This window comes from Actinacidiphila alni (genome assembly GCF_900112845.1).
In the GTDB taxonomy this organism is placed as follows: Bacteria; Actinomycetota; Actinomycetes; order Streptomycetales; family Streptomycetaceae; genus Actinacidiphila; species Actinacidiphila alni.
Window position 1 is genome coordinate 114618 of the sequence record NZ_FONG01000010.1, and the last position, 115343, is coordinate 229960.

At 72.3% G+C, this 115343-nt stretch carries 100 protein-coding genes and 1 pseudogene; 46 read left to right on the forward strand and 55 right to left on the reverse strand.

What is annotated here, in order from left to right; all coding sequences use genetic code 11:
• Window positions 1-45: 45 nt before the first annotated feature.
• Window positions 46-891: a GntR family transcriptional regulator gene (locus BM076_RS18345; protein WP_093714674.1), complete on the reverse strand. Its 846-nt coding sequence runs from the start codon at window positions 889-891 to the stop codon at window positions 46-48.
• 316 nt (window positions 892-1207) lie between these two features.
• Between BM076_RS18345 and BM076_RS18350 the strand changes: the two genes are divergently transcribed.
• Both BM076_RS18350 and BM076_RS18355 read left to right on the forward strand, forming a co-directional pair.
• Complete coding sequence (locus BM076_RS18350; RefSeq protein ID WP_093714820.1) at window positions 1208-2863, forward strand: SulP family inorganic anion transporter; 1656 nt, start codon at window positions 1208-1210, stop codon at window positions 2861-2863.
• A 157-nt stretch (window positions 2864-3020) separates the two neighbouring features.
• Complete coding sequence (locus BM076_RS18355) at window positions 3021-3374, forward strand: ArsR/SmtB family transcription factor (RefSeq protein ID WP_093714675.1); 354 nt, start codon at window positions 3021-3023, stop codon at window positions 3372-3374.
• A 25-nt stretch (window positions 3375-3399) separates the two neighbouring features.
• On the opposite strand, the gene BM076_RS18360 is transcribed toward BM076_RS18355, so the two are convergent.
• From BM076_RS18360 to BM076_RS18370, 3 genes are all read right to left on the reverse strand, one after another.
• On the reverse strand, window positions 3400-3624 hold the full coding sequence (locus BM076_RS18360) for a DUF6126 family protein (RefSeq protein WP_093714676.1): 225 nt from the start codon (window positions 3622-3624) through the stop codon (window positions 3400-3402).
• Entirely contained in the window at window positions 3621-4013 is a 393-nt protein-coding gene (locus tag BM076_RS18365) for an ArsR/SmtB family transcription factor (protein WP_265737101.1), read from the reverse strand. Before BM076_RS18365 ends, BM076_RS18360 begins: the two co-directional genes overlap by 4 nt.
• A gap of 153 nt (window positions 4014-4166) precedes the next feature.
• The gene (locus BM076_RS18370; RefSeq protein ID WP_093714677.1) at window positions 4167-4559 is read right to left on the reverse strand and encodes a DUF5997 family protein; all 393 of its coding nucleotides are present in this window, start codon (window positions 4557-4559) and stop codon (window positions 4167-4169) included.
• Window positions 4560-4617: 58 nt separating this feature from the next.
• On the opposite strand from BM076_RS18370, the gene BM076_RS18375 reads away from it, so the two are divergent.
• Entirely contained in the window at window positions 4618-5475 is an 858-nt protein-coding gene (locus BM076_RS18375) for a LysR family substrate-binding domain-containing protein (RefSeq protein WP_177246502.1), read from the forward strand.
• Between the two features lie 49 nt (window positions 5476-5524).
• On the opposite strand, the gene BM076_RS18380 is transcribed toward BM076_RS18375, so the two are convergent.
• Window positions 5525-7054 (reverse strand): glycoside hydrolase family 3 protein, encoded by a 1530-nt coding sequence (locus BM076_RS18380; RefSeq protein ID WP_093714678.1) that lies wholly within the window; start codon window positions 7052-7054, stop codon window positions 5525-5527.
• 638 nt (window positions 7055-7692) lie between these two features.
• On the opposite strand from BM076_RS18380, the gene BM076_RS18385 reads away from it, so the two are divergent.
• From BM076_RS18385 to BM076_RS18410, 6 genes are all read left to right on the forward strand, one after another.
• Window positions 7693-8730 carry a phytanoyl-CoA dioxygenase family protein gene (locus BM076_RS18385; RefSeq protein ID WP_093714679.1) on the forward strand — a complete coding sequence of 346 codons (1038 nt, stop codon included), beginning with the start codon at window positions 7693-7695 and terminating at the stop codon, window positions 8728-8730.
• Window positions 8712-10031, forward strand: a complete 1320-nt coding sequence (locus tag BM076_RS18390; RefSeq protein ID WP_093714680.1) for a DUF6271 family protein — start codon at window positions 8712-8714, stop codon at window positions 10029-10031. Before BM076_RS18385 ends, BM076_RS18390 begins: the two co-directional genes overlap by 19 nt.
• An 8-nt stretch (window positions 10032-10039) precedes the next feature.
• A complete protein-coding gene (locus BM076_RS18395; RefSeq protein WP_093714681.1) occupies window positions 10040-11278 on the forward strand; it encodes a type III PLP-dependent enzyme in 1239 nt (412 codons plus the stop codon).
• On the forward strand, window positions 11275-11847 hold the full coding sequence (locus tag BM076_RS18400) for a GNAT family N-acetyltransferase (protein WP_093714682.1): 573 nt from the start codon (window positions 11275-11277) through the stop codon (window positions 11845-11847). The genes BM076_RS18395 and BM076_RS18400 overlap by 4 nt, the downstream gene beginning before the upstream one ends.
• A 5-nt stretch (window positions 11848-11852) precedes the next feature.
• Window positions 11853-13085, forward strand: a complete 1233-nt coding sequence (locus BM076_RS18405; RefSeq protein ID WP_093714683.1) for an MFS transporter — start codon at window positions 11853-11855, stop codon at window positions 13083-13085.
• A 100-nt stretch (window positions 13086-13185) separates the two neighbouring features.
• Entirely contained in the window at window positions 13186-13626 is a 441-nt protein-coding gene (locus BM076_RS18410) for a GNAT family N-acetyltransferase (protein WP_093714823.1), read from the forward strand.
• Here the strand turns inward: BM076_RS18410 and BM076_RS18415 are convergent.
• A complete protein-coding gene (locus BM076_RS18415; protein ID WP_245796135.1) occupies window positions 13602-14255 on the reverse strand; it encodes a GNAT family N-acetyltransferase in 654 nt (217 codons plus the stop codon). The genes BM076_RS18410 and BM076_RS18415 overlap by 25 nt on opposite strands.
• Window positions 14256-14375: 120 nt before the next feature.
• On the opposite strand from BM076_RS18415, the gene BM076_RS18420 reads away from it, so the two are divergent.
• Complete coding sequence (locus BM076_RS18420) at window positions 14376-15308, forward strand: oxygenase MpaB family protein (protein WP_093714684.1); 933 nt, start codon at window positions 14376-14378, stop codon at window positions 15306-15308.
• Window positions 15309-15338: 30 nt separating this feature from the next.
• Here BM076_RS18420 and BM076_RS18425 read toward each other — a convergent pair whose 3' ends face one another.
• From BM076_RS18425 to BM076_RS18460, 9 genes are all read right to left on the reverse strand, one after another.
• On the reverse strand, window positions 15339-16613 hold the full coding sequence (locus BM076_RS18425; protein WP_093714685.1) for a S53 family peptidase: 1275 nt from the start codon (window positions 16611-16613) through the stop codon (window positions 15339-15341).
• A 272-nt stretch (window positions 16614-16885) separates the two neighbouring features.
• Window positions 16886-19882, reverse strand: coding sequence for an alpha-L-rhamnosidase-related protein (locus BM076_RS18430; RefSeq protein WP_093714686.1), 2997 nt, complete (start codon window positions 19880-19882; stop codon window positions 16886-16888).
• Between the two features lie 243 nt (window positions 19883-20125).
• The gene (locus BM076_RS18435; RefSeq protein ID WP_093714687.1) at window positions 20126-20308 is read right to left on the reverse strand and encodes a hypothetical protein; all 183 of its coding nucleotides are present in this window, start codon (window positions 20306-20308) and stop codon (window positions 20126-20128) included.
• Between the two features lie 128 nt (window positions 20309-20436).
• Window positions 20437-20742, reverse strand: coding sequence for a DUF5133 domain-containing protein (locus tag BM076_RS18440; protein WP_245796136.1), 306 nt, complete (start codon window positions 20740-20742; stop codon window positions 20437-20439).
• Between the two features lie 123 nt (window positions 20743-20865).
• Window positions 20866-21606 (reverse strand): GPP34 family phosphoprotein, encoded by a 741-nt coding sequence (locus BM076_RS18445; RefSeq protein WP_093714689.1) that lies wholly within the window; start codon window positions 21604-21606, stop codon window positions 20866-20868.
• Between the two features lie 199 nt (window positions 21607-21805).
• Window positions 21806-22540 carry a hypothetical protein gene (locus BM076_RS18450; protein WP_093714690.1) on the reverse strand — a complete coding sequence of 245 codons (735 nt, stop codon included), beginning with the start codon at window positions 22538-22540 and terminating at the stop codon, window positions 21806-21808.
• Window positions 22537-22659 (reverse strand): hypothetical protein, encoded by a 123-nt coding sequence (locus BM076_RS38030; protein ID WP_265737102.1) that lies wholly within the window; start codon window positions 22657-22659, stop codon window positions 22537-22539. Before BM076_RS38030 ends, BM076_RS18450 begins: the two co-directional genes overlap by 4 nt.
• Window positions 22660-23058: 399 nt before the next feature.
• The gene (locus tag BM076_RS18455; RefSeq protein ID WP_093714691.1) at window positions 23059-23985 is read right to left on the reverse strand and encodes a hypothetical protein; all 927 of its coding nucleotides are present in this window, start codon (window positions 23983-23985) and stop codon (window positions 23059-23061) included.
• A gap of 201 nt (window positions 23986-24186) precedes the next feature.
• Complete coding sequence (locus BM076_RS18460) at window positions 24187-24474, reverse strand: hypothetical protein (protein ID WP_093714692.1); 288 nt, start codon at window positions 24472-24474, stop codon at window positions 24187-24189.
• A 159-nt stretch (window positions 24475-24633) separates the two neighbouring features.
• Between BM076_RS18460 and BM076_RS18465 the strand changes: the two genes are divergently transcribed.
• Entirely contained in the window at window positions 24634-25677 is a 1044-nt protein-coding gene (locus BM076_RS18465) for a zinc-dependent alcohol dehydrogenase family protein (protein WP_093714693.1), read from the forward strand.
• Window positions 25678-25935: 258 nt separating this feature from the next.
• Here the strand turns inward: BM076_RS18465 and BM076_RS18470 are convergent, their stop codons facing one another.
• Window positions 25936-27231, reverse strand: coding sequence for an enolase C-terminal domain-like protein (locus tag BM076_RS18470; protein ID WP_093714694.1), 1296 nt, complete (start codon window positions 27229-27231; stop codon window positions 25936-25938).
• 172 nt (window positions 27232-27403) lie between these two features.
• On the opposite strand from BM076_RS18470, the gene BM076_RS18475 reads away from it, so the two are divergent.
• The 6 genes from BM076_RS18475 (at window position 27404) to glgX (BM076_RS18500) (ending at window position 33067) form a co-directional block, all read left to right on the forward strand.
• Window positions 27404-28252: an NAD-dependent epimerase/dehydratase family protein gene (locus tag BM076_RS18475; RefSeq protein WP_177246503.1), complete on the forward strand. Its 849-nt coding sequence runs from the start codon at window positions 27404-27406 to the stop codon at window positions 28250-28252.
• 58 nt (window positions 28253-28310) lie between these two features.
• On the forward strand, window positions 28311-29336 hold the full coding sequence (locus BM076_RS18480) for a YihY/virulence factor BrkB family protein (protein ID WP_093714696.1): 1026 nt from the start codon (window positions 28311-28313) through the stop codon (window positions 29334-29336).
• A gap of 123 nt (window positions 29337-29459) precedes the next feature.
• Window positions 29460-29918: a phage holin family protein gene (locus BM076_RS18485; RefSeq protein WP_093714697.1), complete on the forward strand. Its 459-nt coding sequence runs from the start codon at window positions 29460-29462 to the stop codon at window positions 29916-29918.
• Entirely contained in the window at window positions 29915-30475 is a 561-nt protein-coding gene (locus BM076_RS37550; RefSeq protein WP_177246504.1) for a DUF3618 domain-containing protein, read from the forward strand. The genes BM076_RS18485 and BM076_RS37550 overlap by 4 nt, the downstream gene beginning before the upstream one ends.
• Complete coding sequence (locus BM076_RS18495) at window positions 30472-30738, forward strand: DUF4235 domain-containing protein (RefSeq protein ID WP_093714698.1); 267 nt, start codon at window positions 30472-30474, stop codon at window positions 30736-30738. Before BM076_RS37550 ends, BM076_RS18495 begins: the two co-directional genes overlap by 4 nt.
• Window positions 30739-30949: 211 nt before the next feature.
• Entirely contained in the window at window positions 30950-33067 is a 2118-nt protein-coding gene (gene glgX, locus BM076_RS18500) for a glycogen debranching protein GlgX (RefSeq protein ID WP_093714699.1), read from the forward strand.
• A gap of 69 nt (window positions 33068-33136) precedes the next feature.
• On the opposite strand, the gene BM076_RS18505 is transcribed toward glgX (BM076_RS18500), so the two are convergent.
• Window positions 33137-34075, reverse strand: a complete 939-nt coding sequence (locus BM076_RS18505; protein ID WP_093714700.1) for a DUF72 domain-containing protein — start codon at window positions 34073-34075, stop codon at window positions 33137-33139.
• A gap of 122 nt (window positions 34076-34197) precedes the next feature.
• On the opposite strand from BM076_RS18505, the gene BM076_RS18510 reads away from it, so the two are divergent.
• Entirely contained in the window at window positions 34198-34524 is a 327-nt protein-coding gene (locus tag BM076_RS18510) for a hypothetical protein (RefSeq protein WP_093714701.1), read from the forward strand.
• Window positions 34525-34569: 45 nt separating this feature from the next.
• Here BM076_RS18510 and BM076_RS18515 read toward each other — a convergent pair whose 3' ends face one another.
• Entirely contained in the window at window positions 34570-36222 is a 1653-nt protein-coding gene (locus BM076_RS18515; RefSeq protein ID WP_407640675.1) for a class I adenylate-forming enzyme family protein, read from the reverse strand.
• A gap of 143 nt (window positions 36223-36365) precedes the next feature.
• Between BM076_RS18515 and BM076_RS18520 the strand changes: the two genes are divergently transcribed.
• From BM076_RS18520 to BM076_RS18535, 4 genes are read left to right on the forward strand one after another with little or no spacing between them, the layout of a single operon-like run.
• Window positions 36366-38045, forward strand: a complete 1680-nt coding sequence (locus tag BM076_RS18520; protein ID WP_093714703.1) for an NAD(P)-binding domain-containing protein — start codon at window positions 36366-36368, stop codon at window positions 38043-38045.
• Window positions 38042-39130 (forward strand): alpha-hydroxy acid oxidase, encoded by a 1089-nt coding sequence (locus BM076_RS18525; RefSeq protein WP_245796138.1) that lies wholly within the window; start codon window positions 38042-38044, stop codon window positions 39128-39130. The genes BM076_RS18520 and BM076_RS18525 overlap by 4 nt, the downstream gene beginning before the upstream one ends.
• A complete protein-coding gene (locus tag BM076_RS18530; RefSeq protein ID WP_093714704.1) occupies window positions 39124-40548 on the forward strand; it encodes a cytochrome P450 in 1425 nt (474 codons plus the stop codon). Before BM076_RS18525 ends, BM076_RS18530 begins: the two co-directional genes overlap by 7 nt.
• Window positions 40549-40606: 58 nt before the next feature.
• Window positions 40607-41893 carry a cation:proton antiporter gene (locus BM076_RS18535; protein WP_107416969.1) on the forward strand — a complete coding sequence of 429 codons (1287 nt, stop codon included), beginning with the start codon at window positions 40607-40609 and terminating at the stop codon, window positions 41891-41893.
• Here the strand turns inward: BM076_RS18535 and BM076_RS18540 are convergent.
• The 10 genes and pseudogenes from BM076_RS18540 to BM076_RS18580 all read right to left on the reverse strand — a co-directional run bounded on the left by BM076_RS18540 (window position 41883) and on the right by BM076_RS18580 (window position 53025).
• Complete coding sequence (locus BM076_RS18540) at window positions 41883-43388, reverse strand: serine hydrolase domain-containing protein (protein WP_093714705.1); 1506 nt, start codon at window positions 43386-43388, stop codon at window positions 41883-41885. The two genes, BM076_RS18535 and BM076_RS18540, sit on opposite strands and share 11 nt — an antisense overlap.
• A 132-nt stretch (window positions 43389-43520) precedes the next feature.
• Window positions 43521-43952, reverse strand: coding sequence for an NAD-binding protein (locus tag BM076_RS38310; RefSeq protein WP_407640679.1), 432 nt, complete (start codon window positions 43950-43952; stop codon window positions 43521-43523).
• 6 nt (window positions 43953-43958) lie between these two features.
• Window positions 43959-44432, reverse strand: a pseudogene (locus BM076_RS38315) (NAD(P)-dependent oxidoreductase); the annotation flags it as partial.
• A gap of 27 nt (window positions 44433-44459) precedes the next feature.
• Window positions 44460-45806 carry a PP2C family protein-serine/threonine phosphatase gene (locus BM076_RS37555; protein ID WP_093714707.1) on the reverse strand — a complete coding sequence of 449 codons (1347 nt, stop codon included), beginning with the start codon at window positions 45804-45806 and terminating at the stop codon, window positions 44460-44462.
• Window positions 45807-45811: 5 nt separating this feature from the next.
• Window positions 45812-47053, reverse strand: coding sequence for an ATP-binding protein (locus BM076_RS18555; protein ID WP_093714708.1), 1242 nt, complete (start codon window positions 47051-47053; stop codon window positions 45812-45814).
• Entirely contained in the window at window positions 47041-47442 is a 402-nt protein-coding gene (locus BM076_RS18560; RefSeq protein WP_093714709.1) for an anti-sigma regulatory factor, read from the reverse strand. The genes BM076_RS18555 and BM076_RS18560 overlap by 13 nt, the downstream gene beginning before the upstream one ends.
• A complete protein-coding gene (locus BM076_RS18565) occupies window positions 47439-47876 on the reverse strand; it encodes an STAS domain-containing protein (RefSeq protein ID WP_093714710.1) in 438 nt (145 codons plus the stop codon). Before BM076_RS18565 ends, BM076_RS18560 begins: the two co-directional genes overlap by 4 nt.
• The gene (locus BM076_RS18570; RefSeq protein WP_407640676.1) at window positions 47873-48730 is read right to left on the reverse strand and encodes an STAS domain-containing protein; all 858 of its coding nucleotides are present in this window, start codon (window positions 48728-48730) and stop codon (window positions 47873-47875) included. Before BM076_RS18570 ends, BM076_RS18565 begins: the two co-directional genes overlap by 4 nt.
• A 169-nt stretch (window positions 48731-48899) precedes the next feature.
• Window positions 48900-49307: an ATP-binding protein gene (locus BM076_RS18575; protein ID WP_245796140.1), complete on the reverse strand. Its 408-nt coding sequence runs from the start codon at window positions 49305-49307 to the stop codon at window positions 48900-48902.
• A 133-nt stretch (window positions 49308-49440) separates the two neighbouring features.
• A complete protein-coding gene (locus BM076_RS18580; RefSeq protein WP_265737103.1) occupies window positions 49441-53025 on the reverse strand; it encodes a family 78 glycoside hydrolase catalytic domain in 3585 nt (1194 codons plus the stop codon).
• Window positions 53026-53425: 400 nt separating this feature from the next.
• Here BM076_RS18580 and BM076_RS18585 point away from each other — a divergent pair, with 400 nt between their 5' ends.
• Together BM076_RS18585 and BM076_RS18590 are read left to right on the forward strand one after the other, a co-directional pair.
• Window positions 53426-57655, forward strand: coding sequence for a glycoside hydrolase family 3 C-terminal domain-containing protein (locus BM076_RS18585; RefSeq protein ID WP_143120590.1), 4230 nt, complete (start codon window positions 53426-53428; stop codon window positions 57653-57655).
• A 77-nt stretch (window positions 57656-57732) separates the two neighbouring features.
• Window positions 57733-59520 (forward strand): SGNH/GDSL hydrolase family protein, encoded by a 1788-nt coding sequence (locus tag BM076_RS18590; protein WP_093714715.1) that lies wholly within the window; start codon window positions 57733-57735, stop codon window positions 59518-59520.
• A 75-nt stretch (window positions 59521-59595) separates the two neighbouring features.
• On the opposite strand, the gene BM076_RS18595 is transcribed toward BM076_RS18590, so the two are convergent.
• The 6 genes from BM076_RS18595 to BM076_RS18620 all read right to left on the reverse strand — a co-directional run bounded on the left by BM076_RS18595 (window position 59596) and on the right by BM076_RS18620 (window position 69125).
• The gene (locus tag BM076_RS18595) at window positions 59596-62895 is read right to left on the reverse strand and encodes a family 78 glycoside hydrolase catalytic domain (protein ID WP_093714716.1); all 3300 of its coding nucleotides are present in this window, start codon (window positions 62893-62895) and stop codon (window positions 59596-59598) included.
• Between the two features lie 130 nt (window positions 62896-63025).
• On the reverse strand, window positions 63026-64147 hold the full coding sequence (locus BM076_RS18600; protein ID WP_093714717.1) for a mandelate racemase/muconate lactonizing enzyme family protein: 1122 nt from the start codon (window positions 64145-64147) through the stop codon (window positions 63026-63028).
• A complete protein-coding gene (locus BM076_RS18605; RefSeq protein ID WP_093714718.1) occupies window positions 64144-65202 on the reverse strand; it encodes a Gfo/Idh/MocA family protein in 1059 nt (352 codons plus the stop codon). Before BM076_RS18605 ends, BM076_RS18600 begins: the two co-directional genes overlap by 4 nt.
• A gap of 40 nt (window positions 65203-65242) precedes the next feature.
• Window positions 65243-66436, reverse strand: a complete 1194-nt coding sequence (locus tag BM076_RS18610) for an ABC transporter permease (RefSeq protein ID WP_218160083.1) — start codon at window positions 66434-66436, stop codon at window positions 65243-65245.
• Window positions 66433-68034, reverse strand: a complete 1602-nt coding sequence (locus tag BM076_RS18615) for a sugar ABC transporter ATP-binding protein (protein WP_093714719.1) — start codon at window positions 68032-68034, stop codon at window positions 66433-66435. Before BM076_RS18615 ends, BM076_RS18610 begins: the two co-directional genes overlap by 4 nt.
• Before the next feature lie 14 nt (window positions 68035-68048).
• On the reverse strand, window positions 68049-69125 hold the full coding sequence (locus BM076_RS18620) for a sugar ABC transporter substrate-binding protein (protein WP_093714720.1): 1077 nt from the start codon (window positions 69123-69125) through the stop codon (window positions 68049-68051).
• A 244-nt stretch (window positions 69126-69369) separates the two neighbouring features.
• Here BM076_RS18620 and BM076_RS18625 point away from each other — a divergent pair, with 244 nt between their 5' ends.
• From BM076_RS18625 to BM076_RS18635, 3 genes are read left to right on the forward strand one after another with little or no spacing between them, the layout of a single operon-like run.
• Window positions 69370-70578 (forward strand): mandelate racemase/muconate lactonizing enzyme family protein, encoded by a 1209-nt coding sequence (locus BM076_RS18625; RefSeq protein WP_093714721.1) that lies wholly within the window; start codon window positions 69370-69372, stop codon window positions 70576-70578.
• The gene (locus BM076_RS18630; RefSeq protein ID WP_177246505.1) at window positions 70575-71321 is read left to right on the forward strand and encodes an SDR family NAD(P)-dependent oxidoreductase; all 747 of its coding nucleotides are present in this window, start codon (window positions 70575-70577) and stop codon (window positions 71319-71321) included. The genes BM076_RS18625 and BM076_RS18630 overlap by 4 nt, the downstream gene beginning before the upstream one ends.
• 26 nt (window positions 71322-71347) lie before the next feature.
• The gene (locus BM076_RS18635) at window positions 71348-71626 is read left to right on the forward strand and encodes a muconolactone Delta-isomerase (protein WP_093714722.1); all 279 of its coding nucleotides are present in this window, start codon (window positions 71348-71350) and stop codon (window positions 71624-71626) included.
• Window positions 71627-71721: 95 nt separating this feature from the next.
• On the opposite strand, the gene BM076_RS38185 is transcribed toward BM076_RS18635, so the two are convergent.
• Window positions 71722-72345 (reverse strand): L-rhamnose mutarotase, encoded by a 624-nt coding sequence (locus tag BM076_RS38185; protein ID WP_322935929.1) that lies wholly within the window; start codon window positions 72343-72345, stop codon window positions 71722-71724.
• Between the two features lie 3 nt (window positions 72346-72348).
• On the opposite strand from BM076_RS38185, the gene BM076_RS18645 reads away from it, so the two are divergent.
• The 7 genes from BM076_RS18645 to BM076_RS37560 all read left to right on the forward strand — a co-directional run bounded on the left by BM076_RS18645 (window position 72349) and on the right by BM076_RS37560 (window position 82080).
• Entirely contained in the window at window positions 72349-73203 is an 855-nt protein-coding gene (locus BM076_RS18645) for a sugar phosphate isomerase/epimerase family protein (RefSeq protein ID WP_177246506.1), read from the forward strand.
• Window positions 73200-74351 carry a LacI family DNA-binding transcriptional regulator gene (locus tag BM076_RS18650; RefSeq protein ID WP_093714725.1) on the forward strand — a complete coding sequence of 384 codons (1152 nt, stop codon included), beginning with the start codon at window positions 73200-73202 and terminating at the stop codon, window positions 74349-74351. The genes BM076_RS18645 and BM076_RS18650 overlap by 4 nt, the downstream gene beginning before the upstream one ends.
• On the forward strand, window positions 74348-75328 hold the full coding sequence (locus tag BM076_RS18655) for a thiamine pyrophosphate-dependent dehydrogenase E1 component subunit alpha (protein ID WP_218160084.1): 981 nt from the start codon (window positions 74348-74350) through the stop codon (window positions 75326-75328). The genes BM076_RS18650 and BM076_RS18655 overlap by 4 nt, the downstream gene beginning before the upstream one ends.
• Complete coding sequence (locus BM076_RS18660) at window positions 75325-76335, forward strand: alpha-ketoacid dehydrogenase subunit beta (RefSeq protein ID WP_093714726.1); 1011 nt, start codon at window positions 75325-75327, stop codon at window positions 76333-76335. The genes BM076_RS18655 and BM076_RS18660 overlap by 4 nt, the downstream gene beginning before the upstream one ends.
• 205 nt (window positions 76336-76540) lie before the next feature.
• Window positions 76541-79150 (forward strand): alpha-L-rhamnosidase C-terminal domain-containing protein, encoded by a 2610-nt coding sequence (locus BM076_RS18665; protein ID WP_143120592.1) that lies wholly within the window; start codon window positions 76541-76543, stop codon window positions 79148-79150.
• A gap of 117 nt (window positions 79151-79267) precedes the next feature.
• A complete protein-coding gene (locus tag BM076_RS18670) occupies window positions 79268-80827 on the forward strand; it encodes a galactose-binding domain-containing protein (protein WP_093714728.1) in 1560 nt (519 codons plus the stop codon).
• Window positions 80828-80979: 152 nt separating this feature from the next.
• Window positions 80980-82080, forward strand: a complete 1101-nt coding sequence (locus tag BM076_RS37560) for a glycoside hydrolase family 75 protein (RefSeq protein ID WP_245796141.1) — start codon at window positions 80980-80982, stop codon at window positions 82078-82080.
• A gap of 70 nt (window positions 82081-82150) precedes the next feature.
• On the opposite strand, the gene BM076_RS18680 is transcribed toward BM076_RS37560, so the two are convergent.
• From BM076_RS18680 to BM076_RS18700, 5 genes are all read right to left on the reverse strand, one after another.
• Window positions 82151-83068 carry an STM4011 family radical SAM protein gene (locus BM076_RS18680; protein ID WP_177246507.1) on the reverse strand — a complete coding sequence of 306 codons (918 nt, stop codon included), beginning with the start codon at window positions 83066-83068 and terminating at the stop codon, window positions 82151-82153.
• A 115-nt stretch (window positions 83069-83183) separates the two neighbouring features.
• Window positions 83184-84587, reverse strand: coding sequence for an STM4012 family radical SAM protein (locus tag BM076_RS18685; protein WP_093714830.1), 1404 nt, complete (start codon window positions 84585-84587; stop codon window positions 83184-83186).
• 5 nt (window positions 84588-84592) lie between these two features.
• Window positions 84593-85399 (reverse strand): STM4013/SEN3800 family hydrolase, encoded by an 807-nt coding sequence (locus BM076_RS18690; RefSeq protein WP_093714831.1) that lies wholly within the window; start codon window positions 85397-85399, stop codon window positions 84593-84595.
• Between the two features lie 175 nt (window positions 85400-85574).
• The gene (locus BM076_RS18695) at window positions 85575-86675 is read right to left on the reverse strand and encodes an STM4014 family protein (RefSeq protein WP_093714729.1); all 1101 of its coding nucleotides are present in this window, start codon (window positions 86673-86675) and stop codon (window positions 85575-85577) included.
• A 54-nt stretch (window positions 86676-86729) separates the two neighbouring features.
• The gene (locus BM076_RS18700) at window positions 86730-87704 is read right to left on the reverse strand and encodes an STM4015 family protein (RefSeq protein ID WP_093714730.1); all 975 of its coding nucleotides are present in this window, start codon (window positions 87702-87704) and stop codon (window positions 86730-86732) included.
• A gap of 196 nt (window positions 87705-87900) precedes the next feature.
• On the opposite strand from BM076_RS18700, the gene BM076_RS18705 reads away from it, so the two are divergent.
• Together BM076_RS18705 and BM076_RS18710 are read left to right on the forward strand one after the other, a co-directional pair.
• Entirely contained in the window at window positions 87901-88227 is a 327-nt protein-coding gene (locus tag BM076_RS18705) for a hypothetical protein (RefSeq protein ID WP_093714731.1), read from the forward strand.
• 63 nt (window positions 88228-88290) lie between these two features.
• On the forward strand, window positions 88291-89313 hold the full coding sequence (locus tag BM076_RS18710; protein ID WP_093714732.1) for a DUF6745 domain-containing protein: 1023 nt from the start codon (window positions 88291-88293) through the stop codon (window positions 89311-89313).
• Between the two features lie 39 nt (window positions 89314-89352).
• Here the strand turns inward: BM076_RS18710 and BM076_RS18715 are convergent, their stop codons facing one another.
• The gene (locus BM076_RS18715; protein ID WP_093714733.1) at window positions 89353-89763 is read right to left on the reverse strand and encodes an SsgA family sporulation/cell division regulator; all 411 of its coding nucleotides are present in this window, start codon (window positions 89761-89763) and stop codon (window positions 89353-89355) included.
• A 215-nt stretch (window positions 89764-89978) separates the two neighbouring features.
• Between BM076_RS18715 and BM076_RS18720 the strand changes: the two genes are divergently transcribed.
• On the forward strand, window positions 89979-90512 hold the full coding sequence (locus BM076_RS18720) for a DoxX family protein (RefSeq protein WP_093714734.1): 534 nt from the start codon (window positions 89979-89981) through the stop codon (window positions 90510-90512).
• A 91-nt stretch (window positions 90513-90603) separates the two neighbouring features.
• Here the strand turns inward: BM076_RS18720 and BM076_RS18725 are convergent, their stop codons facing one another.
• Complete coding sequence (locus BM076_RS18725; protein ID WP_093714735.1) at window positions 90604-90792, reverse strand: DUF4236 domain-containing protein; 189 nt, start codon at window positions 90790-90792, stop codon at window positions 90604-90606.
• 152 nt (window positions 90793-90944) lie between these two features.
• On the opposite strand from BM076_RS18725, the gene BM076_RS18730 reads away from it, so the two are divergent.
• The 3 genes from BM076_RS18730 (at window position 90945) to BM076_RS18740 (ending at window position 94299) form a co-directional block, all read left to right on the forward strand.
• Entirely contained in the window at window positions 90945-92039 is a 1095-nt protein-coding gene (locus BM076_RS18730) for a carboxylate-amine ligase (RefSeq protein ID WP_093714736.1), read from the forward strand.
• A gap of 196 nt (window positions 92040-92235) precedes the next feature.
• The gene (locus tag BM076_RS18735) at window positions 92236-92502 is read left to right on the forward strand and encodes a GlsB/YeaQ/YmgE family stress response membrane protein (protein WP_093714737.1); all 267 of its coding nucleotides are present in this window, start codon (window positions 92236-92238) and stop codon (window positions 92500-92502) included.
• A gap of 51 nt (window positions 92503-92553) precedes the next feature.
• On the forward strand, window positions 92554-94299 hold the full coding sequence (locus BM076_RS18740) for a RecQ family ATP-dependent DNA helicase (protein WP_093714738.1): 1746 nt from the start codon (window positions 92554-92556) through the stop codon (window positions 94297-94299).
• Here BM076_RS18740 and BM076_RS18745 read toward each other — a convergent pair.
• Entirely contained in the window at window positions 94280-94603 is a 324-nt protein-coding gene (locus tag BM076_RS18745; protein WP_177246508.1) for a WhiB family transcriptional regulator, read from the reverse strand. The two genes, BM076_RS18740 and BM076_RS18745, sit on opposite strands and share 20 nt — an antisense overlap.
• 283 nt (window positions 94604-94886) lie before the next feature.
• Between BM076_RS18745 and BM076_RS18750 the strand changes: the two genes are divergently transcribed.
• Window positions 94887-95285: a YkvA family protein gene (locus tag BM076_RS18750; protein WP_093714740.1), complete on the forward strand. Its 399-nt coding sequence runs from the start codon at window positions 94887-94889 to the stop codon at window positions 95283-95285.
• Between the two features lie 89 nt (window positions 95286-95374).
• Here the strand turns inward: BM076_RS18750 and BM076_RS18755 are convergent, their stop codons facing one another.
• Both BM076_RS18755 and BM076_RS18760 read right to left on the reverse strand, forming a co-directional pair.
• Window positions 95375-96460 carry a sugar ABC transporter substrate-binding protein gene (locus tag BM076_RS18755; RefSeq protein WP_093714741.1) on the reverse strand — a complete coding sequence of 362 codons (1086 nt, stop codon included), beginning with the start codon at window positions 96458-96460 and terminating at the stop codon, window positions 95375-95377.
• A gap of 253 nt (window positions 96461-96713) precedes the next feature.
• On the reverse strand, window positions 96714-97430 hold the full coding sequence (locus BM076_RS18760; RefSeq protein ID WP_093714742.1) for a DUF1206 domain-containing protein: 717 nt from the start codon (window positions 97428-97430) through the stop codon (window positions 96714-96716).
• 382 nt (window positions 97431-97812) lie between these two features.
• Between BM076_RS18760 and BM076_RS18765 the strand changes: the two genes are divergently transcribed.
• The gene (locus BM076_RS18765) at window positions 97813-99051 is read left to right on the forward strand and encodes a glycosyltransferase (protein WP_322935946.1); all 1239 of its coding nucleotides are present in this window, start codon (window positions 97813-97815) and stop codon (window positions 99049-99051) included.
• Between the two features lie 54 nt (window positions 99052-99105).
• On the opposite strand, the gene BM076_RS18770 is transcribed toward BM076_RS18765, so the two are convergent.
• From BM076_RS18770 to BM076_RS18795, 6 genes are all read right to left on the reverse strand, one after another.
• Window positions 99106-100236, reverse strand: a complete 1131-nt coding sequence (locus BM076_RS18770) for a P1 family peptidase (RefSeq protein WP_093714743.1) — start codon at window positions 100234-100236, stop codon at window positions 99106-99108.
• 181 nt (window positions 100237-100417) lie between these two features.
• On the reverse strand, window positions 100418-102622 hold the full coding sequence (gene glgX, locus BM076_RS18775) for a glycogen debranching protein GlgX (RefSeq protein ID WP_093714744.1): 2205 nt from the start codon (window positions 102620-102622) through the stop codon (window positions 100418-100420).
• A 220-nt stretch (window positions 102623-102842) separates the two neighbouring features.
• Entirely contained in the window at window positions 102843-103367 is a 525-nt protein-coding gene (locus tag BM076_RS18780) for a DUF5709 domain-containing protein (RefSeq protein ID WP_407640677.1), read from the reverse strand.
• Complete coding sequence (locus BM076_RS18785) at window positions 103364-103903, reverse strand: type 1 glutamine amidotransferase domain-containing protein (RefSeq protein WP_093714834.1); 540 nt, start codon at window positions 103901-103903, stop codon at window positions 103364-103366. The genes BM076_RS18780 and BM076_RS18785 overlap by 4 nt, the downstream gene beginning before the upstream one ends.
• Before the next feature lie 103 nt (window positions 103904-104006).
• On the reverse strand, window positions 104007-105554 hold the full coding sequence (locus BM076_RS18790; RefSeq protein ID WP_093714745.1) for a YfcC family protein: 1548 nt from the start codon (window positions 105552-105554) through the stop codon (window positions 104007-104009).
• Window positions 105551-106915 carry a M20/M25/M40 family metallo-hydrolase gene (locus BM076_RS18795; protein ID WP_093714746.1) on the reverse strand — a complete coding sequence of 455 codons (1365 nt, stop codon included), beginning with the start codon at window positions 106913-106915 and terminating at the stop codon, window positions 105551-105553. The genes BM076_RS18790 and BM076_RS18795 overlap by 4 nt, the downstream gene beginning before the upstream one ends.
• A 474-nt stretch (window positions 106916-107389) precedes the next feature.
• Between BM076_RS18795 and BM076_RS18800 the strand changes: the two genes are divergently transcribed.
• A complete protein-coding gene (locus BM076_RS18800) occupies window positions 107390-109183 on the forward strand; it encodes a glycoside hydrolase family 76 protein (RefSeq protein WP_322935951.1) in 1794 nt (597 codons plus the stop codon).
• Here the strand turns inward: BM076_RS18800 and BM076_RS18805 are convergent.
• Window positions 109158-110120 carry an SDR family oxidoreductase gene (locus tag BM076_RS18805; protein ID WP_093714748.1) on the reverse strand — a complete coding sequence of 321 codons (963 nt, stop codon included), beginning with the start codon at window positions 110118-110120 and terminating at the stop codon, window positions 109158-109160. The two genes, BM076_RS18800 and BM076_RS18805, sit on opposite strands and share 26 nt — an antisense overlap.
• A 119-nt stretch (window positions 110121-110239) precedes the next feature.
• Here BM076_RS18805 and BM076_RS18810 point away from each other — a divergent pair, with 119 nt between their 5' ends.
• Together BM076_RS18810 and BM076_RS18815 are read left to right on the forward strand one after the other, a co-directional pair.
• The gene (locus tag BM076_RS18810; protein WP_093714749.1) at window positions 110240-110923 is read left to right on the forward strand and encodes a TetR/AcrR family transcriptional regulator; all 684 of its coding nucleotides are present in this window, start codon (window positions 110240-110242) and stop codon (window positions 110921-110923) included.
• A 92-nt stretch (window positions 110924-111015) separates the two neighbouring features.
• Window positions 111016-111975, forward strand: a complete 960-nt coding sequence (locus tag BM076_RS18815) for a D-2-hydroxyacid dehydrogenase family protein (RefSeq protein ID WP_093714750.1) — start codon at window positions 111016-111018, stop codon at window positions 111973-111975.
• Here BM076_RS18815 and BM076_RS18820 read toward each other — a convergent pair.
• Window positions 111972-112433: a nuclear transport factor 2 family protein gene (locus BM076_RS18820; RefSeq protein WP_093714751.1), complete on the reverse strand. Its 462-nt coding sequence runs from the start codon at window positions 112431-112433 to the stop codon at window positions 111972-111974. The two genes, BM076_RS18815 and BM076_RS18820, sit on opposite strands and share 4 nt — an antisense overlap.
• A 315-nt stretch (window positions 112434-112748) precedes the next feature.
• Here BM076_RS18820 and BM076_RS18825 point away from each other — a divergent pair, with 315 nt between their 5' ends.
• The gene (locus BM076_RS18825) at window positions 112749-113927 is read left to right on the forward strand and encodes a nitric oxide synthase oxygenase (RefSeq protein ID WP_093714835.1); all 1179 of its coding nucleotides are present in this window, start codon (window positions 112749-112751) and stop codon (window positions 113925-113927) included.
• A gap of 85 nt (window positions 113928-114012) precedes the next feature.
• Here BM076_RS18825 and BM076_RS18830 read toward each other — a convergent pair whose 3' ends face one another.
• Together BM076_RS18830 and BM076_RS18835 are read right to left on the reverse strand one after the other, a co-directional pair.
• Window positions 114013-114711, reverse strand: coding sequence for a ribonuclease H family protein (locus BM076_RS18830; RefSeq protein ID WP_093714752.1), 699 nt, complete (start codon window positions 114709-114711; stop codon window positions 114013-114015).
• Between the two features lie 78 nt (window positions 114712-114789).
• The gene (locus BM076_RS18835; RefSeq protein ID WP_093714753.1) at window positions 114790-115296 is read right to left on the reverse strand and encodes a GNAT family N-acetyltransferase; all 507 of its coding nucleotides are present in this window, start codon (window positions 115294-115296) and stop codon (window positions 114790-114792) included.
• Between the last annotated feature and the right edge of the window lie 47 nt (window positions 115297-115343).

The following is a 115343-nucleotide window of genomic DNA, read 5'->3' on the forward strand; positions in this document are numbered from 1 at the left end:
TGTGGGGGGGATGACGCAGCGGAGCGGCCGACGTGACGTCAGGGGCTAGCCGCGGTCGTTCCAGTACGGGTCGAGGACGAGGGTGTCGGCGCCCGGTACGCGCGAGGCCGCCGACCAGGAGCCGCCGAGGACCCGACCGCCGTCGGCCTCGGGAGCGAGCGACAGTTCGGTCAGGATGCGGTAGCGGTCACCGCGGTAGACGGAGCGGGTGAATTCCACGACGCGGCCGTCGGCGTCCCTGGCGGCCCGTTCGAACAGCAGGGCCGGGGTGTGCACGGGCACACCGAGCAGGTCCGCCTCGGCCTCGTCCACCACGGTCGGCTCGATGAGCTGGGACGCGCGGGTGAGCAGGATGCCGTACCGGCTGCCGAGCAGGCGGTAGAAGGAGTCGGTCTCCAGGTCGCGGGGCGCGAGCCCGGGCACCAGCGCGGCCGGGACGTGCAGCGTCTCCACGCACATGGGGTCGCCGTCGACCAGCCGGAGCCGGGTGATGCGCAGGACGCGTTCGGCGGGCGCGGTGCCCAGCCGGCGGCCGATCCTGGGCCCCGCGGCGGCGCCGGTGAACTCCACGGTACGGCTGGTCCATTCGCCGTCCACACCGCCGACGCTCAGCCCGGGACCGGCCCCGGAGCCGGACGCCGGGCCCTGGCCGAGCCGCTGGGCGACCTTGCTCCTCGCGACGAAGACACCGCGCCCGTGCTCGCGCAGCAGCAGCCCGTCGCGGACCAGGTCGTCCATCACCGAACGCAGGGTCGGGCGGGAGACGGCGAGGGTCTCGCACAGCTGCCGCTCACCGGGCAGCGGACGTCCGGCCTCGGTCTCCTCGACCAGGTCCATCAGATGCGCCCGGATCCGCTGCCGTTTCTCCCACCGGCTCTCGCTGCTGACCATGCCCAGACAATGGCCCACTTCCTTACCACTGGTCAATATCTGGTCAGCAAAAACATCACCATCCGCCGTCCGAGTGATGTAGCGAATTGCAAACATCTGCAATTCACTACATCATGGAGGCCGTCGACGCCCGGGACCACCGCGGGCGCGGAGCCGGGCCGGATCCCGGCGCGCCCCGCAGGGGGCGAGGAGGGTACGGGATCGTGCCAGTGCGGGACTGCCGTGCAACACCGTGGACCGCGCGGTGAACGGAACACTCAGCACGCTCGCCAAGCGCGCGCGTGCGCTGCTCCCCGACCGCGCGGATTACGCGCTCATGGCGCGCGATCCGCGCCGCGACCTGCTGGCGGGGCTGACCGTCGCCGTCGTCGCACTGCCGCTGGCGCTCGGCTTCGGGGTGTCCTCGGGGCTCGGCGCCGAAGCCGGGCTCGCGACCGCCGTCGTCGCCGGCACCCTGGCCGCCCTATTCGGCGGCTCGAATCTCCAGGTCACCGGCCCGACCGGGGCGATGACGGTCGTGCTCGTGCCGATCGTGGCCAAGTACGGGCCAGGCGGTGTGCTCACCGTCGGTCTGATGGCGGGGGTCCTGCTCATCGGTCTCGCCCTGCTGCGGGCGGGCCGCGCCATGCGGTTCGTCCCGGCGCCCGTCGTGGAGGGCTTCACGCTCGGCATCGCCTGCGTGATCGGTCTCCAGCAGGTGCCGGGCGCGCTGGGGGTGCCCAAGCCCGACGGCGACAAGGTGCTCGTGGTCACCTGGCGGGCAGTCGACGAATTCGTCCGGACCCCGAACTGGACCGCCGCGGCGCTGGCCGCGGCGGTGGCCGCGGTCATGCTGCTCGGCGCGCGCTGGCGGCCCGGCGTCCCCTTCTCGATCGTCGGCGTGGTCGGCGCCACGGTCGTCGCCCAGGCGTGCCATCTGACGGCGGCGCCGCCGATCGGCGATCTGCCCTCCGGGCTCTCCGCGCCCTCCCTGGGCTTCCTCGATCTCTCGGTGCTCGGCTCGCTGCTCGCGCCCGCGGTCGCGGTGGCCGCCCTCGCGGCGCTGGAGTCGCTGCTGTCCGCGACCGTCGCCGACGGTATGACGGTGGGCCAACGGCACGACCCCGACCGGGAGTTGTTCGGCCAAGGCATCGCCAACATCGCCGCCCCGCTGTTCGGCGGCGTGCCCGCGACGGCCGCCATCGCGCGTACGGCCGTCAACGTCAGGACCGGCGCGGGTTCCCGGCTCGCCGCGCTCACCCACGCGGCGGTGCTCGCCGTCATCGTCTTCGCGGCCTCGCCGCTGGTGGCGAAGATCCCGCTGGCCGCGCTCGCCGGGGTCCTGGTGGCCACCGCGATCCGGATGATCGAGGTCGGGTCGCTGCGCGCGATGCTCGGGGCGACCCGCTCCGACGCGGTCGTCCTCGTGCTGACCGCCCTGGGGACGCTGGCGCTCGACCTGGTCTACGCCGTCGTCATCGGCCTGGTCGTCGCGGGCGCGCTGGCGCTGCGTGCGGTGGCCCGGCAGACCCGGATGGACCAGGTGGACTTCCGCCCGGACCTGCCCGGCGAGCACAGCGACGAGGAGCACGTGCTGCTGGCCGAGCACATCGTCGCCTACCGGGTCGACGGCCCGCTGTTCTTCGCGGGCGCGCACCGCTTCCTGCTCGAACTCACCGAGATCTCCGACGTCCGGGTGGTGATCCTTCGGCTGTCCCGGGTGACGACGATGGACGCGACCGGCGCCCTGGTCCTCAAGGACGCCGTGCAGAAACTCGACCGGCGGGGCATCGCCGTCCTGACCTCGGGCCTGCGGCCCGGGCAGCGGCGGACGCTGGACTCGGTCGGCGCGCTGGAGCCTCTGCACGGCCGCGAGTACGCCACCACGCCCGAGGCGATCGCCGGCGCGCACGCGCATCTGGTCGCGACCGGTGTGCTGCCCGCGCCGCGGCAGTCCGCGAGCGCCGTTCCGGTGGAGCAGCCGACGCCCTGAAGGGGTGACGCCGATGGCACGGAGCCGGGTGACGGGCGCGTGGACGGTCGCGCGGCGGGCGCGGCGCGCGGGAGGATGGGGGCATGGCGAAGAGTTCCAGGCGCACGCGAGAGCTGACGGGCCGGGCGCGGACGGCCGGCGCACCGGAGGCGGTGCGATGAGCGCCCCGCTGTACCAGCTCAAGGCGGAGTTCTTCAAAACGCTCGGCCATCCGGTACGGATCCGGGTCCTGGAACTGCTCAGCGAACGCGAGCACGCGGTCTCGGAGATGCTGCCCGAGGTCGGTGTCGAACCCGCCTATCTGTCACAGCAGTTGGCCGTGCTGCGCCGGGCGAATCTGGTCGTGACCCGCAGGGAGGGCTCGGCGGTGCACTACGCCCTGGTCAGCCCGCAGGTCGCGGAGCTGCTCGCGGTCGCGCGCGGCATCCTGTCGGGCGTGCTGGCAGGGCAGGCCGAACTCCTCGCCGATCTGCGCGCCGCGGAGCCCGCGGACGCGCCGGGAAAACGGTAGGAGTACGGCCTCGGCCCCGCGGCTGTCAGCCGTGCGAGCGGGTGCCGACGTAGAACAGCAGCCAGAGGAAGCCGGCGAAGAGGTGGCCGGCGATCACATAGACCAGCACGCGCAGCACGACGCCGCGCTCCTTGTACTTCTCGGTGCCCGCGCCCCGGTCCACCGGGCCGTCGTAGCCGGGCGTCCCGGTGCCGGTGCCCGTGCCGCTGCCGGTGTCGGGCGCCGGGGCGGCGCCGTGCGTGTCGCTCATGCCCGCGCCGCCGTCGCCGGCGCCGGTGTTTCCGTCGTCCGGGTGTCGGCCGCCGGGGTGTCGGTCAGCTCGGCCAGCAGGTCCTGGCGGCCGGCCAGCAGCTCGGTGAGGATGCGCCGGGCCGCCCGCATGAGATCGCCGACATCGCCGCCGGCCAGCGCGTAGACCACGGTCGAGCCGCCGCGCGTCGCCGTCACGATTCCGGAGCGGCGCAGCACCGCGAGCTGCTGCGACAGGCTCGACGGTTCGATCTCGATCGCGGCGAGCAGGTCGCGTACGGGCATCGGGCCCGCCTGGAGCAGTTCCAGCACCCGGATCCGCACCGGATGGCCGAGCATCCGGAAGAACTCCGCCTTCGCCTGGTACAGCGGTACCGGTGTCGTGTCCACGCCCGACCTTCCCGTCTCCCCCGCCGACCCGCCGTCGCGGCCCGTCTTCCGGGATAAGAACCTCACGAATTGAAGAACTCTTCAAGTCTAGGCCACGCCGACGGGCGGTGCGTCCGGCCCTCGGTGTGCTCCGGGCGTGGGGGCGGCGCGCGGTCAGCGCGCGCGGTCCGCCTCGGCCGCGTGCTTCTCCTTGATGCGGACCGCTTCCTTGCGGACGCCCGCCTGCACGGCGCGCTCGTGCGTGAGCCACTCGGGCTCGTCCCGCTTCAGCGCGTCGATCTCCTCGGTGGTCAGCGCCTCGGTGACCCCGCCGCGCGCCAGGCCCGCGATGGACACCCCGAGCTTGGCGGCGACCACCGGACGGGGGTGCGGTCCGTTGCGGCGCAGCTCCACCAGCCACGCGGGCGGGTCGGCCTGGAGCGCGTTCAGCTCGGTGCGCGAGACGACGCCTTCCTGGAAGTCCGCGGGGGTGGCCTGGAGGTACACACCCAGCTTCTTCGCCGCGGTCGCGGGCTTCATGGTCTGGGCGGTCTTCTGCGACGTCATGCCCCAAGGGTAACGAGCGCGCGCACCGCCGCCGACCACCAGCGGATAACCTGCTGGAGTGACAGCTCCGCAGACGCCTCCGACCTTCCGGCTCGCCTACGTCGCGGGCGTGACGCCGTCCAAGTGGGTACGGATCTGGCACGAGCGGCTGCCGCAGGTCCCGCTCGAACTGGTGCCGGTGACCGCCGCCGAGGCGTTCGGCATGCTGCGGGACGGCGGCGAGGGCCGCGAGGGCGGTGTGGACGCCGGCTTCGTCCGGCTGCCGGTCGACGGCGCGGACCTCAGCGCGATCCCGCTCTACACCGAGACCACGGTGGTCGTGGTCCCCAAGGACCATCTGCTGGCCGCTGCCGACGAGGTGTCCGCGGCCGATCTCGCCGACGACGTCATGCTGCGTCCCCTGGACGATGTGGTCGGCTGGGAGGATCTGCCGGGCGAACCCGCCAAGGAGCGCCCGGCGACGACGGCGGACGCCGTCGAACTGGTCGCGGCGGGCATCGGGCTGCTGGTCGTGCCGCAGTCGCTGGCCCGGCTGCACCATCGCAGGGACCTCACCTACCGGCCGGTCACGGACGCACCGCAGTCGCGCGTGGCCCTGTCCTGGCCCCAGGACGCGACCACCGACCTGGTGGAGCACCTCATCGGCATCGTCCGCGGCCGTACGGTCAACAGCACCCGCGGCAAGCCGCTGCCGTCCGGCGCCGAGGACCAGCGCAAGGCGCGGGCCACGGCCAAGGGCCGCGATGGGACCAGGGCGGGGGGCAAGGGCCGGGACAAGGGGCAGGGCGCGGGCCGGTCCGGTACGGGCTCGGCCCCCAGGTCCGGCTCGGCGCCGAGGTCCGGCTCAGGTTCGGGTTCCGGTTCGGGCGGCGGCAAGGGCCGCGGCCGCGGCGGCAAGCCCCGCCGCCGTTCGTAGGCACCCTCCCCCCGCCGCCGGTCGAAGAGCCCGGACCGCTTCGGGCCGGCTACGCCCGGTGCGCGGGCTCTCGCGTGCCGGCCAGGACCTCCGCGGCCGCGACGCCCGAGGCCGCCGTCGCGCCGTGGGTGAAGATCTGGGCGGCGCCCGGCGCGGTGTCGCCCGGCAGCCCCATCTCGACCACGATCGCGTCGGGGCGGGCATCGGCAAGTTCGGCCAGGGCGTGCCCCATCCACTTGTTGCGGGCGGCGTCCCTGACCACGACGACCAGCGGGCGGCCGGCGGCCGGGGTGAGACCGTAGGACTCCAGGAGGGCGCCGTCGGCGGCCAGTTCCTGGTGGTGGACGCGGACGAAGGTGGTGCCGGGCAGCCGCTCGCGCAGCGGTGCGGCGACGCCCCACGGCGTCTCCTTGCCGATGGCGAGGTTGGTGGACGGCACCAGTTCGACGACGTGCGGCGGCGCCGCCAGCGGCAGCACGGCCTCGGCGGAGCCGCCGAGGCGTATGGCGCGCCGGGCGGCGACGTAGCCGATGTCGCCGCTGATCGGGTTGACCGGGACGGTGCGGCTCAGGCCGAGCGACCAGTCGGCGAATGCCCCGACCCGCTCGGACGCCTCCGCCAGGCGGGCCCGGGTGAGGTCGCCGGAGCCGACGGCGTCGACGAGGGCGGCCACGAGTTCGTCGACGGTCTCGGGTCCCGCGTGCTCGCCGCCGACGCAGACCGCGTCGCAGCCGGCGACGACCGCGCGTACGGTGGCGCCGCCGATGCCGTAGCGGTCGGTCACGGCGCCCATCTCGATCGCGTCGGTGACGACGAGCCCGTCGAAGCCGAGTTCCTTGCGGAGCAGGCCGTCGAGGATGCGGCTGCTGAGAGTGGCCGGAAAGTGCGGGTCGTAGGCGGGCACCAGGAGATGGCCGCTCATCACGGCGCGCACCCCGGCGCCGATCGCCGCGCGGAAGGGCGGCAGCGCCTGGGCGGCGATGGTGTCCAGGTCGGCGTCGTAGCTGGGCAGGCCGTGGTGGGAGTCGACGGCGACGTCGCCGTGGCCGGGGAAGTGCTTGGCGCAGGCGGCGACACCGGCCGACTGCAGTCCCCGGATCCAGGCCCCGGCGTGCCGGGCGACGAGTTCGGCGTCGGTGCCGAACGAGCGGACGCCGATGATCGGGTTGTCCGGGTTGGAGTTGACGTCCACGCTGGGCGCGTAGTTGAGGCTGACGCCGGCGGCGTGCAGTTGGCGGCCGAGGTCGCGGGCGACGGACTCGGTGAGTTCGGTGTCGTCCACCGCGCCGAGCGCGAAGTTGCCGGGCCGGGTCGAACCGGTGGAGGACTCGATCCGGGTGACATCGCCGGCTTCTTCGTCGATCGCGATGATCAATGCGGGGTTTTCGGCGCGCAATTGCGCGGTGAGCCGGGCGACCTGCTGCGGCGAGGCGATATTCCGTGAGAAGAGCACTACTGATGACAGGCCGTCAGCGATGGCCCGCAGCACCCAGTCCGGCGCTTCCGTCCCCACGAATCCGGGCTGGAGGACGGAGAGCGCGAGTCGTCGCAGCTCCTTGTCGGGCGTGCTGGAGGACATCGACTGGGCCTTCCACGTAGAGCCAACGCAATTGCGACACGGCGGACATTGGTACAGACCATCCGGATACTCGCCCAGCTTGAACAGGGGTGTCAAGTGCGTCGCGCGCGTGCTCCCACCATCTCCACAAGCGCCGGATCGGGCCGCCAACGGCCCCGCGCACACAGAGGTTTACCCGCCGTAGGGCTCACATCGCAGACGGCGACGACGTGGCCGAATCGCGCTCCACGGTCGGCGCGACACGCCAACTCGCCGGTTGACAGTGGCGGTTGGTCTAATCCATTTTAGTGGGACGCGAGTTCAGCGAGCGACATGCGCGGCGTAGTGCCATGAATGATGAGCAAGTTGACTGGCGGAGCCCTCACGGGAACCGTTTGGCATGACCATCCGGCGCCCTGGGCCCCATCACCAGGCGCCCGTTCACCGACGGCAGCAACGCCCCGTTGCCGCGCGTATCCGCTCGCCCACCGACAGCAATACGTGGTGCCGCCATGTCTTGCTCCGGAACAAGTAGTGGTCGCCCAGAACTACTCTCGGCACCGGACGCGGTTATCCGTCCCCACACGGCTGATCCGTCCCGACCGAAGGGCAGCCCGGGGGCGATCCGCATCTGAGAACCGACCCCAGGAGCGACTGCTTTGTCCGCGCCTAACCCTGCTTTCCGAGCCGCTTCGGAGATACCGTACTTCAGCTCGGACGGCGAGACTTATCTCACGCCCACTCCCCTGCGTGACCTCCGCAAGACGCGGGAACTCCGCGTTCTGTCCGAGGAGGATTTCACTTTCTGGCAAACCTACGGCTATGTCGTGGTGCGCCAGGCGATCCCCTCGCTCGCGGCGAATGAACTGCTGGAATTCGCCTGGGATTTCCAGGGTCTGGACCCGGCCCGGCCGGACACCTGGTACGAGGAGCGCGAGTTCCGGTCCGACCTCGACCGGGAACTGCACATCTACGGTTTCGTCGAGGCGTACCACCACCAGCTGATGTGGGACAGCCGCCAGTCGCAGCGCGTCTACGACGCGTTCGTCGACGTATGGGACTGCGAAGAGCTGTGGGTGACCCTCGACCGGCTCAACCTCAACCCGCCCAACATCAAGAACCGCGACCGCGCGCACATCGCGCCCACCGAACGCGGTTTCGACATCCGGCTGCACTGGGACATCGACACCACCCTCGACGTCACCCCGCAGCGCGTGCAGGGCATCATCGCGCTCAATGACACCAAGCCCGACCAGGGCGGTTTCCAGTGCTCGCCGGAACTCTTCCGCCGCTTCGAGGAGTGGAAGAAGACGCAAGGCGAGGACCGCGACCCGATCCGGCCGAGCATCGACCAGGCGGAATACCCGATCGTCCAGCCGGAGCTGAAGGCCGGCGACCTGCTGATCTGGAACGGCCTGCTCGCGCACGGCGTGGCACCGAACGTGTCGGCCGACGGGGTCCGCTCCGCGCAGTACATCTCGATGATGCCCGCCCTCGAATCGCACCAGGAGCTGCGCGAGTCGCGCGTCGCGTCCTGGCGGGACCTCAGCACTCCGGAGTGGAACGCGACGCTGGTCGGCGACGCGGTCAAGCACGAGTCGCTGCGCTACGGCCGGGCCGAACTCACCGCGCTCGGCGCCAAGCTGCTCGGCCGCGACTCCTGGAAGCAGGGGGACGCATGCGCCGAATCTGCCTGACGCTGCCGACCGACCGCCCGTGCGCGACAACGATATCGGCGGTGTACGAGGAGGCCGCCTACGCCGTCACGCACTTCGACGTCGAGGTGCGTCTGCTGATCCTCGACTCCTGCGCGGCCCCGGCCGTCGCGGAGCACGCCCGGGTGGTCGCCGGTCTGCCCGCGGCGCCCGGTGTGGTCGTGCACCACATCGACGAGGCCGCGCAGCGCGACTTCCTGCGGCGGGCCGTCGACCGGTCCGGCGTCGCCAAACCCGAGCTGATCCTCGATCTGATGCTGCCGGACGGCCTGTCGTACGGCGCCTGCACCAATCGGGCGTTCCTGATCGCCGCGGCGCTGGGCTGCGAGTCCGTGCACCGCAGGGACTCCGACAGCCGCTACCAGCACGTCGACGGACTGCCCGTCTTCCCGATCCACCACGAGCTGATGTCGCTTGGCAAGCGGGCGGGCGACGCGGCGGCCGGGGTCACCGAGAACGCGCTCGCCGCCGAGCACGCCGACAAGACCGTCACCATGGTCGGCGCCTCCTTCATCGGCGAGATGTCGGTGGACATCGAGGAGATGTACCGGCTCGACCGCGACGCGTACTACGACGTCGTCGGACTGTGGGCGCCCGTGCACTGGTCGGCGGAGAAGAAGCGGGAGCTGGTGGACGAGTCCTTCCGCGGCGCGGGCAGCGAGCCCTTCGCCGGGGACCGGTCGACGCTCACCCTGGTCGATCCGATGCGGGTCGACATGTGCAACATCGCCTTCCACGGGGTGCACGAGCAGGTGCCGCTGATGCCCGCGAGGGACACCATCGGCAGCGACTACTTCCTCATCCATCTCGTCCCGGATTCCACTTTGCCGGGTGTGCTGCACAATCGGCACATCGTGAACTACTACACGGGCGAGCGACGCACGGACGCCGGTTTCCTCGCCTATCAGTTGCGCTTCGCCAAATTCTTCCTCTCGATGCTCTATCTCAATTTCGTGTACGACCGGATGACCGCGGCCGGCGCCGCACTGCTGGACGGGCAGGACCGCGTGCGGGTGCCCGCGATCGTCGAACTGCTGCGGGAGAGCGCGTCGCTCGACCGTACGGAGAACGAGGAGCGGCTGGACATCATCGACCGTTCCTATCGCACACTCGGCGGTCGTTACGCGGAATTCGCGGATCTGCTCGCGGGGCGGCGGGAACGACTGCTGGACGAAGCCCGGGGGGACATCGAGGATTACGCCCTGCTGACCGAAGTCTGGTCGGCGTTGATCGGGACGTGCAGATCCATGGGTGCCGGCGAATTCCAGCGGCTGCCCGGCTGAAGCCGCTCATGACGCACGAGAATTCCTCGCTGCTCGCCGCGCTCGCGGACGCCACCGAGGACCGGATCATCTTCGATCTCACCGCGATCGAAGAACGCTACGATTCCCTGCTGCGCGAACTGCCGGGGATATCGGTGCGCTTCGCCATGAAAGCCTGCCCCGTGGACGAAGTGCTCGCCTGTCTGGTGAACAAGGGCAGCGGTATCGATGCAGCGAGCCTCAACGAGATCACCCAGGCCGTCGAATCCGGCGTGGCGGTCGAACGGATCCATTACGGGAACACCGTGAAATCCGACCGGGACATCGCGGCGGCCCACCGCCTCGGTGTCCGCGACTTCGCCACCGACAGCCTGGAGGACGTGGCGGCGATCGCCGCGCACGCCCCGGGCTCCCGGGTGTTCTGCCGGCTGGCGACCGACGGGGCCGGGGCGCTGTGGGGTCTGAGCAACAAGTTCGGCTGCTCGGCCGAGGACGCGGTGGCCGTGCTGGAACGGGCCCGCGCGACCGGTCTGCGGCCGGCCGGCCTTTCGGTGCACGTCGGTTCGCAGCAGATGACGGCCGGCGCCTGGCGGCGCGCGTTCGAGCAACTCGTGGACGTGCTGGGCGTGCTCGGCGAGCGCGGCATCGCGCTGGAGTACATCAATCTGGGCGGCGGGCTGCCGGCGCTCGGCTATCTCGACAAGTGGGGCCGGCCGCTCGATCCGCCGATCGACAAGATCTTCGCGGTCGTCCGGGACGGGATGCACCAGTGCCGGAGCGTGTCCGGCCGCCGTCTGCGCTTCGTGATGGAGCCCGGCCGCCATCTGGTCGCGGACGCCGGCGCGGTCCGCGCCCATGTGTCCCGGCTCTCCACCCGGCACACCCCGGACGGGGCCACGCACCGCTGGCTGTATCTGAGCTGCGGCAAGTTCAACGGCCTGTACGAGATGGACGAGTTGCAGTACCGCCTGGTGTTCCCCACCCACCCGGCGGCGGGCAGCGGGGCGGGACCCGGCACCGGATTCGTGCACGCCACCGTCGCCGGACCCACCTGTGACAGCGACGACGCCTATTCGCGCGAGCACAGCCAGGTCGCCGTGCCGGAGGCGGTGCAGTCCGGGGATCCGGTGTGGGTGCTCTCCAGCGGTGCCTACGCCGTCAGTTACACCACCCAGGGGTTCAACGGCTTCAGCCCGCTGCCGTACGCGTGCATACGCGGCGCGGGCCGGCCTGCGCCGGACCCGGCCGCGGACGGAGGCGTGCGGTGAGCGACGAGGTACGCGTACGGCGGATCGGCGACGGTGACTGGGACGGCATCGTCGCACTGGAGGCGGCCGCCTACACACCGCTCGGGCTGTCCGAGGGGCGGGCGGCGCTGGAGTCGAAGGCGCGGGCGTCGCCGACGACCTGCTTCGTGCTGGAGTCCGGGGACCGGCTGGCCGGCTATCTGCTGTCCCTGCCGTATCCGGAGTCCGCGGCGCCGGAACTCGCCGGCGGCGCCCCGGAGATCCACACCTCGCGCAATCTGCATCTGCACGATGTCGTCGTCGCCGAGGATCTGCGCGGGCGGGGCCTCGGCGCGCGGCTGCTGCGGCATCTGACCGGGCACGCCCAAGCGGCGGGCTACGAACGGCTGTCGCTGGTGGCGGTCGGCGGCAGCCACACCTACTGGGCGGCCCACGGCTTCGCACCACGGCACGAAATCGCCAACTCCGGAAGCTACGGCGCCGGTTCGGTCTACATGACGATGCCGCTGCCGGCCGGGCACACCGCAAGACCGACCACGCCGACCAGCGGCCTGCTGAGCGGGACACCATCGCGAGACGAAGTGGGATAACTCCTGTGCTGCACGTTCACGATCCGTTCCGGCGCGGGCAGGTGGCCATCGGCGCCCTGTTCTTCTCGCTGGGCTTCCAGTACGCCACCTGGGCGTCGCGGCTGCCGTCGATCAAGTCGCGCCTGGACCTGACCGCCGCCCAGGTCGGGCTGCTCCTGATGGCCACCGGCATCGGCGCGGCGGCGGCCTTCCCGCTGGTCGCGATGCTGATGCGGCGGTTCGGCTCGCGCCGGCTGTCGCTGTGGTCGGCGCTCGGCCTGACACTGCTGCTGATCCCGCTGTCGGTGATGCCGAACTATCCGGTCGCCCTGCTGATCATGGGGGTCGACGGGGTGCTGGTGGCGTGCCTGAACGTGGCGATGAACGCGCAAGGTGCGGCACTGGAGGCGCTGCACGGGCGCAACGCCATGGCGAAGCTGCACGCGACCTTCAGCGGCGGCTCGCTCGGCGCGGCCCTGCTGGCGTCCGGGATGACGTCCCTGACGTCCACGGTGGCCGTGCACTTCGGTGTCGCCGCCGTGCTGCTGCTCGCGCTGTCCGGCTATGCCAGGACGGGCCTGCTGACGCAGGAGCAGATCGACGCGGAGCCGGGGACCGCCGAGGCCGGCGCGGCGGCGCAGGAGGCGGCGCAGGAGGCGTCGCGGGACGCCGGTGCCCCGGTGGACGCGGACGTGAAGAAGAGGAGCAAGTGGACGCTGCCGACCCGGGTGACCTTGTGGATGGGCCTGGCCATGGCTTTCGGCACCATCACCGAGGGCGCCATGAACGACTGGTCGGCGATCTACATGAAGGACGTCGCGAAGGCGTCGGCGGGTGTCGCCCCGATGGGCATCGCGGTCGTGTCGGTGATGATGGTGCTCGCCCGGCTCTTCGCGGACGGCTGGCGCAGCCGCTGGGGCGACGGCCTGATCGTCAAGGCGGGCAGCGCGCTGGCCGGCTGCGGTCTGGCACTCGCGCTGCTCAGCGGTGGTGTCGTGCCCGCGCTGATCGGCTTCGCCGCGGTGGGTCTGGGCATCGCGGCGGTGACGCCGTGCGTGTACGTGGCGGCGGCGGGCCAGGGTTCCGACGCGCTGACGCTCGTCGCGACGATGGGCACGACGGGGCTGCTCGCGGGCCCGCCGGTGATCGGTTTCATCGCCAGCGCGAGCGGTCTGGTGTGGGGCCTGGGCGCGGTGGCCGCGTGTGCCATCGTCGTCTCGCTGTGCAGCACCCAGATCCGCTGGCCGCGCCCGGCCTGACCTTTCGCAGGGTGGCGGCGTCCGGCGTGTCCCGGGCGCCGCCGCCCGTGCCCTCGAATCCCGGTTGACGTGCGGCTCGGGGCACCGGTTCGCTGTGCCGGTGAGCAGACTCCGTATCGAGCGCGTCGCCGACGACGCCTTCGCCGCCGACTGGCGGCACGTCCACAACACGATCATCCCGACGCACCTGCTGTCGCCCGAGGACGTACGTGACCGCGGCCGCCGCAATCTCCTGGACGTCGCCTATCTCGGCGACACCCTCGTGGGCAATACGACGGTGCGCCCGCCGACCGAGGAGGAACCGGCCGCCACCGTCATCGCCCGGGTGCTCACCGCCCACCGCGGCCGGGGTTTCGGCCGGGAGCTGTACGCGTACGCGCTTGGTCGGGCGCGGGAGCTGCGGCCGGAGCGGATCGAGACGGTGGTGCTGGAGTCCAACGAGGCCGGGCTGCGGTTCGCGCTCAAACAGGGCTTCGCCGAATTCGAGCGCTATGTGCTGCCCGGCGACACGATCGCCTATGTGACGCTGCGGCTGCCCTGACCCGCCGCGTCCGGGCGGGTGTCCTGACCGTCGGCGCGGCGTCCGCGGACCGCCGGGCGCAGGTCGAGCATCTGGAAGACCTTGTCGTAGCGGCGGTCGCCGACCGCGACGAAGCCGGGCAGCCTGCCGTATTCGCGGAAACCCAGCGAGGTGTAGAGGCGCAGCGCGTGGGTGTTGTCGGCGCGGGCGTCCAGGGTGAGCACCTCGACGCCGGCGCGGCGCGCGTCGGCGATCAGGGCCGCGGTCAGGGCGCGGCCGATGCCGTGACCGTGGGCGGCGCCGGCCACCGCGAGCTTCTCCAGGTCGGCGTGCGGGCGGTGCGTGGGCCGGGCGTACCGCCGCCAGTAGCCGAGGCCGACCAGTTCCTCGCCGAGGCGTGCCACCCGCAGCGCGGCGTCGCCCGCGCGGGCCGCGGCCCGGACCTCGTCGAGGAGTGCGGCGATCTCGGCGCGGTCGGGCGGCTCCACCCAGCCGAGCGCCGCGCCGTCCCGTACGAGCGCGGCCAGCAGCCCGTGGGCCGCGTCGGCGAGACGGTCCCTGGCGTCCGGGCCGGAGTCCAGTTCGCGGGCGGACACGATGTGCAGCGCGTCCCCCGGCACCGCCGTCTCGGCCGTCGTCGTCATCGACATCCGCCTCTCCCCTGCGCGTAGGACCGCCGCGGCCGGACCACCGGGCCGACATCAGTGCATCACCCATCGACCCCCGGGCGCTACGGCGCCTCGGGCGCGTCCGCGCCGTACAGTGGCGGTATGGCCGTCAGTTTGCTGGACATACCCGGTGTCGGCGCGGTGCGTCAGCGGCTGCGGGCGGAGCTGTTCGCCCGGGTGGCGGGGCCGCGCGGGCCGGAGAACCGGGCGCGTATCCACGAGACGGCCGGGCCGCGGTGGTTCGGCCCCGACCGGCCGATCCGTACCGTGCACGGCGACGCGTCGATGTTCATCGGCGGCCTGCGCGCGCTGCTCCTGCAGTCGCTGCACCCGCTGGCGATGGCGGCGGTCGCGGCGCACTCCGGCTACCGCGGCGATCCGTGGGGCCGCCTCCAGCGCACCAGTACGTTTCTGGCGGTGACGACCTTCGGCACCGCGCAGGACGCCCGCGCGGCCGTCGGGCAGGTGCGGGCGGTGCACGGGCGGGTCGCGGGCACGACGGCCGCGGGCGAGCCGTACCGGGCGTCCGACCCCCATCTGCTGGGCTGGGTGCACGCGGCGGAGGTCGACAGCTTCCTGCGGGCCCACCAGCGGTACGGCGCCCGGCCGTTGGACCCCGCGGGCTGTGACGCCTATCTGGCGGACACCGCGCGGGTGGCCGAGGCACTCGGTGTGGTCGACCCGCCGCGCGACCAAGCCGCGCTGGCGGAGCGGCTGGCCGCGTACCGCCCGGAATTGCGGGCCACCCGGGAAGCGCGGGACGCCGCGCGTTTCCTGCTGCTCGACCCGCCGCTGCCCTGGGCCGCCCGCGGCCCGTACGCGGTGCTGGCCGCCAACGCGGTGGCGCTGCTGCCGTCCTGGGCGCGCAGTCCGCTGCGGCTGCCGTATCTGCCGGTGCTGGAGGCGACGGGGGTCCGGCTGGCGGGGCACGGGCTGACCCGGACCATCCGGTGGGCGATGGATCCGCGGGCCGCCGGGGAGCCGGCACGCACGCCGCCCGGCGGGGCCGCGGCAAAAGCGGGGCGGACCCGGTGAGGTCCGCCCCGCCTGCCGGGATCGGTCGGGTCAGCCGGTGAAGGCGGTGGTCCCGATCGGGGTGCCGAGGCCGGTCGGGCCGTCGTAGCCGGCCTTGCCGGTGCACAGGTAGCTGCCGCCGCACGAGCCGTTGGAGCCGCTGGTCACGTCATTGAGCGCGGAGGTGTGCGCGTACGGGAAGGACGTCGGGTACGAGCCGGCGGACGGGGTGCCCGCGAGCGCGTACACACCGGCGATGACCGGCGAGGCGACGCTGGTGCCGCCGAAGGTGTACCAGCCTGCCGTGACGCCGTAGGAGTCGTAGACGGCGACACCCGTGGCGGGGTCGGCGACCGCGGAGACGTCGGCGATGGTCCGCTTGGCGCAGCCGGTGTCCTTCTGCCACGACTGCTTGGCGTCGTAGGCCGAGCAGCCGGAGCCGGTGCCCTCGGTGCTCGAGGTGGACCAGACGGTCTCGGTCCAGCCGCGGGTGGTGGAGGACTTCTTCAGCGCGGTGCCGCCGACGGCCGTCACGTACTTCGAGGCCGCCGGGTACTCGGCGCCGTAGCCGGAGTCACCGGCGCTGACGGTGATCGCGACACCCGGGTGGTTGAAGTACGAGGAGTCGTAGCTGCTGTCCGAGGAGGACTCGGAGCCGCCGTAGCTGTTGGAGACGAATTTCGCGCCGAGCGAGACGGCCTCGTTGACCGACTTGCCGAGGTTGGCCATGGACGCGGACTTGGCCTCGACGAGCAGGATGTTGCACTTGGGGCACAGGGCGCTGGCCATGTCCAGGTCGAGCGAGATCTCCTCGGCCCAGCCGCTGTCGGCGGACGGCAGCGAGGTGGTCGAGCCGGTCTGGCTGACCTTCTTGAAGCACCCGTTGGCCACGGTGCAGGCGGGCAGTCCGTAGTACGACCGGTAACTGGCCAGATCCTTGGCCGCGTTGGGGTCGTCGTACGCGTCGACGATCGCGATCGTCTCGCCCGCGCCCTTGGACGCCGCGGCGGAGGTCAGGCCGTAGGCGGCGAGCAGGTCGCTGGGGCCGTAGCCGGACGGGGTGGCGGCGGTCGCCGCGTCGGGGGTGACGGTGGCGGTGCGGGCCGCGTGCACGGTGCCGCTGGTCACGCGCAGCGCCTTGCACGCCATCTCGCCGGCCCTGGCGGGGGTGGCGCAGGCACGCGCGGTGTGCACGGGGCGCGCCGTGGCCGCGGGCTGCGCGGCCTGGGCGGACGGGGTGAAGGCGAGTGCGGAGGCGGCCAGGGCGGCGACCGCGGTGAGGGGAAGACCGGCGCGATGTATCGCCCGGCTCAGGGTGTTGCGCAACGAACTGCCTCCTGTGGTGGGTTACCTGGGGGCCCTGCGGATGCTCCAGTGGCTCCGGTGCCGGATGGGGCGGCAGAGTCACTGAACCGCCACTATGGGTGACGCGGGCACGTCAACAAAGTGGGCGGGTGAAGTCTCTACCTCCGCTTTGCACAAGGGACTTCGCCTTGGGGAAAGCCTGAACGAGAAATGACCGCGCGAGACGCATGAACGGCGCTCGCGCGGTCACTCCGGTCGGCTCGGGACCGCTCAGCGGTCAGGCGGTCAGGCGGTCAGGACGTCAGATAGCAGGATTTGGCGACGCCCGGCAGCGGGTCACCGCCGAAGGCGTCGTTGGTGCAGGGCGCGCCGCCGGTGAAGGTCGCGTACCGGTAGTCGCCGTTGGCGCCGTAGGCCACGGTCCTGCGGCCGGTGAAGGCGCAGGTGCCGTTCTCCGCCGAGCAGGTCGCGGGGAAGCCGGCCGGCGCTCCCGCGTAGCCGTAGCAGCTCTTGCCGACGCCGTAGACCGGGTCGACGCCCATGGTGTCGTTGCCGCAGGTCGTCGCCCCGTTGGCGCGGCCCGGCCAGAAGGCGCCCGCGGCGCCGTACGCGACCGGCCGATCCCCCGCGCCCTGGCAGACCGACTTCTCGGCGGCGCACAGCGCCCAGTTGCCGGCGGGCGGCCCGTTGGGCGCGGCCCAGCAGCTCTTGGCCGTGTTGTACAGCGGATCGGCGCCGAAGGCCGCGTTGGTGCAGTCGACGCTCCCGGTGACGACCTGGAAGCGGTAGGCGCCGTTCGCCCCGTAGGCGACCTCGCGGGTCCCGCTCACCGCGCAGGTGCCGTGCTCGGCCGCGCAGGAGGTGTATCCGGCGGGCCCGCCAGAGGGGGCGAGATAGCAGGACTTCAGCACGCCGTAGGCGGGATCGGCGCCGCCGAAGGAGGCGGCGTCGCAGGCCGTGGCGCCGCTGACCGCCCGGTAGACGTAGCCGCCCGCGCCGTAAGCCATCACCTGGCTGCCGGACGGGGTGCAGGTGCCGCCCTCGGTCGCGCACAGGGTGTAACCGGCGGGCAGCGCCGTGCCGTTGACGGACGTGGCGAAGGGCACTGCGGCGCCGAGGCCGGTGGCGGTCACCGTGTAGCTCCCGGCGGGCACACCGGTCAGCCGGACGTAACTGCCGTCCGTGCTGCCGCCGGTGATGCCCGCGCCCGGGTGGAAGGTGCCGCCGCTCCACACCGTGGCGCCGTTGACGGTGATGGTGACCGCCGAGGACGAGGGCGCGTCGGCGACGGGGATGCCGATCCGTCCGGTGGTCCCGGCCGGTGCGGACAGCGTCTCGTGGAGGGTGCCCGCCGCCGTGTCCTGGTCCCAGGAGCCGGTCACCGTGCCCTGCGGCAGGGTGATGGTGCCCTCGGTGTGCGCGATGTCGCCCGGGTGCGGTACGAAGTCGTAGCTCGCGGTGCCGGTCGGCGCCAGGCCCAGCAGGTAGAAGGTGAGGGCGGAGGTCGGCCCGGTGCCCCAGCCGTGCGCCAGGCTCATATAGGTGCCGCCGTAGTCGAAGGAGCCGTCCGAGCGGAAGCCCTCCCAGAACGTACTGCCGGTGCCGGTCGGGCTGTTGAGCATCCAGCCCCACTCGCGGCGGATCAGCGCGAGCGCGTCGACGTCGTCGCCGGCCACGAAATGCGCCTGCACCTCCATCGATCCGGGGAAGGTGCCGATCGCGCCGCCGTCCTTCTCGGGGCTGGCCGCGCCGTGGTCGTTCCAGCGGGCGGACAGGCCCCGGGCCACGGCGGTGTTCTTGGCCGCGCTGTCGGTGAGGCCGTACCAGACGGCGAGCGAATTGCCGTCCTGCGGATACAGCGTGCTGGTCGGATTGTCGCGGTAGAGGCCGACGGCGGAATTCCACAGCCGTTGATTGGCGGCCGACTTGAGGGTGGCCGCGCGCTGCCGCCATGTGCTCGCGTCCGCGGTGTCGCCCTCCGCGTCGGCGAGGGTCGCGCCGCCGGTCAGGGCCGCGTACAGCAGTGCGTTCGCCTCGATGTTCTCGCCGCCCTGGCCGCCGCGCGCCCAGTCGTTGGTGCCGGTGACGTTCAGCAGGCCGTTGCCGTCGATCTTCGCGGTGATGAAGGACATGCCCAGCCGGTAGCGGCTCCAGACCGAGTCCAGCCACGTCTTGTCGGCGGAGTACGTGTAATACGCGGCCGTCCCGATGAGGGTCCAGGTGTGATATGTGTCCGAGCCGTAGAAGTTGACCGCGGGACCGCCGTACTCCAGCTCGCCGGTCGACGAATTCTGGTGCTGGTAGAGGCTGTTCAGGGCGTTCTTGGTGGACGCGAGGTCATGGGTCGAGACGTATTCGGTCGGCAGTGAGACTCCGAGGTCGCCGGGCCACACGGCGCGGTCACGCTTGGCGCCGTCGGTGAGGATGCCCGCGCCGGAGCCGATCACGGCGTTGTTCTCCCAGCCGGAGGCGGGCGGCGGGTAGGCGCGTCCGGTGTCCGGCGCGATGGTGTCCATCTGGACGGTGTAGGCGCCCGCGTACCAGATCTTGTTGAGCAGATCGTCGCTCGAATAGAAGTAGTTGCTGTACGCGGCCGGGTCGCTCATTCCCGCCGCGCCGGTGAACGCCAGTGACACACCGTTGAGATCGACCCAGCCGGACGACGCCATGAAGACCGTCAGATAGCGGAAGCCGCCGCGCAGCTTGTCGGCCGGCATGGTGTAGCTGCCCGCGCCGTTCACCGTCGCGGTCAGGGCGCCGTCGGTGCCCGAGCCGGAGTAGACCGTGCCGCTGCTCAGATCGCTGACCGGGCCGACGTACAGCGACGACTCGCTGAAGGCGAGCCCGACCCGCTGCCCGGCGCCGCTCGCACCGGCGAATTTCAGCGTCACCAGGCCGCCGACCTCCTTGCCGAAGTCGAGGACGAGGAAGGAATTCGTGCCGGATATCCGGGTCGAGGCGCCGGACAGCACATTCCCCGGCGCGCTCACGGAACCGGACGTGCCGTGGACGGCGACCGGGGCGAGCGTCCGGCTGTGCGGGGCGTAGATGTACGCGTCACCGGCGGAGCGGCCCGCCGTGGCGGCGGGTGAGGCCGCGGCTTGCGGTGCGGCCGACGCGGCGGAGGTCGCTGCGGATCCCGCCGTGGATATCGCTGCGGATCTCGCTGCGGCGGGCGGGGTCGCCGACAGGCCGAGCGCCGCGCACAGGGCGGCGACGAGCAGCGCCACCCGCAGGCGGCGGGAGGCCGGTGCGGGTGGACGCCGCCGCGGCGGACGAAGTGGGGTCATGGCACGGGCCTCCGTACGAGGTGGGGGGTGCTCAACGGCGGACATGGCGCGGCTGGGGCGGAAGTGCGGGGTGCGGGAACACTGTCAATGAATCGTTTCATTCACGGTGTGCGAGGAGACCGTACGAGAAGCGCTGACACAGCGTCAAGACAGCGTGCGTCGGCGGATTGCCCGGGGCTGGCTGGTGAGTACCGAGGGCTCAGCGAATTCCGGGCACCCGAACGGAACCGGCCACGGGAGTGGTCACTCCTCGCCGTCGGTGATGTCCTCGGGCAGCGTGCCGCTGAAATAGGCCAGCGCGGCACGCGCGCCGGGCCGCGGTTCCGTGTCGAAGCACGCCCACGAGCAGAAGGTCGTCGGATTCCAGTCACTGGTGCGCCCGCACTGGGCGCAGACCATCACCGGATCGTCGTCGCGATCAGCCATGCGGTGAGTCTGCCCGGTCGCAGGCTCCGGCGACGAACGGATTCCCGGCGCGGCGCGGGACGCGCCCGACTCTCCATGGACATACCGGCCGCCGACCGGCCGCTCGGCCGGTGGCGTAGATGGGCTTGCTAGGCGGCTTCGAGAGCGGTCTTCCGGGCCTCGTCCGCGACCTTCGGCGCGTCGGCGCCGCGGGCTCCGCTCTCCGGCGCGGGTGCGGGCGCCGGTACGGTGGCCTTCGCCGCCCCGGCGAGCCGGGCCCGGGCCGCGGCGAGCGCGGCGTCGATGTCCCGCGTGCCCGTCGTCACGCACAGGGTGTAGGCGGTGTCACGCAGCAGATCGCCGATCCTCGGCTCCGCGAGCACCTCCGGGCTCTGGGCGCTCAGGCGCTCGTATCTTTCCAGCAGTTCACGCAGCACGGCAGGGCGGGCCGACATCATCACAGCCTCTCGGGTTTCCACGCATGTCCCGTGTCACGGAACACCGGTCGCCTACCCCGGAATTCGGCGCTCACTCCCCCGAATCACCATTGATCACCTCAAGAGTGACGCAGATCGCACTCAGTAACCTCGGCTGCGGTAGGTGGCGTTGGCCCGGTCGAGCCGGGTGGTGCGCAGCCGGCGCTCCTCGGCCAGCTCGTCCACCGCCTGCCGCAGCCCGTCGACGACGACGCGGGCCGGGCTGTGTTCCGGCACCTCGTCCGGCGGCGGCTCCTCGCCCTTGACGCCGATGAGCGTGCCGAGCGCCCGCAGGACCGGCGCGTCGGACGACCAGTGCTGGGCGGCCCTGCGCCTGCCGGGCGTATCGGCGAGCACCCGGCGGCTGGTCGGCAGCAGCCGCCAGCGCCGCTGGTCCTCGCGCACCAGGGTGCCCTCCTCCTCGAGAGCCGCCAGATACGCGGTCGGCAGATCACGCCCGCGCCGCCACAACCAGTCCTCGACCCGCTCCCCCGTCTCCTCGTCCTCGGCGTCCTGGCCGCTCCCCGCCGGGGCCCGGCCCGTATCGCCCGCGCCGGCCGCGTCGCCCTCCGGCCGCCGGTCACCGGCGGTTCCGGGGCGGGTGGCGGCTTCGTACGCGGTCAGCGCCTGCGTCAGCAGCCGGTCCCGGCTCGCCTCCGTGCCCTGCCCCTCGTCCCGCCGCTCCCCCGGCACCACGAGGTCGCCGCGCAGTGCGAGGGCGCGCGCGGCCAGCAGATCGATCAGTTCGGCGGCGGCCAGGGCGAGCGACAGGTCGCCGCGGTCCACGAGGAGGTCGGCGGGCACGTCCATGGCGACGACGATCAGGTCCCGGGCAGTGGTCATCGCGCGGCTCCGCATCACGGGCGGTGCGGGCGGACCGCCGGGCGCTGGTCGCCGCCGGGGTCCGGCCCGTACCGCTGGGCAGGTGGGAAGGACACCGCCCAAACTACCCAACCGGCCCCCGCCCCGGTGCGCGGCTCAGCCGGGCGCACCGCCCGGACCTCGGCCTTCGGCCGTGTCCGTCGCCCGGGGGCGGCTACTTCTATCCCTTCATCACATTGCGCACCGTGGCGATCAGCGCGGGCTGGTAGACCCTGAGGTCGGTCGTGTTGCCGCTGTCGCCCTGCTGGCCGTTCACGCTCGTGGCGAGGTAGTCGTAGCCGGTGAGCGTGATGGTGAAGACCGCGCCGCCGTGCAGCACCTTCAGCTGCTGCGACCCGCTGTCGATGGTGAGGAGATACGCCTTGTCGCCGAGGTCGGGCACGGGCTCGGTGGTCGTGACGGGGACGAGGTCGCTGGTGTCGAGGTCGCGCTGGTCCTCGAATTCCGCCGCCGGGTCGGTCGCCTTGTGCAGGTCGATGGAGACGACCACTTCGTAGCGCGCGGTGCCGCCGCGCAGCGGGATCGGCGAGGTGGTCTCGATGGTGCAGCGGATCTGGTCCAGTGCCGGGCCGAGGTGGACGACGGCGGGTGAGACGGTCTGGGTGTCGGTGGCCTTGAGTGCGTCGGTGAGCGGTTTGAGGGTGAGCGCGGCGCACGGGCTGCCGTGCAGGACGTAGCCGTGCATGTCCGGCGCTCCGGCCCGGCGCGGCCCTGCCGCGTACAGCGCTCCCGCCCAGACCGCCGACGCGATGAGGACCCCGCCGAGGCCGGCGGCCCACACGCGCCGGTTGAGCGCCGCGAACGGGCTCCTGCGCGGGGCGGGATCGTCGTCGGTCACGATGTCCGCGGGTGCGGGCTCGTCGAGTCCGCCGGTGAGTTCCGGCTCGGATATCACGGCTGCTCCTCGCGGTGTGCCCGGTCGGTCGCCGGGCGGTACGCGTCCGCCGCCGTGCCACCGCCCGCCTCGGTGCCGCCCGGCGTGGTCCGGCCCGCCGTCACGCCGCCTGCCGTCATGCCGCCCGCTGTCGTGCCTTCTGCCGTCCGTCGCACACGCTCACCCCCCTGCTCAGCCGATTGTCCCCGCGGCGCCGGTCCCCGGACACCGCCCGGACGGGGTCCGGGAGGGCACCAGTGACCGTACGCCCTGCCGCGCCCCGGCAGCAGGCGAATCGTCCCCGGCCCGAGCGCGTACGGCCGCGCGGCGGCGGCACCACGTCATGTTCCCGGTGGGCGCGCGGTCAACCCGCCGCGGGCCGCGGCGACTTCGTGCCCCGTACGCCCCCTCGGGCCGGGACATGTGAAAGGTCCCGCAGCCGGGGGGGGTGGCTGCGGGACCTCTCCTACCTTGGCACAGGGTGCGGCCGACCGCACGCCGACGTGCGAATGACCGCCGTCACCCGGCGCCGGTGCCCGTCAGGCGTCGGTCACCGTCACCGGGCTCTTCTGCCGGCGCAGCAGCGCCGAGCCCGCGAGGGCGGCGGCGAGCGCCGCGCAGACCAGCACCGTCGTGGTGGACCCGGCGAAGGAGCGGCCGAGGCTGTCCCTCAGCAGGTGGACGGGGCCGAGGCCCGCCGCCAGCGAGTGCAGCGCGATCGTGCCGATCGCCGCGGCGGCGCTCGTCACCCAGGTCACCACGGTGTCCTGGACGGCCAGCAGGACCGCGAGGAGCAGGCACAGTGCCGCGATCGCCAGCGAGACACCGGCGGCGACGTCGCCCGCGCGCAGGCCGGCGATGTCCGTGGGCAGGTGGATCGCGCCGACCGCGAGCAGCGCGACGGCCGCGGGCCAGCGCAGGACCGAGCGCAGCGACGCCTGGCCGGTGCGGGCGCCGCCCCCGCCGATGAGCGGGCGGGCGGCCGGGTCCGTCGGCGCGCCGGCGTCCCGCGTACGGCCCTCCCTCTCGGTTCGCGGCGTGGCCGCTTCCGCGGTCCGCCCGGGCGCGCCGGGTCCGCCACCGCCGCCGGCCGCGGTGTCCGCGGCCTCCTCCCCCGGCGCCCGCGTGCTGAAAATGGTGACCAGTTCTGCGACGTCCTCGATGGGCCGGCCCATCGCCGCCGCGCGCAGCGCGGTGCCGGCTTCGCCGTTCGCGTGCGGGGGTTCGCCGAGCAGCGTGACCAATTGCCGTACCTCGTCGACCGGGCGGGCCACCGCGGCCAGCCGCAGCGCCTCGTCGCCCGCGCTCGGCGCGTCGTCGGTCCGCCGGAGCAGGCTGACCAGCGAGGCGACTTCGGGCAGTGGACGGCCGCTCGCCGCCGTGCTGAGGAGGGTGTGCCGCGGTTCGTCGCCCGGGTCGGCGGAGGTGCGGTCGTCGTCGTGGGGGGAGTGCGGATCAGATGCCATGGTGCGCTTTCCTTTGCCGAACTGCCGGGGGTGGGACTTCCCCGGCGGTCGCGGTGCGTCACAGGTGACGCACGCTGAGTACCATGAGATCCGATATATCCTTATTGCGCCATTCGGCCGTGTGCGAGGACCGCTCGGCAGCGGCCCGCCGGTGGCCCGTGGAGCCCCGCGCTCCGCGCCGCCGGCCGCCGGACGCGGCGCTCAGCGGCCCGGGGGTTTCCAGTACGGCGCGAGGACGCACTGCATGTAGTGCGTGAGCGCCCAGCGCTCCCAGACCTGCGCGCGGACGGTGCCGGGACCCGTCGAATACTTGACGCATTCCGGGCAGTCCGCCAGCGGTTCGGGCTTCGCGTCGTGGTCGTCCAGCTGGTGGGTGGCCCAACCGTACAGATACGCACCGGGGTTGACCGTCGAGGGATCTCTGAACCGGGCCTCCAGCTCCGCGCACCGGACGCACTCTTCTTGCTCAACACCCCTCAGCCGACTCACGTGTTCGAGCCTACGTTCAACACCGTCGCCCGCGCACGTTTTCCCTGTCGGTGTCGCCCGACCGCGTCCCATGTGCGAACGTGCGAGCCGGTGGCGACGCGGGGTACGGCCGTACCCGGCGCGGGAGCACGACAGGACGGCGGTGGGTCGGTGGCGGGCATGCGGGCCGTGGTGTTCGAGGAATTCGGGCGGCTGCCGGAGGTGCGGGAGGTGCCCGTTCCGGTCGCGCCGCCCGGCGGTGTCGTGGTCCGGGTCGAGGCGACGGGCCTGTGCCGCAGCGACTGGCACGGCTGGCTCGGGCACGACGACACGATCGCGCTGCCGCATGTGCCGGGGCACGAATTCGCCGGGCGCGTCGCCGAGGTCGGCCCCGGCGTGACCGGCCGGCGGGTCGGCGACCGGGTCACCGCGCCCTTCGTCTGCGCCTGCGGGAGCTGCGCGGCGTGCGCCCGCGGCGATCAGCAGGTGTGCGAGCGGCAGGAGCAGCCCGGCTTCACCTACTGGGGGTCGTTCGCGCAGTACGTCGTCGTGCCGCGCGCCGAGGTCAATCTCGTCCGGCTGCCCGACGACATGGCGTTCACGACCGCGGCCTCGCTCGGCTGCCGCTTCGCCACCGCCTATCGCGCGGTCGTCGCGCGGGGGCGGGTGCGGCCCGGTAAGTGGGTGGCGGTGCTCGGCTGCGGCGGTGTCGGCCTTTCCGCGGTGATGATCGCGGCGGCCTGCGGGGCGCGCGTGGTCGCGGTGGACACCTCGGACCGGGCGCTGGAGCTGGCGCGGCAGTTCGGCGCCGCGGTGTGCGTGACCGCCGCGCGGGACGGCGCCGGCACGGCGGACGCCGTCCGTGCGGCGACCGATGGCGGTGCGCACCTGTCGCTCGACGCGCTCGGCTCCCCCGCCACCTGCGCGGCCTCCGTCGCGGGCCTGCGGCGGCGCGGCCGGCATGTCCAGGTCGGTCTGCTGCCGGCCGGCGGTGTCGCCGTCCCCATGGACCGGGTCGTCGCCCTGGAGCTCGAACTCCTGGGCAGCCACGGCATGGCCGCGCACGCCTATCCCGAGATGATGCGCCTGGTGGCGGCCGGCACCCTGCGCCCCGACCTGCTGGTCGGCTCGGTCATCGGCCTCGACGCGACGCCCGCGGCCCTCGCCGCGCTGAGCGACGGCTCCGGCGCCGGCGTCACCGTGATCGAGCCCGGGCGGACGTGAGCTGGCTCGTACCGACGCCGCGCTGCCGCACGACCGCACGAGCAGAAGCCGGCCGTACCGTGTCCGCGCCGCAGCGGCCTCGGCCGTGAACGTGCTCGGTCGCGTACGCGTGTCGGCGCCGAGCCGCCGCACGACCGCGCCATCGGGGCAGGCAGCGGCGCTCTCGCGCCGGCACGAGGTGGCCTTGTCCGTGGGCGCCGGGCCTCGGCAGGCGTGGTCCCGGCCGGCCTTTCAGCGGCGCCGGGTCGGACCAGGACGTCAGGGGGCGTCCAGGCCGCCGTCGGGGCGGCGGACCTGAGCCGACCAGCTTTCGTGGCGGAATTTGACCGGCGGGTACTTCGCGGCCTCCTTCTCGTCCAGGTCCACGCCCCAGCCGGGTGCGTCGGACGGCGCCAGGTAGCCCTCGCGCACGACGGGGGTGCCGGGAAAGACCTCGTGGGTCGCGTCGTTGTAGGTGTGCGATTCCTGGTAGCCGAAGGCCGGGGTGGAGATGTCGACGGCGAGATTGGCGGCGACGCCGACCGGAGAGGTGTCGCCCGGGGCATGGAAGGCCGTGCGGACGCCCAGCAGTTCGGCCAGTGCGACGAGTTTGCGGGTCGGGGTGAGGCCGCCGACGGCCGAGGTGTGCAGCCGCAGCAGGTCGATCCCGCCGTCCCGGATCAGCCGGACGGCGTCGGTGACCGAGCCGATCTGCTCCCCCACCGCGATCGGCACCGGGGAGGCGGCGCGCACTTCGGGCAGCCGGTCGTAGTGCTCGGGCGCGATCACGTCCTCCAGGAAGGACAGCCGGTACGGTTCCAGTGCCCGGGCCAGGACGACGGCCTGCTTCGGGGTGAGGCGGCTGTGCACGTCGTGCATCAGGCTGATGCCGTCGCCGAGGCGGTCGCGCGCGGCGGCGAAGAGTTCCGGTGTGGTGCGCAGATACCGGTCGACGTCCCAGCCGTCGGGGTGCGGGGAGCGCGGGTAGCCGCCGCGGGTGCCGGGGGCGCCGTACGTGCCGAGGCCCGGGCCGCCGGTCTGGAGCCGGATGTGCCGGTAGCCGGACGCGATGAGCTGCTCCGCCTCGTCGAGCGTCTCCTCGACGGTGCCGCCCGCGGCGTGCGAGTACACCTCGACGGCGGCACGGCTGCGGCCGCCGAGCAGTTCGTACACCGGCAGCCCGGCGCGTTTGCCGGCGATGTCCCACAGCGCCTGGTCGACGCCCGACAGCGCGTTGTTCAGGACGGGGCCGCCGCGCCAGTAGGAGGAGTAGTGCACGAGTCGCGTGATGTCCTCGATGTCGGCCGGGTGCCGTCCGATCACCAGCGGCGCCACGTGTTCCTCGACGGCCGCGGCCACGGCGGCGTACCGCTGGGTGAAGGTCGCGCAGCCGAGCCCGTACAGGCCGGGCTCGGAGGTCTCCACCCGGACGACGACGAGTGCGATGCCCTCCGGCGCGGTGACGATCGGCCGGACCGCGGTGACGCGCAGTGCGTCGCGGGGCGTCCAGGGCGGTGTCGCCTGGGGCAGCGCTCCGGAGGCGTCGAGCAGGTCGTCGGGGCCGGAACCGGTCATGCGCAACTCCCGTTCTCCGCTTCCCTGTTCACCAGCCGGGCCGTACCGCCGGGGCGATCCTGGCCGGCGGGGCACCGGGACTGTATGTCGTTGACAGCTTAATTACCCCGTCCTTACTGTCCTGATCACCCCCACCGTCGAGCGGCGCCGCGGCGCCGGGAGGAAGGGCAGCGTGAAAGTCCTGGTCACCGGTGCGGGCGGCACGCTCGGCCGTGAAGTGGTCGCCCATCTGCGGGCGACGGGGTGGACCGTACGGGCGCACGACCGGATCCCGCTCGATCCGGCAGCCGCCGACGAGGTCGTCACCGGCGAACTCCGCGACCGCGCGCGGGTCGGCGAGGCGGTCGCGGGCACGGACGCCGTGGTGCACGCGGCGGCGCTGCCGTCGCCCCACGCGGCGCCCGAGGACGAGGTGTTCGGCAACAATGTGCGGTCGACGTATCTGGTGCTGGACGCGGCGGGGCGGGCCGGCGTCGGCCGGATCGTGAACGTCTCCAGCCTGTCGGCGCTCGGCCTGGCCTTCGCCCGGCACGCGGTGTCGCCGGTCGGCGTTCCGATCACCGAGGAGCACCCCTTCGTCGGTGACGATGTGTACGGGCTGTCCAAGCACCTCGGCGAGACGGTCGCGGCGACCGTCAGCAGGCGCTGGAACGTGCCCGTGGTCAGCCTGCGCTTCCCCTTTCTGGGGACCGGTGAGCGGCTGCACACCCATATCGCCCGGGTGCACGCGGATCCCGGGTACGACCGGGGCTCGCTGTGGGCCTGGCTGGACAGCCGGGACGCGGCGCGGGCGATCGGCGCGGCCCTGACCGCGACGACCGAGGACCATGTCGTGATCAACGCGGTGGCGCCCGACACCACGGCGCTGGTGCCGACCGCGGAGCTGCTGCGCCGCTACCACCCCTCGACCCGCTTCGACGCCCCGCTCGACGGCTTCGCCACGCCCTTCTCCCGGCAGCGCGCCCATGAGCTGCTCGCCTTCGAGCCGGTCCACACCTGGCGGCCGTCACCCGGGAGTTGAGCCCGGGTCCCGCGGGGACGACCGGTTTACCGCGACCGGTCGGGGCAACCCGCCCGCCATGGCGCGGGAACACAGAGACGACGAACAGAACCTGCCGGCGGACGCCGCGGAGGGCCCCGGGCCCGAAGTGGAGCGCGCCGCACCCGACGAGCCCACGGAACTGGCCGCGCGGTCCTGGTTGTCGGTGCTGCGGGGCACGGCCAGGGAATTCCAGGACGACGAGCTCGGCGACCGCGCGGCGGCTCTGACGTACTACAGCGTGCAGTCGCTCTTCCCGGCGCTGCTGGTGCTGGTGGCGCTGCTCGGCGCGGCAGGACGCTCGACCACGGACAAGGTGCTCGACAATCTCACGCAGCTCACGCCCGGCTCGGCCCGCGAGATCATCACCAACGCCGTCAGAGAGCTGCAGGGCAAGGGCGGCACGGGGTCGCTGCTGGCCGTGATCGGTCTGCTCGGCGCGGTGTGGTCGGCGTCCGGTTACGTGGCCGCGTTCATCAGGGCCTCCAACGCCGTCTACGACATGCCCGAGGGGCGGCCGGTGTGGAAGGTCATGCCGCTGCGCCTGGCCCTGACGGTGACACTCATGCTGCTGGCCTGCGCGAGCGCGCTGATCGTCGTGTTCACCGGCGCCGTCGCGCATCAGGCAGGTACCGCCCTGGGCATCGGGGACACCGCGCTGACGGTCTGGTCGATCGCGAAGTGGCCGGTGCTGCTGGTGCTGGTCACGGTCATGATCGCGCTGCTCTACTGGGGCGCGCCCAACGCGAAGGGGCGGGGCTTCCGCTGGGTGACCCCCGGCAGTTTTCTCGCGCTCGTCCTCTGGATGGCGGCGTCCGCCGGCTTCGCGCTCTACGTGGCCAATTTCAGCTCGTACAACAAGACGTACGGCACGCTCGCCGGCGTGATCGTCTTTCTGGTGTGGATGTGGATCACCAACCTGGCGATCCTGCTCGGACTCGAATTCGACGCGGAATTGGCACGTCAGCGGGCGATCGCCGGCGGAATGCCGGAGACGCGGGAGCCGTATGTGGAGCCGCGGGACACCCGTAAGTGGAATGCGGAGGACTTCCGCGGCAGCCGGTGATCGCGCGCCGGGACGACACACCCACCGCGCGGCAGCACGGGGCGGTGCGGCGAGCCGGGTGTGTGCACGTCAGTGCCCGGGGTAGCCGGGCGGGTAAGGAAACGGAAGGGCCGGTGAGCGGTGATGGATCAGGTCGAGACACCCCTGGCGGCGCGTACCCCCGCTGCCGCCGGGGACCGGACGGCGGACAACGGCTCCGCGGAGCCGTCGGTCGGTGAGCTGGTGTCACGTGCGACGCGGCAGATGTCGCAGCTCGTGCGCGAGGAGATGCAGCTCGCCCAGGCGGAGATGACGCAGAAGGGCAAGCGCTTCGGCATCGGCGGCGGACTGTTCGGCGGTGCGGGTCTGCTGGCGTTCCTCGGCCTCGGGGCGCTGGTCGGCGCGGCGGTCGCGGCGCTCGCCCTGGCGCTCCCGGTGTGGGCGTCGGCGCTGATCGTGGCGGGTGCGCTGTTCGCGCTCGCCGGGGTGCTGGCGCTGGCCGGGAAGAAGGAAGTGGGCCGGGCGACGCCGCCCGCTCCGGAGCAGGCGATCGAAGGCGTGAAGGCCGACGTCGCCACGATCAAGGAAAAGACGAAGCGATGACGATCGACCCCCAGGAAGACAAGGATCCCGCCACCCCGGAGGAGCTGCGCGCGCAGGTGGAGAACACCCGCGAGCAACTCGGCGAGACGGTGGAGGAGCTGGCGGCCAAGGCCGACGTCAAGGCACGCGCCAAGGACAAGGCGGCGCAGGCCAAGGAGAAGGCCGTCGAGGTCAAGGACGAGGTCGGGCACAAGGCCGCCGAGGTCGGGCACAAGGTGCAGGACACGGTGGGCCGGCTCAAGGACCGCACACATGCGGCGAAGGACGACGCGGGCGAGGCGGCGGGAAAGGCCGCCGAGTCGGCCGGCGCGGCAGCGGAGGCGGTCGGCGAGCAGGCCGGAAAGGCCGGCGGCGCCGTCGCGGACGCCTCGGCGCCGGTGCGCGACAAGGCCAAGGCGGTCGTGAGCGCGGTACGGGAGAAGACGCCGGAGCCGGTGGCGGAGAAGTCCCGCCAGGCGGCCGAGGCCGTGAAGCGGCGGCCCGCCGCGGCGGTCGGGGCGGCCCTCGGCGCGATCGTGGTGTTCTTCACCGTCCGGTGGAGGCGTGGTCGCCGATGAATGCCGCGAAGATCGCCTACCGGCCCGTCGGGCTGCTGCTGAGCGTGGCCGCCGGAGCGCTGGCCGGGGCCGCGTTCAAGCAGACGTGGAAGGCCGTCGGGCACGACGACGACACACCGGACGCCCTGGACGAGGACCGCGGATGGACGGAGGTGCTGGTCGCGTCGGCGGTGCACGGGGTGATCTTCGCCGTCGTGAAGGCCGCGGTGGCGCGCAGCGGTGCCACCGCGACGCGGCGGCTCACTGGCACCTGGCCCGCCTGACTCACCCGATCTGCCTGATTCACCTTATTCGCCTGATCTCGTGCGGGCCGGGCGGCTCGGTCCGGCGGGCCCGGACCCCCGGTGTCCCATGGCTCGCGCGCCGTGTCCGCGGAGCGCGGTGACGGCCCTCCCTTCCGGCCGCCACCGCGTCACCCGTACGGACGCGGCGCGCGTCGGCGGCTCCGCGCCCCCCGGCGGTTAACTTCGGCGAATGCAGAAATGGTCCGGACTTCCGTATCCCCTGGGCGCGACCTATGACGGCTCAGGCACCAATTTCGCCCTCTTCTCGGAAGTGGCCGAGAAAGTCGACCTCGCTCTCATCGACGGTTCCGGACGCGAACAGCGCACCCCGCTTGCGTCGGTGGACGGTTCGGTCTGGCACATCTACCTGCCGGGTGTCGGCCCGGGGCAGCGTTACGGGTACCGAGTGCACGGCCCGTACGACCCGGCGCGCGGGCACCGCTGCAATCCGGCGAAGCTGCTGCTCGACCCGTACGCCAAGGCCGTCGACGGCCAGCCGGACGGGCACCGTTCACTGCTCGGCTACCGCGACGACGGTTCCGACGAACCCGACACCACCGACAGCCTGGGCCACACGATGCTGTCGGTGGTCGCCGACCCGGCCTTCGACTGGGGCGACGACCGGCTGCCGAAACGGCCGTACCACGAGTCGGTGCTGTACGAGGCGCATGTCCGCGGGCTGACGGTACGTCACCCGGAGCTGCCGCCGAAGCTGCGCGGCACCTACGCGGGTATGGGGCACCCGGCGGTCATCGGGCACCTCACCGAACTGGGCGTCACCGCCGTCGAATTGATGCCGGTGCACCAATTCGTGCAGGACGGGCATCTGCGGGACCGGGGTCTGTCGAACTACTGGGGCTACAACACGATCGGCTTCTTCGCGCCCCACAACGCCTACTCCGCGAGCGGCAGCCGGGGTCAACAGGTCACGGAATTCAAGGAGATGGTCAAAGCCCTGCACAAGGCGGGGATCGAGGTGATCCTCGACGTCGTCTACAACCACACGGCCGAGGGCAATCACATGGGCCCGACGCTCTCCTTCCGCGGCATCGACAACGCCTCCTACTACCGCTTGGTCGACGACGATCCGAGGCACTGTTTCGACACCACGGGCACCGGCAACAGCCTGCTGATGCGGCATCCGAATGTCCTTCAGCTCATCATGGACTCGCTGCGCTACTGGGTCACCGAGATGCATGTGGACGGCTTCCGCTTCGACCTGGCGTCGGCGCTCGCCCGGCAGTTCCACGAGGTGGACCGGCTGTCCGCGTTCTTCGACCTGGTGCAGCAGGATCCGGTGATCAGCCGGGTGAAGCTGATCGCCGAGCCGTGGGACATCGGCGACGGCGGCTATCAGGTGGGCAACTTCCCCGCGCTGTGGAGCGAGTGGAACGGCAAGTACCGTGACTCGGTACGGGACTTCTGGCGCGGCGTGCCGTCGACGCTGCCAGAATTCGGCTCCCGGCTCACCGGCTCCTCGGACCTGTACGAGGGCAGCCGCCGCCGGCCGCGCGCGAGCGTCAATTTCGTGACGGCACATGACGGTTTCACGCTGCGCGACCTGGTCTCGTACAACGACAAGCACAATGACGCCAATGGTGAGGGCGGCCAGGACGGCGAGAGTCACAACAGGTCCTGGAACTGCGGCGCCGAGGGCGAGACCGAGGACAAGGAAATTCTGGCGCTGCGCGCACGGCAGCAGCGCAATCTGCTGACCACGCTCTTCGTGTCGCAGGGCGTGCCGATGCTCGCGCACGGCGACGAAATGGGCCGCACCCAACACGGCAACAACAACGTCTACTGCCAGGACAACGAAACCACCTGGGTGGACTGGGAGTTGGACGAGGAGCGGCGCAATCTGCTGGCCTTCACCCGGCGGGTGATCGCACTGCGCGCCGAGCATCCGGTGCTGCGGCGGCGGCGCTTCTTCCGCGGCGCCGACACCGGCGGCGCACCGGATCTGGTGTGGTTCCGGCCGGACGGCGGCGAGATGGCGCACGATAACTGGCTGCGCGAGGACGCGCACGCCGTGGGCGCCTTCCTCAACGGGGACGCGATCGCGGAGCCCGGGCCGCACGGCGAACGTGTCGTGGACGACTCCTTCCTGCTGCTGGTCAACAGCCATTACGAGCAGGTGGACTTCCATGTTCCGTCCGCCGCCTTCGGCAGCGGCTGGCGGATCGTCGTGGACACCGCGGTCGAGTCCGACACCGGCGGGCCTGACGGACCGCGGGTGCCCGCGGACGCGGTGGTGCCGGTACAGGCCCGCTCGATGACGATCCTGACCCGCAAGCGCAAGGCCGGATGACGGCGACGCCACGACGCACCGCAGCCGGGAGCGCGTCGTGAGGTGCTGACACGTCCGGCGCTCCCGGAGTCACGCCGTGCCGGTGTCGTCCACCGGTACGGCGGGCCGGGCAGTCCGCCGACCGCTCGGCCCCGGTCGCTCCAGCAGGTGCGTCATCAGCTCGGCCGCGGACACGGCCGCGTCACCGCAGCAGTTGTTGAACAGCACGTGCACCCGGTCGGCCTTCCCGGCCAGCTGCTGGATCCGGGGGAGCCAGGGCCGCAGTTCGGCAGCGGTGTACCGGTGCCGGAAACGGTCTTCCTTGCTGCCGGTCCCCCACTGCCGGCTGCGGCCGTGGAAACGGACGACCGCGGTGGCCGACGAAGTGACGGCGGTCACCGGCGGCAGGGAGGTCGGCAGCCCTTGGGCGACGTCGACCGCGACGAACGCCGCTCCCGCGGACCGCAGCAGTGCGGTCGTCCCAGGGAAGGCCGAAGGGGTCAGCCAGGCCGGGTGGCGCAGTTCGACGGCGAGCGGGATCTCGCGCGCACGTTCCGCCCACCGGCCGAGGGCGGCCTGTGCCGCGGGTCCCGGGGCGAACCACGGCGGGAACTGGAGCAGCACCGTCCCCAGCCGGTCGGCGGCGATCAGCGGATCGAGGGCGCCGGCGAACCGCTCCCAGATCTCCTGTTCGGCCCCGACGGGTAGCTCGGCGGCGCGCACCGGGCGGCCGGGCGGTCCCGGCACCCGCAGGGTCGCGGGCAGCGCGCCGGCGCGGGTCGGGTGCCCCGTGAGCAGTGAGAACGCCTTCACGTCGAAGCGGAAGCCGTCAGGGGTGCGGGCGGCCCACAGTTCGCTGTTGCGGGTGCTCGGCAGCGCGTAGTAGGTCGCGTCCACCTCCACGACCGGGAAGCGCGAGGCATAGTGCCGCAGCCTCCCTTCGGGCCCGCGTGCCGACGGCGGGTACCAGCCGCTCGCCAGGAGCGCGGGATCCGTCCACGAACAGGTGCCGACGTCGATCCGTGTCATGGACGACCGGCTACCCCTGTACGGCCGGTCGTCCCCTACCGCGCGCCTCGGGGCCGGACGTGACGCGCGTCCTATGACGAGCGCCATGTCATGACCCGCGCGATCAGGGACAGACGCCCCGTATGACTTCGGACCAGCCGCACACTCCGCTCACGGACGCCTACATCGGACCGGCCGCTCTCGTCACCGGCCGGGGGGACATTCCGGTGATGGCCGATCTGTTCCTGGAACCCGCGGACCTGGCCCTCGGCGCCGGGGGCGCGCCGCGCGCCTGGTCGGGGCGGCTGGAAGCCGCCGAGGACGTCAACATCTTCGCTGTGGCCGTGGGTCCGTGCACCCTGCGGATGCCGGACGGCCGGCAGGCCACCGTGGTGCCGGACTCGGTCGCCGTGGGCACCGGCGTCATTCCGGTGGCGGGCGTCGGGCCCGCCCCCTTCGGCGACGCCTGACAGGTCCCATACGCGGACAAGGGCGAGGGCGCGGGCGGTGAACCGTCAGCCTGGCGTGCCCGCCGGGCCCGGGTCGAGCAGTGCCAGCAGGGCGCGCTTGTCGGGTTTGCCGCTCGGGGCGACCGGCACCTCGGTCAGCAGGGTGACCGTCGCCGGGACGGCGGCCTCGCCCAACTCCCGGCGTACGACGGCCCGCAGGGCGTCCTCCCCGGGGGTCCGGCCGGCGGCGGGGACGATGAAGGCGTGGGCCGCCTCACCGGTGTGCTCGTCGGGCGCGCCGACGACATAGACCTGGTCGACGTCGGGGTGTGTGGCCAGCGCCGACTCGATGGCGCCCGCGTAATGCAGCACGGCGTTGACGAAGATGACGTCACGGGCGCGGCCGAGCAGGCGCAGGAAGCCGTCGTCGGCGAGGGTGCCGAGGTCGCGGGTGCGGATCCAGCCGTCGCGCAGCACATCGCGGGTCTCCGCCTCGTCCTGCCAGTAGCCGGACATGGCGCCGCCGCTGCGTACCCAGATCTCGCCGCGCGCGCCGGCGGGCACGGGCCGGCCGTGCGGGTCGCGCACGCTGATGTCCACCCCGGGCATCGGCCTGCCGACCGCGTCCAGCACCTGGTCGGCGCCCTTGGCGAGGTCCTCGGGCGTGAGCAGGGTGAGCATCCCCGTCTCGGTCTGCCCGTAGCCCTGGTGGACGGCGGGGCCGAGCCGGTCGACGGCCTCGGCGAGCCGGTGCGGCGGCAGCGGTGAACCCGCGACGAGCAGGGCGCGCATGCTGCTGGTGTCGATGTCGTGCTCCCGCAGTGTGTCGAGGATCTGGTAGAGCCGGGGCACGGTGCACAGGCACGCGGTGATGCGGTACCGCTGCCAGATCTCCGGGAATTCCAGCGGGGGTTCGGGGATGACGGCGGTGCCGCCGCTGAGCAGGCACAGCGCGAGGTGTTCGAGCATCACCGCGCTGGTGAGGGTGCCGAAGACGAGATAGCGCCGGTAGCCGTCGGCGAGCCGGGCGGCGGTCTCGCTCCAGCGGGCGGGCTGCCACGACCAGTGTTCGGTCAGTGCCCGGTAGGTCTGGGCGCAGCCCTTGGGGCGGCCGGTGCTGCCGCTGGTCAGGGTGATCAGGCCGATGTCGTCGGGGCGGCCCCGGGCGGTGAGGGCGCCCTCGTCACCTTCGTCGCCCTCGTCGTCCGCGGAGGCGGCACCGGCCGTCGCGGTCGCCCGCTCCGCCACCAGGTCGCGGTCCACGTCGAGGACGGGGCGGCCGGCCGCCGCGGCGCGCAGTTCCGGTGTGCCGGTCGAGGCGTCGGCGATCACCGCGTCGATGCCGGTCCCCAGGACGTGGTCGAGCTGCGCGGGTGTGAGGCCGGGCCGCAGGCCGGTGACCCGGCAGCCCAGCAGGTGGGCGGCGATCTGGACGGCGAAGCCCTGCGGGGTGACGGCGGTGGTGACGGCCACTCCCCCGCCGGGCCCGAGTCCGGCCGCCCGCAGTCCCACGACGCAGGCGCGTACCTGGGTCAGCACCTCGCCACGGGTGACCGGACGTGACCGGTACTCGAAGGCCGGGGTCCGCGGGTCGGCCCGGAAAGCGTCGACAAGTGGTTGCGGAAATACCGATTCGGCCGGATTTTTCACGGACGTTCTCCGATCCTGTGCGGCGGTCACGGGGTCGCTTTTCGGCCGCGGGTACACCGCGGCACTCACCTCTACGGCAATGTGTGAGGCCGAAATTATCCGCCACAGGACATCCGGAAGACAGTGTGAGGTGGATCACATTCCTGCCTCTGGATATCTCCTTTAACTCTCAACTACGGTGACTCCGACCACTTCGGACGCCTGGAGGACGCATGCCCCGAGAAGAGCGGATCGATTACCTCGTCGTCGGCGCGGGACCGGCGGGAATCCAGGCGGCATATTTCCTCGAGCGGGCCGGTCGCGACTATCTGGTCGTCGAGGCGGGTACGGCACCCGGGACGTTCTTCACCCGTTTTCCGCGGCACAGGAAACTCATATCCATCAACAAGGTGCACACCGGCTGGGACGACCCGGAACTGAAGCTGCGCACCGACTGGAACTCGCTGCTGTCCGACGAGGGCGCCCCGCTGTTCACCTCGGTCACCCCGCGCTACTTCCCCGACGCCGACGACCTCGTCGGCTACCTCGCGGACTTCGTCGCCACCCACCGGCTGCGGATCCGCTACGACACGCGGATCACCCGGATCGCCCGGCCGCCGGCCGAGGACGGCGGCGGGCGCGGCGACTTCACGGCCGTGGACCAGGACGGCCACACCATCAGGGCCCGCCGGATCATCATGGCCACCGGCGTGTCCCGGCCGTACATCCCGCCGATCGAGGGCGTCGAACTCGCCGAGCGCTACGACCTCGTGTCGGTCGACCCGGCCGGATTCACCGGTCAGCGGGTCCTCATCATCGGCCGCGGCAATTCGGCCTTCGAGACCGCGGACAATCTCATCGAGACCGCTTCCGTCATCCATGTGGCGGGCCCAGGCTCGCTGCGTCTGGCCTGGCAGACCCATTTCGTGGGCCATCTGCGTGCCGTGAACAACAACTTCCTCGACACGTATCAGCTCAAATCGGAGAACGCCCTGCTCGACGGTGAGATCCTGCACATCGTCCGGGACCCGGAAAACGGTCGGTTCCGGGTGGCGGTGAAATTTGCCAGGGTCAACGAGGTGGTCAAGGAGATACGCTACGACCGGGTGATCCTGGCCACCGGTTTCCGCTTCGACGCCTCGGTCTTCGCCGAGGAATGCCGTCCGGAACTCATGATCAAGGACCGGTTCCCGGCGCAGACCGAAGCCTGGGAGTCGGTGAACGTGCCGGATCTGTATTTCGCGGGCACCATCACGCAGGCGCGTGATTTCAAGAAATCCACCAGCGGTTTCATCCACGGCTACCGCTACGGGGTCCGCGCCCTGCACCACATCCTGGAGCAGCGCTATCACGACCGGCCCTGGCCGCGCCGCGCGCTGACCGCGGCCCCGGCCGATCCCGCCGGCCCGCCCACCGACCTGCCCGCCGATCTGCCCGCCACCATCGCGGACGCGGTGATCGCCCGGGTCAATGTCACCTCGGCGCTGTGGCAGCTCTTCGGCTTCCTCGGCGACGCGGTGATCGCCACCAGGGGCCCTGACGGCGTCTCGGTCGGCTACCACGACGAGGTCCCCGTCGACCACCTCCACCAGGCTGTCGCGGACGGCGTGTTCGGCGACGTCGAGCGCTATCTGACCGTCACCCTCGAATACGGCGCCGACCACGACAAGGTCAATCCGTTCGACGTGTCGGTGGGCCGGGTGTCGCAGCAGGACACCGGCGGCCTCGACGGCCGCTATCTGCACCCGGTGGTGCGGCTGTTCGAGGACGGGAAGCCGGTCGCCGAGCACCATGTCACGGAGAATCTGGAGAACGAGTGGGACAGCGAGGACGTCCATCGCGCCCCGCTGGTCCGCTTCCTCACCGACCATCCGGTGGCGGGTGACGCCCCGGCCGCCGCGAACCCGTCGTGAACGGGGTGCTGGCCGCCCTGCGGGAGCGGGCCCGCGCCCGGCTCGATCCGGTGCACTGGGACTTCTACGAGGGCGGCGCCGGCGCCGAGACCGCGCTCGCCGCCAATGAGGCGGCCTTCGCCCGGCTCGCCCTGCTGCCGCGGGTGCTGACCGGCGCGGGCCCCGCCGATCCGGCGGTCACGCTGCTCGGCGAACGCCTGTCGATGCCGGTGCTGGTCTCCCCCACCGCCTTCCACCGGCTCGCGCACCCGGACGGCGAACGCGCCACGGCCCGCGCGGTCGCCGCGGCCGGCACCGTACTGATCACCTCGATGGCGGCCACCACCGCCGTCGACGAGGTGACGGCGGCGGCACGCGAAGTACGGCCGGACGCGGCGGTGTGGTTCCAGCTCTACCTCCAGCCGGAGCCGGCGGTCACCGAGGCGCTGGTGCGGCGCGCGGAGAAGGCGGGCTGCACGGCGCTGGTGGTCACCGCGGACTCACCGGTCTTCGGCCGCCGCACGCGCGACGACCGCAACGGCTTCCACGACCTGCCGCCGGGCCTGGCCGCCGAGAACATGCGGGACCTGCCGGGCGCGCCGCCCGGCCGCACCCGGGACATCGCGATGTCCCCCGCCCTGTCCTGGGCGGATCTGCGCCGGCTGCGGGAGCTGACGGAGCTGCCGGTGGTGCTCAAGGGGGTGCTGCACCCGGCCGACGCGCGCCGCGCCGCCGACGAGGGCGTGGCGGCGCTGCTGGTGTCCAATCACGGCGGCCGGCAGCTCGACGCGGCGCCCGCCGGTGTCGAGGCGCTGCCCGCGGTGGCCGACGCGGTCGCCGGGCGGATCCCGGTGCTGCTGGACGGCGGGGTGCGAAGCGGCGCCGACGCGGTGGCCGCGCTCGCGCTCGGCGCCGCGGCCGTCGGTGTCGGCAGGCCCGTGCTGTGGGGGCTCGCGGCCGACGGCGAGGCTGGGGTGGCGGCCGTACTGGCGGAGCTGCGGGCCGAGGTGGAGCACATCCTGACGCTGTGCGGCGCCGCCGACTGCCACGGGCTCGGCCGCGACCAGGTCGTCGTGCGCGGCGCGACGGGGGTGCGGCCGTGCTGAGGCGCGCGGGGGCCGCGGCGCTCGCCCTGACCGTCCCGTACTGGCTGCCGCGGACCGTGGTGGCGCTGCGGGTGAAGGTCTTCGCCCGGATCAACGGCCCGGAGGGCGTGGTCGTACCCAACGCCGAGGTCGATCCCGAGCGCTTCACCGAGCTGTACGAGCACCCGGCCGCCAGTGGCCGCAGCAAGGGCGCGGCGCTGTCCGACCTGTTCTGGTACTGGCTCTCGCCGGGGCCCGAGGTGCACCAGGAGCACCTGGAGCCGGGCCCGCGCTACGACGCGGTGGCCCGGACCACCACCGCGATCCTGGCCGGGACGAGCGCCGAGCTGTCGGCGGCGGCCGCGCGCAGGACCGCCGAGGTACTGGACGAACTGGTGCCGGGCGAGGCCGCGTTGGTGCGGCTGCGGGATCTGATGATGCCGGTCTGGGCGGAGTTCTTCTACGAGCTGGTCTTCCGCGAGCCGTGTCCGGCGTACGCGCGCGGGCTGATCGTGGCCAATGCCGAGGACGTCATCAACTCGCTGAAGAACACCCGCCTTCGGCACATGCGGCGGCGCGAGCGGCTCACCCGCTATCTGCTGCGGCGACTGGCGGCCGGTGACGTACCGCACGCGCTGCCACCGGAGTTGGCGTCGGCGCGGGACCGTGCGCACTACCTCCAGGGCACCTTCTTCAACACCGCGGTCGTGCAGATGTCGGAGGCGATGGCACATCTGCTGCTGGTGCTCGCGGCCGAGCCGGGCATCCAGCGAAGGCTCGCCGAACACCCGTACGACGACCGGGACTTGTCCAATGTCATGAACGAGACGCTGCGGCTGTATCCGCTGTTCGGCATCGCGCACCGGATCACCGACGCGGACATCGACCTCGGCGGCGGCGCGCACTATCCGGCGGGCACGGTGCTCTGCTTCGACTACCCCGCCTACCACGCGACGGGTTACACCGACCCCGGCACCTTCGACCCGGACCGGTGGAACCACCTGTCGGCCAAGCACGCGCACCACATCCCGTTCGGCGTGGCCGGCAACCGGCCCTGTCCCGCGTGGCGGCTCGCGCCGCTGATCATGCGGGCCGCCACCCGTGAGGTGCTGGCCCGGTTCACCCTGCACACCGGCGTGTCGCACACCCGCTCCATCCCGCACCGCGCGCCGGCCCTCCTCGTACGCCGCGACCGGCCGCTGCCGCCGTACCGGATCGCGGCCGTACGGCTGCTGCTGCGGGTCCGTGACCGCTGGGAGGACGTGGGCCGCAGCGTCCTGCAACTCGTGCTCGGCACCTGGATGGTGCTGGACGCGCGGCGGCAGCGGCCGACCGAGCGCTGGTTCGCCGCGCACGACACGCAGGGCTGCCCGCTGACCGGTACGTCCACCGCACGCGAGACACCCGGCGGCGACGGCCGCTGCCCGTATCCGCACTGACCGACCCCGTCCCCGCCGTATCCCCCCCGCCTCACTCCCCGCCGAAGGGCAGCACGCCATGTCCGCGACCGCGCTCGGCCCCGCCTTCCTGATCGCCGTTGTCGTCATCCTGCTCACCTGCCGCCTCACCACCTGGGTGCTGCGCCCGTTCGGCCAGCCGCCGGTGGTCGCCGAGATGATCGCGGGCGTGCTGCTCGGCCCGTCCGTCCTCGGCCTCGTCGCGCCGTCGTGGGAACGCGCCGTCTTCCCCACCGATCTGCGCCCGGTGCTGTACGTGGCCGGGCAGTTGGGGCTGGTGCTGTTCATGTTCCAGGCCGGTTACGAGTTCCGTGTCGAGCGGATCAAGCCCGTCGCGCGGCCCGCGGCCGTCATCTCGACGGCGGGCATTCTCGCGCCGCTGGCCTTGGGCACCGCCCTGGTGTGGGCGGTACGCGGCCAGGTGCACACCGCGCCCGCGGGCGTACCGATGTATGTGGCGGCGCCCTTCGTCGGCGTCACCCTGGCGATCACCGCCTTCCCGATGCTGGCCAGGATCATCACCGAACGCGGCCTGACGGACACGGTGTTCGGGACGATCTCCCTGGCGGCGGGGGCGCTGGACGACGTCATCGCGTGGATCCTGCTCGCGGGGGTGCTCAGCCTTTCGCGCGGTACGGCGGGCCCCGTGGTGGAAGCGGTGGCGGGCGCGGCCGGACTGGCGGTCGTGCTGCTGGTCCTGCTGCGGCTGCGCGGCCCGGCGGTCCGGGTGGCCGACCGGCTGCCGGCCGACCAACTCCTGCTGGTCACCCTGCTGTTGCTCTGTCTGGCCGCCTGGTACACCGACCGGATCGGCCTCTACGCCGTCTTCGGCGCCTTCAGCCTCGGCGTCGCCTATCCGCGGGCCCCGAAGATCGACCGCACCCTGGAGGCGGCGGCGCCGCTCGGCAATGTGCTGCTGCTGCCGCTGTTCTTCACCTACTCCGGGCTCAACACCGACACCGGGCTGCTCACCGACCCGACGCTGCTGCTCTTCGCGCTCGGCTGCACGCTGGCGGCGGTGGCCGGGAAATTCGGCGCGTGCTGGCTGGCGGCCCGGCTCGCCGGGCAGAGCGCCCCGGTGGCGCTGCGGGTCGGCACACTGATGAACGCGCGGGGTCTGATGCAGCTCATCGCCATCAATGTGGGCCTGGCCGAAGGGGTGGTGACCCGCGCGATGTTCACCGTGCTCGTCCTGGTCGCCCTGGTCACCACGGTGATGGCGACCCCGCTGCTGACGCTGTGGGACCGGCGCGACGGCGGCGTCCAGGACGCGCCGGAACTGCCGGCCGACGGGCCGCCGGCCGTGGTCGGCGCCGTCAGGGAGTGAGCACGCGGGTCCGCGCGCCGTAGGCGGCCAGCGGGTCGGACGGCACCCGGTGCGTGCGCCATCGCGCGGTGACCTCGCGGTCCGCCAGGGTGCAGGTCAGGATCAGGTGGTGCGGGGTCTCCAGGAAGCCGAGGTCGGCGACGAAGGTGTCGGCGTCGGTCCAGCCCGCGCTGACCGCGACCGGCACGGCCGCGTCGGGGCGGTCGGTGACCGCCCACGCCGTCCCGGTGAACCGTACGGTGAGCCGCGGCGCGTCCTCGGCCGCGCCTTCCACCAGTGTCAGCGCCCAGCCGCCGTCCTCGGCGGACAGTTCCACGGCGGTCAGGGTCGTCTGATCCTCGCACACACCGCCGTGCGGGGTGAAGCGCACGCCCGACCAGGCGTCCGGCCCGTCCGGTGGTGCGGGTCGCGCGTCGGTCTCCGGGGCGGCGAGCGCGGCCAGCCGCTCGCGCAGCGCCGCGTCGGCCGCGCTCTCCCGCTCGCCCGCCCCTTCACCGGTCCGCGGCGTGGGGCCGAAGGCGGGCAGCAGGTGCTCCCAGGCGAAGTCGAGGACGGCCTGCATGCGGTTGGTCTCCGCGGTCATGGCGATCACCGCGTCCTGCTCGGGCAGCACGACGCAGAACTGCCCGTAGGCGCCGTCGCCCCGGTAGCCGTGCCGTGACGTCCAGAACTGGAAGCCGTAGCCCTGCGCCCAGTCCGACCGCGCCGCCTCGGCCGAGCCGTCGCCGTTGGCGACGTGCGGGCGGGTCGCCTCCTCCGCCCAGCCGGCGGGCAGCAGCTGCCGGCCCTCCCACCTGCCGCCGTCGAGGTAGAGCTGCCCGAGGCGGGCGACGGCGTCGGTCGCGGCGTGCAGACCGCTGTAGCCGAGGTCGCGGCCCGCCGGGTACTGCTGCCAGGCCGTCTCCCCGATGCCGAGCGGTTCGAGCAGCCGGGGCCGCAGGTATTCGGTGAGCGTCTGCCCGGTGGCGCGCTGGATGATGGCCGCCAGCGTGTACGTGGTGGGCTGGTTGTACGCGAAGACCGTGCCGGGCGCGCGGTCCGGCGGCAGCAGCAGGAAACCGCGAACCGGTTCCCGCGGGTCCGCCGCGACCGCCCGGCTCCAGGTCTCGGCGTCGTGGCCGCTCGCCATGGACGCGATGTGCCGCACCAGCATGGCGCGGCTGCCGGGATCGGTGATGTCGGCGTCGAATTCCGGGAAGTACGACACGACCGTGGCGTCCAGGTCGAGCAGTCCCTCGGCGACGGCGAAGGCCGCGGCCGAGCCGGTGAAGCTCTTGCTGAGGGAGTACAGCAGGTGCGGCCGGTCCGCGGTGTACGGCGCCCACCATCCGGCGGCCACGACGCTGCCGTGCCGCAGGATCATCAGACTGTGCGGCTCGATCCCGGCGGCGTCCTCCAGCGCGTCGAGGAAGGCGTGGACGCCGCGCGCGTCGACACCTTGTGCGGCCGGGGTGCTGACGGGCAGCGATCGTGCGGGCAGCGGTCGTACGGTCATCCGGTGTCCTCCTGCGGGTTGCGACGGCCCATCCTCACCGGGCCCCGCCACGGGTGTCCAGAGGCCCCGACCGCCACTTACCGGCGGATTCGGCCCGCTCAGCGGGTCGTTCGGCGTGTCGTACCGCGCGTGTCATACGGGGGGCCGCGCGGTCTCCGGCGACCCAAGTCGGGTGCCGGCCCGCTCCTCCAGCAGGGCCACCGCGAGAAGTTCGCCGTCGACCGGCCCGAAGCGGTCGAGTGCCTGCTGGTGCAGGGCGGCCACGGTGTCGGCGATCGGGTGCGGGATGCCGAGCCGTTCGGCGAGCGCCGTGACGGCGGCGAGCTGGTCGCGTATCCGGTCGAGGCCGTACGTCGCGTAGTAGTCGCCGTCGAGCAGCGCGGGCAGGTCACGGCGGACGAAGTCGCTCGCGGCGGCGCTGGTGGCCAGTGCGGCGCCGAGCGCCTGCGGGTCGATCCCGGTGGCCTGCCCGAGCAGCAGCGCTTCGGCGGTGGCGGCGGCCTGGCCGAACCAGAGGAGATTGACCAGCAGTTTCGTGGTGTATCCGGCGCCGTGGTCTCCCATGCGGGTGATCCGGTCGGCAATCAGCGACAGCAACGGCCGCTGCCGGTCGAGCAGTTCGGCGGGGCCGCCGACGAAGAGCCGCAGCCGCCCGGCGGCCGCGTCGTCGGGCGAGCCGCCCATCGGGGCGTCGAGCACACCGATGCCGCGGGTGAGCGCGCGCGTCCTGAGCCCGGCGACGGCGGTCGGCGCACAGCTGCTCAGGTCGATCCAGCAGGCCCCGGGCGCGAGGGCGTCGAGCACCGGGCCGGTGACGGCGGCTGTGACGTCCGGAGCGCCGGGCAGCACGGTGACGAGCAGGTCGGCGCCGGTCGCGGCGGTGACCGCGTCGGCCGCCCATCGGGCGCCGATGCCGAGGGCGACGTCCTGCCGATGCGGGCGGAGATCGGCCGCGCGGACGAGGTGTCCCGCGCGGCAGAGGCGGGCGGCGACGGGGGTCCCCATGCGGCCCAGGCCGATCAGCGCGATGGTGTGCACGGCGGGATCGTAACCCCGCGCCCGAGGCGTTGGTCAGCCGAGGCGGACTCGGCCGCCGGGCTCGTCCCCGCCCGTACCGTTCAGCTTCGTCACGAAGACGATCATGTCATCGGCCTGTTGCTCACCGAACGCCCGCACCAGACCGTCGCAGAGGATTTCGGGCTCGGCCGCCAAGTCGGCCGCGACGGTGGCCAGGTCCTCCATGCGCGCGACGATGTCCTTGTCCCGCGTCTCTATCAGTCCGTCCGTGACGAGCACGATGGTGCTGCCGGGGACGACCGCATGAGTGCTGGCAGGTGGCTGAGGAAGTCCGAGGCCCAACAGCGGCCCGTGTTCCCGCACATACGTGCCCCGCTTCCCGGGGGGCATCAGGAGCGGCGGGAGATGCCCGGCGTTCGCGACCTCCACGGCACCGCCGCCCGGCGCCACAAGGACGATGCACACCGTCGCGGTCCAGCCCGGCTGGTGGAGCCGCATCAGATGGTCGAGCCGTTCGAGAAGGACGTGCGGGGGATGCCCTTCCGATGCGAACGCCCGCAGCGCGTGCCGCAGTTCGCCCATGACGACGGCCGCCTGGAGCGAATGGCCGACCACGTCGCCGACCGCGAGCAGCAGACCGGCCGGTGTGTTCACCGCTTCGTAGAAGTCGCCGCCGATCTCGGTCTCCGCCGCGGCCGGGAGATACCGCACCGCCAATTGGCCGTCGGGGAAACTCGGCAGCGCGGCGGGCAGGAACGTCCGCTGGAGGGTGAGCGCCAGTTGATGTTCCTCCCCGTACAAGGCCACCACGCCCCGGTTGGTCTCCTCCAGTTCCGCCGTGAGCTCCGCGTAGAGCGCCATGACACCCTGGTTGGTCTCGGTCAGTTCGGCGTTGAGCCGTGCCAACTCGTCGCGTTGCGCCCGGGATTCCTCCAGGGCTGCCGCCAGATCCCAGGTCTGGGACCGCAGGTCTTCCAAGGCGGTGGCCGAGACGGCCGGCTCCAGCGCTTCCCGTACCTGCTGGGCCGCTTCCTTCACGCTCTTGCGTACGGGCACGTCGCAGAGCAGCTCGACCGCGCCACCGACCTCACCCGGGTCGTACCTCAGGTCGGGAAGAATCCGGGCGGCCAGGGCCAGCGACTCCTCGCTCGGCATTCGCCCGTCCGGCCACGCGAGTTCGACCCGAAGCCGCGCGCGTTCGGCCTCGACGACCGTGAACGTGGCCGTGAGCGCGGACTCGGCCCGCAGCAGGTCCCGGCCCAGTTCACTCACGGCCGTCGCCAGCCGTACCTGGTCGCTCTCGTCGAGTCCCACCGCCCCCGCGGCAGTCTTGGCCCTGCGGCGCAGCGCGAACACATCGTGTTCCGTGAAGAGGACCGTGCTCGGACCGAGGTGTTCCATCCCCGTCACCACGCTCCCCTGGCGACCACCACACCGGCGTCGTCGCGCCGCGTTCCGGCGAGCCGCAGCAGACCTGCGGCCATGACGCTGGGCGAGTGCGGGAAGAAGGCCGCGACGTCCCGCGGAACCCACCGCTCGCTCAGACCGTCGGAATGCATGATCAGCGCCGCGCCCGGTTGCGGCAGGTACTCGTAGGTGTGCAACTGGTGCATCTGGTGGCCGACGATTCCCGGGTGCGACAGCATGTTGGTCCGGCTGTCCGGGGTGACCAGGGCGGCGGTGACATTGCCGATCCCGCAGAACAGCACGCGGCCGCTCTCCGGTTCGATCCGCGCCACCGCAACCGCGGCGCCCCGCGTACCGCGCAGTGCGCGGTGCAGCTCCCGCACGATCTGTTCGGAAGTACGCGCGGAGCCCGCACGGAATTCCTGTGCCGCGGACTGTCCGGCGAGCGCGGCCATCGGTCCGTGTCCCAGGCCGTCGCAGAGCATCACCAGGAGCGCGGGGCCGTCGCCGATGGTCACCGATCGCGTCCCGACGGACCGTACGGTCCGTCCGTACCGGGACGGCGATCCGGTACCGTGCCGCACACCGGTCAGGGTGCCCCAGTCGGCCGCCGCCGTGGCCGGGCCGGGAACCGGCAGCGGGGGGTCCGTCGGCGCCGTGGCCGCGCCCGCACTCCCGCCGTCGCCGTCATCCTGTCGGCCGCCGGGGTCCACGCGCGCCAACCACGCGTCACCGCAAATCTCCTCACCGCTGATCGGGCGCGTCACACCACCGACCAGGGGTTCGCCCGCCAGGGGCGGAGCCTTGCGCGGCCCGGGCCAGAAACGGGCCAGCTGTACGGTTCCCAGGCCCGGCCGGGAATGGATGTCGAAGGTGTCCGCCAGTCGTCGGACCGCGCCGAGCCCGATGCCCAGCGTCCCGCCCGTCGAGACGCCGTCCCGCATGGCATCGGACACATCGGCGATCCCGGGTCCCGCGTCCGTCACCAGAACCTCGACACCGGCTTCGTCCTTGGTGCGCACGACGCGCAGTACGAGCGACGCCTCGACGGAATGGCGCCGCATGTTCGCCACCAACTCGGCGACCGCCAGGACGAGTTCCGCCGTTCGCCGATCCCCGAGGCCGATTCTCCGGCCAAGTGCCGCCGCAGCGCCCCGGGCGCCCTGCGGCTCGTCCCGGAACCATGCCACGTCCTCGTACTCGACGATCGGCGGCAGGGCGCCGGGACTCAACGCGCCCACTTGGTGATGGTGACCGTCGTTCCCCGGCCGACCGCGCTGTCCAGGACGAAGTCGTCCACCAGACGGCGCGAGCCCGAAAGGCCGAGGCCCATGCCGTTGCCCGACGTCCACCCGTCGGTCAGGGCCAGATCGACGTCCGCGATGCCAGGTCCCTGATCCGCGAAGACGACGCGCACACCGCGCCGGCCGAACTCGTCCACGATCGACGCGGTCATCGTTCCGCCGCCGCCGTAGATGAGCGCGTTACGGGCCAGTTCGCTTGCCGCCGTGACGAGCTTGGTCTGTTCCACCAAGGACAGTCGGCAGTCCTGGGCCAGGGAACGAACGGTCTGGCGAGCCATCACCACGCCGTTGTTGCCGGTGATGCTCAGCACGGCCGGTTCGGTCATGAGTCGATCGCCCCGCCGGGTGGGAACCCGGCCTCCACGGCCCCGGGTTCGGCGTCGCCGTCGCCCGCCGCGGCCTCGAGTCGGCGGCGCTCCAGGACGCGCAGCCCCTTGTCGAGGGTCAGCGCCGTCGTGACCCCGCCGAGCGACAGGCCCAGCTCGACCAGGGTGATCGCCACCGCGGGGCGCATGCCGACCACGACGGTGTCGGCGTCCAGCAACCGCGAGATCGTGGCGATCGTCGCCAGCATCCGGCCGACGAAGGAGTCCACGATCTCCACGGCGGTGATGTCGATGACGACGCCGTCGGCCATGGACTCCACCACGCGGCTCGCCAGTTCGTCCTGGAGCCGCATGACGGCGTGATCGTCCAGGTCGGTCTGGATCGAGACCAGGAGGACCTGTCCGATCTGCAGAATCGGTACCTGCTCGCTCACCGGGCGACGCCCGTGCCGCTGGTGGTGGACAGGGTCGTCCCCGCGCGCCGCAGGGCGTGCCGCAGCGCGTCGGCGAGCGTCGCCTTCGTCGCGATGTCCCCGAAGTCGATCCCCAGGGCGACGATGGTCTGGGCGATCTGCGGACGGATACCGGAGATCGTGCACTCCGCGCCCATCAGCCGCGCGGCCACCACGGTCTTGAGCAGGTGCTGCGCCACTTCCGTGTCGACCGCGGGCACACCGGTGATGTCGATGATGGCCTGCTCGGAGCCGGTGTCGAGCAGGGACTGGAGCATCTTCTCCATCACCACCATGGTCCGGGCGGAGTCGAGCGTGCCCACCAGCGGCACACCGATCACGCCGTCCCACAGCTTGACCACCGGGGTGGACAGCTCCAAGAGCTGTTCGGCCTGCGCGGCGATGAGTTCCTCACGGGTACGCGTGTACGCCTCGATGGTGAACAGTCCGAGACCGTCGAGCAGCGACGACAGTTGCAGATAGGCCCGCACGTCGTCCTCGTTCCCGTCGGAGAGGACGGGCTCGAGCGCCTGCTTGAGCGAGAACACGCTCAGGGCGGTCTCGGTGGGGCTGAAGCCCTGACGGGCACGGCTGCGGGACAGTTCGGTCAGCAGAGCGCGCAGTTCGCCGAACGCCTCGCCGTACACATCCACGCTCTCCTGCCGCAGCGCGGCGAGCAGGGCCGTGTACAGCTCACGCAGTTCACTTTCGACCTCTGCCTTGCTCACCCGGCCGCCCAGCGAGGACGACACACGGTCGACCCACCCCGCGGCCAGGTCCTCCCCCGCGCGGGAGAGCAGAGTCACCAGGCTTTCAGTACCGCTTGCTGCAGCCACAACACACTCTCCAGACGTTACCCGGGCAGTCACCACGGACCATTGTCGTACGGCAACATTCAGCGGCAGCCGCCGGGGCAGCATACCGTCCGATCCGCCCAGATGTTCGACGTGTCCGGTCCGGCGGACCTGCCCTCAGGCAACGGCCCGCGACAGGGCGCTGACCGGCTCATCCGTCCCTGACGCCGAGACCCAGACGTGCGGTGACCCGCTTGCCCGGGGCCGTGTCCATGGCCGTCACCTCGACGCTCTCGCAGAGCGCGGCGACGATCTCCAGACCGTGGCGGCCGATGCGGCCCGGGTCGTACTCCATCGCCGTCACGGGCTGGGACGAGGTGTCCCACACGCTGATTTCGATGCGGCCGTCCGACAGCGCGAGGTCCAGACCGCACGGTCCCCCGGCGTACTTCACCGCGTTGGTCACCAGCTCGCTGACGACGAGCTGCGCCCTCTCGACGATGTCGGCCGGCGCGGCCCCGATGCCCGGCGCGGTCGCGTCGCCGAGGAAGGAGGCGACCTGCCGTCGCGCCGCGGCGATGGACGCGGACCTGCCGTCAAAAGTCGCGCTCGACCGCACCACGCCTCCGCCCCGACCGCCGGCCGACGCCGACCGCGGTGACGCCGAGGTGCGCACCGCTGTTCCGCAGCTTGTCACACCGCCGTCGCCTCGCGTTTTCCCCATGCGGCCGCGCGAGGCGACGGTGGCCCGGTCAGCCCCGCAGTCCGTGCCCGGCCGGCGGCAGGGTCAGCGGTCCGACCGGCAGGTTGGGACGCCCGGTGGTGCCGTATGCCGCGCCTGCCGGGAGGCGTACCGTCACCGCGCCGTTGCCGCGGGGTGTGACGGTGACCGTCCAGGTCGTGCCCGCGGCGCCGATGCCGGCGCCGGTGAACCCTGTGACGGTGCCGTTCGACACCTTGAGGTCGGCGGCGGTCAGGCCGGTGACCTGCTGGTCGAGGGTGAGCGTGAACGGGACCGGAGTGCCGCGGCGGGCGGCGGTCGCCGTGCTGACCAGGGTGCCGGTGGGGGCGTCCCCCACTCGGTACGCGCCGCCGCAGACACCGGTCAGCAGCGGGTCGGTGATCACGTCCCGGCTGCCCGAGGTGCTGAGCACATGGCAGCCGACGCCGACGCGTACGGCGAGCCTGCCGCCGTCCTGCCGTGTGGCGGCCTGCGGGCGGCCGTCCACGTACACCGTCGTGCCCCGGTATCCGTCGGTGACGGGCAGGCTGACGGTGGCCGAGGAGTTGCCGGGCACGGACACCCCGAGGTCGGTGCGGTCACCGACCCGGTGGAAGGAGGCGCCCACGGTGCCCTTGACGGTGGGCGTGGTCACCGAGCCGTACGTCTGGTCGCCGGGCTGCGGCCTGACCGTGAAGGTGTCGTAGCCAGGGCTGTCCGGCGCGATGCCGTACATGTCGCGCGGGATGACGTAGGCGGGAGCGGCAGCCCAGGCGTGCGACCAGGTCATGTTGCTCTTCTCGCTCGGATCCCACGCCTCGCCGGTGGCGCCCGCGCCCAGCTCGATCATGTGCATCCAGCTGTTGGTGGCGTGCGAGGTGAGCAGGTCGAGCGCGTCCTGGCCGTGGTCGGCGTTGTACAGGCCCTGGAGCAGGAAACCGGCGCAGTACACGCTGCACGCCATGCCGCGTTCCGTGAGGTACGAGGCGACGGCGTCGTACTGCTGCCTGCTCGCGGGCACCCCGAAGGCGGCGGGGAAGGCGCTGGCCTGGACGGCGAAGTGGCCGGTCGGCCTCATCGCGGCGTCGAGTCCGTCGTCGTAGGCGCCCTTGTCCGCGTTGTAGAAGGACGCGTTGAGGGTGCCGCGGAGCTTGTCGGCGATGCCGCTGAAGGTCGTGGCGTCGGCGCTCTTGCCGAGCGCGGTGGCCATCACCGCCATCTGGGAGAAGTTGCTGTACGACAGCGCGCCCAGGATGGTGTTCTTCGCGGCGAAGACATAGCCGTCGCGGCTGCCCTGGGGCCAGTCCACGATGGCGTCGGACTGGTCGATGGTGCCGAGTGCCGCGTTGTAGTCCTTGCTGAGCAGCTTCGGCACGAGCGCGTCGTACATCCGCTTCACTTGGTCGGTGGCGCCGGTCTGCCGCCAGTTGTCGTAGACCGAGGTGATCACGTACAGCGGCCATTCCTGCGGCCAGGTGCGGTGGTTGGCGAAGTAGTCCATCGAGTACACCCCGAGCGTGGGGTCGTCGCTGAGGTAGAGGCTCGCCAACTGGTGGATGTAGCTGTCGGCTTCGTACGGGGCGCGCTCGCGGGTCCAGGAGTCGACGTAGAAGTTCTGGTTGGTGGTCTCGATCGTGTTCTTGGCGAGCTGCCAGACCGCGACCAGGTCCTGGTCGGAGGAGGTGAGCTGGGCGCCGCTCTCGTCGAACGGGTAGACCAGCGCGAGGGCCTGGAGATTGTCGGCGGTGATCGGGACGGGCGAGTCGAGGACGTCGAGATAGCGGAAGACCCGCATGCCCCAGGTGTCGACGGTCTGGGTGCCGGCGCGCAGCGTGACGACGTCCTGGTACTCGTTGCCCGCGCGCAGCCTGTAGCGGACGGTCGTCGGGTCGGACAGCTCCTCGCCGTAGCGGAGGGTGACCTTGTGGCCCGCCGTGCCGGGCAGCGTGAGGTGGACGCCGCCCTGCCAGGTCTGGCCGAAGTCGACCAGATAGTCGCCGTTGCCCTTGTCGGTGATCTTGACGGGCTTTCTGAGCTGCTCCTGGATCTTGGCGACAGGCGTCGGTTCGAGGTCGGCGAAGGCGGGCTTGGCGACCGCGGCGGTCCACGCGGAGTCGTCGTACCCGTGGCGGCCGAAGCCGTCCGGGTAGCGGCTCATCGTGATGTCCTCCTGCGGCAGATTCCAGACGCTGGTCCCGCTGGACCTGGTGGAGGGCCAGATCGACGAACCCGCCATGGACGTCCAGTCCGGCCCGGTGCCGACGGTCTGTGTGCTGCCGTCGGTGTAGCGGATCACCAGATATGCCTGGAAGCGCTGGTCCTTGGCGGTGTACGCGACGGCCGACAGCGCGTGGCCGCCGCCGGTGCGCAGCGCGGCGGTGACGTCGAAGCCGTCGTAGGGGGTCTCCTTGTCCAGCGACTCGGTGGGGCCGAGGCCGATGAATTTCCCGTCGAGATACAGCTTGTAGACGTACTGCTTGGAGCCGTCGAAGGACGAGGCGGTGGCGAACACCGAGGCCCAGGCGACCTGTTTGGGCGCGCTGTGTCCCTTGTGGTCCTTGGTGGTGTCGAGCGTGAAGTCGTGCCGCAGCAGGGCCCAGTCGTTGCTGGTGTTGGTGCTGAGGCAGTCGGTGCTGGTGCCGACGGACAGGGCCCCGTTCTGGACGGTGCCGCAGGGGAAGCTCGCGTCGGCGGCGCCGAAGTCGTTGGCGTAGAGCGTCTTTCCGTTGTCGGCCGCGGCCAGGCCGGTGACGGTCACGTCGTCAGCGGTGCCGGTCTCGGTGCTGCCGGTGCGGAAGCCGATGCCGCCCTCGGCGAAGGTGGTGTCGGTCCTGCTGTCGACGACCACGCCGTCGAGGTACGTGGTGAGCTTCGGCCCGACCGCCTCGATCCGTACGTCGTGCGTACTGCCCACGGCCAGCGTGGTGTTGAGCGGTACGGGCGTGCCGGCCTGGAAAGTGCCGGCCGTCTCGATGTGCGGGACGAGGGTGTTGGCGTTGCTGGTGCCCGCGGCCCTGAACTGCCACATGTAGCCGTTGCGGGCGTCGGGCGAGCGGAAGCGCACGCCGAGCGCGGTCCTGGTGACGGTCAGCTTCACGTCGAGCCGGTAGTCGGTCCAGGCGGTGGCGGCGGGCGGCGCGGACCAGATGGGCGTGCTCGTGCCCCAGGTCGTGCCGGGCGCCGTGCCGAAGACCGCGGGCGCCGACCAGGCGGTCGGCCGGCCGCGCTCGTCCCAGATCCGCACCGTCCAGGAGTAGCGCTCGGCGGGCCGCAGGGTGCTGCCGCGGTACGGGATCGCCGTGGCCGCGGCGGAGCCGACCCTCGCGCTGTCCCAGACGGTGTGGCCGCGGCCCTGTTCGCCCTCGGTGACCCGGATCTCGTAGCCGGTCTGGCGGGCGACGCCGGACTGCCAGCCGAAGCCGACGGTGCCCGCCGGGTCGACGTCCACCGGTGCGGCGAGCGAGCCGGTGGTGAGGTGGGTCGGGGCGGCCGCGGGGCGTCCCGCGCCGATGCCGGTGGTGGCGCTCGCGGGCCCGGCCAGTGGCTGCACCAGGACGAGGGCGGCCAGGGCGGATCCCGTGGCCAGGAGGGAGACAAGTCTTCGGCGTATCGGCACGACGCATCCCGGGGAGATCAGGTGAAGCACAGCATTGAAACGTTTCATCACGCTCCGTAGTGACGTTACGGAGGCATGAACGGAGTGTCAAGACTCGTGTCGCAAGGTGCCGATGAGAGGTGCGCCGTCGGGGTCCGAATCGTTCGACCGTTTCAATGCCGTTTCAATCCCACGGGCAAGGAAAAGGCATGCACGAGCCCTTGACCCCGTCCTTGAGCGGCCCTAAGTTCTGCGCGGTGTGATTGAAACGTTATACATCGCGACGTGCTTGTCTCGACGTGCTCGTGTCACGCGCCGACCGCCGGAAAGAGAGGACCGACCTGTGCCGGAACCCATGGAGGACCGTCGGCCGTACCGCGGATCGCCGGGCGGACGAGGACGGCCGCGGGCCCGGCGGCGGATGGCAGGAGCGGCCGGCGCCCTCGCGGTGGCGACGCTGCTCACCGTGGTCACCGGCCAGGTCCCGGCCGCGGCGGGACCCGCTGTCGGCGGAGCGTCCGACTGCCCCTGGGTCGGCTCGCACGCCTCCCCGGGGCAGCGCGCCGCGCAGGTGCTGGCCCGGATGACGACCGACGAGAAGCTGTCGATGACGCACGGCAGCCAACTGCCCGGCTACGCGGGCGTCGTGGCCCCGATCCCGCGGCTGTGCGTCCCGGCGCTCAATCTCAACGACGGCGGCGCGGGTGTGGTGATGGGCGGGACCACCGCCATGCCCGCGCCGGTGGCCGCCGCGGCGAGCTGGGACCCGGCGGCGGAGCGTTCGTACGGGCAGGTCGTGGGCGCCGAGGCGAAGACCAAGGGGGTGAGCGTCGACCTCGGGCCCGACACCAATCTGGTGCGGGACCCGCGCGGTGGCCGGGTGTTCGAGATGGCGGGCGAGGACCCGTATCTCGCGGGCGCGATGGCCACGCAGTACGTCAAGGGTGTGCAGTCGCAAGGGGTGATGGCCGACCTGAAGCACCTGGTGGCCAACGACACCGAGCAGAACCGCAACAACGGCAACGCGATCGTCGACGAGCGCACCCTCAACGAGATCTACTACCCGGCGTTCAAGCAGGCCGTGCAGGAAGGCGGCGCGGCGTCCATCATGGCCGCGACCAGCCTGGTCAACGGGGTGCACGCCAACGAGAACGCGTATCTGCTGAACGCGACGGCCAAGCAGGACTGGGGATTCGACGGCTTCGTCGTCACCGACTGGGACGGCGCGCGCAGCACCGTCCGGGCCGCCAACGCCGGTCTCGACCTCAACATGCCCGCGCCAGGAAACTTCGGGCAGCCGCTGTCGGACGCCGTGCGCTCGGGCGAGGTGAGCATGGCGGTGCTCAACGACAAGGTCGCCCGGCTGCTCACCGAGGAGTTCGCCTACGGCCTCTTCGACTCCGCACCCGGCTCCCCCGGCGCCACCGCGACCACCCCGGAACACGTCGCCACCGCACGGGACATCGCGGCCGAGGGCACCGTCCTGATGAAGAACGACGGCGGACTGCTCCCGCTGGACACCGCCGGGACACCGTCGATCGCGGTGATCGGCGCGGCGGCGAAGGAGGCCCCGGTCACCGGGGGCGGCGGCAGCTCGCACGTCCCGGTCGGCGGTTCCTCCGTGGTCACCGTCGCCGACGGGATCGCGCAGCGCGCCGGGGACTCCGTCCGTGTGGACACCGTCGGCAGCTGGACGGGCGCCGCGTCCTCCTCGGCCAGTGGCTCCGACCAGCCGGGCAACATGTTCGACGGCAACACCGCCACCCGCTGGTCCAGCGGCGCGCCGATGGCCGACGGCCAGTGGGTCACCGCCGACATGGGCGGCTCGCACCCGGTCGACCGGATCACCCTGGACGCGGGCAACGGCACGGACTACGCCCGCGGTTACCGGATCTATCTGTCCGCCGACGGCTCCGACTGGGGCGACCCGGTGGCGGAGGGCACCGGCACCGGGCAGGTGATCACCGCGACCTTCACCGCACGGCAGGCCCGTTACCTCAAGATCGTGCAGACCGGTTCCGCGAGCAGCTGGTGGTCGATCGCGGAGCTGACGGCGTACACCGCGGACGGCAGCGGCGGCCAGAGCGCGGTGCCGCGTACCGGCGTACGGGTGCCGGGCGTCACCGACAAGCTGCCCACCGTCCCCTCGGCGCGCTTCAGCACCGCCGACGGGAAGCAGGGCCTCACCGCGAGCTACTACAACAATCTCGATCTGTCCGGCACGCCCGCGCTCACCCGGGTGGAGCCCGCGATCGACGACCACTACACGTCCGCGCCGGGCCCCGGCGTCAATCCGGCCGGTTTCTCGGTGCGCTGGAGCGGCTATCTGACGGCGCCGGTCACCGGCACCTACACCTTCTCGATGGCCAACACCGGCGGGGTCAGGATGACGCTCGGCGGTGAGCCGGTCTTCCAGGACTGGGCGCAGTACGGTCCCGGCGTCTCCGCGATCCACCTCAAGGGCGGGGTGCGGACGCCGATCACGGTGGAGAACTACCAGCCCGTCAACGGTCCGAGCGGCCCGGTGGCGGGCACGCCCACCAGCCCGCCCTCCAACGGCAGCATCACACTGGGCTGGCAGGTCCCGGACACCGACGCCATCGCCGCCGCGGCGGCCGTCGCCAAGCAGGACAGCGTCGCCGTCGTGGTCGTCAACGACGACGAGAGCGAGGACGGCGACCGGCAGAATCTCACCCTGCCCGGCGCGCAGGACGACCTGATCGCGGCCGTCGCCGCCGCCAATCCGCACACGGTCGTCGTCCTCAACACCGGCGCCCCGGTGCTCATGCCGTGGCTCGGTTCGGTCGACGGGGTGCTGGAGTCCTGGTACGGCGGTCAGCAGAACGGGGCCGCGCTGGCGTCCGTGCTGTTCGGCGACGTCAATCCGTCGGGCAAGCTGCCGCAGACCTGGCCCGCGAGCATGGACCAGCTGCCGACCGCCGACACCTCCCGCTACCCCGGGGATGTCGATGTGTCGACCAACACCACGAACTACCACTACAGCGAGGGCCTCGACGTCGGCTACCGCTGGTACGACGCCCACAAGCTCAAGCCGCTGTTCCCCTTCGGCTACGGCCTCAGCTACTCGACCTTCTCCTTCAGCGGGCTGTCGGTGACGCCGGGGCGTACGGACACCACCGGTCCCGTGCGGGTGTCGGCGACCGTGAAGAACACCGGCAGGCGGACGGCCACCGAGGTCGCCCAGCTCTATGTCGGCGAGCCGGCGAGCACCGGCGAACCGCCCAAGCAGCTCAAGGGATTCCAGCGGGTCACCCTCGCGCCCGGAAAGTCGCAGCGCGTGACCTTCACCGTCGACCCGGCGGACCTGCGCACCTGGGACGACGCCACGCACGCCTGGCGCAGCAATGACGGAACCTACCGGATGTACGTCGGCGACTCCTCCCGGGACCTGCCGCTGACCGGCAGTTATACGCTGCGCCGCTCGTCCGGCGCACGGACGGTCACGGCCCACGCACCCACCACGCTCGATCCCGCGCATGGAAATGTCGTCACCACGACACTCACCGCCGGCGGCAGCCGGACCCTCAGCCGGGTCGGGCTCGGCCTCGATCTGCCGGACGGCTGGACGGCGCGGGCGCTGAGCCGTACGGTCTTCGCCACGGTCAGGCCCGGCCAGCGGCTGACGGCGTCCTGGCGGGTCACGCCGCCCGCCGGGGCACAGGACCGGCTGTGGCGGCTGACGGCGACGGCCACCGCGAACGGCGGCTGGCGCCTGTCCGGCGGCCTCGGCGTCACCGTGGGCCCGCTGGTGTCGGCGACCCTCACCTCGACGGCGAAGCTGGCCCGTACCGGCAGCAGCTACCCGGCCACGCTGACGCTGCGCAACACCACCGACCGGCAGGTCACGGTGGACGCGGCGACGCGGGCGCCGGACGCGGTGACCGTCACCCCCGCGACGGTCTCGGTGGTGATCCCGCCCCGGTCGACGGTCACCAGAGCGCTCACGGTCGCCGTGGGGGACGGTGCGAAGTCCTCGTCGATCGGCCTGACCGGCACGGTGACCGCGGCCGGCACCGGCTATCCGCTCCAGGGCGGCGGGCTCGATCTGCCGCTGCTGTTCGGTTCGGTGGCCGCGGCCTTCGACAACACCGGGGTGAGCGACGACTCCGCGCCGGGCAAGGGCGACTTCGACGGGTCCGGCTACAGCTACTCCGCCCAGTCGCTCGCGACCGTCGGCCTCGTCCCCGGGCAGCCGGTGCCGCACGGGCCCGCCGCTCTCACCTGGCCGGACGCGGCGCCCGGCGATCCGGACAATGTGGTGTCCGCGGGCCAGCACATCGCGGTGCGCGGCACCGGCTCGCAGCTGCTGGTGCTCGGCGCGGCCAACAACGGCAGCGGTTCGGGCACCGGGACGCTCACGTACACCGACGGCAGCAGCGAGCCCTTCACGCTGTCGCTGACCAACTGGACGCCGAGCACACCGCTGCCCGGCAACGACGTCGTGGCGACGGCACCGACCTGGAACCGGCCGGCCGGCAGCGGCTATCCGCCGGACACCGCGGTCAGCGTCTACGCGACGCAGGTGCCGCTCGCGGCGGGCAGGACGCTCGCGTACGTGACGCTGCCGAGCACGGTCAGCGGCGATCAGGCCGGCACCCGGCTGCACGTGTTCGATCTGGCCGTCGGCTGACGCACGGGCAAGGGGGCCGCCTCCGGCGGGCGGCGGCCCCCGCGCTCTCCCCACCGATCACCCGTCAGGAGTGCGACATGAAACGGATCGTGTTGGCGACCGCATTGCTCGTCACCGCGCTGGCGCCACCGGCGACGGCCGCGGCGAGCGGCGGCCCGGTGCGGCACACCGAATACGGCAGCCTCGCCGCCGCCTACGACAACGCCGGCATCAGTGCCGCGGGCGCGCCCGGCTCGGCCGACCTGGACGGCCTGGGCAACAGTTTCGTGGCCGAGGACCTGAGCGCCGCGGGCTGGGGCCCGGGCGCCCCGGTCACCCTGGTCGGCACCCGGCTCACCGTCCCGCACACGGCGCCGGGCGCGCCGGACAATGTCGTGGCCGACGGCCAGCGCATCAGGCTGCGCGGCTCCGGCTCCGCCCTGACCTTCCTGGTGACCGGTACGGCCGCGGCGGCCGGCGGCACCGGCACGCTCGACTACGCCGACGGCAGCGCGCAGAGCTACACGCTGACCGCGCCCGACTGGTACAGCGGGCCGAGCGACGCCATGGCCGTCCGTGTCCCGCGCCGCAACACCCCGGCGGGGCCGACCGCGCTGGACGTGAAGCTCTACGCGGTGTCGGTGCCGGTCGACACCCGCAAGCGGCTGGCCGCCGTCACCCTGCCCACCGTCGCGTCCACGGGTGGCTCCCCCGCCCCGGAGCTGCATGTGTTCTCGCTCGGCCTGCGGCCGAAGTCGTCCGGCTGGACGGCCAGTTGGTCCACGGCCATCGACGACGGCCTCGCGCCGTACCAGTGGACCGACCGCACACTGCGGATGGTCGAGCACACCAGCGTCGGCGGCAACCGCGTACGGGTCAGGCTCGACAACGCCTACGGTCCGGGTCCCCTGACGGTGGGTCACACCACCATCGCGGTACGGGCGTCGGGGCCGGATCCGGTGGCGAAGCCGGTGACGCTCACCTTCGGCGGCAAGCAGCAGGTGACGATGCCGGCCGGCGGCCAGGCGTACAGCGACCCGCTGCCGTTCACGGTGCCCGCGGACCGGGACCTGCTGGTGAGCCTGTACCTGCCGGGCACGGTGCAGTTCGCGCCGATGCACAGCCAGGGCCTTCAGGACATGTACTCCACCAACGACGGCGGCGTGGACGACGCGGCCGACGGCTCGGACTTCCCGGTGAACAATCTCTTCGGCTTCTGGACGGTGCTGTCCGGTGTCGATGTCACCGGCCCCTCGCACAGCACCGTGGTGGCGCTCGGCGACTCGATCACCGACGGCTACGCCTCGACCGTCAACGGCAATCAGCGCTGGCCCAACTACCTGGCGCAGCGCCTGAACGCACGGTACGGGCCGAAGGCGCCGGCCGTCGCCAACGAGGGCATCAGCGGCAACAGGGTGCTCACCGACGCCTTCAACGGCCTGCCGAACACCGGCACGGCCGGGGTGAGGGCGACGGCCCGGCTCGACCGCGACGTGCTGAGCCAGAGCGGTGTGCGCACCGTCGTCGTCCTCGAAGGCATCAATGACGTCAACTCCGACAGTTCGGCGGCCGATGTGATCGCCGGTCTGAAGCAGATCGCCGCGACCGCGCACTCCTACCGGCTGCGGGTGGTCGTCGGGACGCTCACCCCGACCGCGGGCTGCGGCTGCACCAACCCGGCGCGGGCGGCGGCCAGGGATACGATCAACGCCTTCATCAGGGACAACGGCGGTGCCTTCGACGCGGTCGCCGACTTCGACGCCGCCGTCCGCGACCCGGCGAACCCGCAGGCGATGCTCGCGCAGTACGACTCCGGTGACCATCTGCACCCCAATGGCGCCGGCTACCGGGCGATGGCCGACGCGTTCGACCTCGCCTCCCTCTGATCCCACCGCCCCGTCCCACTCGTCCATGGGGTCCGGCTCGGGCTCGCGTACGAGCCCGAGCCGGACCGGCACGTCCTACGCGGTCCGCACGCTGAATTCGTAGTGTCCTGAGCCGACGCGGTAGACCCCGCCGCCGAGCGCCCGGACACCGGACGCCTTCTCGGCGGGTCGGCCGCCTTCCAGCACCGCCCTCCCGTCCGCGCCGGGCACATGGACGTCGGCCGTGGCGTTCCCCGGCACGTCGACGGTGAGGGTGAGCAGGCCCTTGGGGTGCTTGCGCCAGCTGACCGCGACCCGGCCGCGGACGGTGTCGACCCATGCGGCGGCGTGGTCGAGCGGTCCCGCCACCGACGGCTGGACGGTGATCCGTTCGTAGCCCGGTGCGCCGGGAGTGATGCCGCCGACCTGCTCGTAGAACCACTGGTCGATGGAGCCGAAGAGATAGTGGTCGTGCGACGGCGGCCGGCCCTGGCCGTCCTGTTGCAGCTCCCAGGTCTCCCAGAGCGTGTCGGCGCCGTTGGCCAGCCAGAAGCCCCAGCTGGGAAAGGTGCGCTGGCCCGCGGCGGCGTGCGCCACGTCGGCGTGGCCGGTCGCGGTCAGCACGGGCAGCAGGACGGCGGTGCCGACGGCGCCGGTGTTGAGGTGGTCGCCGTGCGCGTGCACATCGGCGGCGAGGCTGTCGGCGACGCGGGAGCGCAGATCGTCCGGGACCAGACCGAAGGCCAGCGCGATGGCGTTGGAGCACTGCCGGTAGCCGGGGTCCTTGCTGGTCCGGTACAGGGCGCGGTCGCGGTCAAGGAAGGTAGTGTTGAACAGGTCGCGCAGCCCGTCGGCCTGCTTCTGGAGCCGGGCCGCGTCGGCGCTCCTGCCGAGGATTCCGGCGGCGTCGGCGAGGATGCTCAGGCCCCGGTGCAGATAGGCGGTCGCCGTCAGCCGGGTGTCCTCCGGCGGCTGGGTGTAGCCGCCGGGCGAGAGCCAGTCGCCGAGGCCGCTTGTCGCCAGTCCTTCGGCGTCGCGGTTGCCGTACTCCCAGTCGACGTAGCGCAGCACACCGGCGTAGTGGTCGGACAGTGCGCGCAGATCGCCGAAGCGGCGGTACAGCTCCCACATCACGATGGGGTAGGCGGCCTTCCACTCGGGGGCCTGCCAGTCGTCGCCCCAGCCGCCGGTCGGCGCGATCACCGGGATGGTGCCCGAGTCGAGCTGGCTGTCGGCCAGGTCGTCGAGCCATTTGGCGAGGAAGCGCCGGGTGTCGTAGTTGAACGTCATCGACGGCACATTGAGCTGCGCGTCGGCGGTCCAGCCGATCTTCTCGTACATGACGTCGACCGCGGGGATGCCGAGCAGGTGGTGGCCGAGACTGCGGCCGACCATGGCGTGGATCCGCGCGTAGAGGTCGCTGGAGGAGCTGAAGCCGCCGGTGGTGGCCAGGTCGCTGCGCACTTCCTGGCCGCGCAGGGTGTCCTTGCGCGGGGCGCCGGGCAGTCCGGTGACCTGGACGTAGCGGAAGCTCTTGTGACTGAAGCGCGCGTGCCAGGTCTCGACGCCGTCGCCGGAGAGCACGTATTCGTCCTGCTGGAATCTGCCGCCCGAGACGTATCCCTGCGACAGGTCGACGGTGCCGTCGGCGGTGAGCTGCTGGGCGTACTTCAGCGTGACGCGGGTGCCGCGCGGGCCCGAGACGCGCAGCGCCGCCCAGCCGCCGAGGGTGCGGCCGAGGTCGAAGACCCTGACGCCCGGCTGGGGTTCGGTGACGGCGACCGGCGAGAAGGTCTCCTTGATACGGATCGGCTGGAGGGGCTGTGCGACCAGCCGTCCCGCGGGCGCGCTCATCGCGGTCGCCGCGCTCCAGGCGGTGTCCTCGAAGCCGGGCTTCGACCAGCCGGGCTGTGCCTGGCGGGCGTCGTAGGTCTCGCCGGCGTAGATCGAGTCGGAGCGGGTCGGTCCGTCCGTGGTCCGCCAGCCGTCGTCGGTGGCAACGATGTCATGCGTGCCGTCGGCGTAGCCGATCTCCAGTTGCAGGCGCAGCCGGGGGTCGCCGTTCCAGGGGGCGTTGGTCCAGTCCCATGCCGTGACGGTGCGCAGGCCGAAGAAGCCGCGGCCGAGTTCGGCGCCGATGGCGTTGCGCCCGCGCCGCAGGTGCTGTGTGACGTCGTGGGTGACGTACAGGACACGCTTGTCGTAGTCGGTCGGTGCGGGGTCGAGCACGCTGTCGCCGACCTTCCGGCCGTTGATCTCCAGCTCGTGGTAGCCGACACCGGCCGCGTACAGGCGGGCCTGGCGGACCGGTTTGGTGACGGTGAAGTCGCGGCGGAGCAGCGGGGCCGGGGCGGGCGGGAGACTGACGCCGTGGCCCCACGGGCCCGAGCCGTAGGCGGCGGTCTCGCGGGCCGCGGGCCAGCCACTGTCGTCGAAGCCGGGCTGCTGCCAGCCGGCCGGCTGGTCCTGCGCGGCTCGCCAGGCCGCGCCGGTCGGGACGATCAGCGGGTCGCCGGAGTCGAATTCGACGATCAGCCGGCCGAGCAGGCCCGCGGGTGACGGATTGCCGTTGGTGTCCAGGGCGTTGGTGGCGGCGACGGCGAGGGTGTTGCCGCCGGTGGTCAGCGCGGAGGTCACGTCGATGACCTGGCCGTCGTACCAGAGCGCGCCCTCCGGGGTGCCGCCCGCCTCCTGGCCGTTGGCGTACAGCACGAAGCTGTCGTCCGCGGTCATCACGACCCGGGCACGGGTGACGTGCCGGTCGGCGGGCACGTCGAAGTGCAGCCGGAAGGAGCGCACCATCGGGGGCAGGCTCTGGGTGGGGTCGCCTTCCGGGTACCAGATCCAGTGGGCGCCCTCGAAGGTCAGCAGGGGTGAGGTCGCGTTGCCGATCCACCGGCCCGTCCAGTCGTCCGGCGAGAGCAGGCCGGTCTCCCACAGGCTCGGCGCGCTCCACTGCGAGGCGCGGCCGTCCTGGTCCCAGACCCGGACCTTCCACACGTAGCGGGTCCTGGAGCGCAGCGGCGGCCCGGCGTAGACGACGCCGACGGAGTCCGCGGACGTGACCTGTCCGCTGTCCCACACATCGGCGCGGTCACGGGCGAGCGACTCCGTCGAACTGGCGACCAGGACGCGGTACGACCGCTGCCGCAGGCCCCGGCGCCCGCCGGCGTCGAGCTGCCAGCCGAGGCGGGGTGCGGTCACGTCGATGCCCAGCGGGCCGTCCGCGGACTCGACGGTGAGCGTGGTGGGACGCGGCGGGCCCGAGGCGGCGGTGCTCGCGGCCTGCGCCGGTACGAGCGGCAGGCCGGTGACGGCCACGCCGGTGCCGACGGCGATGGCGACGAACTCCCTGCGGGAGAAGGGTGACCGGGGCTGTTCAGGGGTGGTGCCCATGGCTGCTCCTACGATCGGGTGTTGCAGCGAAGGTGGGGTCGGTGCGGGTGCCGGGCAGGGTCGCCCGGCGCGGGTCGCCGTCGCGGGTGCCGGGCGGCCGGCGCGGGTGGTGAACGCCGGCCGGCGGCGGTCAGCGGCGGTAGCGGTCGAGGACGTCCTCGCGGATCTCGACGCCGAGTCCCGGGCCGCGCGGCGCGGTGAAGTGCCCGTCGCGCGGGAGGAGGGGACGGGGCGTCAGCTCGTGCTGCATGGGGTTGACCAGGGGTTTGATCTCGACCTGGCGGCAGCCCGGCGCCGCGAAGGACAGGGCGAGGCTGGCGGCGGTGACGACGGCGCTCGACCAGGCGTGCGCGTTGATCTCCCGGCCCGCCGCGTGGGTGTGGGCGGCTGCCGCGCGCCAGCCGGTGATGCCCTCGCAGCGTCCGGGGTCGACGCCGACGACGTCGACGGTGCCGGTCGCGACGATCCGCTGGACACCGCGCGGGGTCCACTCGCGTTCCCCGTAGGCGATCTTCGTGGTGACGGCGGCCCGCAGTTCGGCGTAGCCCTCGGGGTCGTCGGCGCCGAGCGGCTCCTCGATCCAGTCGATGCCGTGCTCCTCGAAGGCGCGGGTGCGCCGGATCGCGGTCCGTACGTCCCAGCGGACGGACGCGCCGAGGTCGATCATGATCGAGGGTTCCGGGCCGAGTTCGCGGCGCAGGGCGGCGACGAAGGCGACGTCCCGGTCGTGGTCGACGCCGAGCCGGGCGGTGCCGCGCTTGCCGAAGCCGACCTTGATGCCCGTCGCCCGGTGCTCGCGCACCCAGCCGGCCATCGTCGCGGCCATCGCGTCCAGATCCTCGACGGTCGCGTGGCAGCTGACCAGGGCGGGCAGCGCCTGGTGGACGGGGCCGCCGAGCAGATCGAGCAGGCTGAGCCCCGCGGCCTTGCCCGCCAGGTCCCACAGCGCGATGTCCAGTGCGGAGATCGCGAAGGAGGCGATGCCGCCGTTGCCGTACCACCAGGTGTGGTCCTTCAGGGCGGTGTGGATCGCGGCGTGCTCCATCGGGTCGCGGCCGACGACGAGTGGGGCGAGCCCTTCGACGAGGGCGGCGCACGCGGTGGTGGCCTCCGGCCACATCGTGACGGCCTCGCCCCAGCCGACCGTGCCGTCGTCGGCGGTGATCCGGACGAAGAGCAGGTGGCGGACGCCGTCGCTGTCGTTGGGCTCCGGGTAGGCGACCGGGATCGCCTCGATGCTCGCGGCCCTCATGAGACGGTCTCGAACAGGCCGCTGGCGGCGCTGCGGTAGGCGAGTTCCAGTGCTTCCACGGTACGGGCCCCCAACTCCCCCGGTGCCGGATTGTCGGTGGTCCTGCCGAGGGCGAGGTCGATCAGCCTGCGGACGGCGCGGCCGCCGTCGTACGCGCCCTCGCCCGGTGTGACGGGCAGGTCCTGCTGGCCGCTCCCGGTACGGAAGAGCGACACGCGTTCACGGAAGACGTCGACGGTGAACTGTCCGCCGGAGCCGACCGCCTCGACCGCCAGATGGTGTTTGTTGCCGTCCACGCCGAGGTGCGCGGAGGCGCCGCCGACGCTGCAGATGCCGCCGTCGGTCAGGGCGAGGCAGATCGCGTCGTGCAGTTCCACACGGGCGCCCAGCGGCGCCGCCATCAGCGCGAAGGCGCCGCGGGCGCGCACCCCGGTGAGGCCGAGGGCCAGGGCGAGGGCGTGCGAGAGCTGTGCCTGTCCGTAGCCGCCGCCGGATTTCAGCGGGTCGGTCCAGGTCGCCTGTTCCGGTGCGGTGTCGGGGCTGGCGTCGGGGTACGCGCCGGTGTCGGCCAGCAGTTCGCGGGTCTGCGAGGACATGGTGATGGCCAGGTGCTCCACCGTGCCGATGCCTTCGGCGGCCAGCGCGTCCCGGGTCCGGGTGATCATCGGGGCGAAATTCCAGCCGAAGGACACCAGCAGATGGCGGCCGGTGCGCTCGGCGGTGTCCACCAGCGACCACGCCTGGGCGGCGGTCATGGTGAACGGCTTCTCGCACAGCACGTGCGCGCCCGCCTCCAGCGCCGCCATGGCGTGCGTGTAGTGGTCGGCGGTCGGGCTGGCGATCACCACGATGTCGGCGCCGGCCGCCAGCACGTCCCGGTAGTCCTCGCTGGCGACCCGGAAGCCGTAGCGTTCCTTGATCCGGCCGAGCGCGTCCCCGCCGTGCCGGCACACACCGACGAATTCGACGTCGTCGCGGGCCGCCTCCAGGATCGGCAGATGGGCCGCCAGTGCCCAGGAGCCGGCGCCGATCAGGCCCAGGCGCAGTTGTGTCACCTTGTTGTTCCCTTCACCCTTCGCTGCTGTCGCGAGTTGATCACAGTTTGGAGAACCTGAGCCGCAACTGGTCGAAGCTGACGGCGATGATCAGGAGCGCGCCGCTGGCGACCTGCTGGTAGAAGCTGGAGACATTGAGCAGGGTCAGCCCGTTGTTGAGCACGCCGATGATCAGCAGGCCGACGATGGTGCCCTGGATGGTGCCGCGGCCGCCCGCCAGGCTCGCGCCGCCGAGCACGATCGCGGTCACGACGCTGAGTTCGAGGCCGGTCGCCGCGTTGGGCGAGGCGGCCGAGAGCTGCGAGTCCAGGATCAGTCCGGACAGCGCGACCCCGACGCCGCTGAGCACGAAGGCCACCACGATCATCTTGCCGCCGCGGACACCGACCAGCCGGGCCGCGACCGGGTTGGAACCCGCCGCGTACAGCGAGCGGCCGAAGACGGTGTAGCGCATCACCAGGGCGGCGAGCACCGCGATGCCGAGCAGCAGCAGTCCTGGTACGGGGATGTTGAGGAACGGGCGGGCGGTGCCGAGGCCGGAGAAGTTGGCCAGGGTGACGGTCGCGCCGTGCGCCCGTACTTCGGTCAGGCCGCGCAGGACGGCGAGCATGCCGAGGGTGGCGATCAGCGCGTTCACTCTGAGGACGGTCACCAGCAGGCCGTTGACCAGGCCGATGAGGATGCCGAGGCCGACGGCGACCAGCACGCCGAGGATCAGTGCGTGGTTCTGCGAGACGGTGGCCATCATGACGCCGCAGAAGGCGGCGCCGCTGCCGACCGACAGGTCCACCTGTCCGGCGATGAGCAGCATGGTGCCGGGGATGGCGATGATGCCGGTCACCGCGATCGCGGTGAGCACATTGACGATGTTGTCCTTGGTCATGAAGTACGGCGACTTCAGCCAGAAGAACGCGATCAGGGCGACGAGCACGACCAGCAGGGCGGCCAGTTCCGGTGCGGAACGGGCCCGCCTGCGGGCGGTGGGCGGCGCGTCGCCGCCCTTGGAGGCGGGTGTGCCGCCGGCGGCCGGGTCGGTGGACGTCCTGCCCGCCGGCGTCTTGTCGACGGACACCTTTTCGGGGGGCGTCGCGTCGGCGGGCGCCGTGTCCGGGGGCGCGGTGTCGGTCGGCGTGGTGTCGGGCACGGTGCCCTCGGTCGGAGTCGTGTCGGTGGTCTGCTTCTTGCCGGTGACGTTGGCCATGGAACCCTCTTCGGAGCTGGTGGTGTCCTTCATCCGCCCGCGGCGTCCGTCAGCGCCTCGGTGGTGATCTGGTCGGCTTGCAGTTCGCGGGTCACCCGGCCGCGGATCATCACCACGGCGCGGTCGGCCAGTTGGACGACCTCCTCGTAGTCGCTCGTGGCGACGAGCACGGCCGCGCCCTGGGCGGCCATCGCACGCAGCGCCGTATAGATGTCGGCGCGCGCACCGACATCGACGCCGCGGGTCGGCTCCACCAGAACGAGCAGTTTCGAGCCACGCTCCAGCCAGCGGGCGAGCAGCACCTTCTGCTGATTGCCGCCGGACAGCGTGGCCAGCAGCTGGTCCGCCCCGCCGACGGCCTTGATGTCGAGCGTGGAACTCCAGCGCTCGAACGCCTCCTGCTCGCGCGCGGCGCCGATCGCGCCGAAGCGGCTGAGCCGCGGCCAGGACGGGGCGGCGAGATTCTCGCCGATGGACCGGGTGATCAGGGCGCCCTCGCGCTGCCGATCGGCCGCGAGGTAGCCGACCCCCTGGTCGATGGCCTGCCGGGGTTCCTTCGCGGGTTCCCTGCCGAAGACGTGCACGGAGCCCGCGGCCGGCCTGCGGCGGCCGAAGACGGTGTCGGCGACGTCGGCGGTGCCGCTGCCGACCTTGCCGTACAGGCAGACGATCTCCCCGGCCCGTACGGTCAGGTCCACGTTCTCGTAGGCCGGGGGCGATCCGGCGGCGCGGAATTCCAGCACGGCGGCGCCCGGTTCCGTGTCGGCCGCGTCGGGGCGGCGCACCACGCCGATGTCCCGGCCGACCATGGCGGTGACCAGCTCCGACCGGTGGAATTCGGCGGCGGGTCCGGCCGCGGAGACGGCGCCGTCGCGCAGTACGACCACGTCGTCGGCGATGGCGGCCACCTCGTCCAGCCGGTGGGTGATGTAGACGATCGCCACGCCCTGGGCGCGCAGTCGGCGGACGAACCGGAAGAGCCGTTCGACCTCCTCGGCGGAGAGCGCGGCGGTGGGTTCGTCGAGCACCAGGCAGGTCGCGTCGTCCGACAGCGCCCGGGCGATCTCGACGATCTGGCGCTCGCCGATCCGCAGGGTGCCGACGGGCGCGTCGAGATCGAGGTCGACGCCCATGCTGTCCAGTACGTCGCGGGCCCGGCGGCGCAGCGCCCGCCAGTCCACGAAGCCGCGCCGCCGCGGCCAGTGGCCGAGGCCGATGTTCTCGGCGACGGTCAGGTCGGGCGCGTCGGACAGCTCCTGGAAGATCATCCGGATGCCCCGCCTGCGGGCACCGAGCGGGTCGAGCGCGGTGACCGACTCCTCGGCGCCGTCCGGTCCGGTGAAGCCGAGGGTGCCGGCGTCCGGCGCGTGGGCGCCGGCCACGACACGGACGAAGGTGGACTTGCCCGCGCCGTTCTCGCCGAGCAGGGCGAGCACGCGGCCGCCGAGGATGTCGACGTCGATGCCGTGCAGGACCTCGGTGCCGCCGAAGGACTTGACGATGCCGCGGGCGCGCAGCGTGAAGGCGGCGGGCCCTGCGGTGGCGACGGCAGCGCCGGCGGTCTCACCGGCGCCTGCGCCTGGCGTCTGGGAAGGGTGGGGGCGGCCGGAAGCGGCCGGCGTGCGGGTCATCGCGGTGCTCCGGTTCAGCAGGACGGGTGGTAGACGTCGGTGATGTTCGCGGAGTTGATGATCTGGTGCGGCACCAGCAGCTTCTCGGGGACGGTCTCGCCCTTGATCGCCTTGATCAGGTACGGGACGCCGATCTCGCCGTAGCGCTCGGGGAAGTAGGCGGTGTCGCCGACCCACTGCTGGTTGGACTTGATGTCGCACCAGGACGACGGGTCGGCGCCCTGGCCCGAGACGAACAGATCCTTGGCGCGGCCCGCGGTCTTGGCGGCGGCGAGCGCGCCCTCGATCGCGTCGTCGTTGATCGCGGCGACGACGATCCGGTGCGCGCCGGGCAGCGTGGTCAGGACGTCGGCGAAGGTGGTGCGCGCCTGGTCGATCCGGAAGGCGTTCTCGGTCTTGAGGTTCTTGACCGGGCCGCACACCGACTCGAAGCCCTTGCGGTAGCCGCCCATGCGGGCGGTGTTGACCTCGCCGGCGTCGGGCTCCTCCATCGAGACGAAGGCGTCGTACTTGCAGTCGAACTTCTGCTTCATGTAGGTGCCGAGCGCCTTGCCCGCGAGATTGCCGGCGAATTCGTTGTTGGCGCCCATGAAGGACGTCTGGCACGAGCCCTGGGCGATGTCGATCGCGATGACCGGCACCGAGGGGCCCGCGGCGCAGATCGCGTCGGCCGACTTCGCGTCGGACTGGAAGTTGAGATAGCCCTTCACGCCCTGGACCTTGAAGTTCCGGGCGCAGGCCAGGGCGGTGGCGCCGTCGCCCTTGGAGTCGCAGTAGACGAGCGTCGCGCCCGCCTGCTTGGCCTGCTTCTTGATGCTGTCGCTGACCAGCTTGGAGAAGGGCACCGAGTCGTCGAGCGTGATCAGCCCGATCTTCAGTCCCTTGCCGCTGCCGGGCGCCGCCTGCTGGAACGCGACCGCGTCGCTCTCGCCGCTCGGCGCGGCCACCGAGGCGGTGCTCGACGCGGACGGGACCGTCTGCGAGGAGGCGCTGTCGCCGCCGGTACTGGCCTTGCCGGTGCTGCACGCGGTGGGCAGCACCATCGCGGTCGCACTGGCCAACACGGTGATCAGAAGCCTTCTGGATCGCATGGGAACTACCTTTCGGCTGACTCGATGCCCGCCGGACCGAGCGATGATGGACGCTCCGGAATGGATTCCAGCTCTTCCTAACCCCGTTCCGCACCGACCGTCAAGGCTCTGATCCAAACGGGTCGCGAGTCTTTTACTAGGTCAGAGCCTGATGGGGCGGATGGGGAGATCAAGTGGACACAAGTGGTTGACCGCCGCCCGGCGAAGTGCAAGCCTGGCATCGATTCCAGCCTGAGGAGACCCTATGTCGGATGCACCTAATGTCGCCGGGGCCGTCCCCGGAGTGATCCCGGAGACGCCGGCGACAGCGCCGACCCGCCCGCCGGGAACCCACGGCCCCGGACCGCGGATCGAGTGGATCGACGTCGTACCCGTACGCGCCCCGCTCATCGGCGACTTCCGCGGCAGCTACTACCACATGACCCACCGCGCGACGCTGGTGATCCGGGTCCACACCGACCAGGGCATCGTCGGCGAGGCGTACGTCGGCGACGAGGACGCGACCGCCCACGAGATCCGCTCCGTACTGCTCGACGAGATCGCCCCGCGGGTGGTCGGCATGGAGGTGCTGGAGACGGAGAAGTGCTGGCAGGCGGCCTATCCCGCCACCTTCGACATCCTGCGCGACCGCCGGATCGGTCTCGTGGCGCTCGCGGGCCTGGACACCGCGGTTTGGGACGCGGCCGGCAAATTCCTCGGCCAGCCGCTGTGGCGGCTGTGGGGCGGCGCCCGCGCCCGGGTGCCGATGACGGCCATCGGCGGCTACTACGGCGAGCCGCTCGGCCCGATCGAGGAGGAGATCACCTACTACCGCGAGGTGCTGGGCCTGGCCGGGATGAAGTTCAAGGTCGGCGGCCGGTCACCGGAGGTCGACGCCGCGCGCGTACGGGCCGCCCGGGCCGCCGCGGGATCGGACTTCGTGCTGTGCATCGACGCCAACCAGGGCTACACGGTGCCGGACGCCGTCGATCTCGCGCGGCGCCTGGAGGACCAGGACATCCGCTGGTTCGAGGAGCCGGTGATGTGGCACAACGACCGGCGCTCGCTGCGCGACGTCCGTTACCTGGGCGGGATACCCGTCTGCGCCGGGCAGAGCGAGCTGTCGGCGAGCGGCTGCCGCGATCTGATGGAGACCGGTTCCGTGGACGTGTGCAACTTCGACGCCTCGTGGTCCGGCGGCCCCACGGCGTGGCGCCGCGTGGCGGCGATCGCCTCCAGCTATGACGTGCAGATGGGCCATCACGAAGAGCCGCAGGTCAGCACTCATCTGCTGGCGAGCGTCCCGCACGGCACCTTCGCCGAGTGCTTCCACCCCAGCCGCGACCCGTTCTGGTGGAATCTGGTGACCAACCGCGGCGACCTGGTCGACGGCGAGATCGTCCTGACCGACCGGCCGGGTCTCGGCTGGGAACTGGACTGGGACTACATCGACAAGCACAGGATCGACAAGTGACCTCACCCCTGGACGACGGACTGCGCGGCGCCCGCGTGCTGGTGACGGGCGCGGCGGGCGGCATCGGCGCGGCGACCGCCGCCGCCTTCGCCGCCGCGGGCGCCCGGGTGGCCGCCGCGGACCTGCCCGGCCGGCCGCCGCCCGAGGGAATGGCGGCGGCGCTCGAGGCCGATCTGCGCGACCCGGCGGGCTGCGCTGATCTGGTGGGCGCCGCGGCCGGGCGGCTCGGCGGGCTCGACGTGGTCGCGCATCTGGCGGGGGTGATGCGGCGCCGCGCCGACCTCGGCGAGGTGACCGAGGAGGACTGGGACGTCCAGCACGACGTCAATCTCAAGTCCGCGTTCTTCCTGCTGCGCGCGGCCGGCGAGCTGATGACCCGGCAGGGCGGCGGGGGCCGGCTGATCGCCGCGGCCTCGCAGGGCTGGTGGAGCGGCGGTTACGGGGGCTCGGCCGTCTACGCGGCGACCAAGGGCGGCCTGGTCTCGCTCTGCCGCGGCCTGGCCCGTACGTACGGGCCTGCCGGGATCACCGTGAACACGGTCGCACCCGGCGCGATCGACACCCCGATGCTCACCACCGACCTGTCCCCCGGCGCGTTGGACGCGATCGTCGCGGCGACGCCGCTCGGCCGGGTGGGCGCGCCCGAGGAGGTGGCCTCGGCGGTGCTCTTCCTCGCCTCGGCCCGCGCCTCGTTCGTCACCGCCGCGACGCTCAATGTCAGCGGCGGCTGGCTGGCGTACTGACCGGCCAGGACGAGGAGGCCGACGACATGGAATTCCTGGTGACGATCCGCCAGGACTGGACCGCCCTCCGCGATCTGCCCGACCTCGCCGCGCTCGTGGAGGAGGAGCGGCGTACCGGGCGGGAACTGATCGCGGAGGGTGTCATCGTACGGATCTGGCGGGTGCCCGGGCAGCGCGCCAACATCGGCGTCTGGCGGGCCCGGGACGCCACGGAACTGGTGGCGCACCTGGACCGGCTGCCGCTGCGCCGCTGGCTGGACGCGGAGGTGCGGGCGCTGGCCGCACACGAGTTGGAGGCGCCATGACCGCGGGCAGGGGCGGCGCGCACGCACGGACGCGCCGTACGGCGGCCGCGTCGGGCGCGGTCGCGGCACGGCGCGGGGCGCGGCGCGGGGCACGGTCAGTCCATGTGCCAGACCTCGGCGGCCTCGATCAGGCCGCCGTCGGGGCCCAGGTGCTCGGCCAGCACGTCCTGGAACCACGCGGACCAGCGGGCGTTGACCTCGGTGGCGCCGACCTTGCCGAAGGCGGTGGCCGCGTCCGGCTCGCACTCGGCGTAGGCGATCACCGTGGTGCCGCGGCGGAAGAGGCTGTAATTGCGTACGCCCGCGTCGCGCAGCGCGGCCACCAGCTCCGGCCAGATCTCGTCGTGCCGCCGCTGGTACTCCTTTTCGCGGCCCTCGATCACCGTCATGAGAAAACAGATGCGCTGCACTGCGGCTCCTCCCTTTCGGCCCGATCCGGACGACGCCTTGCGTTCGGCCGGATGCTCCGGCACTGTACTGGAACGGATTCCAGTACGAGAAACGATTCCAGTGCTGTTTTCAGGTCTGCATTCGGGTCCGCTTTCAGGATCGCTTCCCGGCACGATTCCCGTGCCGCGCCCGGCGCCGGCCTCACCGTCGGCGGCCGGAGCGGCCGGGCCGCCCACGGCCGGTGCGACCGGAGGGCGGGAGCGGCCGGAAGTACCGGAAGAATCAGCCGTACTGAGTCCCGACCCTGTCAGAGTCCGAGCGGAGAGCACTCGATGCGCCTGTCATGCGCTGACTACACCTGGCCCCTGCTGCCCCACGGCAGCGCACTGGACATCGTCCGCGCGCTCGGCTGCGAGGCGGTGGACATCGGCTTCATGACGGGCCGCTCGCACGTGCGCCCGGAGACCGCCCACGGTTCGATCGGCCTGGCCGCGGGCGCGGTCCGGGAGCGGGTGGAGTCCCGCGGGCTCGCGGTGGCGGATGTCTTCGCGATTCCGGCGGCCGATTTCGAGAGCCTGGCACCGAACAATCCCGACGCGCGGCGGCGGGAGCTGGCGATGGAGTTCTTCGCCGACGCGGTGGACTTCGCGCGGGCGGTCGGCGCGCCCGGTCTGACGACGCTGCCCGGTGTGGTCTTCGGCGACGAGCCGTTCGAGCAGGCCCTGGAGCGTTCGGCGCAGGGGCTGCGCCGCCGGGTCGACCTGGCGGGCGCGGTGGGCCTCGCGCTGTCGGTCGAGCCGCACACCGGTTCGCTGATCGACACCCCGGACAAGGCGGCCCGGCTGCTGGCGGCGGTCCCGGGTCTCATGCTCACCCTCGACTACGGGCACTTCGTGTACGGCGGCAGCCCGCAGGAGGACATCGACCCGCTGCTCCCGCACGCCAGGCACCTGCAGTGCCGGGCGGCCCGCCCCGGTGTGCTCCAGGCGCGCGTCGCCGAGGACACCGTCGACTGGGCGCGGGTGGTCGCCGCGCTCGGCGCCGGCTACGACGGCTATCTGGCGCTGGAGTACGTCTGGCAGGAGTGGATGGACTGCGACCGTGTCGACACGGTCGCCGAGTCCGCGCTGCTGCGCGACGTGCTGCTGGCCGCCGCTCGCGCGACCGCCGGGGCAGGTGCCCGATGAGTACCGAGCCGACCCGCCGCGGGCGCAAGGCCGCCAAGACGTCCCCCGCCGCCTCCGCGGCCCCCGCTCCCGCGGCCGCGCCCGTCGCGCCGTCCCGGCCGCCGGCCGCGATCGCCGACCGGGCGGGCATGCGCCAGGTCGCCGACCGCGCCGGTGTGGCCATGTCGTCGGTCTCCCGCGTGCTGTCCGGCCACCCCGATGTCAGCGCCGCGATGCGCAGCCGGGTGATGGCGGCCGTGGAGGAGCTGGGCTACGAGCCCAACATGCTGGCGCAGATGCTGCGCAAGGGTGCGACCCAGACGATCGGCTTCGTCGTCGGCGACATCTCCAACCCGCTGCTGGCGCAGATCGCGCTGGGCGCCGAGGTGGCGCTGCGCGCGGCCGGATACGCGATGCTGCTGACCAATTCGGTCAACCAGCCCAATCTCGACGCCACCCATATCCGGCTGCTCCAGCAGCGCCGGGTGGACGGCCTGCTGCTGTCGCTGTCGGACGAGACCAACGACCAGACGATCGAGGCGCTCAGCGCGACGCCCACTCCGAGCGTGCTCATCGACCGGGATCTGCGCACCCGGACCGAGGAGAGCGCGGTGCTGTCCGACCACGCCGCGGGCATCACGCAGGCGGTGGAACACTTGGTCGGCCTCGGCCACCGGCGGATCGCGCTGATCGCGGGTTCGCCGCACGTACGGCCGACCCGGGAGCGGATCAACGCCCTGGAGGAGGCGGTCGAGGCGCATCCCGAGGTGCACGCGCAGGTGCGGCCCGGCGCCTTCACCGAGGTGCACGGCGGTGCGGCGACCCGGGAGCTGCTCGACGGCCGGCGTCCGCCGACCGCGATCATCGCGGGCGGCAACCAGATCCTGGTGGGGGTGCTGGGTGAACTGGCCGCCCGTCAGGTGCGGATCCCCGACGACATCTCGCTGGTCACCTGCGACGACGTACCGCTGGCCAAGTTCTTCACCCCCACGCTGGCCACCATCGGCCGTGATCCGTACGAGATGGGCGCCGAGGCCGCGGCGCTGCTGCTGGCCCGCTTCGGCGGCGCCGAGCCGGGCGTCATCACACTGCCCACCAGCTTCACCGGAGGGCGCAGTTGCGCCGCTCCGCCCCGAACGGCACCACCAGCGCAGGGAGAGCGACCGTGACCACCGCAACGACCGACGCCGCAACCCGCGAGCAGTTGCTCGACATGCAGCGCCGGATGCACGAGATCAGGTTCTTCGAGGACATCACCAAGGACTGGTTCAGCCGTTCCCTCGTCCGCGGCAGTACGCACCTGGGCCAGGGCCAGGAGGCGGTCTCCGTGGGCGTCACCTCGGCGCTGCGCGAGGGCGACACGACGACCTGCACGTACCGCGGCCACGCGACCGTACTCGCGCAGGGCGCGCCGCTGGACCGTGCCTTCGCCGAGATCCTCGGCAAGGAGCAGGGCCTGTGCGGCGGCAAGGGCGGCTCGATGCACCTGACGGACCTGAGCGTGGGGGCACTCGGCTCCTTCGCGATCGTCGGCGCCCATCTGCCGGTCAGTACGGGCGCGGCGTGGGCGGCGCAACTGCTGGGCACCGGGGCGGTGAGCGCCACCTTCTTCGGTGACGGCGCCGCCAACATCGGCACCTTCCACGAGGCGATGAATCTGGCGGGGGTGTGGAAGCTGCCGGTGCTCTTCGTCCTGGAGAACAACCTCTACGGCGAGTACTCGCCGATCGCCACGACGACCGCCAACACCGATCTGCGCGTGCGCGCGGACACCTACGGCATGCCGGGCATCCGGGTCGACGGCAACGATGTCGAGGCGGTGCTGGAGGTGGCGCGGCAGGCCGTCGAGCGGGCGCGGGCCGGAGGGGGGCCCACGCTCATCGAGGCGATGACGTACCGCCAGTCGGGCCACTCGCGCTCCGACCCGGCCGCCTACCGGCCGCCGGGCGAGCTGGACGAGTGGCTGGCCCGCGACCCGCTGCTGGTGGCCGCCCGGCGGCTGGGCGAACTCGGTGTGTCCGAGGCGGAGCTGGACGCCGTGCGCGACCGGGCGCAGGAGACGGTACGGGCGGCGGCCGACCGCGCCCTGGCCTGGGACGAACCCGCGGCGGACCGCCGCTTCGACGACGTGTGGGAGACACGATGAGCACGGACACCCTGACCCCGGGCCTGGTGCGGATCAACTACCGCAAGGTGATCGCGCGGGCGCTCGCGGACGAGCTGGCCACCGATCCCACCGTGGTCTTCCTCGGTGAGGACGTCGGTGTGGCCGGCGGCGCCTTCAAGGCCACGGAGGGGCTCAAGGACCGGTTCGGCGACCGAGTGCGGGACACCCCGATCTCCGAGCAGGCCATCGTCGGCACCGCGGTCGGCGCCGCGCTGATGGGGCTGCGCCCGGTCGCGGAGATCATGTTCGCCGACTTCGCCGGGGTCTGCTTCGACCAGATCGTCAACACCCTGGCCAAGTACCGCTACACCACGGGCGGACAGGCCAAGGTGCCGGTGACGATCCGCATGTCGAACGGCGCCGGTTCCGGCTTCGGCCCGCAGCACTCCCAGGCGGCGGAGAACTGGTTCCTCAATGTGCCGGGGCTGAAGATCGTCGTCCCGGGCACGGTGGAGGATCTGTACGGGCTGCTGCGGTCGGCGATCCGGGACAACGACCCGGTGCTGGTCTTCGAGCACAAGAATCTCTTCGCGCTCAAGGGCGAGATCCCCGCGGAGCCCGACGACTCCTTCATCGTCCCGATCGGGGTCGCGGACGTGGTCCGGGCGGGCGACGACGTGACGGTGGTCGCCACCCAGCAGATGCGGCACCGCGCCGTGCAGGCCGCCGATCTGCTGACCGCGCACGGGATCTCGGCCGAGGTCATCGACCCGCGCACCCTGGTCCCCTTCGACATGGAGACGGTCCGCGCGTCCCTGGCGAAGACCTCGCGGCTGCTGGTCGTCCAGGAGGGTCCGCCGGACGGCGGCTGGGGCGCGACGCTGGTCGCCCGGACGGCGGCCGAGAACTTCGAACTCCTCGACGCCCCGCCGCGGCTGCTCGCCTGCGACCCGACGCCGGTGCCGTACTCGGGTCCGCTGGAGGACGCCTGGCTGCCGGACGCGCAGCGGATCGCCGACGCGGCCGAGCGGCTGGTCGACTACTGACCGCCGCCCCTCCCCCCCGGCGGCCCGTCCGCCGGCCCCTTCACCACGCCCTCGCCCACCTCGCCCCGCCCCGGCCGGACGCCGCCGCGCGCCGTGGCCCGCCCGACGCGTGCCCGAAAGCCCGGCACCAAAAGCCACGAAAAGGGCACGAAAAGTCTCCGAATCGCCCACACCACGCTCAACAGGACCGACCTCGGGAGTGTTCATGGAGAACGACGAAAGGCACGGCCTCACCAGACGCGGCTTCCTCGGCGCGACCGCCGGGGCGACCGCGGGCACGGCGCTGCTGGCCGTGGGCACCGGTCCCGCGGCCGCGGCGGCGGGACCGGCCGACACCGTGCGGGCGGCCACGGACGCCTGGCCGATCGCCGAGCCGTACCCGCCGGTGCACGGCGGCGGCTTCACCGGGCCGCGGGTCAAGGAGTCGCCGGACCCGCTGGTGGCCTACCGCTGGCCGGACCCGAAGGCCGACGACGGGCTCCAGGTGTACCGGCTGCGGCCGGCCGCGGTGGTGGCCGATCCGCCGGAGTCCTTCGGGAATCTCTCGTCCGTCACCACCGCGCGCTGCGATGTGGCGGTGCGGGGCACCGGCTCGATCCGGGTCGACTTCGGCGTGGAGAGCCCGGCCTGGCTGGAGTTCGACAGCCCGGATTTCTCCGGCACGGTGGAGCTGAGCATCAGCGAGTACAACGTGCCGGGCAAGGTCAACCCCGGTCCCCCGCACCCGGACAAGACGCTCGCCCCGCAGCGCTACGGCGACACCTTCCGGCTGGAGCTCAACCCCGACCTGTACGAGGGCGTGCGCTTCGGCTGGATCCATGTGCGGACCTTCGACCAGCCGTGGCACATCACCGCGGTGCGCGCGGTCTGCCAGGCCAAGCCCACCAATTACAACGGCCGGTTCGCGTGCAGCGACCCGCAGCTCACCCGGATCTGGTACGCGGGGGCGTACGGGGTCCGGGTGGGGTTCCAGCACGACTACATGGGCGCGATCCTGATGGACCGCGGCGACCGCTACGGCTGGTCCGGCGACTGCAACCCGATCCAGGCCGCCGCGCTCGTCGCCTTCGGCGACACCGACTTCGTGAAGGCCAATCTCGCCAGGACCGCCGACGACAACCAGGGCATCGAGTCGTACTCGCTCTACTGGGTGCTGAGCCTGCTGGAGTACCACCGGCACACCGGCGACGCGGACACACTGCGGTCCTACATCGACAACGTGCGGGGCAAGCTCGATCACGCCGAGACGCTGTACGCGGCGCCGCAGAGCACGTTCTTCGGGTGGGACGAGCGCCTGGGCGCCGGCTTCGAGGCGCCCAACCGTCCGGAGACGGCGGCCGTCTACCGCGGCATGTACCGGCAGGCGTGCCGGGAATTCGCCGACGCCATGGACGGCATCGGGCGCTCCGACGTCGCCGGTCCCTACCGGGCGGCGGCCGACCGGCACGACGCCGAACTGCACGCCGATCCCGACTGGTTCGGGCCGCTGGGCGTGCACGCCCGCGCGCACGCGGTCAACGCCCGCTCGATACGGCCGCGGGAGCGGCAGGGTGTGGTCGCGGGCGAGTTCGACGACCGGCTCAACCGGCTGTCCTTCTCGACGTTCAACCAGTATCCGATCCTGCAGGCGATGACGGCGCTCGGCCGTACCGACGACGCGATCGTCACCGCGCGCGACAACTGGGGCGGCCAGCTCGACTACGGCGGGACCACGTTCTTCGAGGTGTACCGGCCGGACTGGAACAAGATCCTCGGGCCCAACGACCCGGTGCCCAACAGCCAGTCCGGCTGGACCAGCCTGTCCCACCCCTGGGGCGGCGGCGTCACCGCCTGGCTGTCACACGACGTCCTCGGCATCACCCCGCGCTCCCCCGGCTACGACACCGTGGACGTCTTCCCGCGTCCCGGCCGCACGCTGAGCTGGGTCTCGGGCAGCGTCCCCACCCCGCACGGCGATGTGTCGGTGTCGTACGACATCCGGACCGGCAGCGGCACGCTGCGGATTCCGCCCGGCTCGCGCGGACGGCTCGGCATCCCGTCCGACGGGCGCAAGGTGCGCGTGGTGCGGGTCGGCAGGAAGGTCGTCTGGGACGGGAGGTACCGGCCGGTGCCGGGGATCGGCGCCGCGTCGGCGGACGGCGACAGCGTCGTCCTGGACGACATCGCGCCCGGCACGTACACGCTGAGCGTCGTCCAGCAGGGACGGCGGCCCGCCGCGCACCGGCCGGGGCCGATGCGCTACCCGATGCGGTTCGCCGGACAGGACCGGAAGACCGCCGGCGACTGGGGCGGCGTCTACGGCCGCGACGGCCAGGTGCTGTTCAACTACGACGGCATGGGCCACGACCGGAGCGACCTGCCGGATTACGTCGAGTCCGTCTCGGTGTGGCGCACCGGCTGGAGCGGCGCGCGGGACGCGGTGTGGGTGGCGGGCACGGACGAGCGGCGGGCGCTCGCGGCCGACCGGAGCAACGGCGGGGCGCGGGCCGCGGCCTGTGTCTACACCACGACGCCGAACCCGGGCGGGATGACGATGCCGGTCGACATCGCGGTGCGGCCGAACACGTCCTTCCAAATGGCGCTGTACTTCGTGGACTGGGACTCCACCGCGCGCCGGCTCGCCGTCGAGGTGTTCGACCTGGCGACGCGGAAGCTGGTGGCGCCGGAGCAGTTGGTCGACGACTTCCACGGGGGCGCCTGGCTGGTCTACGACTGCGACCGGTCGGTGCGGGTGCGCGTCGCGCATGTGCTGGGTGACAACGCGGTCCTCAGCGGCGTCTTCTTCGGACCTGCCGGGTCCGCCGTCCCCCGTTGAATGCCGCACCTGCTCGCCGCACCCCACCCCGTCCTCGGTCGACCTGCTCGGCCTGCTCAATCTGCTGTGGTGAACGACCTGCTGTGGTGAACGACCATCGAAGGAAAGGCTGATGCCATGAAACGCATACCCTCCGGCCTGTCCCGACGCGGCTTCCTGGGCTCGGCGGCCGGCGCGGGAGCCGCCGCCGCGCTCGGCGCCGCGCCGCACGCGCTCGCGGCGGACCGGGCGCCCGCCGCCGCGGACGTGCCCTGGCTGCCGTCGTATCTGGACGGCCGCCCCGTGGCGACCCTGCGACTGGACGCGCGGGACACCGGCCCCGTGCTGCGGCACGGTGACGGCCCGGGCCGCTGCGACATCTACGGCGCGCGCGACATCTGGGTCTACCGGGACCGCGGCACCCTCTACATGAACTACGACGGTGCCGGCGACGACGGCTGGCTCGCCTGCCTGGCGACCAGCCGCGACGGCAGCACCTGGGCCAAGAAGGGCCCGGTGCTGCAACTCGGCGCACCCGGCTCGGACGACGGCGGTTCCGCGAGCTACGGCGTCACGTACGAGGCAGCGCCCGGCGACTGGCACATGTTCTACCTCGGCACCCCGAACACCTCGCCGCCGCCGGACCGCATCCCGGCCTTCCCGTATCTGACGCTCAAGGCGCACGGCCGCGGTCCTTCGGGGCCGTGGACGAAGCAGCCGGACGTGGTGCCCTTCCGGCCGGTGCCCGGCACGTACTGCTCGACCACCGCGAGCCCCGGCCAGATCGTCCGGCACCGGGGCGAGTATCTGCAGTTCTTCAGCGCCTCGACGCAGAACGCGGCGGGCACGCAGCGCACCATCGGCATCGCGCGCACCAAGGACCTGGGCGGGTCCTGGCGGATCGACCCGGAGCCGATCGTGCCGCTGGACGAGCAGATCGAGAACACCTCGCTGTACTACGAGCCCGCGAACGACACCTGGTTCCTGTTCACCGACCACATCGCGCTGGACTCGTTCGGCGAGTACACCGACGCGGTGTGGGTGTACTGGACCCGCGATCTCGAGCACTGGGACCCGCAGGACAAGGCGGTCGTGCTGGACCGGACGAACTGCGCCTGGTCGCCGTACGTCATGGGCCTGCCGTCGGTGGTGCCGGTGGGGCGCAGGCTGGCGGTCTTCTACGACGGGCGGCCGGCGCCCGACGTCTCGCACATGGGCCGTGACGTGGGTCTTGCCTGGCTCGATCTGCCGTTGCGCCCGCCGCGGGGCCCGGCAGGGCCGAACCTCGCACGCGGCGCGCGGGTCACCGCGTCCTCGACGTATCCCGGCTACGCCCCGGAGCGGGCGGCCGACGGCCGGACCTCGACGCAGTTGGGCGGCGACTACAGCTGGACCAACGCGGAGGGCGGCGCGCTGCCGCAGTGGCTGGAGTTGGAGCTGCGCGGGCCGCGGACGGTCGGCCGGGTCGATCTCTACACGACGAGCGGCTACGAACTGCGCGACTACCGCGTGCAGCGCTGGGACGGCCGGGCGTGGGCGGATCTCGCCGTCGTCACCGGCAACACCTCCGCCTATCGCGTGCACACCTTCGCCCCGGCGCACTGCGAGCGGGTGCGGGTGCTGACCGGGAGCGGGCCCGACCGGCAGCCGGGCTACGGCCGGATCAACGAGGTCCAGATCTTCCCGCCCGGCCACTGATCAACCGCCCGACCGCCACTGACTCGCGGCCGGTCGCCCGGCCGGCCCGCGCGCAGAAAGCGGTTTCTGGACGGGCTTCGCCGACTCATTGACATGCATCTGTCAGTAAGGTTACCTATCAGACCACTACTGCTGCTCCGGAAGGTACGCCTGTGAAACGGTTACGCCTAGCCCTGGCCGCACTTGGGGTCGCAACGGTCACGGTCACCGCCGCCGCCACGCTCACCGCGCCGGTCTCCTCGGCCGCGAGCACGGCCGCCGCGGCGGGGCCGACGGCGAGTCAGCTGCTGTCCAAGGCCCAGTCCTGTACGCCCGCGTCGAACGGCAACTACGCCACCGACGAGGGCGGTCCCGCGACCGTGTCGATCTGCAAGAGCGGATCGGCCTATGTGTGGACGTCCGACATGGACATCGACTGCGACGGGATCACCACGTCCCGCTGCAACAACTCCACCGACCCGTCGTACTTCAACGAGACGTCGTTCCAGACCTCGACGGGCCAGTTCTTCACCGCGGACGTCACGCACTACTACGTGATCCCGCTGCCCAGCTCGCGCTTCAACTACCAGAACGCGGGCATCTCTCCGGGCAGCGTCGCCGCCGTGATCTACAACAACAAGGTCGTCTACGCCGTCTTCGCCGACGAAGGTCCCGACGACATCATCGGCGAGGCGTCCTACGCGACCGCCACGGCGCTCGGCATCGACCCGAACCCCGCCACGGGAGGCACCGAGGGTCCGGTGACCTTCATCGTCTTCCCGGGCAAGGTGCCGAGCCCGGTGGAGAACAACACCACGATCGACTCGGTCGGCTCGTCGGCCGCCACGTCGTGGGTCGGCGGCTCCACGACCCCGCCGCCCACCGGTGGCGGGACCGGGCCGATCCGCTCCGGCTACGCGAACAAGTGCGTGGACATCAATGCCGCGAACAGCGCCAACGGCACGGCCGTCCAGCTCTACGACTGCAACGGCACCAACGCGCAGAGCTGGACCGTCGGCAGCAACAACTCGCTCCAGGCACTGGGCAAGTGCATGGACGTGACCGGTGCCGGCACCGCCAACGGCACCAAGGTGCAGCTCTACGACTGCAACGGGTCCGCGGCCCAGAAGTGGACCCGCAGCGGCAGCACCCTGGTCAACACCGGGTCGGGCAAGTGCCTGGACGCCACCGGGCCCAGCAGCGCCAACGGCACCAGGCTGCAGATCTGGACCTGCGGCGGCGGCACCAACCAGCAGTGGACCCTGCCGAGCTGACGTCCCCCGGCAGGACGCGAGCGGCCGAGCCGCCGTTCCCCGTGCCGCGTACCGCACGGGGAACGGCGGCTCAGTGCCGCCCGGGCGGCGCCGCGACGAGGCCGAGCACGCGCGCGCCGTCCGGTGCGGACGCCGGATTCCCGGGCGCGGCGGCAGGGATCCGCTCCAGGACGCCGCCCGCGAAGACGTCGTAGAGCGGCAGCGTCTCCAGGTGCACATAGCCGATGTGGCAGTCGCAGACCGCCAGCGGGCAGCCGCGCGGCGCGAGCGCCGCCCGGTAGGAGCCGTCGTAGAGATTGCCCAGTTCCGCGCGGACGAAGTGGCAGCGTCTGACCGTGCCGTCGCCGTCCACCGAGATCACCGATTCGCCGGTGCGGCAGGGCAGTCCGGCCGAGCGGTGCGGGTGGCGGCTGTAGCCGAAGAGCGGGTCGAGCGCCGTCCACTGCTCGGCCTCGGCGTCGGTGTACGTGTGGCCTTCCGCCGCGTTCACCCACAGGTAGACATGGCCGGGCAGCGCGGCGCGCAGCCGTCCGGCGTCCTCGAGATGCTCGGGCAGGCCGACCACCCCGACGCTGAACCGGACGCCGTGCGCGGCGACTTCACGTGTCTTCCGGAGAAAGCGGTCGTAGGGCGTCTGGCCTGGGTGGTAGGTGCACCACAGGGCGAGGGTGTCCGGATCGGCGTCCGCGAGCCAGTCGGTGCGGCAGCTCAGATTGGTCTGGATCGCGACCCGCTCGATGTGCCGCTCGTGCGACAGTGCGGCCAGGGTGTCGCGGTACCAGGAGCGGACCAGGCCCTCGCCCCACGGCGTGAACAGCAGGGACAGCCGGTCGCCGGACTGCTGCCGCGCCCAGTCGGCGAAGCGGCCGAGCGCGGCCCGGTCGGTGCGCAGTTGGGCGGGGGTGTCGCGGCGCTTGGCGAAGGGGCAGTACGGGCAGTCGTAGTCGCAGGAGGCGAGCGGGCCGCGGTAGAGCAGCGTCAGGTCCATGCCGTGCTCCTGTCTCCGGTCCTCGGACCGCCCGGCCGCACTCGGCCCCGTCCCGGTCTCGTCCAGGTCGCGCCGCCGGTCCCGTAGCCGGTCATGTCAACGGTCATGGCGCCGGTCACTTCGGCTCGTACGCGGCCATCGCGGCCCGCACCTGCGGCGAGAACAGTTCGGGGCCGAGCGCGTCGGAGTGGGCGAGTCCGTCCGCCGACAGCTTGAGCAGGCCGGTCGTACGGGCCGGTCCGTCGAGCCAGCCGCGGGCGGTGAAGCGGTCGATCTCGGCGGCGAAGTCGGTGAGCGGGTCGGCGCCGAAGCGCGCGCGGTAGTCGGCGACGAGCATGCCGTCGGCCTGGAGCAGCGACTGGAGCAGGTGTCTGCGGCGCGCCTCGTCGGCGTCGACCCGGCGGCCGATCACGGCGTGGCCGAAGTCGCGGGTGGCGGTGTACTCGTCAATGATGCCGCGGATCTCGCGCATGTCGACGGCGTAGTCGAAGGAGTAGTGCAGCGCCGCGGTGTACGAGCGGGCGCCGCAGCCCAGGCCGATCATGCCGTCGGTCTGGCAGGCGTGGTCGTCCGGCCCCTGGGGGGCCGCGTCGGCGCGGCGGAACATCCGCATCGACACCTGCCGGTAGCCGTGCGCCAGGAGGTGGTCGCGGCCCTGCCCGTACAGCCGCAGCCGTTGCTCGTCCCAGGCCGGGTCGCCGACCGCGGTCCGGCCTTCGAGGCCGGTCCTCGGCCGGACGTAGAGCGGGTAGAGATACAGCTCCTCGGGCTCCCAGCGCAGCGCGGCGTCCAGCGAGGTGCGCCAACTGGCCGCGGTCTGGCCGTCGATGCCGTAGATGAGGTCGATGTTGAGCACCGGGATACGCGCGTCCCGGATACGGGCGAGCGCCGCTTCGACGTCGGCGCGGCGCTGGGGCCGGACGGCCGCTTTCGCCTCCTCGTCCACGAAGCTCTGCACGCCCAGGCTGAGCCGGGTGGTGCCGCGGCTGGCGAGGACGGCCAGCCGGTCGGCGGTGGCGGTCGCGGGTGACGCCTCGACCGAGAGCGGGATCGCCCGCAGGTCGGCGCCCATCCGCCGCTCCGCGATGTCGCAGAGCCGGTCGAGTTCACCGGCGGTGAGGAAGGTGGGGGTGCCGCCGCCGAAGGCCGCGGTGGCGAAGCGTATCGGCCCGTCGTCGCCGAGCGCGTCGCGCACCGCGGTGGCCTGCCGGTCGAGCGCGTCCAGGTAACGGGTGGTCAGCTCGCCGGGGGCACCGATCCGGGTGAAGAGATTGCAGAAGCCGCAGCGCACCTCGCAGAAGGGGATGTGCAGATAGAGCGAGAGCGCGTCCTTGGGCTCCGTCCGCCACAGGTCGCGCAGGGCGGGACGGTCGGGCAGCGGGCGGTAGGCGGTCTTGTGCGGATACGCGTAGACGTAGCTCTGGTACGGGCTGCCGGGGTCGGGTGCCGGTGTGGTGGGCCGGGGCGCGGCCGTCGGGATGGCGACGGCTCCTGTCGTAGCGGCGGTGGCGGTGGGCATGGCGTTCATGGCGACGGCTCCAGGAAGAAGTGGGCGTAGGGCACCGTCCAGACCGCCTCGTGACCGAGGCGGTGACCTGTGTAGCCGTCGTCCCCATAGGTGGTGCCGTGGTCGGAGCAGACGATGGTGAAGCAGCGGCGGCGGGCGGACGCGGCGTGCAGCAGCCGGCCGATGTGCCGGTCGATGTATTCGAGTGCCGCCGCGTGCGTGGCCCGGGTGTCACCGGCCGCGCGGGTGGCGCCCGGGGTGTGGAACCAGTTGGGCTGGTGCAGCGCGGAGGCGTTGACGAACAGGAAGAGGCGTTGCCCGGCGGGCAGTCGGGCGACGACCTGTTCCGCTCGCTCGACCTGCGCCTCGAAGGAGGTCGGTGAGGCGACGCCGAATTCCGGCTCCCAGTGGCTCTCCTGGAACAGTCCGGGCAGGACGTCGCCGAGCGCGCCGCGCTTGTTGAAGAAGCCGACGCCGCCGATGCAGACGGTGCGGTAGCCGGCCGCCGCGAGGCCCGACACCAGGTCGGGGGTGTCGAAGACAAAGGTGCGGGGCTCGGTGGTCTCGCTGCCGGCGAAGCGGGCCGCGAACAGCCGTGGATGCGGTCCCGGCGCGGCCGGGGTGGGCAGGAATCCGGCGAAGATCGCCTGGTGGGAGGCGTAGGTGAAGCTGCCGGGCGCGTGCCGTTCCTCCCACCGGCCGCCGGGCAGATGGCGGGCCAGATTCGGGATCCGGCCCGCCGCCGCCAGTTCCGCGGCCACGTCGTGGCGCAGTGTGTCGAGGGTGATCAGCAGGATGTCGTCGCGGCCGACGACCTCGTTCATGTCCGGGATCTCCGGCGTCTCGGTTGTCTTGGTGGTCTCGGGGGTCTTGGTGGTTTCGGGGGCCTTGGGGACCTCCGGTGTCTTCGGCGTCCTGGGGATCTCCGGCGGCTCCAGGGCCTTGGGCGGCGCGCCGCCCGCCGGTCCGGTCGCGGGCGGAGCCTGCGCCGCGGCGGCGTCAGAGGGCGGCATGGTCGGTCTCCGGGGTTCGGGCGCGCACGGCGGCGATCTGTGCGGCGTAGGTGTCCAGGCCCTCGGCGCCGCTGCCGGGCAAGCCGGTCAGACGCGGCAGCAGGTCGCCGAAGGCGTTGACCTCGCCGACCGCGAACCGCCGCCAGCCGATGGCGGGGAGTACGTCGACACCGACGCACAGGGTGCGCGGGAAGCAGGCGGCGGCCCGCTCAGCGGTCTCCAGCGCCTGCTGCCAGCGCAGGCCCGCCGCCTCGATGGCGGCGCCGAGGTCGCCGCGCGCGCCGCCGAGGTGGAGATTGGTGAGCGGCGACCTGCTGGTGCGGACCACGGCGTGTGTGGCGCGGCCGTCGATGACGACGACGCGCAGGTCGGCGACGCGGCCGTGCAGCGACGCCTTGGGCAGCCAGCGCTCGATGTGCAGACCGTCCGGGGCGAGCGCGTCCACCAGCGCCGCGATCTCCTGTTCGCGGGTGACCCGGCGCACCCGCAGCGAATTGTGCAGCTTCCCGTCGCAGGATTCGACGGAGGTGGTCGCCTGGACGCGCCCGCCGCCCGCGGTCTCGACGGCGAGCACTCCGGACGCCGAGGAGCCGTGCGCGAGCTTGACGAAGGCACGTGGCATGGCGTGATCGCGCATCAGGTCCCGCACATCGGCCCAGCCGCGCACGGCGGGCGCGTCCGGGCCCGAGGTCGGCGAGGCGGGGACGGGCACGTCCGCGGCGGCCAGCGCCGCGTGGCAGCGCCGCTTGTCGAACAGCACCGCCAGTTCGTCCGGGTCGTCCAGCCGCCGCCCGCCCTCCAGCGTGCGGACGGCGGCGGTGAAGCGGGCGTACCAGCGGGCGCTGCCCTCGACCCGGGTGGGATCGTCGACGTCCCGCAGTGCGCGGTCGACCTCGGCGTCCTCCCCGGGCGAGTCCAGCCGTACGACCTCGTCGGGGGCGAAGGCCGCACCGCCGTCGCGCAGCACGTCCCGCCAGGGCACGACGCGGGGCGCGGGCAGTCCGGCGGTGACCGCGGCCCGGGTGAACAGGCCCACCCGCCGGTTGTCCGGATTCCCGACGACCGCCAGTCGCAGTTCGTCCCTCACGTCCCCATCCCCTCTCCCCCGGCCGGCCCCGGCCGCCCGCTCTTTCGGCCGCGGTTACTCGCCGACGGCGACGAACCGCCAGACGGTGGCGTCCTCGTCGTCGTCATCGGTTTCCTCGTCCGCGTCGTCCCGGTCGAGGTCCAGCCGGACGCCCGCCGGCTCCAGCGCTTCCTTCAGCCGCTCCCTGACGGGCTCCGTCAGGTAGTTGTGGTGCAGGTCGAGGGAGGCCAGGTGGGTGAGCGGCTGGCCGGCGAGCAGCGCGGTGGCGCCCTCGTCGGTCAGTACGCCCATCGACAGGTCGAGGCTCTCCAGCCGGGCCACGACGGGTGCGGAGGCGACGGCGGCGGCGATCTCGTCCTGGATCTCGCTGTTGCGCAGGGCCAGCGAGCGCAGGCTCGGCAGCCGGGTGCCGGCGAGGAACGGCGCGAGGTCACCGATCTCGCTGTCCCCGCCGTATTCGGAGGTGCCGAGCCACAGGTCGAGGTGGACCAGGGCGGGGAAGTCGCCGCCGGCGATGCCGCGGACGGCCTGCGCGGGCATGCCGCCGGTCTCGACGGTGAGGGACCGCAGGCGCGCGTGGGTGACGGCGGGGAACACCAGGTCCTGGCCGCCGCGCACACCGAACGACTCCAGCTCCGGGAAGTTGTCCAGGAGCGGGCTGACATCGCCCTGGTTGATCCAGGAGATCTCGCACTCCTCCATCACGATGTCGCCGAGGAACAGTGCCCGTAGAGCGGGCAGCCGGTCCTTGGCCGCGACGATCGCGGCGATCACCGGCTCGGGGCCGCTGTCATAGGCGTCGCTCCACGAACCGACGATGATCGCGCGCACCCGCGAGAGGTCGACGGCCTGCGTGAAGCGGGCGAAGGCGTCCTCCCAATTCTCGTCGCTGTCGTAGGAGTCGACGGCGATCCGCCAGGCGACGGCATCCGCTTCCGGCAGTTCGGGACTCTTGTCCTTGCTGCCGGACCGGGGGAAATCGAAGGCGGGAAGCCCGTGCAGCTCCCGCAGATGGTTCCCGATGGTCATGTCCGCCTGCTCCTGACGCTCGACGTTCGACGGTCGTACGGGTTCGGCCGCGCCGATCACCCGGCCGATGTGTGAGCAAGTTCTACCAAGCCGGGGTGACAACGCCTGCGGCCGGGCCGATTCGGGGGCGTTGTCGGACCCCCCGCCTACTGTCGGTGTCGACGCGGAGCACGGAGCGCCGCGGGGAGGGAGTGCCGTGTACCGGCAGGGAGATGTGCTGATCGCGCCGACCGAGGAGTCGCGACTGCCGCCGCGTATCGACGACGCGCCGCAGGAGCCGCGGGACCCGCGCGGCAGGCTCGTGCTCGCGCTCGGCGAGGTGACCGGGCACGCGCACGCCGTCGTGGGCCCTGGCCGGCTGTTCAGTCCGGCCACGCCCTTCGCGCCGATGCTGCTGCATCTGCCGGACGGCGGGCGGGTGGTGCACGAGGAGCACGCGGCGATATCGCTGCCGAAGGGCTGGTACCGGGTGGTGCGGCAGCGGGAGTACGTGCCGGGTTCGGTCCGGGTGGTGGCCGACTGACGGTCGGTCGGCGATGCGGCGGTGCAGACGGAGCGAGGAGCGGATTTCATGGGAGGGGACGGCATGACGACCGTCGAGCAGTGGAGGCAGGCGGCCGTGGCGACCGGTCCGGCGGACCGGGCGGCGGCCGAGGCGGGCGTGCGGCTGGCGTATCGCAGGGCGGGCCTCGCGGAGCCGTTGCGGATCCACTGGGCGGGCTCGCCGCGGGCGGCGGTGGCGATGCTGCGCGCCGAGGCGGCGCTCCAGGGGCCGTGGGGCCGGGGCCGCAGTGTGCGGGACGCGATACGCGGCCGTCCGTGGGCCGACGAGCGGTCCCGGCTGCACACCGAACTCGGCCCCGCCGGCTGGGGCGAGCGGTGGAGCGCGACGGGCGCCCGGCTGTGGGACGGCGCGCAGGCGCTCGCGGCCAGGATCCGCACGGGCGTCGTCGAGGAGTTGGCGCCCGGCCGCAAGGAGGAGTCCGAGCTGCGGCTGCTGCTGCTCGACGCGGTGCTCGGTCAGCACGAGGCGGCCTGGCTGTGCGCGTTCGACACCGAGCCGGGCACACCGCTCGACGGGCTTGCCGCGGTGGCGCGTTCGGCCGGCTGGTGGTGGCCGTACGAGCGGGTGGCGATCGTCTGCGAGCGCCCGGCCGAGCTGTACCGGGACGAGGCGGGCCGCCTGGACCGGGCGGACGGTCCCGCGCTGGCCTTCCCCGACGGCTTCGCGCTGTACGCCTGGCGCGGCATGCCCGTCCCTGCCGACTTCCTGCGCGAACTGACCGCGCTCACCCCGGAGCGGATACGCGCCGAGGAGAACGCGGAGCTGCGCCGCGTCATGCTGGAGCACTACGGCTACGACCGCTATCTCGACGAGTCCGGTGCCGTGCCCGTGCACCGGGACGAGACGGGTGTGCTGTGGCGGATCGCGCTCGACGGCGACGAGGACGTGGTGATGGTGGAGGTGGTCAATTCGACCCCGGAGCCCGACGGCACGAGCCGTACGTACTGGCTGCGGGTGCCGCCCGCGACCAGGACGGCGAAGGAGGGCGTCGCCTGGACGTTCGGGCTGACGGCGGAGACGTACGAGCCGGTGCGCCAGACCTGAGACGGCATCCGTCCGCTGTGCGGCGCCGCGGTCCGCGGGTCAGGCGCGCTGCCTGATCCGGGACAGCTCGCCGGCCAGCGCGTCCCGGATCTCCCGGTTGTCGCGCGGAGCGTGTTCTCTGGCCACGGCGACGAACGCGAGGACGTCCGCGGCGTCCAGTTCGAGCTCCGCGATGTCGCCCGGCCGGCCGAGCCGCAGCAGCAGCCGCGCGTCGGTGCCCGCCACGGGCGCGACCCGGACGTCGCCGATACCGGCGGCGCCGGTCAGTCCGCGCGAGAGCAGTTCCCAGGCGAACACCCAGGTGGCCGCGTCGGGGCGGCCGAGACCGAAGGTGACCCGCACGGCCAGGCAGTCCTTGGGGTCGTAGACCATCAGGGCGGGCAGGCGCAGTCGGCGGCCGCCGGGGAGCAGCATGGTCGCCGTCACCGTACGGCGGCAGGAGTCGGGCATGGTGTCTCATCTCTCCCAGTGGCGGGCCGCGGCCGGCAGTGGCGCTCTCCGTCCGGGGTCACCGTCCGCACCACCTCGTGTGTCCGTCTGCCCCGGCACGCAGCTCACAGACCTGCGGGGCCCGGACCCGCCCGCTCGGCCGTTCAGCGGCACCGTTCGGCGGTAGCGGTGCACCGGTCGGGCATGGCTCCGGCCGGGACGGGAATCCGCAGAGCATGGCACTCCTCAGAAGAATCGCCCGGCCGATGCTCGCCTCGATGTTCCTCAGCGGGGGCTGGTCCACGCTGCGGGATCCCGCCGCGGTGGCGGACACGGCGGCGCCCGTGGCGACGCCCATCGCCGAACGGATCAAGGGGCTCCCGAAGGATCCCGAGCAGCTCGTCAGGATCAACGGCGCCGTGCAGGTGGGCGCCGGTGTCCTGCTCGCGCTCGGCCGGGCGCCGCGGCCGGCCGCGCTCCTGCTGGCGGGCACACTCGTGCCGACCACGCTCGCGGCGCACCCGTACTGGACGGTGGAGGATCCGGCCGAGCGGGCCCGGCAGCGGATCCACTTCTTCAAGAATCTGTCGATGCTCGGCGGGCTGCTGATCGCGGCTGCCGACACGCACGGCAAGCCGTCGCTGGCCTACCGCACCCGGAGCGGCACCCTGCACGCCACCGCCTCGGTCGCGGACCACGCGCACCGGGCGGCGGCCGTGACGGAGAACGCGGCGGAGTCCGTACGCGACCGGCTGCGCGTCGGCGCCTGAGCGGCGCTCTCACCGACGTCGCCTTTGCCGACGTCTCCGTCATCGGGGGTGGGCCGCCGGACCATGGGTCGGGCCGCCCACCCCCGCCGGTTCAGCTGCTCCGGTCGGTGTGCCGGTACCCGAAGGGGCCGGGCAGATCGGCGGACGTGGTGCGGCGACCTGTCGTCGACCACGTACGGTGCGCACCCTTGCGACCGAGCGTGATCGACAGGGACTTCCGGTTCACGTTGAGGCGGACGCCGGGAAAGATGTGGAACGACTTACGGAACGTCATGGGCATGATGTCCTCCAGGGGTTGGCCTGTCGGCACGTCTGCCCCCTCGGCGCGCCATCACGGCAGCCTTTTCGAACGCGCGCACCTTTCCTCTCCCCACCGGGCGGCCGTCTCCCGGCAACACGCTTCAGGTCCGGCCGACCGGGCAGCCGACGGTCATGGTCACGCTCGGTGTGGAAGAGGAGTTCTTTCTCCTCGATCCGGAGACAGGTCTGCCCGTGCCGCGGGTGGACGACGTACGGGCCGCGGCGGGTCTGCAGCCCGCCGCGGAGAGCCGCGAGGTGCAGGAGGAGCTGCTCCAGGCACAGATCGAGGTGGCGACACCGGTCTGTTCCGATCTGGACGAGGTCGCCGGACACCTGCTGCGGCTGCGGCACGCGGTGAGCATCGCCGCTGAGGAGTCCGGCTGCCGGCTCGCCGCCGTGGGGGCGGCGCCGCTCGCGGCGACCGAGCCGGTACCGGTGGCGCGGGCGGAACGGGCGGGTGCCACCAGATCGCGGGCCGCCCGGCTGGCCGACGAGCAGTTGATCAACGGCATGCACGTACACGTCGGTGTGCCCGACCGTCCCACCGGTGTCGCGGTGCTGAACCGGATCCGGCCCTGGCTGCCCGTGCTGGTGGCGATGGCGGGCAATTCACCGGTGTGGCAGGGTGAGGACACCGGCTTCGCGAGCTGGCGCACGATTGTCTTCGACCGCTGGCCGGTGAGCGGCCCGCCGCCGGTGTTCGCGGGCCCCGCGGACTACGACACCCGGATCCGTACGCTGGTCGAATCCGGTACGGTGCTGGACCGCGGCCAGGTGTACTGGCAGGCGAGGCTGTCCGACCGCTATCCCACCGTCGAAGTGCGGGCGCTCGACGTGCAGTTGCGCACGGACGAGGCCGCGCTCTTCGCGGGCCTGGTCCGCGCTCTGGTGGCGACGGCGCTGCGCGAGCACGCGGCCTCGGTCCCGTTCGAGAGCAGGCCGCAGGAATTGGTGCACGCCGCCACCTGGCATGCGGCCCGGTACGGACTGACCGGTGATCTGGTGGATCCCGATGGCCGCCGGCGGCCGGCCGGTGAGGTCGTGTCGGGCCTCGTCGACCATCTGACGCCGGCACTGGACTCGGCGGGCGACACCCGCCAGGTCATGGCGCTGGTCCACCGTCTGCTGGCCGAGGGCACCCCGGCCGAGCGGCAGCGAAACGCGTTCACCGCCAAGGGGATGCCCGGCCTGCTGGACCTCATCACCGCGGAGACCGTGGCCGTCTAGCGTCCGGGCCCGCCCGGCCGCGTGCCTCTGGATCGCATCGCGAGGCGGGGCGGGCTTCGGCGGGCGGTTCGATGTCGCGTGGCCGCGCAGCGCGTGGCCTCACGCCCCGTCACATCGCATGCGTGTTCGCGGCGGTCAGGGGCAAACGACCGTCGAGACCGCACGTGGGAGGCCACGTACGACAGGAAGGGACGTCATGGAGATCTCCGGAATCATCAGTGCCATCATCATCGGCCTCGTCATCGGCGTGCTGGGACGGCTCGTCGTGCCCGGCCGCCAGCACATCGGTGTCATCTGGACGATCCTGATCGGCATCGTGGCGGCCTTCATCGGGGCGGCGATCGCCGCAGGTCTCGATGTGAAGGACACCAACGGCGTGGACTGGATCGAGTGGCTGATCCAGATCGGTCTGGCGGCCATCGGCATCGCGGCTCTCGACCGGCGTGCCCCGCGCCGCCGCTGACCTCAACACGCTGGACACGGGCCCCGGGGCCGGCACGACGCTAGGAGCACGATGTTCGGATCCACCGCCCGCCGGATACGGCGCTGCGCACGCGACGTATTCGGCTGGCCGGAGCTGCGGGCACCGCAGTCGACGGCGATGAAGGCGGTGATGCGGCGCAAGGACATGATCGTCGTGATGCCGACGGGCGCCGGGAAATCGGCGGTGTACCAGGTGCCCGGGGTGCTGCTGAAGGGGCCGACGGTGGTGGTCTCCCCGCTGATCGCGCTCCAGCGCGACCAGGTCGAGGGGCTGCGCAAACGGGGCCTCGGCGCCGCCGCGATCAACTCCGGGCAGCGTGACGCCGACAACGCGAGCGCCTGGGAACGGCTGGAGAGCGGGAACCTCGACTTCGTCTTCCTCGCGCCGGAGCAACTGGCCCGCGAGGACGTCGTACGGCGGCTCGCGCGGGCCCGGCCCGCGCTGTTCGTGGTGGACGAGGCGCACTGCGTCTCCACCTGGGGCCACGACTTCCGGCCCGACTATCTGCGGCTCGGCGGCGTACGGGACCGGATCGGCCGCCCGCCGGTGCTGGCGCTGACCGCGAGCGCGGCGGCGCCGGTGCGCGCGGAGATCCTGCGGCTGCTGGGCATGCGGCGTGCCCGGCAGATCGTCGCCGGTTTCGACCGGCCCAACATCCTTCTCGCGGCCGGGTACTTCCACGAGGAGAAGGCCAAGCGGCGCGCGGTGCTGGAACGCGTCGCCGCCGAGGACGGCGCGGGCATCGTCTATACCGCGACCCGCCGCGAATCCGAGTCCTACGCTGCCGAACTGGGCGCGGCGGGGGTCTCCGCCGCCGCGTATCACGCCGGGCTGCGGTCGGCGGAGCGCACACAGGTACAGGACAGCTTTCTGCGCGGGGACCTGCGGGTGGTCGTGGCCACCTCCGCCTTTGGCATGGGCATCGACAAACCCGATGTGCGGTTCGTGGTGCACGCCTCGGTCCCCGGGTCGCTCGACGCGTATTACCAGGAGATCGGCCGGGCGGGCCGCGACGGTGCGCCGGCCCGGGCCTTCCTCGCCTACCGACCGCAGGATCTGGGGCTGCGGAAATTCTTCTCCTCGGGCCGCCCGGACGCCGACGCGCTCGGCGCCGTCCTGGAGCGGCTGGCCGCGCCGGGCGGGCCGCTGCCGGCGGCGGTGCTGCGCGCGGACACCGGTCTGACGGCCGGCCGGCTGACCGCGGTCCTCAATCTGCTGGAGCACGCGGACGCGGTCCGCACGGCCGCGGACGGCGAGGACGGTAAAGGGGGCAAGGGCGGTAAAGGCGGCACGGTGTCGCTCGCGCCCGGGTGCGAGAGCGCCGAACAGCGGCGGGCGGCGGTGGCCAGGGCCCTGGAAGCGGCGGACGGCCGCCGCCAGCTGGAGCAGTCCAGGGTCGACATGATGCGGGGCTTCGCCGAGAACGACGGGTGCCGCCGCGCCTATCTGCTGGGCTATTTCGGCGAGGCCCATCCCGGCCGGTGCGGCGCCTGCGACCACTGCGGCGGGTCGGCCGACGGGCCCACGACCGGGACGTCGCCGGCCGCGGCGCCGGCGGCCGGGCGCGGGAGGCGCGCGCGGGGTGCGGACGGCCCGGGCGGGCGGTACGCGCCAGGTGTCCGGGTGCGGCACGCCAAGTGGGGACACGGCGAGGTGATGGGGGTGGCCGACGACACCGTGACAGTGCTCTTCGAGTCGGCCGGTTATCGGACCTTGTCGCTGTCCGTCGTCCTGGAGCGCGAACTCCTGACACCGGTCAGCGGGCGGGGCGCGTGACGGACCGCTCCCGGGCCCGGGATTCGGCGGGTCCCCCGCTCGTCGCGTCGGCCCGGGCGGCAGCCGCCTGACGGCGAGACCTCCGACGTTTCAGCGAGCGGCGCTCCTCCTCGCTGGCACCGCCCCACACGCCCGCGCTCTCCCCGATGTCGAGCGCGTACTCCAGGCACACCTCGCGCACCGGGCAGCCCGCGCAGATCCGTTGGGCCTTTTGCACCTGGAGTTTCGCCGGTCCCGCGGTGCCGACCGGGAAGAAGAGTTCGGGGTCCACGGTGCGGCACGCGGCATGGTCCTGCCAGCTCACGGAGCACTGCCTTTCGTCGGGTACGAGGTGCGGAACGCGCCCTCGTACAGCGGACATTGCTGTTCGCCTGCCCCGGTGACCGGCGCTCAACGTGAGGGATTTGTGACGGCCGCACCGCCGGGCGGCGGAAGCGGCGGGCCGGCGCCGCCGGTCGGGCGACTCCCGGTCGCCCGCGGCCGGATCGGGGGTAGGCGGTAACAGGGAGGCCGTACGGTCTCCCCGCCGGCCGGGCGGACCGGCCGACCGGGCCGGCACCGGTGCGTACGCCGAAGGAGCGACCACGATGGTGAGAAGCGACCGCAGACCGGGCCGCGGGCCGGTGTCACCGCGCACCGCGCGCTCCGCGTGGGGCCTGTACCGCGAGACCCGCCGCCCCGGCGAACCGGGCCTGTTCCGGCGGCTGATCGCCGCGCCGCGTCTGGTGAGCGCTGTGCTGCGGCACCGCTATCCGGGCCTGTCGCGCGGCAAGTTGCTGGGCTTCGCGCTGCTGGCGGCGGTCTATGTGGTCTCGCCGCTGGACGCGATCCCGGATGTCATCCCGGTGCTCGGCTGGACGGACGACTCGGCGGTGCTGCTGTGGTTCGTCACCGGTCTGGTCCGCGAGTCGGGCCGCTTCGTGAGCTGGGAGGCCGGTGGCCGGCCGGGCGGCGCCGAACTGCCGCGCAAGGGCAGGACCGCGTGAAAGCAGGACCGCGTGAGGACGGGACCGCGTGAGAACCGCCGCGGCCCGGGGCGCGGTGATCGCGCCCCGGGCCGCGGCCGACCGCCTCGCTACTGAATGCCGGCGTCCTTGCACGCCTGGGCGAACTCGACCGTGCAGATCTGCGTGATCGTGTACATCTCGTCCTTGATGACCGTGTCCTTGATGTTGGTCTTGGTGACCGAGACGGCGTCCAGCAGCTTCGCCGGTATGTCCTGGCCGGAGCCGCTCTTCGCGACACCGTCCGCGACCGACTTGAAGTCCTTGCCGTTGAGCAGGTCGACGGCGATCTCCGCGGTCGCGTCCGCCTCCGGCTTGTACGCCTTGTAGACGGTGCTGGACTGAGTGCCCGCCAGAATCCGCTGGACGGCGGCGAGTTCGGCGTCCTGGCCGGTGAGCGGCGGGTTGATGCCGGCGCCCTTGAGGGCGGTGGCGATACCGCCGGCCATGCCGTCGTTGGCGGAGTAGACACCGGCGATGTTCTTTGCGCCGAGGGAGGTGATCGCCGCGGTGACCTTCTGGTTGGCGACGGTGTCCTTCCACAGACCCGACTGCTCGTAGGCGATGTTCACCTTGCCGTCGAGGATCTTGTGGGCGCCTTCCTTGAAAGAGGCGGCGTTCGGGTCGGCCGGGTCCCCATTGATCATGACGATCTTCGAGGAGGGCACGGCCTTGGGCCCCATGGCGTCCAGCAGCGCCTGGCCCTGGAGTTCGCCGACCTTCTCGTTGTCGTAGGAGACGTACGCCGAGACCGGGCCCTGCGCGAGGCGGTCGTACGCGACGACCTTGATGCCCTTGTCGACTGCCGCCTGGACCGAGGACCGGATGCCCACCGAGTCCTGCGCGTCCAGGATCAGCACCTTGACGCCCTTGGCGATCATGCTGCTGACCTGCTGCGCCTGCTTCTGCGGGTCGGCCGCCGCATTGTCATAGCTGACGGTGCAGTCCGCGCACAGCTCCTTGATCTTCGCCTCGATCAGGGGTCGGTCGAATTTCGCGTACCGGGTCGTCACGGTGTCGGGCAGCAGCAGACCGATCGACTTGTCCTTGTTGCCGCCGCCGGACTTGCTGTCATCGGTCTTGCCGCACGCGGCCATGGTCAGCGCGAGCGAAACGGCGGCGGTCCCGACGACGAGCCGTCGCGTCATTGCCTTCATGCGCGGGTGCCCCTCCCTGACTGGGCCGCTACACCGCGACCCGAGTGCGGGAGAGTCAACTCGTGTGACGCTCCGTACGTCAAGAAGTAAACATCGGATCGATCTGTTGAATCGATATCAGGCCGCGCCTGCGTCGCCCCACGAGTTATCGCCTACAACAAATGAATTCCAACTCGGTCATGTCAGGCATTGCGCCTTCATCGGTGAGATCCGCGCATTTCCGTGCGCCGCCGCCGAGCCGTCCGCCGAGCCGTCAGAGACGACGCCAGCGGGCGGAGGCGAAGGAGAAGACGCCGACACCGGAGAAGATCGCGCCCCGCGCGAGGCCGCCCGCGGCGCCGGAGGCGGTAACGGCGGTCCGGGTGCGCCGGCCCATCCGCCCGGTCTCCAGCTTCTTCAGGAACTTGCGCCGGGCCGCGCGGATCGCGAGGACGACACCCACGACGATGATCACGCAGCCCGCGATGCCCACCAGCCAGCGCCCGCCGGGCAGTTTCAGGGCCGACGCCGTCCAGTCCTTGGACTTCCGGTCGCTGCCGTCGGAACCGCCCGATCCCGCGGCGTAGGTCGCGGTGCCCCAGCAGACGAAGCCGTAGAAGACCGCGCGGCCGGCGTTCATCAGCCGCGATCCGGCCTCCTTCGTCCCGTCCTTGCCGCTCGTGCTCGCGTCCCCCGCGCCGATCACGGCCTGGGCGCCGCGCCACAGCGTCATGCAGGCGAAGCCCGCGGCCAGCACCCAGAGCAGGACGTGGCCGAAGGGCTGCGCCGCGATCTGGTGGAGTGCGCCCTGCCGGTCGGCCTGGTGTCCGCCGTCGCCCAGTGCGACCTGGACCGCGAGGACTCCGACGAGGACATAGACGACGCCCCGCGCGGTGTAGCCGGCGCGGCCCGCCGAGGTCAGCGCGTCCCGCCGGGACCGCTTTCCCGCCCCGCGGCCCGACCACCGGCCGCCTCGCACTGATGACGCCATGACGTCCCCGCCTCCCCACTTCCCGAGTGCCGTCAGGCGCGGGGCGCGCCTCCGGGACGGTCGTCTGCCCCGCCACGCACCGACGGCTCCGGGCACCTCACGGGCTCTCGCGCAGACACTTGCGCGGGCTCTCGCGCGGGCACTTGCGAGGTGTCTCACGAATATGCGCGCACACGAATGCGGCCCGTTTATCGAACGGCGCCGGAAGTGGCCGGCGACACGCGTATTCCCCTGCCCGCACCGCGTGTTACACAAAGCGTCATCGCGTGAAATCCGGAATTCACACGCAGGCAAGTTTCAGCTGGTCCCATCGCGGCTAATCCGCTGGTCAACAGGCTTTTTCGACGTCCCGCAACTGCGGGACCTGCGATGGGTGCGCGTCATGAACGAACTGCGTGTGCTGTCGATCTACGAAGGTTTCTTTTCCGGCGGTGCGAGGATTCTGCACAGCGACGTCGTCCGCGGTCTCGGTGGCGGCACACAACGGCATGCGGTGCTCAGCATCGAGGGCGAGATGCACCGCGAGGCGACGCGGCAGCCGATGTCCGAGGACGCCTGCTACCGGGCGCTGACGGCGGCCGGCGTGCCGGTGTCCGCGCTCCGCCCCGGCGGCGGGCCCGGCGCTTCCGCGGCCTTCACCCGCCGCGAACTGGCGGCCACCGCCAGGGCGACGGCGGCGGCCGATGTGATCCTGTCGCTCAAGGAACAGCCGCTCGCGCTGCTCAATCAGGCCGGTCTGCCGTACCGGCCGGTGGTGGTGTGCCTGCACAGGTCGGATCCGGAGAATCAGGGCCCGGCATTGGACGCGCTGCGCGCCGCGGTGGCCTCGGGCCGGGTGCGGGCCTGCGTGTGCTGTGCGGAATCGACCAGGGCCGCGTATGTGGCGGCGGGGATCCCGGCGGAGCTGACGCACGTCATTCCCAACGGCGTCGATCTGCTGCGCTTCCGTCCGGACGCCGACGCGCGTGCCGCGGTCCGCGCCTCGCTGGGGATCCCGGCCGCCGCGCCTGTCACGGTCTTCGCGGCCCGCTACGCCGGGATGAAGAATGTGCCGCTGTTCCTGCGCGCGGCCAGGATCTTCCTCGACCGTGATCCGGACGCGCGCGTCCTGATGTGCGGCGCCGGGATGACCGCGGCCAATCCGGAGCTGGCGGCGGATCTCTCGGCCGCCTTCGCCGGCGCGCCCGGCCTGCTGCGGCGGCTGTCGCTGCTGGGGGTGCGGCACGACATGGAGGCGGTGTACGCGGCGGCCGACGTGGTGGCGCTGACCTCGTCCTCGGGCGAGGCGGCGCCGCTGTGCCTGATCGAGGGCATGATGTGCGGCGCGGTGCCGGTGGCCACCGATGTGGGCGACTGCGCCGACCTGGTCGCGGGCCACGGCTTCCTCACCCCGGCCGAGCCCGGGCCGATCGCGCTGGCCTGGTCGCGGGCGGCGGCCCGCGCCGCCGACTTCGCGCCCGCCCTGGCCGCCGCCCGCGAGCGGTTCAGCCAGACCCGGATGATCGCCGCGTACGGAGCGGTGATCGAGCAGGTGCACCGGGACGCGGCGCGTCCGGCCCGCCCCGCCCGCGGCGGCAGGACGCGCGGCCGCGGTACGGCGCCGGCCCGCCACCCCGCCTGAGCCCGTGCCTGTGCCTGTGCCCGCGGCGGGCGTCGTACGCGTCGGCGCCCGCGGTCAGTCGGCGAAATACGCGTCGCGGTAGGAGAGGAAGACGCCGCCGGGTCCGTCCACCGACTCGGCGGTGAGGACGGCGTGCAGGACGGCCCGGGCGAGCACGTCGGCGCCGGCCGCGAGGACGGCGTTGACCGCTCCCGCTTCGATGTGCGCGCCGAACGCGGGATCGGTGTCGGTGGTGTCCGGCTCCGGCGGGACCAGCGGGCGGCGCCCGGTGGCCATGGCGAAGACGGTGTCGCCGTCGGAGAGGGAGTGGGCGGGGCGGACGGCGCGGGCGAGTCCGTCGTGCGCGGTGCCGGCCAGCTTCTGCGCCTGCGGCCGGGTCAGGGCCGCGTCGGTGGCGACCACGGCGAGCGTCGTGTTGAGGGGTCGCGTCCGCCGGGCCCGGCTTGCGGCGGACGCGTCCTCGATACGGCGCCGGGCCCGCTCCAGCCGGTCGGCGGGTACGGGCGGACCGTACGGGCCGAATTCGGCGGACGGCCCGGGCGCGGCGCCCCACAGCGCTCCCGTGTCCGGGTCGACCACGGAACCGGCCGCGTTGACCACCGCGAGGGCGGCGACGGTCACGCCGGACTCCAGCACCGTACTGGCCGTCCCCACACCGCCCTTGAGACCGCCGGCCAGCGCGCCCGTACCGGCTCCGACGCATCCCTGCCCGACCGGCGCGCCCTCGGGGGTCGCCGCCGCGGCCCGTACGGCGGCGAGACCGATGTCGGGGCCCGGGCGCGCCGTCCACGAGCCGCCGCGGCCGAGGTCGAAAAGAGCCGCGGCGGGCACCACAGGCACCACCTGTCCCGGGCCGCCGACCTGGAAGCCGCGGCCCTGCTCCTCGAGCCAGCCGACCACCCCGGACGCCGCGTCGAGCCCGAAGGCGCTGCCGCCGGTGAGCACCACCGCGTCGATGCGGGGCACGAGATTGCGCGGGTCGAGCGCGTCGGTCTCACGGGTGCCGGGGCCGCCGCCGCGGACGTCGACCGCGGTGACCGCGCCGCCCTCGGGTGCCAGCACGACCGTCGTGCCGCTGAGCCAGCCGTCGCCGGCGCGCTGGGCGTGCCCGACGCGCAGTCCGGCGACGTCGGTGAGTGCGTTGCGCGGTCCTGGCCGGGCGCCGGCCGCTTTGTCGCTGCTCATGGGGTCTCCGTCCCGTCGGCACGATCATGCCCGCCGGCCGGACCCGGCGACAGCCGGGGACCCGTGGTGTGCTCCGGCGCGTGTCAGGTCGCGCCGGAGCAAGGGGTATCCCATCAGACGGTCCATGGAAATTTCAATGCTTTCGCCGCAAAAAATGGACCGATCGACGAAACTCAGTGGCTCAGGTGCGCTCGCCGGATCCGCCCCGCGCACCCCGCCCGCCCCGGCGTCCGCCGCGCCGCGTCGCGGTGATCGCCCGCCGCAGCCGCCCGCCCGCCTGCCTGCGCGTGCCGATCAGCACGATCATGCTCCGCTCGTGGACCCGGATCCGCCCGCCCGCCTTCACCTCGGACTCGTCGGTGCCGTCCGCTTCCGCGGCGGTGTCCACGGTCACCTGCCACAGGCCACCGTGCTCGCGTTCGGGGAGCACGAAGTCCAGTGGTTCGTAGTGGCTGTTGAGCAGGATCAGGAAGGACTGGTCGGAGATCCGCCGGCCCTGCGGGTCGGCCTCGGTGATCGCGTCGCCGTTCAGCAGCAGCGCCACGGCGTGCGCGTCGCCGCGATGCCAGTTCTCCTCCCGCATCTCGTGGCCGTCCGGCCGGAACCACAGCGCGTCGGCGGCGCCGTTGCCGTCCGGGTCGCCGCGGAAGAACCGTCTGCGGCGAAGCACCGGATGCTCGGCGCGCAGCGCGATCAGTTTGCGGGTGAAGTCGAACAGGTCGCGTTGCCCGGCGTCCAACTCCCAGTCCACCCAGGTGGTTTCGTTGTCCTGGCAGTAGACGTTGTTGTTGCCGTGCTGGGTGCGGCCCATTTCGTCGCCGTGCGCGATCATCGGCACGCCCTGGGAGATCAGCAGGGTGGTGAGCAGATTGCGCTGCTGCCGGGCGCGCAGCGCGAGCACACCGGGGTCGTCGGTGTCGCCCTCGGCGCCGCAGTTCCAGGACCTGTTGTGGCTCTCGCCGTCCTGCCCGCCCTCGCCGTTGGCCTCGTTGTGCTTGTCGTTGTACGAGACCAGGTCGCGCAGCGTGAAGCCGTCGTGGCAGGTGATGAAGTTGATCCCGGCGCGCGGACGGCGGTTGTCGTCCTCGTACAGGTCGGAGGAGCCGGTGAGGCGGGAGGCCAGGGCCGGCAGTGTGCCGTCCGCGCCGCGCCAGAAGTCCCTTACGGTGTCGCGGTATTCGCCGTTCCACTCGCTCCACAGCGGCGGGAAGTTGCCCACCTGATAGCCGCCCTCGCCCAGGTCCCACGGCTCGGCGATCAATTTGACGCGGCTGACGACGGGGTCCTGCTGGACGAGGTCGAAGAAGGACGAGAGCCGGTCCACCTCGTGGAACTGGCGGGCCAGTGTGGCCGCCAGGTCGAAGCGGAAGCCGTCCACGTGCATCTCGGTGACCCAGTAGCGCAGTGAGTCCATGATGAGCTGGAGCACGTGCGGGTGGCGCATCAGCAGGCTGTTGCCGGTGCCGGTGGTGTCGAAGTAGTGCTGCGGGTCGTCGTCGACGAGACGGTAGTAGGAGGCGTTGTCGATGCCGCGGAAGGACAGGGTCGGGCCCATGTGATTGCCCTCGGCGGTGTGGTTGTAGACCACGTCGAGGATCACCTCGATCCCCGCCTTGTGCAGGGCCTTGACCATCTCCTTGAATTCCGTGACCTGTTGACCCCGGGTCCCGGTGGCCGCATAGGCGTTGTGCGGCGCGAAGAAACCGATGGTGTTGTAGCCCCAGTAGTTCGACAGACCCCGGTCCCGCAGGTGCCCGTCCTGGGCGAACTGGTGCACCGGCATCAGCTCGATCGCCGTCACACCGAGCGCCTTCAGATGTTCGACGACCGCCGGGTGGCCGACTCCCGCGTAGGTGCCGCGTATGTGCTCGGGCAGGCCCGGGTGCCGCATCGTCAGGCCCCTGACATGGGCCTCGTAGATCACCGACTCGTGGTACGAGTGCCCCGGCGCGCGGTCGTCGCCCCAGTCGAAGGCCGGGTCGGTCACCACCGACAGCATGGCGTGCCCGAGGCTGTCCAGCGTGTTGCGCTCGTCGGGCGCCCCGAAGCGGTAGCCGAACGCCGACTCGTCACCGTCGACCTGCCCCTCGACGGCCTGCGCGTACGGGTCGAGCAGCAGCTTCGCCGGATTGCAGCGGTGCCCGCGCGCCGGGTCGTACGGGCCGTGCACCCGGTACCCGTAGCGCTGCCCCGGGCCGACATCGGGGAGGTAGGCGTGCCGGACGAAGCCGTCGACCTCGGTGAGGGTCAGCCGCCGTTCCCTTCCGGCGTCGTCGATCAGGCAGAGTTCGACCTTCTCCGCGACCTCGGAGAACAGGGCGAAATTGGTGCCGGAGCCGTCGTAGCTGGCTCCGAGCGGATAGGGACGACCGTTCCACTGCCGCATTCACTGACCCTCTCGGCGTTGCCGGGTGACGGACCACAATCCACCGTCTCCTACCCCCGTTGACCTCAGGCCATGGGTTCGGGAACGCCGGGCGAAGACCGTACGGTCCCGGGCGCGGGTTCCGGGCCCGCCGACGGCACGGCGAAGGCCGGGGCGGCGAGGCGCCCCGGCCCTGGAGAAGTCGCGCACCGGCTGCCGCCGGCGCGCGTATCGGCTGCTGTCAGAGGTCGCCGTCCGGGTCGGCCTCCGGGTCGTCCACGATGTGCACGGCGGCCTCCTCGGCGGACGCGGCGCCGCCGTCGATGCCGATGTCGTCGGCCACGCCGTCCTGTGTGGGACCCTTCACCCATTGGTCGGTGGCGGTCAGCCGGCCGGCGCGCCGGTCGCCGGCCTCCGGATCGAGCAACTCCCCGTCGGTGTCGGACTCGTCGCCGAGGCCGTCGCCGTCCGGGAGGAGCGGCGCGTCGGGCCGCTCGCGGGCGAGCCGCTCGTCCAGCGAGTCGCCCTCCTCCTGTTCCTCGGCGGTCGTCCCCGTGCCCTCGACGGCCAGTGGCCGCTCCGGCGGCGAATACCCCTCGTCGAGCACGTCCTCGACACCGCGGTCGTCGAGTGTGTCCTCGGGTTCCAGCGGCCCGGCGTCCTCGCGGATCTCGCTGTCGTCGGGCTGGTACACGTCGTCGCCCCTGCCGAAGTCGTCCATGTCGGACGCGTCGGCGCCGGAGCCGTCGGATCGGGGATCGGTCATGTGCTCACTCCGAATTCGTGCAGCAGCGTCTTGCCGAACGCCGTCAGGTCGTCCGGCTTGCGGCTGGTGATCAGGGTGCTGGGGGCGGCGCGGCAGACCACGACCTCCTCGTCCACCCAGGTGCCGCCGGCATTGCGCACATCGGTGCGCAGGCTGGGCCACGAGGTGAGGGTGCGGCCGCGGACGACATCCGCCTCGATCAGCGTCCACGGCGCGTGACAGATCGCCGCCACCGGCTTGCCCGCGTCGAAGAAGCCGCGGACGAAAGCGACCGCGCCCGGGTCCGTACGCAGGAAGTCGGGGTTCGCGACGCCGCCCGGCAGGACCAGCGCGTCGAAGTCGGCGGCGGAGGTCTGCGCCGTGGTGACGTCCACCGGGAAGGTGTCGGCCTTGTCCAGGTGGTCGAACGCCTGGACGGTGCCTTCCGCCGTGGACACCAGGCGCGGGGTCTGTCCCGCCGCGACGAGCGCCTCCCAGGGCGAGGTCAGTTCGATCTGCTCGACACCTTCGGGCGCCACCAGAAACGCGGTGCGCACGGACATCACGACCTTCCTTTTCGCGGGTTTCGCTCTCGGCTGCCGCCTACCCGTATCGCGCCGGCCGATGCGGATCGGCCGGACAGGGCGGGCGCCGGGCGGATCATGTGATGACGGCGCCGACCGCGACGAAGCCGCAGATCAGGACGAAGAGCGCCACCAGCAGCGGCCAGATGAAGCGCAGGTACTGGTCGTAGCGGACCTTCGCCAGCGCGACACCACCAATGGTGACGGCGGTGGTCGGCACCCACAGGTTCATCCATCCGCTGGCGGCCTGCCAGGCGGTGACGACGACCGAGCGGGAGACACCGGCGAAGTCGGCCAGCGGCGCGAGGATCGGCATCGCGAGGGTCGCGTGTCCCGAGGTGGAGGGGATCAGGAAGGCCAGCGGCAGATTCACCAGGAAGACGATGAGGCCGAAGACCGCGTTGGAGGTGCCGGAGACGACGCCTTCGATGGAGTGCAGCACGGTGTCGGTGACCCGCGAATTGTTCATGATGACGGTGACGCCGCGGGCCAGCACGATGACCAGCGCGGGCGAGATGAAGTCCGCCGCGCCCTGGATGATCGTCGAGCTGAGCTTCTGCTCGCCCATTCGGCCGACCAGGCCGATCAGCACGGCCGCCACGAGGAAGAGCGCCGCCAGCTCGGCGAAGGACCAGTCCAGCTCCCAGGCGTACGGCGTGGCGTCCGCCTTGCCGGTCAGCGCGCTCGACCAGGGCACCACCGAGAAGATCATGAAGGCGAAGACCAGGCCGACGGCGACCAGCACGGCCTTGTGCAGTCCGGTCAGCTCCGGCGGTTCCTTGTCGCGGTCCGCGCCCTGTTCCCGGTCGCCGGGCAGGAAGCCGACGATGGAGCGGTCGGGGTTCTTCTGCACGCGCTTGCCGTAGCGGACGACGTACGCGACGGTCACGGCCGTCAGCACGATCCACATCACGAAGCGCAGCACGATGCCGTCGCCGAGCGAGATGTCGGCCGCGGAGGAGGCGACGCCGGTGGCGAAGGGGTTGACGGTGGAGCAGAGCACACCGACTCCGGCGCCGAGGATGATCGCGCCGGTGGCGACCATCCGGTCGTAGCCGAGGGCGAGCATCAGCGGCACGATCAGGCCGTAGAAGCCCAGGGTCTCCTCGGCGAAGCCCTCGACCGTGCCGAGCACGGAGAAGACCACCATGATGCCGATGATCAGCAGCGCCCCGCGGTCGCGCAGCGCGTGTGCCAGCCGGGCGATGCCGCGGTCCAGGGCGCCGGTGGCGAACACCACGGTGATGAAGGCGCCGATGGCGAGGACGAAGAGGAAGACGCCGGCGCTGCCGTACAGGTCACCGGAATTGTCGGGCGCGACGAAGCCGCTCTTGGTGTCCTGGATGCCGTAGAGGCCGTTGACCGGCGACAGGAACAGGTCCTTGAGGTGGTCGACGAAGCTCAGGCCGGACGAGACGCGGTGGTACGTGCCCTGGATCGGCGCGCCCGAGTCCTTGCGCTTGTACTCGCCGGACGGGATCAGGAAGGCCAGCGCCCACACCGCGAGGGTGACCAGGGCGAGGACGGTGAGGGCGCTGGGGAAGGTGAATTTGCGCTTCTTGGGCGGTGTCCCGCCCTGGTCGCCGCCGACCGCTTCGTCGGCCCGGGTCGAGCCGCCGCTCACCGGGCACCTCCCCCGCCGCCCGCGGCCCGGAAGTCGGCGGCGTACTCCCGCAGGAAGGCCGCCTCGGCGATGACCGCGCCGCGCAGTTCGGAGAAGAGCACCCGTTCGTTGGGCGCGTGCAGATTGCACATGCTGTCCTGGGCGCCGAAGAGCAGCACCTCGGCCTGCGGTACGGCCTTGGCGAGGCCGTTCACCAGCGGGATGGAGCCGCCGCTCGCGGCGAACTGGGCCTCCTCGCCCCAGCCTTCGCGCAGTGCGGTGCGCGCGGCGCGGTAGGCTGGGCCGCCGGTGGCCGGTTCGAAGCCGGGGCCGGCGTCGCTGGGGGTCACGGTCAGCTCGATCCCGAAGGGCTTGTGCTCGCGCAGGTGCCTGACCAGCGCGTCGGTGGCCTCCTTCGGGTCCTGCAAGGGGTGCACGCGCAGATTGAGCTTGGCGCGCGCGTACGGCACCACCGCCGAGGCGGCGCCGTCCACGGTGGGGGTGTCCATGCCGATCACGGTGACGGCCGGGCCGCTCCACAGCCGCTCCCCCAGGCTGCCGGTGCCGATCAGCGGCATGCCGTCCTGGACGGTGGCCAGGCTGCGGAATTCCTCCTCGGTGTACGAGGCGCCGTCCCACGGCTCGCGGCGCAGGCCCTCGACGGTCACGTCGCCCGCCGCGTCGTGCAGCGAGGCCAGCGCCTGGATCAGCGCGAGCAGGGCGTCGGGCGCGGCGCCGCCGAATTCGCCGCTGTGCCGGGCCTCGGCGAGGGTGCGCACCTCCACGACGACCTCGGCGACGCCGCGCAGGCCGGTGGTGAGGGTCGGGGTGCCGGGCCGCAGATTGCCCATGTCCGCGATGACCATGGCGTCGCAGGCGAACCGCTGCGCGTCGGTCGGCGGGTAGTCGTCGAAGGCGCTGCCGTACTCCTCCTGGCCCTCCAGCACGATCTTGATGCCGGTCGGCGGGCGCCCGCCGTACGCGCGCAGCATGCCGATGTGCGCCATGACGTTGGACTTGTCGTCCGCGATGCCGCGCGCCCGCAGGCCGCCCTCGATCGGTGTCGGCTCGAAGGGCGCCGACTTCCACAGCGACTCGTCGCCGGGCGGCTGGACGTCGTAGTGCCCGTAGAGCAGGACGGTCGGGGCGTCCGGTGTCGGCGGCGGGATCTCGGCGTAGATCACGGGTGAGGTGTCGGGCAGGTCGATCCGCTCGATGTGCTCGACCCCGGCGTCCCGCAGCAGTTCGACCAGCAGGTCGTGCGCCCGGTGCACCTCGCCCTCGGGGTAGCCGGGGAACGCGATCGACGGGATCTCGGCGAGCTTCACCAGATCGGCGGTGAGCCGGTCCATCAGGCTGTCGACAGTGGCGGCGAGGTCCATGCGGTGTGTTCTCCTCATCCCGGGCGCCCGGCTGCGGGGTCACGGTGACCCCAGTGAGCACTCTCGCCATTGGACCGGCCGGGCGCAGCCGGAGTGAGCCGAACGGGCCACATCCGCCGCCCGTTCGCACGGCCGGCCGCGCATGGCGTAGGGCCCGTGGGACCCGTGCGATCCGGCCCCCGCGTCGCCCGGATCCGGCCGATGCGGAACCACCTCTTGACTGAACATGACAACGCTGTCTCAATGTGGTGTTGCAACGTTGGAAACGGCGAAGTCCCGTACTTGCGCCGCGAGTTGCGGCGCCGCGCGGGCAAGCCCGGCGTGACCCGTTCCGCACGGTCCCGGACAGGGGTGTGTCGCGTGAGCAGACGGTGGTTGGGGCGCGTTCTCGGCCTGGTGCTTCTTCTCCTGGTGTCGGCGCCGGGCGCCGCCTGGGCGGCGGGACCGGGCGCCGGCACACCACCGGTGTCTCCTGTGTCTTCCCGTACGTCACCGGTGGCGCCGCACGCGGCCGGCGCGGTGTGCGCGGTGTACTGCGACACCCGCGACCCGTCGCTCGCCCGCCAGGAGACCTTCCCGGTGGCGAACAGGATCGTCAACGGCCGACGGATCGAGCTCCATGTCTCGGACACCGACGGCATGGCCTGGGCGTCCATCGACGACGGGCAGGTCAATGACTCCGTCTGGCTGGACCGGTCCTGGGACGGCGGTACGACCTGGGACGGCCTGCTCGGCAAGGCGTCGATCCCCAGCACATGGACCGGTACGCGCACACTGATGTACAACCTCTACGACCCGACGAACCACCGGCGCGCGGTGCTCCGGGCGTGCGGCGACGCGCAGGGGGTGGCCTGCACGGACTGGGCGCACACGGCCGTGTGCGCCCAGCGGTGCGACGGCGCCGACCCGGGCACCGGGACGGGTGATCTGCGGCCGGTGCCGGACGCCACGCTGAGCGGCCGGACGATCGCGCTGCACATGGACGATTCGGGGATGGCCTGGGCGACGATCGCCGGCGGCACGGCCGGCGACGAGGTGTGGCTCGACCGGTCGTGGGACAGCGGCGCGAGCTGGCCGGACGGCTCGTCCAAGGGCCGGACGTCCGTGCCGTCCGGCGCCTCCGGCACCAGGACCACCGCCTTCAACACCTCCGATCCGCTGGGCAAGCTCTACGGCGGCGCGGTCCGCGCCTGCGGCCGGGCGGTGGAGGGGCAGAACGGCAGCTGCACCTCCTGGGCCCGGCCGACCGCCTCCCACGCCGCCGCTGCGGCCGACGCGCTGATGTACTCCTACGACCCGAACACCGCCTATTGGCCGTCCAGTTGGTGGAATTCGGCGGTCGCGCTCAGCACGGTGATCGACTACATGCGGCAGACCGGCGACACCCGCTACCTGTGGGTGGTCGACCGCACCTTCCAGGTCAACAAGGCCGCCTTCCCGGCCGGCGCGCGCAGCTCCGACCCGATCGACGGGGACTTCATCAGCCGTGCCACGGACGATGCCGAATGGTGGGCGCTGGCCTGGGTGGACGCCTACGACCTGACGGGCAACCGTACGTATCTCGACGAGGCCGTCACGATCGCCACCTACGTCAACGGGCTGTGGGACACCGGCAGCTGCGGCGGCGGGGTGTGGTGGGACCGGGAGCGGACGTACAAGAACGCGGTGACCAACGGCCTGTACGTACGGCTGACCGCGGAGCTGCACAATCGGCTCGGCAGCGGCGACACGCTGTGGCTGGGCCGGGCGACCACGTCCTGGAACTGGTTCAGGAACAGCGGTCTGATCAACGCCTCCGGTCTGGTCAACGACGGGCTGACGTCGGGCTGCGCCAACAACGGGCAGACGGTGTGGAGTTACAACCAGGGGCTGGCGATCGGCGCCGCCGTGGAGGTCTGGCGGGCCACCGGGGACAGCACGGCGCTGACCACGGCCCGCCGGCTGGCCGACGCGGCGGTCGCGGCCCCGTCGCTGGTGACCTCCGGCCTGCTCACCGAGACCTGCGACTCCCTCACCGCGGCCTGCGACGACAACGCCAAGCAGTTCAAGGGCGTCTTCATGCGCTACCTCCAGGATCTGAGCGGTGCGACCGGCGGTGCCTACACCGGCTTCGCCGCCACGCAGGCCGCCTCGATCTGGTCGGCGGACCGCGACTCCCTGAACCGGCTCGGCGAGCGCTGGTCGGGCCAGGGCACGTCCGATCACCCCAATGTGCGCGACTGGCGCACGCAGGCGAGCGCGCTCAGTGCGCTGCTCGCCGCGGGCTGACCGGCGCGGGCAGGTCGAGGTCGGCGAGCCCGACGCCGGTCAGGCGCTCCGACTCGCGCCACAGCCGGGCGTTGACCTCCGGGTCGAGCGCCCGCCGGGTGATCCGGGCGGTCGTCGTCGGGCCGACCAGGCCCAGGCGGCGCGGGCCGTAGTAGGCGCCCGCGGTGGCCGCGGGGTCGGCGGCGGCGAACAGCAGCGGTTCCGCGCCCTGTTCGACGCCCTGCTTGGGCAGGATGTCGATCACGCTCATGAAGCGGTGCATACGGGTGGGCCGGTCGCGGCCGAGGCTCGCCCCCGCCGTCTGCAGATTGGTGACGGTGTAGCCGGGGTGCGCGGCGGTGCTGAGCAGGGGCCAGCCGCGGTCGGCGGCGACGGCCGCCAACTGCTGGGTGAGGATGAGGTCGGCGAGCTTGGACTGGGCGTAGGAGAGATTCGGGCGGTAGCGGCCCCGCTTCCACTGGAGGTCGTCGAAGCGGATCCGGCCGTAGTTGGCGGTGCCGCTGCTCATGGTGGCCACGCGGGGTGCGTCGGCGGCCAGCAGCGCGGGCAACAGGCGGAGCGTCAGGGCGAAGGGGCCGAGGTAATTGCTGCCGAATTGCAGCTCGAAGCCGTCGGCGGTGGTCATCCGGGTCGGCGGTGCCATCACCCCCGCGTTGTTGACCAGCAGGTCGAGCGGGGTGGGGTCGGCGAGCACGCCCTCGGCGAAGTCGCGGACGGACGCCAGGTCGGCGAGGTCGATCCGGCGCACTTCGAGCCGGGCCTCCGGGTGCCGTTCCAGGATCTCGGCGCGGGCCTGCTCGCCCTTGGCGGGTGTCCTGACGGCCATGATCACGTGCGCTCCCGCGGCGGCGAGCCGCCGCGCGGCCTCCTTGCCCGTACCGCTGTTGGCACCGGTGACGACGGCCTTCCTGCCGCTCTGATCGGGGACGACGTACATGCTGAGCTCCTCCGGCGCCCATGACGGACACCTTGATAAAGAACCGGTGGTCTGTTGTGCTTCACGCTATCAGACCACCGGTCCGATAACAACAGACCGCAGGTCTGTAGAATGCGGTTATGCCCACGTCCTTCCAGCGCGCCCGCAGCGAGGAACAGCGCGCCCAGCGGCGCCAGGCCATCCTCGACACCGCCTCGGCGATGCTCACCGAGATGCCGGTGGCCGCGGTCAGCCTCAATGAGCTGAGCCGCCGTGTCGGCCTGGCGAAGTCCAATGTGCTGCGGTATTTCGAGTCCCGCGAGGCCGTGCTGCTGGAACTGCTGGATGTCGCCTTCCGCGAGTGGCTGACGCAGCTGGCCCCGGACCTGGCCGACGAGATCGACCCCGGGGCCCCGGTGCGCGAGCGCGGTGACCTTGTGGCGGCTGTTCTCGCCGCGTCGCTGGCCGCCCGGCCGGTGCTCTGCGACCTGGCCGGCGCCCAGGCCGCCGTGCTGGAGCGCAATGTCTCGCCCGAGGTCGCCGCCGAGTACAAACGCACCGCCATCCGCAACGCCCTCGACTTCGCCGCCCTGGTCAGGACGCACCTCCCGGAACTGAGCGAGGAGGATTCCCTGCGGTACGCGGGTGCGGCGCTCATGGTCAGCGGCGCGGTGTGGACGCACGCCCATCCGTCCGCGGCCATGCTGGCCGCCTACGAGGCCGATCCGTCACTCGCCGTCATGCGCCTCGACTTCGGCGCGACCGTACGCGAGATGCTGGAGGTCACGGCCAGCGGCCTGCTGGCGCGGCGGCTGCCCGAATAGCCCGCGCCCGCTCCGCCGTACCCCGACCGGGCCCCGATCCGATACGGCAGCGGGGCCTTGACCCGTATCCACCACTGAGGGAGACCACCGTCATGCCCCTGCGCTGCGCCGTGCTGGACGACTACCAGGGCGCCGCCCTGTCGCTCGCCGACTGGTCCGTGCTCTCGCCCGGCGTCGAGGTCGTCGCCTTCACCGGGCACTTCACGTCCGAGGCCGAACTCACCGCCGCCCTGGCCGACTTCGACATCGTCGTGACGCTGCGCGAGCGCGTCCGCTTTCCCGCCGCCGTCCTTGCCGCACTCCCCCGGCTGCGCCTGCTCATCGCCTCCGGCATGCGCAATTCGGTGATCGACTACGCGGCGGCCGGGCGGCACGGTGTGACGGTCTGCGGTACGCGCAGCGCCACGACGCCGCCGGTCGAGCTGACCTGGGCACTGCTGCTCGGCCTCGCGCGCGGCATCGTCCCCGAGAGCACGGGCCTGGCGGCGGGCGGCCCCTGGCAGACCACTGTCGGCGCCGATCTGCACGGCGCTCGGCTCGGCCTGCTGGGGCTCGGCAAGATCGGTGGCCGGGTCGCGCAGATCGGCCGGGCCTTCGGCATGGAGGTGACCGGCTGGAGCCCGAATCTCACCGACGAGCGCGCGGCCGAGGTCGGTGCGACCCGGGCGGCCGGCCTCGAGGAGCTGCTGTCGACCGCCGACTTCGTCTCGGTCCACCTCGCCCTCGGCGACCGCAGCCGCGGTCTGCTGGGCGCGCCGGAGCTGGCGCTGATGAAACCGACCGCCTACCTGGTCAACTCCTCACGGTCGGCGATCGTCGACCAGGCGGCGCTGCTCGCCGCGCTGCGCGAGGGCCGGATCGCCGGGGCGGCCGTGGACGTCTTCGACACCGAACCGCTCCCGGCCGACGACCCGGTACGGACCACGCCGCGCCTGCTGGCCACCCCGCACCTCGGCTATGTCACCCGCGCCAATCTCCGGACGTATTACGGCGACGCGATCGAGGACATCCAGGCGTATCTGGCGGGCGAGCCGATCCGCCTGCTCGGCTAGTCCGCCGACGCCCCGTCGCTCGATACCCCGTCGCCCGATACCGCGCCGCTCGATGCCGCGCCGCCCAGCGGCACCCGGCGGGCGAGGACGGCGCGCCGACTGATCCGCCAGCCGTGCGCGCCGCGGATGATCCGGTCGTCGTAGGTGACACTGCCGCAGGTGCCGTCCGCGTAGACGCCGAGGCCCTTGGACAGGGCGCGGACCGATCCGTCGGGCAGTTCGGACAGCAGCACGTTCGTCACGTGGTGGGCGACCGGATTGCGGTCGCCGAGCGCGAGCGCCGCGTCGCGGACGGCGGCCACACCCACGAGTTCGCCGCCGCCGAGGTCGCTCACGTCGTAGACGACGTCCTCGGTGAACAGCGCGTCCAGCCGGTCGAGTTCGCCGCCGTCGAAGAGATGGCCGTGCAGATGGACCAATTCGGTGACGGCGGCGCGGTCCTGGGCGTCGATCGGCAAGGGGACTCCTCTCGGGCCGGGCCCGTCCCGGCCGGTCAGCCAGCGTAGTGCGGGCCGGAGCCGTACGGTCCCGCCCCGGTCAGGACCGGGCGCGGCGGCGGCAGAAGTCGGCGTCGTACGGGCCAGGTCCGGTCAACTGCGGTCACTGCCCGCAGTCGTGCCGCACCGGCGGGTGAATTCGGGGACCGTCGAGGATCGTCAGCCGTTCATCGATCCGAGGTGCCCGTGATACTCAGAATGCTGAACAGGCCGGGAGTCCGCGACCGGGACGAGGCGCCCCCCGACGGGCCGGCGCCCGCGCCGCCGACCGACGTCATGGCGGGACGTGCGAGACTGCGGGCGGCGCGCGAACTGGGCCGTAAAGCCGAGGAATTCCTGCGGCTGTACCACGGCGAGGAGGTCTCGGCGGGCGACCTGGACAGCAGGCTCGCGGCGGTCCGCGCCGAGATCGCCGACACGGGCACCTACCGGCACACCACCGCCGAACTGGCCTTCGGGGCGCGGGTCGCCTGGCGCAACAGCAACCGGTGCATCGGGCGGCTGTACTGGCGGTCCCTGCAAGTGCGCGATCTGCGGCACCTGACGGACGCCGAGGACATCGCACGCGAGTGCGCGCAGCATCTGCGGCTGGCCACCAACGGCGGCCGGATCCGGCCGCTGATCACGGTCTTCGCGCCCGACTCGCCCGACCGCCGCGGTCCGCGGATCAGGAACGAACAGCTCATCCGCTACGCCGGTTACCGTGCCGCCGACGGCACCGTCACCGGCGACCCGCTCAATGCCGGCCTCACCGAGCGGGCGCTGCGGCTCGGCTGGACCGGCGGCCCCGGCACCGCCTTCGATGTGCTGCCGCTGATCGTCGAGGGCGTGCACGACAAGCCGCGGCTGTTCGAACTGCCGCAGGACGCCGTGCTGCACGTGCCGCTCGACCACCCCGAGCGGCCCTGGAGCCGGCACTGGGGGCTGCGCTGGCACGCGGTGCCCGCGATCTCCGCGATGTGCCTGGAGATCGGCGGGGTCTGCTACGGGGCGGCGCCGTTCAACGGCTGGTACATGGGCACGGAGATCGGCGCCCGCAATCTCGCCGACACCGACCGGTACGACCTGCTGCCCCGGGTGGCCAAGGATTTCGGGATGGACACCGGCAGCGTCCGCTCGCTGTGGAAGGACCGGGCCCTGGTCGAGCTGAACCGCGCCGTGCTGCACTCCTTCGACCGCGCGGGCGTCACGCTCGCCGACCACCACACCGAGGCGGAACGTTTCCTCCAGCACATGGAACGGGAGCGGCGCCGGGGCCGCGACGTGCACGCCGAGTGGTCCTGGATCGTGCCGCCCATGTCGGGCGCGACGACGGGGGTCTTCCACCGCAGCTACGACAACACCGTGCACAGCCCCGGCTTCGTGCGCCACACGGACGGAGCCGACGGCATGGCCGGCTCCGGTGGCGCCGACGGCACCGGGCACGGCGCGGCGGGCGCGGCCGAGATCCGATGACGACAGGCTTCCGAGGGGGTGCGGGCGCCGTCCCGGGGACGTCCGCCTGCCGCCCGCGTGGGGGCGGCAGGCGGACGGCGGGCGGTCAGTCGCGGCACTCCGGGTGGCCCCAGCCGTCGGGGTTCTTGGCGATCGGCTCGCCGGCGGCATAGCCGCGGCCGCAGCGGCAGCGGCCGGGGAACTTCGCGTTGAGGGTGCGCGAGGAAGAAGACGACGAGGCGGCTTTGGTCTTGCCGCCTCCGGTGGCGCGCTTGGCCGGGGCGGAGGCCCGTACGGCGTCGGGGGCGCGCGGCGGCTGCGGGGAGCCGAGCGCGGAGCCCGCCGCCTCCTGCGTGATGGCGGCGTGGCTCGCGGCGCGGTCGGCGAAGTCGTTGAGCCGGTCACCGTCGACCTGGTGCGCGGGGACGTAGCGGAATTCGATGTCGCGGCCCGTGAGCAGCGCGTCGATGCCGGCGACGAGCTCCTGGTTGGCGACCGGTTTGCCCGCGGCCGTCTTCCAGCCCTTGCGCTTCCAGCCGGGCAGCCAGGTGGTGACGGCCTTCATCGCGTACTGGGAGTCCATCCGGATCTCCATCGGCACGGCGGGGTCGGTCGTCTCCAACAGCTCCCGCAGCGCGGTGAGTTCGGCGACGTTGTTGGTGGCGGTGCCCAGCGGGCCCGCCTGCCAGCGGTCGGGGTCGCCGCTCCGGTCGGCGACGACCCAGGCCCAGGCGGCCGGCCCGGGATTGCCCTTCGATGCCCCGTCACACGCGGCGATGATGCGTTCTGCCATGCCACCGATCATGCCAGCCCGCCGCCGCCCGTACGGCCCCGGCCCGTCCGGCGGCCGCGGCGCGGAGCCGGTGCGCGGCCCGCGGCGGCGTCACGCCTGCGGTGTACGGTCCGGCAGTGCGAGCCACTCCTGCCAGGTCAGGTCTCGGCCGATGTAGCGCGGTCGCGTGAACGGCCAGACCTCGCCGATCCAGCGCGGGACGAGGTCGTCCAGGTCCTGCTCCAGGGCGGTGCCGACCTTGTCGTCCACGACCCACCACGAGATCTCGGCGTCGGCCCCGGCCTTCTCCGGCGGGTCGATGTAGACGCAGCCGAGCAGCGCGGTGTTCGCGTCGTCGAACAGCGCGTAGTTGAAGGACTCGTGCGCGGCGATCTCGACGGCGTGCCGTTCCAGGTCGGCGCGGTCCGCCTCGTACGACAGGTCGGCCGCCGGCCAGCCCCAGGCCGGGCCGAAGATCGACCACAGCCGGTCCCGGGAGCCCATGACGGCCGGAAAGTCGAGGTCGGTGTCGGATCCGGCGATCGGCCGGAGGTGGTGGCCGCCGGGGAGCGGGACACGGACGGGGTGAACGAAGTCGTCGGGCAGCCAGGTCGTCATGCGGCGGAGGCTAACGGGGGCGGTGGCGCGGCCGCACCGGGTTTTCG

Coding starts and splice junctions, on each gene's coding strand:
- BM076_RS18345 (WP_093714674.1), bottom strand. CDS start 891: ATGGTCAGCAGCGAGAGCCGGTGGGAGAAACGGCAGCGGATCCGGGCG.
- BM076_RS18350 (WP_093714820.1), top strand. CDS start 1,208: ATGGCGCGCGATCCGCGCCGCGACCTGCTGGCGGGGCTGACCGTCGCC.
- BM076_RS18355 (WP_093714675.1), top strand. CDS start 3,021: ATGAGCGCCCCGCTGTACCAGCTCAAGGCGGAGTTCTTCAAAACGCTC.
- BM076_RS18360 (WP_093714676.1), bottom strand. CDS start 3,624: ATGAGCGACACGCACGGCGCCGCCCCGGCGCCCGACACCGGCAGCGGC.
- BM076_RS18370 (WP_093714677.1), bottom strand. CDS start 4,559: ATGACGTCGCAGAAGACCGCCCAGACCATGAAGCCCGCGACCGCGGCG.
- BM076_RS18380 (WP_093714678.1), bottom strand. CDS start 7,054: ATGTCCTCCAGCACGCCCGACAAGGAGCTGCGACGACTCGCGCTCTCC.
- BM076_RS18390 (WP_093714680.1), top strand. CDS start 8,712: ATGCGCCGAATCTGCCTGACGCTGCCGACCGACCGCCCGTGCGCGACA.
- BM076_RS18395 (WP_093714681.1), top strand. CDS start 10,040: ATGACGCACGAGAATTCCTCGCTGCTCGCCGCGCTCGCGGACGCCACC.
- BM076_RS18415 (WP_245796135.1), bottom strand. CDS start 14,255: ATGTCGATGACGACGACGGCCGAGACGGCGGTGCCGGGGGACGCGCTG.
- BM076_RS18420 (WP_093714684.1), top strand. CDS start 14,376: ATGGCCGTCAGTTTGCTGGACATACCCGGTGTCGGCGCGGTGCGTCAG.
- BM076_RS18430 (WP_093714686.1), bottom strand. CDS start 19,882: ATGACCCCACTTCGTCCGCCGCGGCGGCGTCCACCCGCACCGGCCTCC.
- BM076_RS18435 (WP_093714687.1), bottom strand. CDS start 20,308: ATGGCTGATCGCGACGACGATCCGGTGATGGTCTGCGCCCAGTGCGGG.
- BM076_RS18440 (WP_245796136.1), bottom strand. CDS start 20,742: ATGTCGGCCCGCCCTGCCGTGCTGCGTGAACTGCTGGAAAGATACGAG.
- BM076_RS18445 (WP_093714689.1), bottom strand. CDS start 21,606: ATGACCACTGCCCGGGACCTGATCGTCGTCGCCATGGACGTGCCCGCC.
- BM076_RS38030 (WP_265737102.1), bottom strand. CDS start 22,659: ATGACGGCAGGCGGCGTGACGGCGGGCCGGACCACGCCGGGCGGCACC.
- BM076_RS18455 (WP_093714691.1), bottom strand. CDS start 23,985: ATGGCATCTGATCCGCACTCCCCCCACGACGACGACCGCACCTCCGCC.
- BM076_RS18465 (WP_093714693.1), top strand. CDS start 24,634: ATGCGGGCCGTGGTGTTCGAGGAATTCGGGCGGCTGCCGGAGGTGCGG.
- BM076_RS18470 (WP_093714694.1), bottom strand. CDS start 27,231: ATGACCGGTTCCGGCCCCGACGACCTGCTCGACGCCTCCGGAGCGCTG.
- BM076_RS18480 (WP_093714696.1), top strand. CDS start 28,311: ATGGCGCGGGAACACAGAGACGACGAACAGAACCTGCCGGCGGACGCC.
- BM076_RS18485 (WP_093714697.1), top strand. CDS start 29,460: ATGGATCAGGTCGAGACACCCCTGGCGGCGCGTACCCCCGCTGCCGCC.
- BM076_RS37550 (WP_177246504.1), top strand. CDS start 29,915: ATGACGATCGACCCCCAGGAAGACAAGGATCCCGCCACCCCGGAGGAG.
- BM076_RS18495 (WP_093714698.1), top strand. CDS start 30,472: ATGAATGCCGCGAAGATCGCCTACCGGCCCGTCGGGCTGCTGCTGAGC.
- glgX (WP_093714699.1), top strand. CDS start 30,950: ATGCAGAAATGGTCCGGACTTCCGTATCCCCTGGGCGCGACCTATGAC.
- BM076_RS18505 (WP_093714700.1), bottom strand. CDS start 34,075: ATGACACGGATCGACGTCGGCACCTGTTCGTGGACGGATCCCGCGCTC.
- BM076_RS18510 (WP_093714701.1), top strand. CDS start 34,198: ATGACTTCGGACCAGCCGCACACTCCGCTCACGGACGCCTACATCGGA.
- BM076_RS18520 (WP_093714703.1), top strand. CDS start 36,366: ATGCCCCGAGAAGAGCGGATCGATTACCTCGTCGTCGGCGCGGGACCG.
- BM076_RS18535 (WP_107416969.1), top strand. CDS start 40,607: ATGTCCGCGACCGCGCTCGGCCCCGCCTTCCTGATCGCCGTTGTCGTC.
- BM076_RS18540 (WP_093714705.1), bottom strand. CDS start 43,388: ATGACCGTACGACCGCTGCCCGCACGATCGCTGCCCGTCAGCACCCCG.
- BM076_RS38310 (WP_407640679.1), bottom strand. CDS start 43,952: ATGGGAGACCACGGCGCCGGATACACCACGAAACTGCTGGTCAATCTC.
- BM076_RS37555 (WP_093714707.1), bottom strand. CDS start 45,806: ATGGAACACCTCGGTCCGAGCACGGTCCTCTTCACGGAACACGATGTG.
- BM076_RS18560 (WP_093714709.1), bottom strand. CDS start 47,442: ATGACCGAACCGGCCGTGCTGAGCATCACCGGCAACAACGGCGTGGTG.
- BM076_RS18585 (WP_143120590.1), top strand. CDS start 53,426: ATGGCAGGAGCGGCCGGCGCCCTCGCGGTGGCGACGCTGCTCACCGTG.
- BM076_RS18590 (WP_093714715.1), top strand. CDS start 57,733: ATGAAACGGATCGTGTTGGCGACCGCATTGCTCGTCACCGCGCTGGCG.
- BM076_RS18595 (WP_093714716.1), bottom strand. CDS start 62,895: ATGGGCACCACCCCTGAACAGCCCCGGTCACCCTTCTCCCGCAGGGAG.
- BM076_RS18600 (WP_093714717.1), bottom strand. CDS start 64,147: ATGAGGGCCGCGAGCATCGAGGCGATCCCGGTCGCCTACCCGGAGCCC.
- BM076_RS18610 (WP_218160083.1), bottom strand. CDS start 66,436: ATGAAGGACACCACCAGCTCCGAAGAGGGTTCCATGGCCAACGTCACC.
- BM076_RS18615 (WP_093714719.1), bottom strand. CDS start 68,034: ATGACCCGCACGCCGGCCGCTTCCGGCCGCCCCCACCCTTCCCAGACG.
- BM076_RS18620 (WP_093714720.1), bottom strand. CDS start 69,125: ATGCGATCCAGAAGGCTTCTGATCACCGTGTTGGCCAGTGCGACCGCG.
- BM076_RS18625 (WP_093714721.1), top strand. CDS start 69,370: ATGTCGGATGCACCTAATGTCGCCGGGGCCGTCCCCGGAGTGATCCCG.
- BM076_RS18635 (WP_093714722.1), top strand. CDS start 71,348: ATGGAATTCCTGGTGACGATCCGCCAGGACTGGACCGCCCTCCGCGAT.
- BM076_RS18645 (WP_177246506.1), top strand. CDS start 72,349: ATGCGCCTGTCATGCGCTGACTACACCTGGCCCCTGCTGCCCCACGGC.
- BM076_RS18650 (WP_093714725.1), top strand. CDS start 73,200: ATGAGTACCGAGCCGACCCGCCGCGGGCGCAAGGCCGCCAAGACGTCC.
- BM076_RS18660 (WP_093714726.1), top strand. CDS start 75,325: ATGAGCACGGACACCCTGACCCCGGGCCTGGTGCGGATCAACTACCGC.
- BM076_RS18665 (WP_143120592.1), top strand. CDS start 76,541: ATGGAGAACGACGAAAGGCACGGCCTCACCAGACGCGGCTTCCTCGGC.
- BM076_RS18670 (WP_093714728.1), top strand. CDS start 79,268: ATGAAACGCATACCCTCCGGCCTGTCCCGACGCGGCTTCCTGGGCTCG.
- BM076_RS18680 (WP_177246507.1), bottom strand. CDS start 83,068: ATGGACCTGACGCTGCTCTACCGCGGCCCGCTCGCCTCCTGCGACTAC.
- BM076_RS18685 (WP_093714830.1), bottom strand. CDS start 84,587: ATGCCCACCGCCACCGCCGCTACGACAGGAGCCGTCGCCATCCCGACG.
- BM076_RS18690 (WP_093714831.1), bottom strand. CDS start 85,399: ATGAACGAGGTCGTCGGCCGCGACGACATCCTGCTGATCACCCTCGAC.
- BM076_RS18700 (WP_093714730.1), bottom strand. CDS start 87,704: ATGACCATCGGGAACCATCTGCGGGAGCTGCACGGGCTTCCCGCCTTC.
- BM076_RS18710 (WP_093714732.1), top strand. CDS start 88,291: ATGACGACCGTCGAGCAGTGGAGGCAGGCGGCCGTGGCGACCGGTCCG.
- BM076_RS18715 (WP_093714733.1), bottom strand. CDS start 89,763: ATGCCCGACTCCTGCCGCCGTACGGTGACGGCGACCATGCTGCTCCCC.
- BM076_RS18720 (WP_093714734.1), top strand. CDS start 89,979: ATGGCACTCCTCAGAAGAATCGCCCGGCCGATGCTCGCCTCGATGTTC.
- BM076_RS18725 (WP_093714735.1), bottom strand. CDS start 90,792: ATGCCCATGACGTTCCGTAAGTCGTTCCACATCTTTCCCGGCGTCCGC.
- BM076_RS18730 (WP_093714736.1), top strand. CDS start 90,945: ATGGTCACGCTCGGTGTGGAAGAGGAGTTCTTTCTCCTCGATCCGGAG.
- BM076_RS18735 (WP_093714737.1), top strand. CDS start 92,236: ATGGAGATCTCCGGAATCATCAGTGCCATCATCATCGGCCTCGTCATC.
- BM076_RS18740 (WP_093714738.1), top strand. CDS start 92,554: ATGTTCGGATCCACCGCCCGCCGGATACGGCGCTGCGCACGCGACGTA.
- BM076_RS18750 (WP_093714740.1), top strand. CDS start 94,887: ATGGTGAGAAGCGACCGCAGACCGGGCCGCGGGCCGGTGTCACCGCGC.
- BM076_RS18755 (WP_093714741.1), bottom strand. CDS start 96,460: ATGAAGGCAATGACGCGACGGCTCGTCGTCGGGACCGCCGCCGTTTCG.
- BM076_RS18760 (WP_093714742.1), bottom strand. CDS start 97,430: ATGGCGTCATCAGTGCGAGGCGGCCGGTGGTCGGGCCGCGGGGCGGGA.
- BM076_RS18765 (WP_322935946.1), top strand. CDS start 97,813: ATGAACGAACTGCGTGTGCTGTCGATCTACGAAGGTTTCTTTTCCGGC.
- BM076_RS18770 (WP_093714743.1), bottom strand. CDS start 100,236: ATGAGCAGCGACAAAGCGGCCGGCGCCCGGCCAGGACCGCGCAACGCA.
- glgX (WP_093714744.1), bottom strand. CDS start 102,622: ATGCGGCAGTGGAACGGTCGTCCCTATCCGCTCGGAGCCAGCTACGAC.
- BM076_RS18780 (WP_407640677.1), bottom strand. CDS start 103,367: ATGACCGATCCCCGATCCGACGGCTCCGGCGCCGACGCGTCCGACATG.
- BM076_RS18795 (WP_093714746.1), bottom strand. CDS start 106,915: ATGGACCTCGCCGCCACTGTCGACAGCCTGATGGACCGGCTCACCGCC.
- BM076_RS18805 (WP_093714748.1), bottom strand. CDS start 110,120: ATGTACGTCGTCCCCGATCAGAGCGGCAGGAAGGCCGTCGTCACCGGT.
- BM076_RS18810 (WP_093714749.1), top strand. CDS start 110,240: ATGCCCACGTCCTTCCAGCGCGCCCGCAGCGAGGAACAGCGCGCCCAG.
- BM076_RS18815 (WP_093714750.1), top strand. CDS start 111,016: ATGCCCCTGCGCTGCGCCGTGCTGGACGACTACCAGGGCGCCGCCCTG.
- BM076_RS18825 (WP_093714835.1), top strand. CDS start 112,749: ATGGCGGGACGTGCGAGACTGCGGGCGGCGCGCGAACTGGGCCGTAAA.
- BM076_RS18830 (WP_093714752.1), bottom strand. CDS start 114,711: ATGATCGGTGGCATGGCAGAACGCATCATCGCCGCGTGTGACGGGGCA.
- BM076_RS18835 (WP_093714753.1), bottom strand. CDS start 115,296: ATGACGACCTGGCTGCCCGACGACTTCGTTCACCCCGTCCGTGTCCCG.